This is a genomic window from Bradyrhizobium lablabi (assembly GCF_018129385.1).
Taxonomy (GTDB): Bacteria; Pseudomonadota; Alphaproteobacteria; order Rhizobiales; family Xanthobacteraceae; genus Bradyrhizobium; species Bradyrhizobium lablabi_C.
In genome coordinates this window covers 113324-225484 of the sequence record NZ_JAFCLN010000008.1, presented here as the reverse complement: position 1 = coordinate 225484, position 112161 = coordinate 113324, and the positions used below count along the sequence as shown (strand labels likewise).

General features: G+C 63.7%; 110 protein-coding genes, 1 tRNA gene and 1 riboswitch (2 of these 112 only partly in view). Of the genes, 54 read left to right on the top strand and 57 right to left on the bottom strand.

Annotated features, from left to right (window positions below; translation table 11 throughout):
- From JQ628_RS18025 to JQ628_RS18015, 3 genes are all read left to right on the top strand, one after another.
- Positions 1–23: the end of a hypothetical protein gene (locus JQ628_RS18025; protein ID WP_212224183.1), read on the top strand. It extends 919 nt beyond the left edge of the window; the window shows 23 of its 942 coding nt (coding positions 920–942); its start codon lies beyond the left edge, outside the window; its stop codon occupies positions 21–23.
- Positions 24–120: 97 nt separating this feature from the next.
- Positions 121–834 (top strand): bifunctional nicotinamidase/pyrazinamidase, encoded by a 714-nt coding sequence (gene pncA / locus JQ628_RS18020; RefSeq protein WP_212224181.1) that lies wholly within the window; start codon positions 121–123, stop codon positions 832–834.
- Positions 835–866: 32 nt separating this feature from the next.
- On the top strand, positions 867–1298 hold the full coding sequence (locus tag JQ628_RS18015; RefSeq protein ID WP_212224179.1) for a VOC family protein: 432 nt from the start codon (positions 867–869) through the stop codon (positions 1296–1298).
- Positions 1299–1323: 25 nt separating this feature from the next.
- Here the strand turns inward: JQ628_RS18015 and grpE are convergent, their stop codons facing one another.
- Positions 1324–1929, bottom strand: a complete 606-nt coding sequence (gene grpE, locus JQ628_RS18010; RefSeq protein ID WP_212224177.1) for a nucleotide exchange factor GrpE — start codon at positions 1927–1929, stop codon at positions 1324–1326.
- A 110-nt stretch (positions 1930–2039) separates the two neighbouring features.
- Complete coding sequence (gene hrcA, locus JQ628_RS18005) at positions 2040–3128, bottom strand: heat-inducible transcriptional repressor HrcA (protein ID WP_212224175.1); 1089 nt, start codon at positions 3126–3128, stop codon at positions 2040–2042.
- A 143-nt stretch (positions 3129–3271) separates the two neighbouring features.
- Between hrcA and rph the strand changes: the two genes are divergently transcribed.
- From rph to hemW, 3 genes are read left to right on the top strand one after another with little or no spacing between them, the layout of a single operon-like run.
- The gene (gene rph, locus JQ628_RS18000; protein ID WP_212224173.1) at positions 3272–3985 is read left to right on the top strand and encodes a ribonuclease PH; all 714 of its coding nucleotides are present in this window, start codon (positions 3272–3274) and stop codon (positions 3983–3985) included.
- 12 nt (positions 3986–3997) lie between these two features.
- Positions 3998–4633 carry an RdgB/HAM1 family non-canonical purine NTP pyrophosphatase gene (gene rdgB, locus JQ628_RS17995; protein WP_212224171.1) on the top strand — a complete coding sequence of 212 codons (636 nt, stop codon included), beginning with the start codon at positions 3998–4000 and terminating at the stop codon, positions 4631–4633.
- Positions 4623–5777: a radical SAM family heme chaperone HemW gene (gene hemW / locus JQ628_RS17990; RefSeq protein ID WP_212224169.1), complete on the top strand. Its 1155-nt coding sequence runs from the start codon at positions 4623–4625 to the stop codon at positions 5775–5777. The genes rdgB and hemW overlap by 11 nt, the downstream gene beginning before the upstream one ends.
- Positions 5778–5859: 82 nt before the next feature.
- On the opposite strand, the gene JQ628_RS17985 is transcribed toward hemW, so the two are convergent.
- A complete protein-coding gene (locus JQ628_RS17985) occupies positions 5860–7059 on the bottom strand; it encodes a penicillin-binding protein activator (RefSeq protein WP_212224167.1) in 1200 nt (399 codons plus the stop codon).
- Between the two features lie 218 nt (positions 7060–7277).
- Here JQ628_RS17985 and rsmI point away from each other — a divergent pair, with 218 nt between their 5' ends.
- The 9 genes from rsmI (at position 7278) to JQ628_RS17940 (ending at position 16625) form a co-directional block, all read left to right on the top strand.
- Complete coding sequence (rsmI, locus tag JQ628_RS17980) at positions 7278–8231, top strand: 16S rRNA (cytidine(1402)-2'-O)-methyltransferase (RefSeq protein ID WP_212224166.1); 954 nt, start codon at positions 7278–7280, stop codon at positions 8229–8231.
- Positions 8218–8631, top strand: a complete 414-nt coding sequence (locus JQ628_RS17975) for a YraN family protein (protein ID WP_212224165.1) — start codon at positions 8218–8220, stop codon at positions 8629–8631. Before rsmI ends, JQ628_RS17975 begins: the two co-directional genes overlap by 14 nt.
- Before the next feature lie 30 nt (positions 8632–8661).
- Complete coding sequence (gene gshB / locus JQ628_RS17970; RefSeq protein ID WP_212224164.1) at positions 8662–9609, top strand: glutathione synthase; 948 nt, start codon at positions 8662–8664, stop codon at positions 9607–9609.
- 147 nt (positions 9610–9756) lie between these two features.
- The gene (locus JQ628_RS17965; protein WP_212224163.1) at positions 9757–10728 is read left to right on the top strand and encodes an MBL fold metallo-hydrolase; all 972 of its coding nucleotides are present in this window, start codon (positions 9757–9759) and stop codon (positions 10726–10728) included.
- A 156-nt stretch (positions 10729–10884) separates the two neighbouring features.
- The gene (locus tag JQ628_RS17960; RefSeq protein ID WP_212224162.1) at positions 10885–11082 is read left to right on the top strand and encodes a hypothetical protein; all 198 of its coding nucleotides are present in this window, start codon (positions 10885–10887) and stop codon (positions 11080–11082) included.
- An 18-nt stretch (positions 11083–11100) separates the two neighbouring features.
- Positions 11101–11880, top strand: a complete 780-nt coding sequence (locus JQ628_RS17955; RefSeq protein WP_212224160.1) for a DUF3800 domain-containing protein — start codon at positions 11101–11103, stop codon at positions 11878–11880.
- Between the two features lie 243 nt (positions 11881–12123).
- On the top strand, positions 12124–13662 hold the full coding sequence (locus JQ628_RS17950; protein WP_212224158.1) for a YifB family Mg chelatase-like AAA ATPase: 1539 nt from the start codon (positions 12124–12126) through the stop codon (positions 13660–13662).
- 107 nt (positions 13663–13769) lie between these two features.
- A complete protein-coding gene (locus tag JQ628_RS17945) occupies positions 13770–14237 on the top strand; it encodes a hypothetical protein (RefSeq protein ID WP_212224156.1) in 468 nt (155 codons plus the stop codon).
- Positions 14238–14360: 123 nt separating this feature from the next.
- On the top strand, positions 14361–16625 hold the full coding sequence (locus JQ628_RS17940) for a PAS domain-containing hybrid sensor histidine kinase/response regulator (RefSeq protein WP_212224154.1): 2265 nt from the start codon (positions 14361–14363) through the stop codon (positions 16623–16625).
- Between the two features lie 131 nt (positions 16626–16756).
- Here the strand turns inward: JQ628_RS17940 and coaA are convergent, their stop codons facing one another.
- The 7 genes from coaA to hisB all read right to left on the bottom strand — a co-directional run bounded on the left by coaA (position 16757) and on the right by hisB (position 21590).
- Positions 16757–17713, bottom strand: coding sequence for a type I pantothenate kinase (gene coaA / locus JQ628_RS17935; RefSeq protein WP_212224152.1), 957 nt, complete (start codon positions 17711–17713; stop codon positions 16757–16759).
- A 91-nt stretch (positions 17714–17804) separates the two neighbouring features.
- On the bottom strand, positions 17805–18128 hold the full coding sequence (locus JQ628_RS17930; RefSeq protein ID WP_212224151.1) for a phosphoribosyl-ATP diphosphatase: 324 nt from the start codon (positions 18126–18128) through the stop codon (positions 17805–17807).
- Between the two features lie 81 nt (positions 18129–18209).
- Positions 18210–18986 (bottom strand): imidazole glycerol phosphate synthase subunit HisF, encoded by a 777-nt coding sequence (gene hisF / locus JQ628_RS17925; protein ID WP_212224150.1) that lies wholly within the window; start codon positions 18984–18986, stop codon positions 18210–18212.
- A 9-nt stretch (positions 18987–18995) separates the two neighbouring features.
- Entirely contained in the window at positions 18996–19745 is a 750-nt protein-coding gene (gene hisA / locus JQ628_RS17920) for a 1-(5-phosphoribosyl)-5-[(5-phosphoribosylamino)methylideneamino]imidazole-4-carboxamide isomerase (protein WP_212224149.1), read from the bottom strand.
- Complete coding sequence (gene hisH, locus JQ628_RS17915) at positions 19733–20383, bottom strand: imidazole glycerol phosphate synthase subunit HisH (RefSeq protein WP_212224148.1); 651 nt, start codon at positions 20381–20383, stop codon at positions 19733–19735. The genes hisA and hisH overlap by 13 nt, the downstream gene beginning before the upstream one ends.
- Entirely contained in the window at positions 20380–20913 is a 534-nt protein-coding gene (locus tag JQ628_RS17910) for a DUF2628 domain-containing protein (protein WP_212224147.1), read from the bottom strand. Before JQ628_RS17910 ends, hisH begins: the two co-directional genes overlap by 4 nt.
- A gap of 83 nt (positions 20914–20996) precedes the next feature.
- Positions 20997–21590, bottom strand: coding sequence for an imidazoleglycerol-phosphate dehydratase HisB (gene hisB, locus JQ628_RS17905; RefSeq protein WP_212224146.1), 594 nt, complete (start codon positions 21588–21590; stop codon positions 20997–20999).
- Positions 21591–21771: 181 nt separating this feature from the next.
- Here hisB and hslV point away from each other — a divergent pair, with 181 nt between their 5' ends.
- The 6 genes from hslV (at position 21772) to JQ628_RS17875 (ending at position 26614) form a co-directional block, all read left to right on the top strand.
- Positions 21772–22323 (top strand): ATP-dependent protease subunit HslV, encoded by a 552-nt coding sequence (gene hslV / locus JQ628_RS17900; RefSeq protein WP_212224145.1) that lies wholly within the window; start codon positions 21772–21774, stop codon positions 22321–22323.
- Positions 22324–22334: 11 nt separating this feature from the next.
- Positions 22335–22817 carry a GNAT family N-acetyltransferase gene (locus tag JQ628_RS17895; RefSeq protein WP_212224144.1) on the top strand — a complete coding sequence of 161 codons (483 nt, stop codon included), beginning with the start codon at positions 22335–22337 and terminating at the stop codon, positions 22815–22817.
- Positions 22814–23305: a GNAT family N-acetyltransferase gene (locus tag JQ628_RS17890; RefSeq protein ID WP_212224142.1), complete on the top strand. Its 492-nt coding sequence runs from the start codon at positions 22814–22816 to the stop codon at positions 23303–23305. The genes JQ628_RS17895 and JQ628_RS17890 overlap by 4 nt, the downstream gene beginning before the upstream one ends.
- Positions 23302–23904, top strand: coding sequence for a DUF2585 domain-containing protein (locus tag JQ628_RS17885; protein ID WP_212224141.1), 603 nt, complete (start codon positions 23302–23304; stop codon positions 23902–23904). Before JQ628_RS17890 ends, JQ628_RS17885 begins: the two co-directional genes overlap by 4 nt.
- A gap of 41 nt (positions 23905–23945) precedes the next feature.
- On the top strand, positions 23946–25247 hold the full coding sequence (hslU, locus tag JQ628_RS17880) for an ATP-dependent protease ATPase subunit HslU (RefSeq protein WP_212224140.1): 1302 nt from the start codon (positions 23946–23948) through the stop codon (positions 25245–25247).
- 242 nt (positions 25248–25489) lie between these two features.
- Complete coding sequence (locus JQ628_RS17875; protein ID WP_212224139.1) at positions 25490–26614, top strand: hypothetical protein; 1125 nt, start codon at positions 25490–25492, stop codon at positions 26612–26614.
- 50 nt (positions 26615–26664) lie between these two features.
- Here the strand turns inward: JQ628_RS17875 and JQ628_RS17870 are convergent, their stop codons facing one another.
- From JQ628_RS17870 to JQ628_RS17860, 3 genes are all read right to left on the bottom strand, one after another.
- Entirely contained in the window at positions 26665–27255 is a 591-nt protein-coding gene (locus tag JQ628_RS17870) for a Smr/MutS family protein (RefSeq protein WP_212224138.1), read from the bottom strand.
- Positions 27252–28619, bottom strand: coding sequence for a murein transglycosylase A (gene mltA / locus JQ628_RS17865; RefSeq protein ID WP_349628081.1), 1368 nt, complete (start codon positions 28617–28619; stop codon positions 27252–27254). Before mltA ends, JQ628_RS17870 begins: the two co-directional genes overlap by 4 nt.
- Positions 28620–28770: 151 nt before the next feature.
- Positions 28771–29466, bottom strand: a complete 696-nt coding sequence (locus JQ628_RS17860) for a Tim44/TimA family putative adaptor protein (protein WP_212224136.1) — start codon at positions 29464–29466, stop codon at positions 28771–28773.
- Positions 29467–29887: 421 nt separating this feature from the next.
- Here JQ628_RS17860 and secB point away from each other — a divergent pair, with 421 nt between their 5' ends.
- Positions 29888–30355 carry a protein-export chaperone SecB gene (gene secB / locus JQ628_RS17855; protein ID WP_212224135.1) on the top strand — a complete coding sequence of 156 codons (468 nt, stop codon included), beginning with the start codon at positions 29888–29890 and terminating at the stop codon, positions 30353–30355.
- Positions 30356–30377: 22 nt separating this feature from the next.
- Here secB and dnaQ read toward each other — a convergent pair whose 3' ends face one another.
- Genes dnaQ through JQ628_RS17835 form a run of 4 tightly spaced genes read right to left on the bottom strand, consistent with a single transcriptional unit; the run spans position 30378 to position 33170 of the window.
- The gene (dnaQ, locus tag JQ628_RS17850) at positions 30378–31073 is read right to left on the bottom strand and encodes a DNA polymerase III subunit epsilon (RefSeq protein WP_212224134.1); all 696 of its coding nucleotides are present in this window, start codon (positions 31071–31073) and stop codon (positions 30378–30380) included.
- Positions 31074–31101: 28 nt separating this feature from the next.
- Positions 31102–31701: a dephospho-CoA kinase gene (coaE, locus tag JQ628_RS17845; protein ID WP_212224132.1), complete on the bottom strand. Its 600-nt coding sequence runs from the start codon at positions 31699–31701 to the stop codon at positions 31102–31104.
- Between the two features lie 13 nt (positions 31702–31714).
- Entirely contained in the window at positions 31715–32323 is a 609-nt protein-coding gene (locus tag JQ628_RS17840) for a Maf family protein (protein ID WP_212224130.1), read from the bottom strand.
- A 10-nt stretch (positions 32324–32333) separates the two neighbouring features.
- Complete coding sequence (locus JQ628_RS17835) at positions 32334–33170, bottom strand: pyruvate, water dikinase regulatory protein (RefSeq protein ID WP_212224128.1); 837 nt, start codon at positions 33168–33170, stop codon at positions 32334–32336.
- A 473-nt stretch (positions 33171–33643) separates the two neighbouring features.
- Here JQ628_RS17835 and hemJ point away from each other — a divergent pair, with 473 nt between their 5' ends.
- The 7 genes from hemJ (at position 33644) to JQ628_RS17800 (ending at position 41912) form a co-directional block, all read left to right on the top strand.
- Positions 33644–34066: a protoporphyrinogen oxidase HemJ gene (gene hemJ / locus JQ628_RS17830; RefSeq protein ID WP_212224127.1), complete on the top strand. Its 423-nt coding sequence runs from the start codon at positions 33644–33646 to the stop codon at positions 34064–34066.
- Positions 34067–34324: 258 nt separating this feature from the next.
- Complete coding sequence (gene rho, locus JQ628_RS17825) at positions 34325–35590, top strand: transcription termination factor Rho (protein WP_212224126.1); 1266 nt, start codon at positions 34325–34327, stop codon at positions 35588–35590.
- A 270-nt stretch (positions 35591–35860) separates the two neighbouring features.
- A complete protein-coding gene (mnmE, locus tag JQ628_RS17820; RefSeq protein ID WP_212224125.1) occupies positions 35861–37192 on the top strand; it encodes a tRNA uridine-5-carboxymethylaminomethyl(34) synthesis GTPase MnmE in 1332 nt (443 codons plus the stop codon).
- Positions 37193–37333: 141 nt separating this feature from the next.
- Positions 37334–39217: a tRNA uridine-5-carboxymethylaminomethyl(34) synthesis enzyme MnmG gene (gene mnmG / locus JQ628_RS17815; protein WP_212224124.1), complete on the top strand. Its 1884-nt coding sequence runs from the start codon at positions 37334–37336 to the stop codon at positions 39215–39217.
- Between the two features lie 132 nt (positions 39218–39349).
- Positions 39350–40045 carry a 16S rRNA (guanine(527)-N(7))-methyltransferase RsmG gene (gene rsmG / locus JQ628_RS17810; protein WP_212224123.1) on the top strand — a complete coding sequence of 232 codons (696 nt, stop codon included), beginning with the start codon at positions 39350–39352 and terminating at the stop codon, positions 40043–40045.
- A complete protein-coding gene (locus tag JQ628_RS17805; protein WP_212224122.1) occupies positions 40042–40893 on the top strand; it encodes a ParA family protein in 852 nt (283 codons plus the stop codon). Before rsmG ends, JQ628_RS17805 begins: the two co-directional genes overlap by 4 nt.
- Before the next feature lie 131 nt (positions 40894–41024).
- Positions 41025–41912 (top strand): ParB/RepB/Spo0J family partition protein, encoded by an 888-nt coding sequence (locus JQ628_RS17800; protein WP_212224120.1) that lies wholly within the window; start codon positions 41025–41027, stop codon positions 41910–41912.
- 181 nt (positions 41913–42093) lie between these two features.
- Here the strand turns inward: JQ628_RS17800 and holA are convergent, their stop codons facing one another.
- The 4 genes from holA to JQ628_RS17780 all read right to left on the bottom strand — a co-directional run bounded on the left by holA (position 42094) and on the right by JQ628_RS17780 (position 48201).
- Positions 42094–43122 (bottom strand): DNA polymerase III subunit delta, encoded by a 1029-nt coding sequence (gene holA, locus JQ628_RS17795; RefSeq protein ID WP_212224118.1) that lies wholly within the window; start codon positions 43120–43122, stop codon positions 42094–42096.
- A 120-nt stretch (positions 43123–43242) separates the two neighbouring features.
- Positions 43243–43794 (bottom strand): LPS assembly lipoprotein LptE, encoded by a 552-nt coding sequence (lptE, locus tag JQ628_RS17790; RefSeq protein WP_212224116.1) that lies wholly within the window; start codon positions 43792–43794, stop codon positions 43243–43245.
- Positions 43781–46405, bottom strand: a complete 2625-nt coding sequence (gene leuS / locus JQ628_RS17785) for a leucine--tRNA ligase (RefSeq protein ID WP_212224115.1) — start codon at positions 46403–46405, stop codon at positions 43781–43783. The genes lptE and leuS overlap by 14 nt, the downstream gene beginning before the upstream one ends.
- 104 nt (positions 46406–46509) lie before the next feature.
- Positions 46510–48201 carry a diguanylate cyclase domain-containing protein gene (locus tag JQ628_RS17780; RefSeq protein WP_212224114.1) on the bottom strand — a complete coding sequence of 564 codons (1692 nt, stop codon included), beginning with the start codon at positions 48199–48201 and terminating at the stop codon, positions 46510–46512.
- Between the two features lie 105 nt (positions 48202–48306).
- On the opposite strand from JQ628_RS17780, the gene JQ628_RS17775 reads away from it, so the two are divergent.
- The gene (locus JQ628_RS17775) at positions 48307–48996 is read left to right on the top strand and encodes a YggS family pyridoxal phosphate-dependent enzyme (RefSeq protein ID WP_212224113.1); all 690 of its coding nucleotides are present in this window, start codon (positions 48307–48309) and stop codon (positions 48994–48996) included.
- A gap of 140 nt (positions 48997–49136) precedes the next feature.
- Here the strand turns inward: JQ628_RS17775 and JQ628_RS17770 are convergent, their stop codons facing one another.
- Together JQ628_RS17770 and JQ628_RS17765 are read right to left on the bottom strand one after the other, a co-directional pair.
- The gene (locus tag JQ628_RS17770; protein ID WP_212224112.1) at positions 49137–49922 is read right to left on the bottom strand and encodes a 2-keto-4-pentenoate hydratase; all 786 of its coding nucleotides are present in this window, start codon (positions 49920–49922) and stop codon (positions 49137–49139) included.
- 21 nt (positions 49923–49943) lie between these two features.
- Positions 49944–50513, bottom strand: coding sequence for a L,D-transpeptidase family protein (locus JQ628_RS17765; protein ID WP_212224111.1), 570 nt, complete (start codon positions 50511–50513; stop codon positions 49944–49946).
- 239 nt (positions 50514–50752) lie between these two features.
- Between JQ628_RS17765 and JQ628_RS17760 the strand changes: the two genes are divergently transcribed.
- Positions 50753–51439, top strand: coding sequence for a response regulator transcription factor (locus tag JQ628_RS17760; protein ID WP_100420557.1), 687 nt, complete (start codon positions 50753–50755; stop codon positions 51437–51439).
- A 53-nt stretch (positions 51440–51492) separates the two neighbouring features.
- On the top strand, positions 51493–51936 hold the full coding sequence (locus tag JQ628_RS17755) for a cyclic nucleotide-binding domain-containing protein (RefSeq protein ID WP_212224110.1): 444 nt from the start codon (positions 51493–51495) through the stop codon (positions 51934–51936).
- Between the two features lie 170 nt (positions 51937–52106).
- Here the strand turns inward: JQ628_RS17755 and JQ628_RS17750 are convergent, their stop codons facing one another.
- The 4 genes from JQ628_RS17750 to JQ628_RS17735 form a co-directional block, all read right to left on the bottom strand.
- The gene (locus JQ628_RS17750; protein ID WP_212224237.1) at positions 52107–52922 is read right to left on the bottom strand and encodes an exodeoxyribonuclease III; all 816 of its coding nucleotides are present in this window, start codon (positions 52920–52922) and stop codon (positions 52107–52109) included.
- 132 nt (positions 52923–53054) lie between these two features.
- Positions 53055–53864, bottom strand: coding sequence for an outer membrane lipoprotein carrier protein LolA (locus JQ628_RS17745; protein ID WP_212224108.1), 810 nt, complete (start codon positions 53862–53864; stop codon positions 53055–53057).
- 120 nt (positions 53865–53984) lie between these two features.
- On the bottom strand, positions 53985–56438 hold the full coding sequence (locus JQ628_RS17740; protein ID WP_212224236.1) for a DNA translocase FtsK: 2454 nt from the start codon (positions 56436–56438) through the stop codon (positions 53985–53987).
- Between the two features lie 14 nt (positions 56439–56452).
- The gene (locus tag JQ628_RS17735) at positions 56453–57679 is read right to left on the bottom strand and encodes an aminotransferase class I/II-fold pyridoxal phosphate-dependent enzyme (protein ID WP_212224106.1); all 1227 of its coding nucleotides are present in this window, start codon (positions 57677–57679) and stop codon (positions 56453–56455) included.
- Between the two features lie 171 nt (positions 57680–57850).
- On the opposite strand from JQ628_RS17735, the gene JQ628_RS17730 reads away from it, so the two are divergent.
- The 3 genes from JQ628_RS17730 (at position 57851) to JQ628_RS17720 (ending at position 59409) form a co-directional block, all read left to right on the top strand.
- Entirely contained in the window at positions 57851–58087 is a 237-nt protein-coding gene (locus tag JQ628_RS17730) for an AbrB/MazE/SpoVT family DNA-binding domain-containing protein (RefSeq protein ID WP_212224104.1), read from the top strand.
- Positions 58084–58491, top strand: a complete 408-nt coding sequence (locus tag JQ628_RS17725) for a type II toxin-antitoxin system VapC family toxin (RefSeq protein ID WP_212224102.1) — start codon at positions 58084–58086, stop codon at positions 58489–58491. Before JQ628_RS17730 ends, JQ628_RS17725 begins: the two co-directional genes overlap by 4 nt.
- A 132-nt stretch (positions 58492–58623) precedes the next feature.
- Positions 58624–59409 carry a GGDEF domain-containing protein gene (locus JQ628_RS17720; RefSeq protein WP_212224100.1) on the top strand — a complete coding sequence of 262 codons (786 nt, stop codon included), beginning with the start codon at positions 58624–58626 and terminating at the stop codon, positions 59407–59409.
- Positions 59410–59548: 139 nt separating this feature from the next.
- On the opposite strand, the gene JQ628_RS17715 is transcribed toward JQ628_RS17720, so the two are convergent.
- The 6 genes from JQ628_RS17715 to JQ628_RS17690 all read right to left on the bottom strand — a co-directional run bounded on the left by JQ628_RS17715 (position 59549) and on the right by JQ628_RS17690 (position 66312).
- Positions 59549–59950 (bottom strand): GFA family protein, encoded by a 402-nt coding sequence (locus JQ628_RS17715; RefSeq protein ID WP_212224099.1) that lies wholly within the window; start codon positions 59948–59950, stop codon positions 59549–59551.
- A gap of 12 nt (positions 59951–59962) precedes the next feature.
- Positions 59963–62188 (bottom strand): acetate--CoA ligase family protein, encoded by a 2226-nt coding sequence (locus tag JQ628_RS17710; protein WP_212224098.1) that lies wholly within the window; start codon positions 62186–62188, stop codon positions 59963–59965.
- 272 nt (positions 62189–62460) lie between these two features.
- Positions 62461–63909, bottom strand: a complete 1449-nt coding sequence (locus tag JQ628_RS17705; protein ID WP_212224097.1) for an ammonium transporter — start codon at positions 63907–63909, stop codon at positions 62461–62463.
- Between the two features lie 37 nt (positions 63910–63946).
- Positions 63947–64285: a P-II family nitrogen regulator gene (locus JQ628_RS17700; protein ID WP_212224096.1), complete on the bottom strand. Its 339-nt coding sequence runs from the start codon at positions 64283–64285 to the stop codon at positions 63947–63949.
- A 319-nt stretch (positions 64286–64604) separates the two neighbouring features.
- Positions 64605–65900 (bottom strand): ammonium transporter, encoded by a 1296-nt coding sequence (locus JQ628_RS17695; RefSeq protein WP_212224095.1) that lies wholly within the window; start codon positions 65898–65900, stop codon positions 64605–64607.
- Positions 65901–65973: 73 nt separating this feature from the next.
- Positions 65974–66312, bottom strand: a complete 339-nt coding sequence (locus tag JQ628_RS17690) for a P-II family nitrogen regulator (protein ID WP_212224094.1) — start codon at positions 66310–66312, stop codon at positions 65974–65976.
- 260 nt (positions 66313–66572) lie between these two features.
- On the opposite strand from JQ628_RS17690, the gene JQ628_RS17685 reads away from it, so the two are divergent.
- Positions 66573–67484, top strand: a complete 912-nt coding sequence (locus JQ628_RS17685; protein ID WP_212224092.1) for a DUF4339 domain-containing protein — start codon at positions 66573–66575, stop codon at positions 67482–67484.
- 3 nt (positions 67485–67487) lie between these two features.
- Here JQ628_RS17685 and tesB read toward each other — a convergent pair whose 3' ends face one another.
- A complete protein-coding gene (gene tesB, locus JQ628_RS17680) occupies positions 67488–68351 on the bottom strand; it encodes an acyl-CoA thioesterase II (protein ID WP_212224090.1) in 864 nt (287 codons plus the stop codon).
- Positions 68352–68558: 207 nt separating this feature from the next.
- On the opposite strand from tesB, the gene JQ628_RS17675 reads away from it, so the two are divergent.
- Complete coding sequence (locus JQ628_RS17675) at positions 68559–69779, top strand: ubiquinone biosynthesis hydroxylase (RefSeq protein WP_212224088.1); 1221 nt, start codon at positions 68559–68561, stop codon at positions 69777–69779.
- 740 nt (positions 69780–70519) lie between these two features.
- Here JQ628_RS17675 and JQ628_RS17670 read toward each other — a convergent pair.
- The 3 genes from JQ628_RS17670 to JQ628_RS17660 form a co-directional block, all read right to left on the bottom strand.
- Entirely contained in the window at positions 70520–73096 is a 2577-nt protein-coding gene (locus JQ628_RS17670) for a VCBS repeat-containing protein (protein WP_212224087.1), read from the bottom strand.
- A 358-nt stretch (positions 73097–73454) separates the two neighbouring features.
- On the bottom strand, positions 73455–73652 hold the full coding sequence (locus JQ628_RS17665; protein ID WP_212224086.1) for a Trm112 family protein: 198 nt from the start codon (positions 73650–73652) through the stop codon (positions 73455–73457).
- Positions 73653–73709: 57 nt separating this feature from the next.
- The gene (locus JQ628_RS17660; protein WP_212224085.1) at positions 73710–74243 is read right to left on the bottom strand and encodes a TetR/AcrR family transcriptional regulator; all 534 of its coding nucleotides are present in this window, start codon (positions 74241–74243) and stop codon (positions 73710–73712) included.
- A gap of 80 nt (positions 74244–74323) precedes the next feature.
- On the opposite strand from JQ628_RS17660, the gene JQ628_RS17655 reads away from it, so the two are divergent.
- The 3 genes from JQ628_RS17655 (at position 74324) to JQ628_RS17645 (ending at position 76036) form a co-directional block, all read left to right on the top strand.
- Positions 74324–74674 (top strand): hypothetical protein, encoded by a 351-nt coding sequence (locus tag JQ628_RS17655; protein ID WP_212224084.1) that lies wholly within the window; start codon positions 74324–74326, stop codon positions 74672–74674.
- Positions 74675–74759: 85 nt separating this feature from the next.
- Positions 74760–75173, top strand: a complete 414-nt coding sequence (locus JQ628_RS17650) for a PaaI family thioesterase (RefSeq protein ID WP_349628079.1) — start codon at positions 74760–74762, stop codon at positions 75171–75173.
- A gap of 50 nt (positions 75174–75223) precedes the next feature.
- Positions 75224–76036: an SDR family oxidoreductase gene (locus JQ628_RS17645; RefSeq protein WP_212224083.1), complete on the top strand. Its 813-nt coding sequence runs from the start codon at positions 75224–75226 to the stop codon at positions 76034–76036.
- Positions 76037–76077: 41 nt separating this feature from the next.
- Here the strand turns inward: JQ628_RS17645 and JQ628_RS17640 are convergent, their stop codons facing one another.
- Entirely contained in the window at positions 76078–76752 is a 675-nt protein-coding gene (locus tag JQ628_RS17640) for an LON peptidase substrate-binding domain-containing protein (protein WP_212224082.1), read from the bottom strand.
- A gap of 31 nt (positions 76753–76783) precedes the next feature.
- On the bottom strand, positions 76784–77704 hold the full coding sequence (trxA, locus tag JQ628_RS17635) for a thioredoxin (RefSeq protein WP_212224081.1): 921 nt from the start codon (positions 77702–77704) through the stop codon (positions 76784–76786).
- A 275-nt stretch (positions 77705–77979) separates the two neighbouring features.
- On the opposite strand from trxA, the gene JQ628_RS17630 reads away from it, so the two are divergent.
- The 3 genes from JQ628_RS17630 to JQ628_RS17620 all read left to right on the top strand — a co-directional run bounded on the left by JQ628_RS17630 (position 77980) and on the right by JQ628_RS17620 (position 80585).
- Positions 77980–78054: transfer RNA gene (locus JQ628_RS17630), tRNA-Gly, on the top strand.
- Between the two features lie 456 nt (positions 78055–78510).
- A complete protein-coding gene (locus JQ628_RS17625) occupies positions 78511–79773 on the top strand; it encodes a PQQ-dependent sugar dehydrogenase (protein WP_212224079.1) in 1263 nt (420 codons plus the stop codon).
- Between the two features lie 227 nt (positions 79774–80000).
- The gene (locus tag JQ628_RS17620; protein ID WP_212224077.1) at positions 80001–80585 is read left to right on the top strand and encodes a c-type cytochrome; all 585 of its coding nucleotides are present in this window, start codon (positions 80001–80003) and stop codon (positions 80583–80585) included.
- Between the two features lie 147 nt (positions 80586–80732).
- Here JQ628_RS17620 and xerD read toward each other — a convergent pair whose 3' ends face one another.
- Positions 80733–81689 (bottom strand): site-specific tyrosine recombinase XerD, encoded by a 957-nt coding sequence (xerD, locus tag JQ628_RS17615; protein ID WP_212224075.1) that lies wholly within the window; start codon positions 81687–81689, stop codon positions 80733–80735.
- Between the two features lie 49 nt (positions 81690–81738).
- Positions 81739–81885, bottom strand: coding sequence for a histidine kinase (locus JQ628_RS17610; protein ID WP_212224073.1), 147 nt, complete (start codon positions 81883–81885; stop codon positions 81739–81741).
- Positions 81886–82034: 149 nt separating this feature from the next.
- Between JQ628_RS17610 and JQ628_RS17605 the strand changes: the two genes are divergently transcribed.
- The 3 genes from JQ628_RS17605 to JQ628_RS17595 all read left to right on the top strand — a co-directional run bounded on the left by JQ628_RS17605 (position 82035) and on the right by JQ628_RS17595 (position 85233).
- The gene (locus JQ628_RS17605) at positions 82035–82664 is read left to right on the top strand and encodes a shikimate kinase (protein ID WP_212224071.1); all 630 of its coding nucleotides are present in this window, start codon (positions 82035–82037) and stop codon (positions 82662–82664) included.
- A complete protein-coding gene (gene aroB / locus JQ628_RS17600; protein ID WP_212224070.1) occupies positions 82661–83806 on the top strand; it encodes a 3-dehydroquinate synthase in 1146 nt (381 codons plus the stop codon). The genes JQ628_RS17605 and aroB overlap by 4 nt, the downstream gene beginning before the upstream one ends.
- 74 nt (positions 83807–83880) lie before the next feature.
- Entirely contained in the window at positions 83881–85233 is a 1353-nt protein-coding gene (locus tag JQ628_RS17595; protein ID WP_212224069.1) for an HlyC/CorC family transporter, read from the top strand.
- Positions 85234–85468: 235 nt separating this feature from the next.
- Here JQ628_RS17595 and JQ628_RS17590 read toward each other — a convergent pair whose 3' ends face one another.
- The 3 genes from JQ628_RS17590 to JQ628_RS17580 form a co-directional block, all read right to left on the bottom strand.
- A complete protein-coding gene (locus JQ628_RS17590) occupies positions 85469–85786 on the bottom strand; it encodes a hypothetical protein (protein WP_212224068.1) in 318 nt (105 codons plus the stop codon).
- A gap of 21 nt (positions 85787–85807) precedes the next feature.
- The gene (locus JQ628_RS17585) at positions 85808–86227 is read right to left on the bottom strand and encodes a hypothetical protein (RefSeq protein ID WP_249128027.1); all 420 of its coding nucleotides are present in this window, start codon (positions 86225–86227) and stop codon (positions 85808–85810) included.
- A gap of 424 nt (positions 86228–86651) precedes the next feature.
- Positions 86652–86927, bottom strand: coding sequence for a BolA family protein (locus tag JQ628_RS17580; RefSeq protein WP_212224234.1), 276 nt, complete (start codon positions 86925–86927; stop codon positions 86652–86654).
- Between the two features lie 109 nt (positions 86928–87036).
- On the opposite strand from JQ628_RS17580, the gene JQ628_RS17575 reads away from it, so the two are divergent.
- The gene (locus JQ628_RS17575; RefSeq protein ID WP_212224067.1) at positions 87037–87687 is read left to right on the top strand and encodes a J domain-containing protein; all 651 of its coding nucleotides are present in this window, start codon (positions 87037–87039) and stop codon (positions 87685–87687) included.
- A gap of 149 nt (positions 87688–87836) precedes the next feature.
- Here JQ628_RS17575 and JQ628_RS17570 read toward each other — a convergent pair whose 3' ends face one another.
- Together JQ628_RS17570 and JQ628_RS17565 are read right to left on the bottom strand one after the other, a co-directional pair.
- Positions 87837–88751: a LysR substrate-binding domain-containing protein gene (locus JQ628_RS17570; protein ID WP_212224066.1), complete on the bottom strand. Its 915-nt coding sequence runs from the start codon at positions 88749–88751 to the stop codon at positions 87837–87839.
- Positions 88752–89709: 958 nt separating this feature from the next.
- Positions 89710–90804 (bottom strand): citrate synthase/methylcitrate synthase, encoded by a 1095-nt coding sequence (locus tag JQ628_RS17565; RefSeq protein ID WP_212224065.1) that lies wholly within the window; start codon positions 90802–90804, stop codon positions 89710–89712.
- A gap of 74 nt (positions 90805–90878) precedes the next feature.
- Here JQ628_RS17565 and JQ628_RS17560 point away from each other — a divergent pair, with 74 nt between their 5' ends.
- Positions 90879–92090: a citrate synthase family protein gene (locus tag JQ628_RS17560; protein WP_212224064.1), complete on the top strand. Its 1212-nt coding sequence runs from the start codon at positions 90879–90881 to the stop codon at positions 92088–92090.
- On the opposite strand, the gene JQ628_RS17555 is transcribed toward JQ628_RS17560, so the two are convergent.
- Complete coding sequence (locus JQ628_RS17555; protein WP_212224062.1) at positions 92087–92752, bottom strand: DedA family protein; 666 nt, start codon at positions 92750–92752, stop codon at positions 92087–92089. The two genes, JQ628_RS17560 and JQ628_RS17555, sit on opposite strands and share 4 nt — an antisense overlap.
- A gap of 280 nt (positions 92753–93032) precedes the next feature.
- On the opposite strand from JQ628_RS17555, the gene cobS reads away from it, so the two are divergent.
- From cobS to JQ628_RS17535, 4 genes are read left to right on the top strand one after another with little or no spacing between them, the layout of a single operon-like run.
- On the top strand, positions 93033–94028 hold the full coding sequence (gene cobS / locus JQ628_RS17550; RefSeq protein ID WP_212224061.1) for a cobaltochelatase subunit CobS: 996 nt from the start codon (positions 93033–93035) through the stop codon (positions 94026–94028).
- A 3-nt stretch (positions 94029–94031) separates the two neighbouring features.
- Complete coding sequence (locus JQ628_RS17545) at positions 94032–94442, top strand: GNAT family N-acetyltransferase (RefSeq protein WP_212224060.1); 411 nt, start codon at positions 94032–94034, stop codon at positions 94440–94442.
- Positions 94439–96337 carry a cobaltochelatase subunit CobT gene (cobT, locus tag JQ628_RS17540; protein WP_212224059.1) on the top strand — a complete coding sequence of 633 codons (1899 nt, stop codon included), beginning with the start codon at positions 94439–94441 and terminating at the stop codon, positions 96335–96337. Before JQ628_RS17545 ends, cobT begins: the two co-directional genes overlap by 4 nt.
- A gap of 6 nt (positions 96338–96343) precedes the next feature.
- On the top strand, positions 96344–97411 hold the full coding sequence (locus tag JQ628_RS17535; RefSeq protein ID WP_212224058.1) for an esterase-like activity of phytase family protein: 1068 nt from the start codon (positions 96344–96346) through the stop codon (positions 97409–97411).
- 73 nt (positions 97412–97484) lie between these two features.
- Here JQ628_RS17535 and JQ628_RS17530 read toward each other — a convergent pair whose 3' ends face one another.
- From JQ628_RS17530 to JQ628_RS17505, 6 genes are all read right to left on the bottom strand, one after another.
- Positions 97485–99116: an FG-GAP repeat domain-containing protein gene (locus JQ628_RS17530; RefSeq protein WP_212224057.1), complete on the bottom strand. Its 1632-nt coding sequence runs from the start codon at positions 99114–99116 to the stop codon at positions 97485–97487.
- Between the two features lie 357 nt (positions 99117–99473).
- Complete coding sequence (locus JQ628_RS17525; protein ID WP_212224056.1) at positions 99474–100400, bottom strand: MBL fold metallo-hydrolase; 927 nt, start codon at positions 100398–100400, stop codon at positions 99474–99476.
- Between the two features lie 14 nt (positions 100401–100414).
- Positions 100415–101338 carry a 2-dehydropantoate 2-reductase gene (panE, locus tag JQ628_RS17520; RefSeq protein ID WP_212224054.1) on the bottom strand — a complete coding sequence of 308 codons (924 nt, stop codon included), beginning with the start codon at positions 101336–101338 and terminating at the stop codon, positions 100415–100417.
- A gap of 127 nt (positions 101339–101465) precedes the next feature.
- A complete protein-coding gene (locus tag JQ628_RS17515) occupies positions 101466–102203 on the bottom strand; it encodes an SDR family oxidoreductase (RefSeq protein ID WP_212224053.1) in 738 nt (245 codons plus the stop codon).
- A 107-nt stretch (positions 102204–102310) separates the two neighbouring features.
- A complete protein-coding gene (locus tag JQ628_RS17510; RefSeq protein ID WP_212224233.1) occupies positions 102311–102895 on the bottom strand; it encodes a 2-hydroxychromene-2-carboxylate isomerase in 585 nt (194 codons plus the stop codon).
- 134 nt (positions 102896–103029) lie between these two features.
- On the bottom strand, positions 103030–103620 hold the full coding sequence (locus JQ628_RS17505) for a DUF2239 family protein (protein WP_212224052.1): 591 nt from the start codon (positions 103618–103620) through the stop codon (positions 103030–103032).
- A 168-nt stretch (positions 103621–103788) separates the two neighbouring features.
- On the opposite strand from JQ628_RS17505, the gene JQ628_RS17500 reads away from it, so the two are divergent.
- Positions 103789–104454 carry a glutathione S-transferase family protein gene (locus JQ628_RS17500; protein ID WP_212224051.1) on the top strand — a complete coding sequence of 222 codons (666 nt, stop codon included), beginning with the start codon at positions 103789–103791 and terminating at the stop codon, positions 104452–104454.
- Between the two features lie 99 nt (positions 104455–104553).
- Here the strand turns inward: JQ628_RS17500 and JQ628_RS17495 are convergent, their stop codons facing one another.
- The 3 genes from JQ628_RS17495 to ggt form a co-directional block, all read right to left on the bottom strand.
- Positions 104554–105954 (bottom strand): serine hydrolase domain-containing protein, encoded by a 1401-nt coding sequence (locus JQ628_RS17495; protein ID WP_349628078.1) that lies wholly within the window; start codon positions 105952–105954, stop codon positions 104554–104556.
- 121 nt (positions 105955–106075) lie between these two features.
- The gene (locus JQ628_RS17490; RefSeq protein WP_212224050.1) at positions 106076–106972 is read right to left on the bottom strand and encodes an SDR family oxidoreductase; all 897 of its coding nucleotides are present in this window, start codon (positions 106970–106972) and stop codon (positions 106076–106078) included.
- A 150-nt stretch (positions 106973–107122) separates the two neighbouring features.
- On the bottom strand, positions 107123–108859 hold the full coding sequence (gene ggt, locus JQ628_RS17485) for a gamma-glutamyltransferase (RefSeq protein ID WP_249128025.1): 1737 nt from the start codon (positions 108857–108859) through the stop codon (positions 107123–107125).
- Between the two features lie 127 nt (positions 108860–108986).
- Between ggt and JQ628_RS17480 the strand changes: the two genes are divergently transcribed.
- Positions 108987–110375, top strand: a complete 1389-nt coding sequence (locus JQ628_RS17480; protein WP_212224048.1) for an MFS transporter — start codon at positions 108987–108989, stop codon at positions 110373–110375.
- 162 nt (positions 110376–110537) lie between these two features.
- On the opposite strand, the gene purH is transcribed toward JQ628_RS17480, so the two are convergent.
- Positions 110538–112130, bottom strand: coding sequence for a bifunctional phosphoribosylaminoimidazolecarboxamide formyltransferase/IMP cyclohydrolase (gene purH / locus JQ628_RS17475; protein WP_212224046.1), 1593 nt, complete (start codon positions 112128–112130; stop codon positions 110538–110540).
- A gap of 26 nt (positions 112131–112156) precedes the next feature.
- Positions 112157–112161, bottom strand: a riboswitch (ZMP/ZTP riboswitch) (it continues 75 nt past the right edge of the window).

The following is a 112161-nucleotide window of genomic DNA, read 5'->3' as shown; positions in this document are numbered from 1 at the left end:
ACGGAATCCAGCCGCGGACCTGATTTTTATTCAGGCGTCGGCCGCATCCAAAAGCGGCTTTACGCCTTCACCGCGACCTGATTTGCTGATGCATTCCTCTGAAAAGCTGGGAGGTGCACCATGCTGGGCCGAAGGCAGATTCTATCTGGTTTGGGAACGATGGCGCTCGCGGCAATGATGCCCCGCGCGCTGTGGGCGGCTTCGATCAAACCTGACGAAGCGTCCGCGCTGCTGGTGATCGACGTGCAAAACTGTTTCCTGCCCGGCGGCAGCCTCGCCGTAAAGGACGGCGAGCAGGTGGTGCCGGTCATCAACCGCCTTGCGCAGGTGTTTTCCAATGTGGTGCTGACGCAGGACTGGCACACCGGTGGCCACATCTCATTCGCCTCCACGCATTCCGGCAAGAAGCCGTTCGAGACCATCGAACTCGCTTACGGCAAGCAGGTGCTGTGGCCCGACCACTGCGTGCAGGGCACCGACGGTGCGGCGCTGTCGAAAGATCTTTCGATCCCGCATGCGGGCCTGGTGATCCGAAAAGGTTTTCGAAAAGACGTCGACAGCTATTCGGCCTTCACCGAAGCCGACGGCAAGACCACCACCGGGCTCGCCGCTTATCTGAAGGCGCGCGATATCAGGAACGTGTTCCTCGCGGGGTTGGCGACGGACTTTTGCGTCGCCTGGAGCGCGATCGATGCACGCAAGGCCGGTTTCGAAACCTATGTGATCGAGGACGCCTGCCGCGGCATCGACGCACAGGGATCGCTGGCAAAAGCCTGGGCCGATATGACCGCGGCCGGCGTCAAGCGCATCCAGTCGAACGAGATTTCGGCCTAGTTGTTGAGACGTCATCCGAGGAGGAATCCCCAATGACTGGCGCCATCGAAGCCCCGCGCATCTACCCGACCATGCGGTGCCGGGACACTGAGGCCATGATCCGCTGGCTCAAGGATGTGCTCGGCTTCACCGAATATGTCGTCTACCGCGATGCCGGCGTGATCCAGCACGCCGAGCTCGCCTACGGTTCCTCGCTCGTGATGCTGGGCCAGGCCCGTGACGATGAATACGGCAAAATGGTCGGCGATCTCGGCGGACGCCGCACCGATGCGATCTATGTCGCGGTCAATGACCCCGACGCGCTCCACGCCAGGGTGAAGGCTTCTGGCGCGAAGATCGAAATGGAGCTGCACGACACGCCTTACGGCAGCCGCGATTTCGCCTGCCGCGACCCCGAAGGCAATCTCTGGAGTTTTGGGACGTACTGGCCCAAGGCGCACGAGAAGCCGATGGCGGCCGAATAATCGGCCGCCGCTTCGGACTTGGGTTTCAGTTCGCAGTCTCGGTAGTCGGCGCAGCCTTGGCGCCGCCCTTGGAAACGCCGACCAGCGCCGGACGCAGCACGCGCTCGCCGATCATGTAGCCGGCCTGCACCACCTGCACCACGGTTCCCGCCGGCACCGACGGATCGGGAACCTCGTACATCGCCTGCTGGAAATTCGGGTCGAACTTTTCGCCCGACGGATCGAATTTCTTCACGCCGTTCTTCTCCAGCGTGTTGAGCATGGAGCGCTCGGTCAGTTCCACGCCTTCGATCAGCGCCTTCAGGCCGGGATCGGCATTGGCCTTGGCTTCGGCCGGAACAGCGTCCAGCGCGCGTTGCAGGTTGTCGGCGATATCGAGAATGTCGCGCGCAAAGCCGGTGATGCCGTAGGCCCGCGCGTCGGCCACTTCCTTGGCGGTGCGCCGGCGCAGATTTTCCATCTCCGCCAGCGTGCGCAGCATCTTGTCGCGGACCTCCGCGACTTCCTTCTGGAGCGCCTCGACCGAACCCTCCTCGGGGTCGTCAGGCATGATGTAGGGCTTCGAAACCACGGGCTCGCCGGTTTCCGCCGGTTTCTCGGCGTTGTCGTTCGTCCGGTTCGGATCGGTCATGGCTTGCCTTCTCGGAAAATCGCGTCTGGTCAAATTTGCGGGATTTGCTGCCGGGGATATCGTGCTTTGGGCGACGAAAATCAAGCACAACCGGCCCGCTTCGGGTGGAGTTAGCCACCCAGCAGCTTGCTGACGATCCGCGCGGCGTAGTCGACCGTCGGGATCACCCGGGCATAGTTCAACCGGGTCGGGCCGATCACCCCCAAGACGCCGACGATCCGGCCCGCGGCGTCGCTATAAGGGGCGATGATGGTGGACGAGCCGGAGAGCGAGAACAGCTTGTTCTCCGATCCGATAAAGATCCGCACGCCCTCGGCGGTTTCGGCGCGGCCGAGCAGATCGATCACGCCGCGCTTGGTCTCGAGATCGTCGAACAGCGTGCGGACCCGCTCGAGGTCTTCCAGCGCGTGCAAATCTTCCAGCAGATTGGCGTGGCCGCGCACGATCAATTGACGGTCTTCATTGTCGCCGCCGGACCAGCTCGCTATCCCTGCGGCGATCACCTTTTGCGTGAGTTGATCGAGTTCCGCCCGATCCTTGGTCAGCGCGGTTTCCAGCTCAAGCCGCGCTTCCGCCAGCGTCCGACCCCTGATGCGGGCGTTGAGGAAATTGCTCGCTTCCGTCAGCGCCGACGAGGGAACCCCCGGCGGCAGCGACAGCACGCGGTTTTCGACCTGGCCGTCCTCGCCGACCAGCACCACCAGTGCGCGTTCCGGCTCGAGGCGGACGAATTCGATGTGTTTCAGCCGCGAATTGGATTTTGCGGTCAGCACCACGGCGGCGGCACGGGTGAGGCCCGACAGCCGCGTCAGCGCTTCCCCGAGCGCGGCCTCGACCGACTGGGCGCGGCCGACGGAGGCAAGCTGGCTCTGGATCGATTGCCGCTCCGCTTCTGTCAAATCGCCGAGCTGCATCAGGGCGTCGACGAAAAAGCGCAGACCCAGTTCGGTCGGCAGGCGGCCGGCCGAGGTATGCGGGGCATAGATCAGGCCGAGCTGCTCCAGATCCGACATCACGTTGCGGACAGAGGCGGGCGACAGCGGTACCGCGATCAAGCGCGAGATGTTGCGCGAGCCGACCGGCTCGCCGGTCGCAAGGTAGCTCTCGACGATTTGACGAAAAATATCGCGCGAGCGCTCGTTGAGCTGGGCAAGCCCCGCATGCGGCGTGATCAGGCCAATCGGATCGTGGTGGGCCAACCGGTTTACTCCTCCTGATACCCCTAATTTGTCTGTCCGGCGGGCGCCTGACAAGCTTGTCATTGCACCCGGAATCAGGCTTGCCGCGCTGCGCTCCCCCACCTACAAGCAGCCGCAGATTTACCCCGATTTTGGAGAGTCCCATGCGGCCGAGCCGCCGTGCACCCGATGAACTGCGCCCCGTCTCGCTGGAACGCGGCGTGGTCAAATATGCCGAGGGTTCCTGCATGGTGAAATTCGGCGACACCCATGTGCTGGTCACCGCCACGCTGGAGGAGCGCCTGCCGCCCTGGCTGAAGGGCCAGGGCCGCGGCTGGGTCACCGCCGAATACGGCATGCTGCCGCGCGCCACGCTGGAACGCACCCGCCGCGAGGCTTCCGCCGGCAAGCAGGGCGGCCGTACCGTGGAAATCCAGCGCCTGATCGGCCGCTCGCTGCGCGCCACGATCGACCTGGAAGCGCTCGGCGAGCGCCAGATCACGGTCGATTGCGACGTGATCCAGGCCGATGGCGGCACGCGCACCGCGTCCATCACCGGCGCCTGGGTCGCGCTCGCCGACTGCATCAACTGGATGAAGACGCGCAACATGATCAAGGCCAACGTGCTGCGCGACAATGTCGCCGCAGTCTCCTGCGGCATCTATAACGGCACGCCGGTGCTTGATCTCGACTATGCCGAAGACTCCGAGGCCGAGACCGACGCCAATTTCGTCATGACCGGCGATGGCCGCATCATCGAGGTGCAGGGCACCGCCGAAAAAACCCCGTTCTCGCAGGACGAGTTTCTGGCGCTGATGGCGCTGGCGCGCAAAGGTGTCGCGCGTCTGGTCGACTTGCAGAAGATGGCGGTGGCGTAGTCTGCTTCAGCCATGCACCGCCGAATCACCGGAAAACTCGTGATCGCGACCCACAATCCCGGCAAGCTTGCCGAGATGCGCGAACTTCTGGAACCGCACGGGGTCGAGGCGATCTCGGCCGGCGAACTCGGCCTTGGCGAGCCCGAAGAGACCGGAAAAACCTTTCGCGCCAATGCAGCGATCAAGGCGATCGCGGCGGCGAAGGCCGCGAAGCTTCCCGCCTTTGCCGACGATTCCGGCCTCGTGGTCGACGCGCTCGACGGCGCGCCCGGCATCTTGTCAGCGCGCTGGGCCGGCCCGAACAAGGATTTTATGGCCGCGATGACGCGTATCGAGCGCCTGTTGCAAGAGCGCGGCGCCACCGCGCCTGAAAAACGAAAGGCGCATTTCGTCTCGGCGCTGTGCGTAGCCTGGCCCGACGATCACCTGGAGGAAGTCGAGGCACGCGCCGATGGAACCCTGGTCTGGCCGCCGCGCGGCACCGCCGGTTTCGGCTACGATCCGGCCTTCCTGCCGGACGGGCACACGCGTACCTTCGGCGAGATGACCAGCCTCGAAAAGCACGGCCTGCCGCCGCTCGGCCTTGGCCTGTCGCACCGCGCCCGCGCTTTCGTGAAGCTGGCGGAGATCTGTCTCGATGGCCGCTGACAAGCCTGCCTTCGGCGTCTATGTGCACTGGCCGTTCTGCCTGTCGAAATGTCCGTATTGCGATTTCAACAGCCACGTCCGCCACGCTGCCGTCGATGAGGACCGCTTCGTCCGCGCCTTCGCGCGTGAGATCGCGACCACCGCGTCCCGCGCACCGGGGCGCGAAGTCAGCTCGATCTTTCTCGGCGGCGGTACGCCATCGCTGATGCAGCCGCAGACCGTCGGCGCGATCCTGGATGCGATCGGCAAACACTGGCGCGTGGCCGGCGACGTCGAGGTCACGCTGGAAGCCAACCCGACCAGCGTCGAGGCAACGCGGTTCCGCGGCTATCGCGCCGCCGGCGTCAACCGGGTGTCGCTCGGCGTGCAGGCGCTCGACGATCTCTCGCTGAAGTCACTGGGCCGGTTGCACAGTGCGCGCGAGGCGCTCGACGCGGTCGCGATCGCCCGCTCCGCCTTCGACCGCTATTCCTTCGACCTGATCTACGCGCGGCCGAATCAGACGCCTACGATGTGGGCCGATGAGTTGAAGCTGGCGATCTCGGAAGCCGCCGAGCACCTGTCGCTCTATCAGCTCACCATCGAGGAAGGCACGCCGTTCTTCGGCCTGCACGCCGCGGGCAAATTGCAGACGCCGGATGAGGCGACCGCCCGCGCGCTCTATGACGTCACGCAGGAGGTCTGCGCCGGGCACGGCCTGCCGGCCTACGAGATTTCCAACCACGCCCGCGCAGGCGCCGAGTGCCGGCACAATCTCGTCTACTGGCGCGGCGACGAGTACGCCGGCATCGGCCCCGGCGCCCACGGCCGTCTCGACATATCAGGCGCCCGCCACGCGACCGCGACCGAAAAGCGCCCCGAATCCTGGCTGATGCGCGTCGAGGCCAACGGCCACGGCGTCGTCACCGACGAGCGCCTCAACAGCGAAGAGCGCGCTGACGAATATTTGCTGATGGGGTTGCGGCTGGCCGAAGGTATCGACCCGCGGCGCTATCAGGCGCTGTCGGGCCGCTCGCTCGATCCGGGCCGCATCGCCGTGCTGCGTGAGGAAGGCGCGATCACCGTCGATGCGGATGGCCGCCTGCGGGTGACGAAAGACGGTTTTCCCGTGCTGGATGCCGTCGTGGCGGATCTGGCGGCCTAGCCGATTCGGGCCGGAATCAAGGCGGCCAAACCAAAAAACGCAAAACAACCCCATGCACAGTAGGAATTGGGGGGGGGGAGGCCTACGCCCCAAAACTCTTCGGCGAGCCCGCGACCGCGACGCCGCCGCCGGTGGTCACTTTCATCACGGCGAGCCCGCGCTCATTGGTGCCGTCGGAGCGGAAGCGGAACAGGCCGTCGATGCCGGCAAAGCCCGACGGATTGGTGAGCGTTTCCGCGGCGAAGCGTTGCCCGCCTTGCGTCCGCGCCAGCGCGGCGACCAGCGCGACCGCGTCATAGGCGAGTGTCGCGGTGCGGACCGGGTCGTTGCCGAACCGACTGCGATAGCGGCCGGCGAATGCCCGGAAGCCCGACGGATCGGGCGCGGCGTAGAGACCGCCCTGTAGCGACTGGCTCGCGAACACCCGCGGATTGTCCCACAGGCCGGTGCCGAGCAACTGGATGTTCCGCAAATTGGCGCCCGCCGCGGTCAGCGCATCCGCCGTCGCCACCACCGACTCGCCGTCATCGGCAATCAGCAGCGCGTCGGCGGAACCGAGCGATTGCGCCACCGTCCGCGCCGGAGTGGAACGGTCGGCGCCATATTTCTCGAACGCGACGATGCGTCCGCCCCTGCGGCCGACCGCCTGCTTGAACGCCGCCTCCACCACATTGCCATAGGCGTTATCAGGCACCAGCGCCGCAAAGGATCGCTTTCCGGTGCCCGCCGCGTAGTCGACGATCCGGTTGATGTCGGACTCCGGCAGGAAACTCAGCAGATACACCCCGCGGCCGGCGACGCTGGAATCGGTGGAGAACGCAATCACGTTCACGCCGCGGGTGCGGGTGAGCTGCGCGGCGGCGGGAACCGAGACCGCGAACAGCGGCCCCAGAATGATCTCGGCGCCTTCGCTCAGCGCCTGTTGCGTGCTCTGGCCGGCGCCTTGCGGTGTTGCGCCGTCGTCCTTGATCAGGAGCTGGATGTTCGGATTCTGGAATTCCGCCAGCGCCATCTCGGCGGCATTCTTCATCGACTGGGCGGCGACGCCGGCATTGCCGGCGCCCGACAGCGGCAGGACCAGGCCGACCTTGATCTGGCCAGTGCCGACCGCGACGCCCTCTTGCGGCGGTCCGGCGGGCCCCTCAGGCTGCGAGCCGAACTGACTAAAGGTTTGCTGGACGCTGGCGCAGGCCCCGAGCAGGGGCGCACCGAGAATGAGGCCAATCGCCGTACGCCGGGTCGCCGCCGGCGGCTTAGATTTGGGATCGAGCGGATCCGTCATTCCATCTCTTCTCTTGACCGACCGGGATCGGCCAGGACTCCCTGCTCCAGACGATCGGGGGGCATGGATTCAGACATAGTGTCGGCGATTGGTTAACCAAGCCAAAAGGATAAGGTCCTGTGGCCGCGTTGCCAATTGCAGGAGCCGTCCTTGCCCGCCGCTGCGCTGTACCCCCAACACCAATGGCGTCAGCGCGCCTTCCCCTCTAGATTGACATTATGCGCCCAAAAGCCGGATCAATATACGGGTCTGAGGAGGAAACGGGTTCTTCCACCCGCTCTTTTTCCATTGCCGGCCATGTCCTGACGGCGCCGAAGCCGGTTCCCGGCCTGCATCTGGTCGCCACCCCCATCGGCAATCTCGGCGACATCACATTGCGGGCGCTGGAGACGCTGGCCGGCGTCGACCTGATCGCCTGCGAGGACACGCGGATCACCCGCCGCCTGACCGAGCGCTACGCGATATCAGTGCAGCTTTCGCCTTACCATGAGCACAACGCCGCCACCGCGCGCCCAAAACTGCTCGAGCGGCTGGCGCAGGGCGCGTCGATCGCGCTGGTATCGGACGCCGGCACACCGCTGATTTCCGACCCCGGCTTCAAGCTCGTGCGCGAGGCCTGCGCCGCCGGGCACGCCGTCATCGCGGTGCCGGGCGCTTCGTCGGTCCTGACGGCACTGTCCGTGGCCGCGCTGCCGACCGATCGATTTTTCTTCGAGGGATTTTTGCCGGCCAAGGAGGGCGCACGCCGCGCCCGGCTGGCGGAGCTTGCCAAGATCGACGCGACGCTGGTCATGTTCGAATCCGGCAACCGCGTGCAGGACAGCTTGCGCGATCTCGCCGGCATCATGGGAGGCCGCGACGGCGCGATCTGCCGCGAATTGACCAAGCTGCACGAGGACATTTTGCGCGCGTCCCTCGCCGAGTTGGCGGCAAAGGCGGACACGTTGGAAACCCGCGGCGAGTTCGTGCTGGTGATCGGCCCGCCCGCCGCCGGCGCAAAAGTCATGGCGGAAGGCGAGCTCGACGATCTCTTGCGTTCCTCGCTCCAGCGCGACAGCGTCAAGGATTCCGTCGCACATGCCGTTGAACTATCCGGCCGGCCGCGCCGCGAGGTCTATGCCCGCGCGCTCGAGCTCGCGAAAGAAATCCGGGGCGGGCATGGCGAAGACTGACGACGCCGCGCCGCCAAAGCCCGCCGCAAAAACCGCTTCACCGGAGCGCGTGGCCGCCTTTCGCACCGGGCTTTCCGCGGAAAGCCGTGCGGCCGCCTGGCTGATCGCCAAAGGCTATCGCATTCTCGCAAAGCGCTTCCGCACGCCCTATGGCGAGATCGACCTGGTGGCAAAGAGGCGCAATTTGGTCGCCTTCATCGAGGTAAAAGCCCGCGCCAGCCTGGATGACGCCGCCTACGCCGTGACGCCGCGCCAGCAGCAGCGCATCATCGCGGCTGCGCAGGCCTGGCTGATGGCGCATCCCGAGCATGCCGAATTCGAGCTGCGTTTCGACGCCATGCTGATTGCGCCGAAAAGCCTGCCGCGCCATTTATTGGCCGCCTTCGACGCTAGTCCCTAAGATACCTCCCTCCAAGCCGGACCCTTCCCAATGAAATTGAACGTCGCCGTCCAGATGGACCCCATCGCGCGCATCAACATCCGCGGCGATTCCACCTTCGCGCTGCTGCTGGAAGCGCAAAAGCGCGGCCACGGCATTTCCTATTACACCCCGGACAAGCTTTCGCTGGTCGGCGAGGAGCTGGTGGCGCCGGTGCAATTGCTGACCGTGCGCGACGAGGTCGGCGATCACTTCACGTTGGGTGAGCCGAAGCGCGAGGCGCTGAACGGATTCGACGTGATCCTGCTGCGGCAGGATCCGCCGTTCGACCTCGCCTACATCACCTCGACGCATTTCCTGGAGCGCATTCATCCGAAGACATTGGTGGTGAACAACCCCGCTTCCGTGCGCAACGCACCGGAAAAACTGTTCGTCATGAACTTTCCGCAGTTGATGCCGCCGACGCTGATCTCGCGCGATCTCGACGAGATCAACGCGTTCCGCGACCAGCACGGCGCGGTCGTGATGAAGCCGTTGCATGGCCATGGCGGCGCCGCGGTGTTCCGCATCATGCCGCAGGACATGAATTTCGGCTCGCTGTTCGACATGTTCTCGGTGACCTTCAGGGAGCCCTGGGTGATCCAGCGCTTCCTCCCCGAGGTGAAGCATGGCGACAAGCGCATCATCCTGGTCGACGGCGAGTTCGCCGGCGCCGTCAACCGCGTGCCGGCGGCGGACGATCTGCGCTCCAACATGGTCCGCGGCGGCGCCGCGCATGCCACCGACCTGTCGCCGCGCGAGCGCGAAATCTGCGCCACGCTCGGCCCGGCCCTGCGCGAGCGCGGACTCCTGTTCGTCGGCATCGACGTGATCGACGGCAATCTCACCGAGATCAACGTCACCTCGCCCACGGGCATCCGCGCGATCCAGCGGCTGAACGGGCCGGATGTGGCGGCAATGATCTGGGATACCATCGAGGCCAAGCGCGCCAAAGCCTGATCATGCGCGGCGGCTTGCTCAGCCCTGCATTCGTTCCAGACTGAGACCACTTGCCAGCTTGTCAGGGCGGGCGCAGCATGTAGATGCGCGCGCCGTGCGTGGGGCTGGGCGGTCGCCGCAACGAAAAACGAGAATGTGGAGGAACGAATGACGACCCAACTATCGCGACGCTCTCTCCTTGCCCTCGGCGCCGGCCTCGGCGCCTCGACCATGCTCGGCGGCACCGCGCTCGCCCGCGCGCCCAAGCTCGGCACGCAGACGCCCTACTGGCATCGCCTCATGCTCGGCGATGCCGAAGTCACCGTCGTTTCCGACGGCCCGCTGCCGCTCGGTCCGCCCAAGGGCACCTTCGTCGGCGTGTCCGATGACGAAGTGAAGAAGATGCTCTCCGACAACTTCCTCGATCCCAACAATGTCGTGCTCGAGCAGAACTCGCCGATCGTCAACACCGGCGACAAGCTGATCCTGTTCGACACCGGCATGGGCACCTCGAAAGCGTTTGGGCCGACGACCGGCCGGCAGCAGAAGAGCATGGCGGAAGCCGGCATCAAGCCCGGCGACATCGATGCGGTGGTGTGCTCGCACGCCCATATCGACCATATCGGCGGCATCGTCGGCGACGACGGCAAGCCGCTGTTCCCGAATGCGCAGTACTACATCACGCAGGCCGACTTCGATTTCTGGACCGACGAAGGCAAGCTCGGGAGCGACTTGAAGGACTTTGTGGTTCACGCCCGCAAGAACCTGATGCCGGTGCGCGATCGCATCGTCTTCATCAAGGACGGCCAGGAATTCTTGCCCGGCGTGCAGGCGATCGGAGCCCCCGGACACACCGTCGGCCACACCATCTTCACGGTGTCTTCGGCCGGCAAATCCTTCGTCTTCCTCGGCGACCTCTCGCACCACCACATTTTGTTGCTTGAGAAGCCACGGATGGAGTTTTCCTATGACACCGATCCGAAACAGGCAGCGGCGACGCGGGTGAAGCTGCTCGACATGATCGCGACCAACAAGCTGCCGGTCATGTCCTATCACTACGCCTGGCCGGGCTTCGGCAACATCGCCAAGGCCGGTGACGGATTCCATTATTATCCAGCCGCGATGGTGATGCAGCTTTAGGGTAACGCTTTTGGGGGCAGCCAGGCTGCCCCCTTCCCTGTTGGTTTTGGTTCGTGGTGTTCTCCACCGAAATCAAACGTCTAGGCGTTTTGGAGCTTGCAGGGGTTTGGCGACTCGCTGCAGTTGTACGCCTTCAGGCAACAACTGGAGATTCCCATGGCCGACGCCCCCGTAGTTCACATTGGCGAAAACTCGCCCGAACACGTCGCCTACCGTTTGCTGTTAGATATACAACGGATCGAACGGAAGGCATTTCATACCGGTGACCTCAGCTCGGGGTGGACGACTGCTGATCGGAAGTGGGTTCTTGACACCTATTCCGAGTGTTTGCAGACCACCAAAGGCTTCCGCTGACCACCGTAGCCCCTTGGCATGACTTGCCGTCTATACATTGACGAGGTCGGCAATGACGACGTTACGACGCCGTCCGAGCGCTTCCTAAGCATTACTGGGATTACGACCAAAGTACGCAGTCATGACAACATTATTAGGCCAGAGATCGAGCGCATCAAAACGACTTTCTTTAATCACCATCCGATCAACAATCCGGTGATTTTGCACAGGAAAGAAATTCTTCGAAAAGAAGCACCCTTCGAAGCCCTACGTGACCCTACGACGAATGCAGCGTGGGAGAATCAAATCCTGCAACTAATCGAGCGCCTGCCCTATATCGCGAATACGGTCATCATCGACAAGCACGAACACGTTAATCGCTACCAAGTATGGCACTTCAATCCGTACCATTATTGCATGCGTACCTTGGTGGAGCGGTATGTTCTGTGGCTCAATCGGCATCATCTCACCGGCGACGTTGTCGCTGAGCCGAGGTACCCTAAGGTCGATAAGGCACTGAAGAACTCGTTTCGGTACATTTACCGAAATGGAACGGAGCACATTCCGCCCAATATTGTTCAACGTTGCCTAACCTCACATGAGCTGAAATTCGATCCCAAGCCGAACAATGTTTGCGGACTTCAGCTTGTAGAGATGATTGCGAATCCAAGCCATCAGGCCCTTAAGGCCGTTTTCACCGGCGAACCAATGAAGGCGGCCTTTGGCAAAAGAATAGTCGAGATTCTTGATCGGACACACTACGCTAGGAATCCGAAAACAGGTCAAATTGACGGATGGGGCCGAAAGTGGCTGCCGTAAAAGAAACGGGGGCCTAAGAAGCCCCCGGCGAGGGCGAAACACCCTCTCCCTCCGATGAAGGTTTCCCTTAACAGGTGTTTCCACCCTTTACAGGTATTCAGCGGATTGAGTCCAATATAGCCGATTCTATGATAAGAATCAAGTGCTTAGTAAGTCATTGATTTCAGACTCATTTTCTGTTCTCTTAATGTTCTTGCCGAACCTCGCTGCCTCCGCTACCTTCCGCTCCGGAAGAGGGGCGGCATGGTTCAGCGGGTTTCCACGGTAGCCTTTGAGGGGATCGAGGCCCGGGCGGTCGACGTGCAGGTGCAGGTCGCGCCGGGACTGCCGGCCTTCGCCATCGTCGGCCTGCCCGACAAGGCGGTGTCGGAAGCGCGCGAACGGGTGCGCTCGGCGCTGATCGCCTCGGGGCTGGCGCTGCCGGCGCGGCGGATCACGGTCAATCTCGCGCCCGCCGACCTGCCGAAGGAAGGCAGCCACTACGATCTGCCGATCGCGCTCGGGCTGATGGCCGCCATCGGCGCCATTCCGCCGGATGCATTGAGCGGCTTCACGGTGCTGGGCGAACTTGGGCTCGACGGATCAATCGCACCGGTCGCGGGCGTGTTGCCGGCGGCGATCGGCGCCAACTCGCGTGATGAAGGCCTGATCTGTCCGGCGGCCTGCGGCAGCGAGGCGGCGTGGGCGAGCCCGGACATCCAGATCATTGCGGCGAGTTCGCTGATCCAGATTGCCAATCATTTTCGCGGCACGCAGGTGCTGTCTCGGCCATCGCCGAAAGTGCATGAGCGCGAGGAAGCACTGCTCGACCTGCGCGACATCAAGGGGCAGGAGAGCGCCAAGCGCGCGCTGGAGATCGCCGCCGCCGGCGGGCACCACCTCTTGATGATCGGCTCGCCCGGCGCAGGAAAATCGATGCTGGCGGCGCGGCTGCCTTCGATCCTGCCGCCGCTGTCGCCGTCGGAACTATTGGAAGTGTCGATGATCGCTTCCGTCGCCGGCGAAATCCGCGACGGCGCGCTGACCGCGCGGCGGCCGTTCCGCGCACCCCATCATTCCGCCAGCATGGCGGCGCTCACCGGCGGCGGCATGCGCGCAAAACCCGGCGAGATCTCGCTGGCGCATCAGGGCGTGCTGTTCCTCGACGAGTTGCCGGAATTCGATCCGCGCGTGCTGGATTCGCTCCGCCAGCCGCTGGAGAACGGCGAGGTCGCGGTGTCCCGCGCCAACCACCGCGTCACCTATCCGGCGCGCTTCATACTGGTGGCGGCGATGAATCCCTGCCGCTGCGGCCACGCCTATGAACCCGGCTATTCCTGCAAGCGCGGCCGGATCGACCGCTGCACCGCGGATTACCAGATGCGCATCTCCGGTCCGCTGATGGACCGCATCGACCTGCGGATCGAGGTGCCGGCGGTGACCGCGGCCGACCTGATCCTGCCGCCGCCGAGCGAAGGCTCGGCGGAAGTAGCGGCCCGCGTTGCCGCGGCACGTGACGTTCAGCTCGCGCGATATGAAGCCGCGGGCATGCCGCACGTTCGCACCAATGCGGAAGCGCCCGCCTCGCTGCTGGAAACCATTGCCCAACCCGATGCACAGGGACAAAAGCTGCTGCGCGACGCCGCCGAGACCATGCATCTGACCGCGCGCGGCTATCACCGCGTGCTGCGCGTCGCGCGGACGCTCGCCGACCTCGACGGCGCGGAAAAAATCGGCCGGCTGCATCTGGCCGAAGCGCTGTCCTATCGTGCATTGGCCGACGATCTGCGCCGCGCGGCCTAAACTTCCCTAATCGCAATCGCGCTCGTCAACGCGGCAGTAACCACTCTTCTTTAGACTCCACCAACCATAAGCCCTTGCGTTCCTCAGGGCTGGTTGGCGAGTACCCCATGTTGCGTTTCAAAGTTCTGGCCTCGGCCATTCCCCTGGCGATTGTCGCCTTCTTTGCGCGCGGCGAACTGTTCGCGGCGTCAAGGCCCTGCATCGCGGTGGCCGACAGGTCGGTGCAGCTCACATCCCTGTTCTGGCAAGCCGAGCGGCACGTCGCCTTCACCGATGATCCGGCGCTGGCAACCGTCAGGGTTTTGATCACGGAGAACGCCGAATCGGCGGACTTCGCCGTGATCGACGACATCGACAATGCCGAGGCCGGCGGCTGCCAGACCAATCCGTCGGCGCAGCTCGTCTCGATCTCCGCCAGTCCTGCGGCGTCCGAACCCGTGATCTATCTCGCGGCCGAGGGACCCGCCGACTACCGGATCTTCGTTCATTCGAACACCTTCTCGGCGCGCGATGCGGCGGCGCTGATCGTCGGCGCGCGCGGCGAGCCGGCGCGGGTGCGGGCAGCGTCGCTGTAACCAGACGTTAACCCTGTTTTCATCGCCCGCGCGCGGGCGATGCGGTCTTCAAACTCTTCGCAAGGTCGCCGCCGCATCGTGACGCGCGGCGGCACAGGGCAAATCAAGCAAGCGGGAAACGCGATGCGACGGGCATTCCGGATCAAACTGCATATTCGCCGCTTCTCACGCCGGCACCCCCTGCTGATATCCGCCGTCCGCTCGCTCATGATCTTCTCCGCGGCGTTCGGCGGCGCTTACGGATTCATCGCGGGAAGCACGTCTCCGCACTCCGGCTACGATCCCCATGCCTTTGCGATCGGCGCCAGCTTCCTGTTCGCGCTGGCGTGCCTGGCACTGGCGACCCTGAGCTTCCGGCTGCGCCTGGTGCGCAAGAAGATGCGCAAGATCGTCATGCACAACGAGGCGCTGGCCGACCGGAACTGGGAATTGCAGGAAGCCGAGGCGCGCGCCCGCAGCCTGTTCGAATCGCAGGGCGACCTGATCGTGCTGCGCGACGCCGAAGGCCGCATCACCTTCGCCAATGACGCCTATTGCGAACTCGCGGGAGCAGCCCGCGAACAACTGATCGGCCGCGAGAGCATACTGACCGTGCTCGAGCAGGGCGACAGCGCGCTGGAGCCGAACGGCACGCGCATGCACGACCAGAAGATCGCGACCGCCGTCGGACCGCGCTGGATCGCCTGGCGCGAGGGCTTTGTGCGCAACGATGCCGGCCGGCCGGCCGAGCTCCAGAGCGTCGGCCGCGATGTCACCGACCGCACCGAGAGCGAGCGCGCCCTCACCGAGGCCCGCGACCAGGCCGATGCTGCCAATCGCGCCAAATCGCGCTTCCTCGCGATGGCCTCTCACGAAATCCGCACGCCGCTGAACGGCATCATCGGCATGAGCGGCCTCTTGCTGGATACGCAGTTGACCGCCGAGCAGGCGACCTACGCCAAGGCGGTGAAAACCTCCGGCGACGCGCTGCTCGCGCTGATCGAGGAGCTGCTGGACTATTCCAAGATCGAGGCCGGCAAGCTCGACCTCGAGTACCGCCCGTTTGCGCTGCCGGTGCTGATCGAGGACGTCACGGAACTGCTGGCGCCGCGCGCGGAGGCCAAGAACATCGAGATCGCCGCCTATGTCGACGAGCGGCTGCCGCTGGAAGCGGTCGGCGATGCGGCGCGACTGCGACAGGTGCTGCTCAACCTCGCCGGCAACGCCATCAAGTTCACCTCGGCCGGCGGCGTCGCGCTGATCGTCGAGCCCGGCATCTGGCCGGGCGAAATCTCCTTTCTGGTGCGCGACACCGGCATCGGCATTGCGCCCGAAGCACGCGAGCGCATTTTTCGCGAGTTCGAGCAGGCCAATGACGGCATCGCGCGAAGCTATGGCGGCACGGGTCTCGGCCTCAGCATTTCCGAGCGCATCGTCAAGCGCATGGGCGGCCGTATCACGCTGGAGAGCAAGCCGGGCGCCGGCTCGACCTTCGAGGTGTCGATCCCGCTCGCCGCGTCCGCCAGCAACGGGCAAAAGACCTTTGTCGCACCGGATCTCTCCGGCCAGTCGTTCATGGTGGTGTCGCCGCAAGGCATCGAGGCCTCGCTGATCGCGCGGCGGCTGGAGCGCTGGGGCGGCCAGACCTGCCTGGTTTCGGACATCGCGGTCGCGGAGGCGCTGCTGCCGGAGCGGCCATGGCAGGCGATCCTGATCGATCACGCGCTCGGCATGGCCGATCTCGAAAGGTTTTGCGAGACCGCGCGCATGCACGCGACGCAGCGCATCGTCATGTTCACGCCGTCCTCGCGCCAGGAATTACAGCCTTCGCTGGCTTCCGCCTTTACCGGCTACCTCGTAAAGCCGTTGCGCGCGGCATCGCTGGCGGCCCGGCTGACGGCGGCGCCGGAAGTGGTCGCGCCCGGCATCGCAGGCGAGCCCGGCATCGCCGGCGAACCGCCGGTCGAGGCCGAACAGGCCGAGGCCAAGGCTGCGGGGACAAGCGGCCTCTCGATCCTGGTCGCGGAAGACAATGAGATCAACGCGCTTCTGATGCGCTCGCTGCTGGCCCGGCTCGGCCATCGCGCCGTCCTCACCACCAACGGCGAGGAGGCGCTGGAATCCTGGCAGGCCGCGCGTTCCGCGGGCGCGCCTTACGACCTCGTGCTGATGGACATTCAGATGCCGCGGCTCGACGGCATCGAAACCACCCGCCGCATCCGGGGCTTTGAGGCCGGCCAGCCCGGCCGCCAGACGCCGATCCTGGCGCTGACCGCCAATACGCTGGTGGAAGACCGCTATGCCTGCTTCGAAGCCGGCATGGACGGCTTTTTGATCAAGCCGCTGGATCGGGAAAAGCTCGCCGAAGCGCTGGCGGGATTGACGGCGTCACGGCATATCGCGGCTTAGAGCCAGGCTCTCGCCCCGTCATTGCGAGCGAAGCGAAGCAATCCATCTATCCCCGCGGGGAAAGATGGATTGCTTCGTCGCTAACGCTCCTCGCAATGACGGTGTTTTCCGCGGCGCCCTGCGCGCCAAAACTACAGCCGCCGCAGCGCCACCGTCTGCACCACGTGGTCCGCGCCCTTCTTCAGGATCAGTGTCGCGCGCGGGCGGGTTGGCAAAATGTTGTCCTCGAGATTGGCGAGGTTGGTGCGTTCCCAGATCGCGATCGCGGTTGCGGTAGCCTCGTCGTCCGACAGCAGGGCGTAGCGCTTGAAGTACGACCGCGGGTCCGCGAAGGCGGTGTCGCGCAGCGCGAGGAACCGCTTCACATACCAGGCGCGCAGCACCGATTCGTCCGCATCGATATAGACGGAGAAGTCGAAGAAGTCGGAGACAACAGGCACCGCCTTGCCGTCACGCGGCAGCCGCCCGGTCTGTAGCACGTTGACGCCCTCGACGATCAAGATGTCGGGACGGTCGACCTCGATGAATTCGTTGGGCACGATGTCGTAGGTCAGATGCGAATAGACCGGCGCGCGCACCGGGCGGCGGCCGGCCTTGATATCGGAGAGGAACTGCAACAGCGTCGGCAGGTCGTAGCTTTCCGGAAAGCCCTTCTTCTGCATCAGGCCCTGCCGTTCGAGCACGGCATTGGGGAACAGAAAGCCGTCGGTCGTCACCATCTCGACCTTGGGCCGCGGCGACCAGCGCGCCAGCAGCGCCTGTAGCACGCGCGCGGTGGTGGATTTGCCGACGGCGACGGAGCCGGCCACACCGATGATGTAGGGCACGCTGCGGTCGCGGATGCCGAGGAACTGGCGCTGCGCCTGAAACAGGCGGGTGGTGGAATCGACATAGATCGACAACAGGCGCGACAGCGGCAGATAGATGTCCTCAACCTCCTGCAGGTCGAGGCGATCGTGGAGCGAACGCAGCCGTTCGAACTCACCAGGTTCCAGCGTCATCGGCGTGTCGTCGCGCAGGCGAGCCCACTGCTCGCGCGTGAAGACGCGATATGGATTGTACTGCTGTTCCGGTGCCCGAATATCCATGGCAGCGCCCTATTTTTTGCGCACGATCTGTTCGGAAAACCGGGTTCCACTTTGCACTAACGTGGTCCTTCGGGTCCGGATCATGCGCGTATCACTCCCGCTTGCGTGAAGCCTTCTCTTCCAGTCCAGACATTCCCGTGCGCTGCGCGAGCGCCGCCTCGACATCTTCCAGCTTCACGCCGCGCGCCTTCAAGAGCACCAGCAGGTGAAACAGCAAATCCGCGCTTTCCGCGATCAGATGATCGCGGTTGTTCTCGATCGCGGCGATCACCGTCTCCACCGCCTCCTCGCCAAGCTTCTTGGCGCAATGCTCCGCGCCCTTGTCGAGCAGCTTTCGGGTGTAGGAGGCCTCCCCGCCGGAGGCGGCGCGGGCATCGATGGTGGCGGCCAGATCGTGAACCGTGAAACGCGACATTACTCAACTCAAAAACTAGGTAGGCGCCATCGTCCCCGGCGCCATCTGCACGTCACATAGCATTTTCGTGACAGGGAGTCGTCAGGGATCGAGCCGCATCGGCAAGCCGGACCGCACCATGTGCTCCTTGGCTTGTCGGATGGTAAATTCCCCGAAGTGGAAGATCGAGGCGGCCAGCACGGCGGTGGCGTGGCCCTCGCGAATGCCGTCGACGAGGTGGTCGAGATTGCCGACGCCGCCGGACGCGATTACCGGTACGGGGACACTGTCGGCAATGGCCCGGGTCAGCGGCAGGTCAAAGCCCTGCCGGGTCCCGTCACGGTCCATGGAGGTCAACAGGATTTCGCCGGCGCCGAGCGAGACCACTTCCTGGGCATATTCGATGGCATCGATTCCGGTCGACTTGCGCCCGCCATGGGTGAAGATTTCCCAGCGGTCCGAGCCGCCTGCCCGCTGCACCCGCTTGGCGTCGATCGCCACCACGATGCACTGCTCGCCGAATTTTTCGGCGCCTTCCCTGACGAATTCCCGCCGCGCCACCGCCGCGCTGTTGATGGAAACCTTGTCGGCGCCCGAGCGCAGCAGGACCCTGATGTCGTCGATGGTGCGCACGCCGCCGCCGACGGTGAGCGGCATGAAGCAGGCTTCCGCCGTGCGCCGGACCACGTCCAGCATGGTGCCGCGGTTTTCGTGGGTGGCGGTGATATCGAGGAAGCAGAGCTCGTCGGCGCCGGCGGCGTCATAGGCGATCGCGGCTTCCACGGGATCGCCGGCGTCGCGCAGGTCGACGAAATTGACGCCCTTGACTACCCGTCCGTCCTTGACGTCGAGGCAGGGGATCACGCGGACCTTGAACATGGAAAACTCCTAGGCAGCCGCGCGGGCGCTCTTGATCAGCGCCAGCGCGGCGGCGGGATCGAGCCGGCCGTCGTACAGCGCGCGGCCGGCGATGGCGCCGGCCAGTTTTTTGGCGCGCGGCATCAGCATGGCCTTCACATCTTCGATCGAGGCGAGACCGCCGGAGGCGATCACGGGAATCGATATGCTCTCGGCCAGCGCAATGGTCGCGTCGAGATTGAGGCCTTTGAGGAGCCCGTCGCGCGCGATGTCGGTGAAGATAATGGCGGCGACGCCGGCGTCCTCGAATCGCTGCGCGATTTCCAGTGCCGTTACCTGCGAGGTCTCGGCCCAGCCTTCGACCGCGACCTTGCCGTCACGGGCATCCAACCCGACCGCGACGCGGCCGGGGAATTTCTTCGCGGCCGCCTTCACAAAATCCGGATCGCGCACGGCCGCGGTGCCGATGATGACCCGCGCGACCCCCTTCTCCAGCCAGCCTTCGACCGTCCTGAGATCGCGGATGCCGCCGCCGAGCTGCACCGGCATGGTGACCGCCTTCAGCATGGCCTCGACCGCCTGCGCATTCATCGGCTTGCCCGCAAAGGCGCCGTCGAGATCGACGATGTGCAGATATTCGAATCCTTGCGCAGCAAAGGAACGCGCCTGCGCCGCCGGATCGAGGTTGAACACGGTCGCACGCGCCATATCGCCCTGTTCGAGGCGCACGCACTGCCCGTTTTTCAGGTCAACCGCAGGAAAGAGAATCACGGCTTCCACTTCAGGAAATTGGAGATCAGCGCCAGCCCGAAGCGTTGGCTCTTCTCGGGGTGAAACTGCGTGCCGATCGCCGTGTCCTTGCCGACGATGGCGGTGACCGGCCCGCCGTAATCGGCGCGGGCCAGCACATCCGCCTCGTTGGCGGCGGCGAGGTGATAGGAATGCACGAAATAGGCATGGCGGCCCTTTGGCCCGAGCGGCAGTCGTTCCAGCACCGCGTGCTCCCTGACCATGTCGAGCGTGTTCCAGCCCATGTGTGGAATCTTCAGGTCTTCCTCGCGCGGCTGGATTTTGACGACGTCGCCCTCGATCCAGTTGAAGCCGTCGGTGGTGACATGCTCCTTGCCGCGCGTCGCCATCAACTGCATGCCGACGCAGATGCCGAAGAACGGCCGCGCCTTGACACGCACGGCCTCGGTCAGCGCTTCCAGCATGCCGTTGACGGCATCGACCCCGCGGCGGCAATCGGCGAACGCACCGACGCCGGGCAGCACGATGCGGTCGGCGCGGTACACTGCGTCGGGGTCGCGCGTCACGATGATCTTCTGCGGATCTTCCATGCTGCGCGCCGCGCGCTCGAACGCTTTCGCGGCAGAGTGCAGATTGCCGGAGCCGTAATCGATGATCGCAACGCTCATCGCGACCCTCCCGGCTCCGGAAACAGTCCGATGATGCCGCCCTGCGGCAGCGGCGGCGGTGGCTTCGAGAACGGCTGACCGGGGATGTTGCGGGTCGGCGGCGGGCCGCCGCGGTCGACCGACCATTGGTTGTTCACCACGCCGCCTTGTCTTTCGGTCCAGCGATCGAAGAAACGCCGCTCGGCGGACTCTTCGTCATCGGCGACGACAATATCGAGCTGACGCCATTTGCGCCGCGACAGCGTCCAGCGCTTCAGGCTGGCGGCTTCAAACCCGAGCAGCAGCGCCAGCAGCAGATTGATCGTGAAGACGGCACCGCGGCCGACGCCGAGCGCCGGCAGACCCACGTCAACGGCGACCATTAGAACGATCCATCCGATCAGCGCCAGCCACAGCCGATGCCAGGCGAGCCAGAACACGCCGAACACGAAGGCCCAGAAGTGAAACCCGTCACGCACGAACGAAAACTTGTCGGTCGTCGACAGGTCGATGTTGCTCGTTACCGGGGCATGCACCGTATAGACCGGCATCGTCATCTCCGAAGCTTTTTGTTTTTGAGCATGATCTTGTCGGAAAACCGGTACCCACTTTTCCGGATCATGCTCCGAAGGACTCAGCCGCCAAGCGAGCCCTTCGTGGAAGGCACCTCGCCGGCCGCGCGCGGATCGATCGCGACGGCCGAGCGCAGCGCCCGCGCCAGACCCTTGAAACAGGATTCGGCGATATGATGGCTGTTCTCGCCATATAGGGTCTCGACGTGCAAAGTCACGCCGGCATTCATGGCAAAGGCGTTGAACCATTCGCGCACCAGCTCGGTGTCGAACTCGCCGACCTTGTCGCGCGGAAACTCGGTCTTGAACACCAGCACCGGCCGGCCGGAAATGTCGATCACGACGCGCGACAGCGTCTCGTCCATCGGCATGTGGATGGAGGCGTAGCGGGTGATGCCGGCCATCGAGCCGAGCGCCTGCTTCACGGCCTGCCCGAGCGCGATCCCGACGTCCTCGGTGGTGTGGTGGTGGTCGACATGGAGATCGCCGTCGGCCTTGACCGTGATGTCGATGCGCGAATGCCGGGCCAAAAGGTCGAGCATGTGGTCGAAGAAGCCGATCCCGGTCGAAACCCTGGACACGCCTGACCCGTCGAGGTTCACCGAAACCTCGATGTCGGTCTCCTTGGTCTTGCGCTTGATGGTCGCCGTGCGCATGAAAGCTGCTTTCTAATCCCTGAAATCGCGGGTCTTTTAACAGGGAGATATTACCTTCGCTACTGCGGGATGACGCTCAAAACGCCGAAGTTCGGCCCATGGTGACCGGATCCCGCGTCATCCGGCCCCGATTGTAACGGCCGCGCCGACCCCCTAAATCTGGCCGGTCACGAGGTATTTCATGCAAGCATCCCCAAACGAGCCGGCCGTCTGGCACGGCACCACGATTTTGACGGTCCGCAAGGGCGGCAAGGTGGTGATCGGCGGCGACGGCCAGGTCTCGATCGGCCAGACCGTCATCAAGTCCAACGCCAAAAAGGTCCGCAAGCTCGGCAAGGGCGACGTGATCGGCGGCTTTGCCGGCGCCACGGCCGATGCCTTCACCCTGTTCGAGCGGCTGGAGAGCAAGCTGGAGCAATATCCGGGACAGTTGACCCGCGCCGCGGTCGAACTCGCCAAGGACTGGCGCACCGACCGGTACCTACGGCGGCTGGAAGCGATGATGATCGTCGCCGACAAGGATGTCTCGCTGGTGCTGACGGGCACCGGCGACGTGCTGGAACCGGAGGCCGGCGTGATGGCGATCGGCTCCGGCGGCAATTACGCGCTCGCCGCCGCCCGCGCGCTGGTCGACAGCGACAAGGATGCCGAGACCATCGTGCGCCGCTCGCTCGATATCGCCGCCGACATCTGCGTCTATACCAACCGCAATGTGACCATCGAGACATTGTAGGAGGCGGGCCGGTGACCGCGCCTTACGTCTTCCGGCCGATGAATGCGGACGACATGCCGCTGATCAGGCGCTGGCTCGGCGAGCCGCATGTCGCCGAATGGTGGCATGATCCCGAAACGCTGGAGTTCGTCAGTGGCGACCTCGATCATTTCGATCTCGCGCAGTTCATCGTCAGCCTCGATGGCCGGCCCTTCGCCTATCTACAGTGCTACCAGATCGGCGAATGGCACGAGAGCTTTGGCCCGCAGCCGGCGGGCACGCGCGGTCTCGACCAGTTCATCGGCGAAGCCGGCATGCTCGGACGCGGCCACGGCTCGGCTTTCATCCGTGCGTTCATCGACGAACTGTTCGTGCGCGGCGTGCCGCGGATCGTGATCGATCCGCATCCGGGCAATCCGCGCGCCATCCGCGCCTATGAAAAAGCCGGCTTCGTGCCGCAGCGCGAGATCGTCACGCCCGACGGCGCTGCGCTGCTGATGATCCGCAACGCATGACGAGCGAGACATACGACTTCCGCCCGATGACATCAGCCGACCTGCCGCTGGTGCTGCACTGGCTGAAGCAGCCGCATGTCGTGCAATGGTGGGGCGACACCCACGAACAGTTCGAACTGGTCAGCGGTGACCTCGAAGTCGAGGCGATGGACCAGTTTATCGTGGCGACCGGCGGCCGCCCCTTCGCCTATATCCAGTGTTACGATCCCCTGGTCTGGCCGGACAATGGGCTGGGCGAGCACCCCAAGGGTACCCGCGGCGTCGATCAGTTCATCGGCGAGCCTGATATGGTCGACCGCGGCCACGGCTCGGCCTTCATCCGCGCCTTCATCGAGCGCGTGCTGGCCGATGGTGCGCCGCGCGTCATCACCGATCCCGACCCCGAGAACGCCCGTGCGATCCGCGCCTATGAAAAGGCGGGCTTTGAAAAAGTCCATTTGGTCGATACACCTGACGGCATCGCCCTCCTGATGGTGCGCCACGCATGACGCTCGACCAACGCCTCCCCGTCGCCACTCGTATCACGACAGCGCAATGGTTCCTGATCGCAGCACTGCTGCTCGTATTACAGGCGGCGCTGCTCTACGGCATGGGCCGGCTGCCGATCTGCGCCTGCGGCTATGTCAAATTCTGGCACGGCGCGGTGCAGAGTTCGGAGAACTCGCAGCACATCGCCGACTGGTACACCTTTTCGCACATCCTGCATGGGCTGTTGTTCTATGGTGCGACCTTCCTCGCCTTTCCGAAGCTGGTATGGCCGGCGCGGCTGATCATCGCCATGCTGATCGAGGGGACGTGGGAGCTGGCGGAGAATTCAAGCTGGGTGATCGATCGCTACCGCGCCGCCACGATCTCGCTCGATTACTACGGCGATACCATCGTCAATTCGGTGTCCGATACGCTCTGGATGGTGATCGGCTTCCTGCTGGCCAGGAAACTGCCTGTCGCTGCGACCGTGGCGCTCGGCGTTATTTTCGAGATCGCGATGCTCCTCCACATTCGCGACAATCTGACGCTTAACATCATCATGCTGATCCACCCGTTCGAGGCGATCAAGCAATGGCAGGCCGGTCCGCCGATCCTCTGACGCCGCTTGCCGAGTACGGCTTTTCACCCTAGCTAAGGGCCATGACAGACTTCTCCCCCCGCGAAATCGTTTCCGAGCTCGACCGCTTCATCGTCGGGCAGTCCGACGCCAAGCGCGCGGTTTCCATCGCGCTGCGCAACCGCTGGCGCCGTCTGCAATTGACCGGCTCGCTCCGCGAGGAAGTGCTGCCGAAAAACATCCTGATGATCGGGCCGACCGGCGTCGGCAAGACCGAGATCGCACGGCGGCTGGCAAAGCTCGCCGGCGCGCCGTTCCTCAAGGTCGAGGCCACCAAATTCACGGAGGTCGGCTATGTCGGCCGCGACGTCGAGCAGATCGTCCGCGACCTTGTCGAGGTTGCGATCGCGCAGACCCGCGAGAAGAAGCGCAAGGACGTGCAGGCCAGAGCCCAGCTCGCGGCGGAGGAGCGCGTGCTCGATGCGCTGGTCGGCGCCAATTCCAGCGCGGCGACCCGTGATTCCTTCCGCAAGAAATTGCGCGCCGGCGAGCTCAACGACAAGGAAGTCGAGATCGAGACCCAATCCTCCGGCGGCATGCCGATGTTCGAGATTCCGGGCATGCCCGGCGCACAGATGGGGGCGATCTCGATCGGCGATATCTTCGGCAAGATGGGCGGCCGCACCAAGACCCGCCGACTGACGGTGGCCGATTCCCACGAGCTTTTGATCAACGAGGAATCCGACAAGCTGCTCGACACCGACCAGCTCACGCAGGAAGCGATCGGCGCGGTCGAGAACAACGGCATCGTGTTCCTGGACGAGATCGACAAGATCTGCGTGCGCGACGGCCGCGTCGGCGGCGACGTTTCGCGCGAAGGCGTGCAGCGCGATCTGCTGCCGCTGATCGAGGGCACCACGGTTTCGACCAAGCACGGCGCGGTCAAGACCGACCACATCCTGTTCATCGCCTCCGGCGCCTTCCATATCGCAAAACCTTCCGACCTGCTGCCGGAGTTGCAGGGCCGCCTGCCGATCCGCGTCGAGCTTTCGGCGCTGACCCGCGACGACATGCGCCGCATCCTGACCGAACCGGAAGCGTCGCTGATCAAGCAATATGTCGCGCTGATGAAGACCGAAGGCGTGACGCTCGACATCACCGACAGCGCGATCGACGCGCTGGCCGATATCGCGGTATCCGTGAACTCGACGGTGGAAAATATCGGCGCGCGGCGGCTTCAGACCGTGATGGAGCGGGTGCTGGACGAAATCTCCTTTGCCGCGCCCGACCGGCATGGCGAAACCATCAAGGTCGACGCCGACTATGTGCAGAAGCACGTCGGCGATTTGGCGAAGAACGCTGATCTGAGTCGGTTCATTCTCTGACCGTTGTCGTCCCGGCGAACGCCGGGACCCATACCGCGTTGTGCTCTCGATTGAAAAAGGTCGCGAGTACCGGCCGCAACCATTTCAGCCGCGGCGTATGGGTCCCGGATCGCGCGGAGTTTATCATCGGGCACGCGTTCGCGTGACCCGTTGGCCTGTCCGGGACGACATCGGGCCTATCGCACGTTGCTTCCCCCACGGCCGCCATGTGATAACGCCGCCTGATCTTTCTTGGGTGGTCGATGAATCTCCGGGTCTGGCAAAATCCCTGGCGGCTGATGCTTGCCGTCAATGCCGCCGTGTTCCTCGGCGTCTTCCTGCACAAGATCACGCTGCCGCCCTACGTCCCCTATATCCATCTGCTGGTCGACTATCATTTCGGCTTCACCAAGCGCGCGCTGATCGGCGCGGCCATCGGCCTCTTCACGTCGAAAGTGCCGGTGTGGCTGGTGTTCGCGCTCGGCGGGGTGACATGGCTGATTACGCTCGGCCTGTTCATCCGGCTGTTCCGCAAGACATTCGGATTCGACGACGAGCATCTGCCGCTGTTCGTGTTCATGGCCGGCTCGCCGTTCTTCCTGAAGAATTTCATGCACACGCTCGGCCATTTCGACATCTATGGCTGCGCGCTTGCGATCGTGCTGCTGCTGATCCCGGCACGCTCAGTGGCTTACGTGCTGCTGGCCGCGGCGTTCTCGGTCGTGCTCGTACTGATCCACCACATTCATCTCTTGATGTATGTGCCGACCATCGCCGTCATCGTCATTCTGCGCCATTACCTCGTGCAGGGCGTGACACGACAAAATGCGATTGCGGGTATTGCGGCGCTGGTCATCACCGGGCCCTTGTTCATCGCCGTGCAGTTCTACGGCACGGCCGCAGTGCCGCAGCAGGATTTCGTCGGCTACCTCCAGGGCCGGATGACCGACCCCTCGCAAGAGCGCCTGCTGAGTTTTGCCTATATCTGGTTCCAGCCGCTGACGAAGGAAATCGAGGATACCTGGCAGCGCCTGCCGTCGAACATCCTCGGCGTGCCGGTGTTCGCATTGCTGATCTGGCTGCACACGCCGCTGTGGCAATACTATTCCCGTCTGATTGACGCGCTCGCGCGCGAGACGCATCGCCGCATCGTGATGGCGGCGCTCGCAATCGTGACCGCCGGCTATCTCGTCATGTTCGCGATCGTGTTCGATTACTCGCGCTGGATCTCGAACTGGGCGGTGTGCGTGTTCCTGATCCTGCACGCGGTGAAAATGCTCCCGGCTGCCAGGACTGTACCGCCGATACCGGCGAAAGAGCGGAGCACGAACGCCTTCGGCTGGATCGTCACCGTGATCCCGCGTGTCGGGATCGTCCGGCCTTTTTAGTGTTGACGCGTTTTCTTCACGCGAACCGGTGCCCACTTCGCTCGAAAACGCTACGAGAACCTCGCCCGCCGCACCCGCACGTACAGCGCGCCCTCCCCGCCATGGCCGATATGCGCCTCCTCAAAGCCGACCACCAGCGCGCGGAATTCCGGCAGGCCGAGCCATTGCGGCACCTGGCGGCGCAGCACGCCGCGTTCGGAATCGCCGCCGCCCACCTTACCCTTGCCGGTGATGACGAGCACGAAGGTCAGCCCTTCACCGTGTGCCCGCTGTAGAAACGCAAACAGCGCACGATGCGCCCGCGTCTGCGTCATGCCGTGGAGATCGATGCGCGCGTCGATTTCCTTCCTGCCGCGAGAAAGCTGCGCGCGCTCACGGCGGCCCAAGGGTGCCAGTGGTGGCACTTGCGGTTTGGGTGGCGCGGCTCTGACCGGGACGGGCGAATGCGGCACATGGGCGGGCCTCGTCGCCACGAGAGCCTCCGGCTTCGCTGGCGCGCCGGCCTTGGCAAGGCGCGGCTTCTTGCGCAGCGGCTTGATTTGCTTTGCGACGCTCTCCCACAACGCCCGCTCTTCCTCGCTCAGGCTGCGGTTCCGCCTCGGTGCGGACAGATCGGGGATTTGCGGAGGGCGACGTTTCATCGCTGGTGATAACGACGGTGCCGGCGCATCTCACGCGCGGGCGCGGTCGTCGGGCGCGCCTCCGGAAGCGGAACCGGCTTTGCGGCTGGAGCCTGTGCCGTTGTCGCCTGGGCAACAGGCGCGACGCTCTTTGCGGATTCCTTTGCCCCGGACGCGTCCCTGGGCCTTTCCTTCAGCGGATCGACTTGCGGAAACAGTTTTGCGATTTTTTCCGACGGCCGCGCATCCGGCACCGGCAATTTGCGGCCGCGCGCGACGGGATCGAGGCTTTTCGGGAGCAGCATCACAAAGCGCGCATTGTGCCGCAGCCGGCCCGACACCCTGCCCGCCTCCGCGCCGGCGCCGAAATAAAGGTCGGCCCGCGCGGGACCGACGATCGCCGAGCCCGTGTCCTGCGCGATCATCAGCTTGCGGAACGGCGTCTTCGACTGCGCCGATTCGATCGGCAATTCCCCCTCGATGAAGAACGGCGTGCCATAGACGTGCAGCGCCTTGTCGACCGCGATCGAGCGGCCGGCGGTGAGCGGCACGCCTTGCGCGCCAACCGCTTCATCCGTGGCTGACAGGTTCACCTCGCGGAAGAAGATGTAGGAGCGATTTTGCCGCCGCAGCTCGTTGGCGCCTTCCGGGTTCTGCTCCATCCATTCCCGGATCTTCTGCATCGACATCTGCTCGCGCGGGATGATGTTGCGTTCGATCAGGATGCGGCCGACCGGCGTATACGGATAGCCGTTATGGGCGTCGTAGTTGATCCGCACCATCGAGCCGTCAGGCAGTTCGATGCGCGCCGAGCCCTGGATCTGCGCGAACAGCAGATCGGTCTGGTTCTTCAGAAAAGCGATTTCCAGCCCGCGGCCCTCGATCGCGCCGTCCTCGATCTCGGCGCGGTCCCAGTACGGCACGAGCTTGCGGCGACCGATCTTGCGATAGACCGGCCCCTTGTTGGGCAACCCTACCGAAGCCTGCGTCTGGCCCTTCACGAAATGGTTCGAGGGACGGCGATAGATCGGAACCGTGTAAACCTCGTTCTGCTCACGCGAGCCCTCGAGGATCGGCTCATAATAGCCGGTGACGAACCCCTCGCCTTCGCCAAGGCGCGAGATGCGCAGCGGCAGAAAATTTTCCTCGAAGAAGGCCTTTGCCTTGGCCCGGTCGGAAAGCTCCAGGCCCCTGGCGATGCGGCAGGGATCGCGGAGCGAGGTACCGAGCGCCTTGGAATCGGCGGGCGGCCCGTTCTGCACCGCGATCGGCTGGCAACTGATGCGAAATGCCTTGTAGGCCGCGAGATGATCGTCGTCGTTCCAGCCCATGACATCCGCGAAGGCGACGGGCGAATATTGCGAGTTGCTGATTTCCAGCGGCAGGTCCAGCGCGGGATAAGGCACGTGGCGGGGGGCCGGCTCGGCGGCGCGATGGGCCGAGTATCGTGGCCGCGCCTGCGCATCCTGCGCGGCAAGCGACAGCGCGGCAGCTATCAAAACCAACGCGGTGGCAATTCTCCCGGCGCCGCTCGCGTCAGTTGGCGCTTCCGGTGCCGACCAGCTTCCAGTTCGGATCGCGTGAGGTGGTGTCGCGGGCAAAGGTCCAGACATCGGTGATATCGGCGACCTTGTCGGGATTGCCATCGACAATGGTGCCGGCCTTATCGCGGGTGACGGAGATCATCTGGGACACGAAGCGAACCGTGAGTTGGGCCGCGCGATCGCGCGCCTCCGCACCCACCAGCTCCGCCTTGTCGATCGAGACGAAGCGCGTTTCGGTCTTCTGGTCGTGCTTTTCTCGATCCCGGATCACCGTCTCGAAACTGTCATAGACCTCCGACGACAGGAGATCCTTCAGCGCGCGGCGATCGCCATTGGCGAAGGCCAGCACGATCATCTCATAGGCGCTGCGGGCGCCCGAGAGGAAATGCCGCGGATCGAAGGAGGGGTCCTGCGCCACGATGGCATCCAGCCCTTGCGCCAGCGGGGTGCCGGGCTCGGCAAGCCCCTTCCAGCGGTCGGCCGGTGCCACGTCAGCAGTCGGCGCCAGCGGCGCCTGATCGACGGCGCTGCCCGGAATCGGAACGACGTTGTCTTGCGTGCCCTGTGCGACCGGGCGCGGCGGACGGTCATAAGGCCGCTCGCTCCCGGTGCGCTGTCCGAGAACGCTGCGCAGGCGCAGGAAAATAAAGACCGCCAGCGCCAGGAAGATGATCGTATAGATATCCACTTCGCCTCTTCTCACTTCTCTCGCCGGTCAACGGGTCCGGCGGCGCGGCGTTCCGCTCTCAAGGGGAACGCCAGAGATTACATCATTGATTGAGTCCGCTGCATGTAGGCACGAAATTGGGCCCGGCCAATGGCGCGTTTTGGCGCGGGTCGATTGTAGCGCGTTTTCAGTGCCGGGGGAAAGCCGATCGGGCCCGGAAATGGCGCGTATTCAATAATTTAGGCTATGAACCGGGCGGCCGGACGTGACCGATTATCCATATTGGGCGGAAAGGCGCGCGATTTCACATCCGGGCGCGATTGTCGTCCTTGTGGAAGAAGGCGGGGCTATGATAGCCACTCGCGCCGACCACGGCATTTTCGCAGCTTCACGCGCAAAATCAGACCCAAAAGCCGGCCCGCGTATCCAAGGAGAGATTTTCATGACCAACGGCAACGGTTCGTCGCCCGAGACGGCCCCTCCCCAGTTGAACGTGCTGGCGCAGTACACCAAGGATCTGTCATTCGAGAACCCGAATGCACCGTCCTCGCTTCAGCCGCAGCAACAGCAGCCGCAGATCAACATCCAGATCAATGTGCACGCCAACAACCTGTCCGAGACCGAGTTCGAGGTGGCGCTGAAGGTCGAAGGCAAGGCCGAAAATGCCGGAAAGGTGATGTTCAGCTTCGACCTCACCTATGCTGGCGTGTTCCGGATCGTGAACGTGCCGAAGGAGAACCTGCATCCGCTGGTCATGATCGAGTGCCCGCGCCTGCTGTTCCCGTTCGCCCGCGAAATCATCGCGACTTCCGTGCGCGATGGCGGCTTCCCGCCCCTGATGCTGGATCCCGTCGATTTCGTCGGCCTCTACCGCCAGAACATGGAACGGCAGGCGGCGGCCCAAGCCTAAGCCGAGCCGATATTCTGCCTGGCTAGGCGGCCGGCAGAAACTCATTCCAGATCGGCTTGTCGCCGAGCGTGGCGACAAAGGCCCGGTGCGCGAGGCGGTCTTCCTCGGTAACCCGTGGCGCGAGCGGAACCTCGCGCTGCCGCCGCGGCATTTCGCCCGCCCCTACCCTGATGTCGCGGACCTCGGACGCCAGGATCAGTTGCGACTGCCGCGCCCCGATCAGGTCGATATAGACCTCGGCCAATAGTTCCGCGTCGAGCAACGCGCCGTGCTTGGTGCGGCGGGAATTGTCGATCGCATAGCGCGAGCAGAGATCGTCCAGCCTGTTCGACACGCCGGGATGCTTGCGCCGCGCCAGCAGCAGCGTATCGACCAGCCGGTCCTTCACGATCGCCGGCCGCTTGATCCGGTCGAGTTCGGCGTTGATGAAGCTGATGTCGAACGACGCATTGTGAATCACCAGCGGCGCGTCACCGATGAATTCCAGGAATTCCTCGACGATCTCGGCAAACAGCGGCTTGCTGGCGAGGAACTCGGTCGAAAGCCCGTGCACGTTGAAGGCTTCGAGCGGCATGTCGCGCTCGGGATTGATGTAACGGTGGAACGTCTGCCCGGTCGGCATGCGGTTGAAGATTTCAATGCAGCCGACCTCGACCAGACGATCGCCGCGGAGCGGATCGAGGCCGGTGGTTTCGGTATCGAGAACGATTTCGCGCATGCGTCTAAAGAGCCAACAAGCCGGCGAATCAGACTCGCCGCTGCGGCATCTTAACGACCGCGGCCAAAATGTCCTTGATTTGCGCCCGCACGGGATCAAGCCCGTGTGAGGTATCCACGACGAAATTGGCGCGCTTGCGCTTCTCCGCGTCGGGCATTTGCCGCGCGATGATGGAGTCGAGTTTGGCGGCGTCCATCGTGCCGCGCGCCAGCACCCGCTCACGCTGGAGTTCCGGCGAGGTCGTCACCACGACCACCGCATCGACGCGCTTCTCGCCGCCGGTCTCAAACAGCAGCGGCACGTCCACCACAACAACGGGGATGCCGGACTGCTCGGCATCGTCGAAGAATTTCTTTCTGCCGGCGCTCAGCATCGGATGAACGATCTGCTCGAGCTGCTTCATGGCTTCGGGATCGTGAACCACGCGCTCGGAAAGTTTGGCGCGGTCCACCTTGCCGCCTGCTGTCGTGCCCGGAAATGCCGCCTCGATGAAAGGAACCGCCTCGCCTTCGTACAATCGGTGCACCGAGGCGTCCGCGTCGTAGACGGGAACGCCGGCCTCCTCGAACAGGGTTGCAGTGGTCGATTTCCCCATTCCGATCGAGCCGGTCAGTCCAAGGACTAGCATGGGTCGCATCGCCCTAAACGCCGAGCAGCCGCTCGCTGCGCAGGAATGCGAGCAGCGGCAAGAGCGGCAGACCCAGAATGGTAAAATGATCGCCTTCGATGCGTGCGAACAAGTGCACTCCTAATCCCTCGAGCTTATAGGCGCCGACGCTGGTCGTGACGGCCTCGCCGGCTTCATCCAGATAGGACTTTATTTCATCGCCGCTCAATGGCCGCATCGTCATGCGTGCAATGGAAATTTCGGCGAACAATATCTTTCCGTCACGCGCCACCGCAACGGCGGAGCACAGCTGGTGAGTTTGACCGGCAAGCGCCCGCAATTGTTCGCTCGCCTGCGCGCGGCCGGCAGGCTTGCTGAACAGCCTGTTGCCGAGTGCCAGGGTTTGATCGGCGCCGACAACCACGCGGCCGGGATATCCTGCTGAAACGAACAGCGCCTTTTCACGCGCGAGCAGCAAGGCGATGTTGTCCGGCGCCCTGAGGCCAGAGTTCCCCTGCACGGCGCGCTCATCGATATCGGCTGGAACGGCCTCGAAGGCGATGCCGGCATTGGCGAGCAACGATTGCCGCGCGCGGCTTTGCGAAGCCAGGATCAACGGGTCCTTTCCGCGCCAGATGGTCATGGGTCGAAAATCATTCCGCAGGCCTGTTCCGCTGCCGGTCGGCATAGAGCTTCATGACGGCCGCGGCGGTTTCCTCGATCGAGCGCCGCGTCACGTCCAGCAAGGCCCAGTTGAACTTGGCGCTCAGCCGCCGCGCGAATGCAACCTCGTCCGCCACCGCCTGCTTGTCGATATAGGTTTCGTTGTCGCGGTCGCCCATGCTCAGGAGCCGGTTCTGCCGGACCTGGATCAAACGCTCGGGCGTGGCATGAAGGCTGACGACCAGCGGCTTCTTCAGATGTTCGAGCTGGTGCGGCAGCGGAATGCCCGGCACCAGCGGCACGTTGGCGGTGCGGATGCCGCGGTTGGCGAGATAGATCGAGGTCGGTGTCTTCGAGGTGCGGGACACGCCGACCAGCACCACATCCGCCTCCTCCAGCCCTTCGACGTGCTGGCCGTCGTCATGCATCATCGTGTAGTTCAGCGCATCGATGCGCTTGAAATATTCCGCGTTGAGGACGTGCTGCGCGCCGATCCGCCCCTGCGTGGCGGCGCCGAGATAGGCTTCGAACAACTGCATGACCGGGCCGATGATCGACAGGCTCGGAACGTTGATCTCCTTGCACTTGGCCTCGAGCTTGGCGACGATATCCTTCTCCAGCAGCGTGAACAGCACGATGCCGGGCGCCTCCTCGATCTCGTCGAGCACGCGATCGAGCTGCTTCTGGCTGCGCACCAGCGGATAGACATGCTCGACCGCCGTCACGTTGGCGTATTGCGCAGCCACCGCGCGCGCCACCGTGATCAGCGTCTCGCCGGTCGAATCCGAGACCAGATGCAGATGAAAATAATTGCCTGACGTCGGCACTAAGACCCCTGTGTATCCTGTGAATCCTTGTGGAGCCTGGGACGGTGAATCTGCTGTCGGTCATCGGCGACGGGATAACCGGCAGTTTTCTTCACAGCGCCTCCCAAAAGGAAAAGTCCAACTGCTTGCCGCGATGATAGTGAGAAGTTGTTGGCTTGTCTCTGCATAAGCTGTCCCGAACGGCGCGCAAGTCGCTGATGCGGAAGCCCTTATCGGGATGGCAGGGGTAGCCTACCGAATTGTTGAGGAATGTGGACAGGCGCTGAAGAAAATGCGGACAGCGATTCGTGAGTCCAAATCACGATCAAGAAGACTCAAACCCTTAGAATCTAAAATTATTAGTTTAGAGGAGACCGGCTTTGCGGATATGTGTTCGTCCCACGCCGGCAAGGCTGCTCAGCAATGTGAGAGTCGTTGCGGTAGTTCCAGTCGGCATTGAATTGCCGCTGCGTGCCCAAAGGTGAGATGCCCCGATGTATGAGTGGATCAAGGCCCTGCATGTGATTGCGGTCATCTCCTGGATGGCCGGCATGCTCTATCTGCCGCGGCTGTTCGTCTATCATTGCGAGGCCGAGGCCGGATCAAAGCAGTCCGAGACCTTCAAGGTTATGGAACGGCGGCTTTTGAAAGCGATCATCAATCCGGCGATGATCGTGACCTGGCTTGCCGGGCTTTATCTGGTCTGGGCCGGCCACTGGTATTCGTCGCCCTGGTTTCACGCCAAATTCGTCTTGGTCCTCATCATGTCCGGCGTGCACGGCTTTTTGTCCCGCTGCGTAAAAGATTTCGCCGCCGACCGGAATACCCGGGATCAGAAATTCTATCGGATAATCAACGAGGTACCTACAGCGTTAATGATCGGTATCGTGATTTTGGTGATCGTCAAACCGTTTTGAGCCACCGCGCGTCAACAGTCCGGGCATCACACCGGCTTGCGGAGCGAAAAGCGATTTTCTATATTATTGAAATCCCCACCCTCGCAGGCGGATGTGGTTGCGTTCCGGGCCTTAAGTTGGACCGGCCGCCGCATCAGGTTTGAAGCCTTCCCGGCGCTTTCCTTGCTTAGACCTGCGGACCTTCCTTCTTTCATGTCCGCTTTTTTCTAAAGCCACCTCGCACCCCTTCCCTACGAATACCCCACAGGACCAACCCCAATGCGGGAAATCAAACTTCAAGACCTTAAATCGAAAACGCCGGCCGAGCTGGTCTCGTTCGCGGAAGAGAACGGGGTCGAAAACGCCAGCACCATGCGCAAGCAGGAGCTGATGTTCGCTATCCTCAAGCAGCTTGCGATCGCGGAAACCGATATTATCGGCGAAGGCGTCGTCGAGGTGCTGTCCGACGGCTTCGGCTTTTTGCGTTCGCCCGACGCGAACTACCTGCCCGGCCCCGACGACATCTACGTCTCGCCCTCGCAGATCCGCCGCTTTGGCCTGCGCACCGGCGATACCATTGAAGGCCACATCCGCAGCCCGAAGGAAGGCGAACGCTACTTTGCGCTGCTGAAGGTCAACACCCTCAATTTCGAGGATCCGGAAAAGGCCAAGCACAAGGTCAATTTCGACAACCTCACGCCGCTGTTCCCGAACCAGCGTTTCCGGATGGAGATCGACGATCCCACGCGAAAAGATCTTTCGGCACGCGTGATCGACATCGTTGCTCCCATCGGCAAGGGCCAGCGCGCCCTGATCGTGGCGCCGCCGCGCACCGGCAAGACCGTGCTGATGCAGAACATTGCGCACTCCATCACCGCCAATCATCCCGACTGCTATCTGATCGTGCTGCTGATCGACGAGCGTCCGGAAGAAGTCACGGACATGCAGCGCTCGGTGAAGGGCGAGGTCGTGTCCTCGACCTTTGATGAACCGGCGGTACGTCACGTCCAGGTCGCCGAGATGGTGATCGAAAAAGCAAAGCGCCTGGTCGAGCACGGCCGCGACGTCGTCATCCTGCTCGATTCGATCACGCGCCTCGGCCGTGCCTACAACACGGTGGTGCCATCATCCGGCAAGGTGCTGACAGGTGGTGTCGACGCCAACGCGCTACAGCGGCCGAAACGATTCTTCGGCGCCGCGCGCAACATCGAGGAGGGCGGTTCGCTCACCATCATCGCGACCGCGCTGGTCGATACCGGCAGCCGCATGGACGAAGTGATCTTCGAAGAGTTCAAGGGTACCGGCAACTCCGAACTGATCCTCGACCGCAAGGTCTCCGACAAGCGGACCTTCCCGGCGATCGACATCTCGCGCTCCGGCACACGCAAGGAAGAGCTGATCACCGATCCGCAGGTGCTGAAGAAGATGTACGTGCTGCGCCGGATCCTCAATCCGATGGGCACCATGGACGCCATCGACTTCCTGCTCGACAAGCTCCGCAACACCAAGAACAACGCGGAGTTCTTCGACTCCATGAACACCTGAGCCGGTTGGCTCGGACGGAGAGGGCGCCTGGACGGCGCCCTTTTTCATTGGTGATGTCGTATTGCACGTTTTGCTGCAGCGGAACTGCATTGCGCCGTGCCGGGCGTTTACCGTCCGGTAACCATATAAGCCATTGAAAAATAATATATTTAGCTTGGAGCGGAAGGTATCTCCGTCGTCGCTGCATCATTTTTGCAGCATAAGTGTTGCGGCGGCCGCCGCAGCTTGAAAATGCTTTTGCCTTTTCAAAGGCCTCCGAACAAATAGGCGATGCATCCAAGGGATCAGACTATCTTCGCCCTGTCGTCGGGCCGGCCGCCAAGTGCGATTGCGATCGTGCGTGTGTCAGGATCCGAGGCGGGCACCGTGCTCACGGCCCTCGCCGAAAAAATGCCGGCGCCAAGGACGGCCACCCGCGCGTTGCTGCATGATGTCGGCCAGCGGCCGATCGACGATGCCGTGGTGCTGTGGTTTCCGGGACCGGCGAGCGCGACCGGCGAAGACGTCGCCGAGTTACATATTCATGGCGGACGCGCCGTACTTGCCTCGCTGCTGACCGCGCTGTCAGGTTTTGAAAATGTGCGGCCGGCCGAGCCCGGCGAATTCACCCGCCGCGCGTTCGAGAACGGCAAGCTCGATCTCACCGAGGCCGAAGGTCTCGACGATCTGATCCATGCCGACACCGACCGGCAACGCCGCCAGGCGCTACGCCAGTTGAAGGGCATGCTCGGTGACAAGGCGCGCGACTGGCGTGCGCAGATCATCGAAGCCTCGGCGCTGATCGAGGCCGGCATCGATTTTTCCGACGAGGGCGACGTGCCTGCGGAGCTGATCGCGCCGGCGCTCGCGAAAGTCAGGACGCTGCTGAGCGAGATCGAAACCGTGCTCGCAGCGCAGAGCCAGGGCGAGCGGTTGCGCGACGGACTTGTCGTCGCGATCGCCGGTCCGCCCAATGTCGGCAAGTCGACGCTGATCAATCAGCTCGCGCGCCGCGACGTCGCGATCGTGTCGCCGCACGCCGGCACCACACGCGACGTGATTGAGGTGCAGCTCGATCTCGACGGCTATCCGGTGACCGTGATCGACACGGCCGGCATCCGCGAGACCAGCGATCCCGTGGAGCAGGAGGGCGTGCGTCGCGCGCGGGCGAGGGCAGGTGAGGCGGATCTCGTGCTGTGGCTCGCAGATACCGCAGGCGCGCCGGTCGAGCATCACGGCACGGCGCCGGTCTGGCTGGTGCACAACAAGATCGATCTCGTCAGGGCGAGCACGGCCGGTATCGAAGGTCGGCCAATGGCCGAGTTCCGGATTTCGGCCAGGAGCGGCGCCGGCCTCCCCGAACTGATCGCCGCTTTGGTGGATTTCGCGCAGAGCTATTTTGGCACGGGCGAGGGGGGCTTGATCACGCGCGAGCGGCAGCGGACTCTCTTGCGGGAGGCCGCCGAGTCACTGAGGCGAAGTCTGGATGCGGTCGGGAAGGGCGACGAACTTGTTGCTGAGGACCTGCGAGCCGCGGCGCTCTCTATTGGGCGCCTCCTGGGTCGGGTGGATGTCGAGGACGTGCTCGACGTCATTTTCCGGGAGTTCTGTATAGGGAAGTAATATTCCTTTGTTCGAGGCATTAACGGAGTGTTTCACGTGAAACATTCCGGCGCCGCGGAACCTGCCCTGTTTCACGTGAAACACTTCTGCGACTGAACTTACCGCTTCCGGCTTTGCCCAGCTCGCGATAGAAGTCCGCCCATGATCGCATCTTCGGGCTCATTCGACGTCATCGTCATCGGTGGTGGCCACGCCGGCTGTGAAGCCGCCAGCGCGGCGGCGCGGATGGGTGCCAAGACGGCGCTGGTGACCCATCGGTTTGCGACCATCGGGGCGATGTCCTGCAATCCCGCGATCGGCGGTCTGGGCAAGGGGCATCTGGTCCGGGAAGTCGATGCCCTGGACGGTCTGATGGGCCGGGTCGCCGATGCCGGCGGCATCCAGTTCAGGATGCTGAACCGCCGCAAGGGCCCGGCTGTCCGCGGGCCGCGGGCGCAGGCCGACCGGAAGCTTTATGCGGCGGCGATGCAGGCCGCGATCCGCCAGACCGCCAATCTCGACGTGGTCGAGGGCGAGGCGGACGAACTGATCGTTTTGAATGGCCGGGTGGCCGGGATTCGGCTCGGCGACGGCCGGACGCTTTCGGCCGCGGCCGTCGTCATCACCACCGGCACCTTTTTGCGGGGCCTGATCCATCTCGGCGAAAAGAACTGGCCGGCGGGACGGGTCGGCGAGGCGCCGGCGATGGGCCTGTCGGCCTCTTTCGAACGTGCCGGCTTTACACTGGGCCGCCTGAAGACCGGCACGCCGCCCAGGCTCGACGGTACCACCATCGACTGGTCGGCCGTCGAGATGCAGCCGGGCGACGACCCGCCGGAGCCGTTTTCGGTGATGACGGACGGCATCACGACGCCCCAGATCCAGTGCGGCATCACCCGGACCACGCCCGCCACCCATGAGGTGATCCGGGCCAACGTTCATCGTTCGCCGATGTATTCCGGCCAGATCAAGAGCACCGGCCCGCGCTATTGTCCCTCGATCGAGGACAAGATCGTCCGCTTCGGCGACCGCGACGGCCACCAGATCTTTCTCGAGCCGGAAGGGCTCGATGACACCACCGTCTATCCCAACGGCATCTCGACCTCGCTGCCGGAGGAGGTGCAGCTCGCGATCCTGGCGACCATCCGGGGTCTCGAGCGGGTCAAGATGGTTCGTCCAGGCTACGCTATCGAATACGATCACGTCGATCCGCGCGAACTTGATCCGACGCTACAGACCAAGCGCCTGCCGGGACTTTTCCTGGCCGGACAGATCAACGGCACCACGGGATATGAAGAGGCCGCTGCCCAAGGGATCGTGGCCGGGCTGAACGCCGCGCTGGCGGCGGGCGGGGCCGACCCGATCGTGTTCGACCGCGCCGACGGCTATCTCGGCGTGATGATCGATGACCTCGTCACCCGGGGGATCACCGAGCCCTATCGGATGTTCACCTCGCGCGCCGAGTATCGGCTGACCTTGCGGGCCGACAATGCGGACCAGCGCCTGACCGACAAGGGCATCGCATTGGGATGTGTCGGGCAGGCGAGGGCGGAGCGGCACGCCGCCAAGATGGCCGCACTTGAAGCCGCAAAGGCGTTGGCAAAATCGCTGGCGATCACGCCCAACGAAGCGGCCAGGCATGGACTCGCCCTCAACCGCGATGGCAACCGCCGCTCGGCCTTTGAGCTGCTGGCCTATCCGGAGATCGAGTGGACCGCGCTCTGCGGCATCTGGCCGGAGCTCTCAGCCATCGACCCGGCGATTGCGGTCCATCTTGAGATTGACGCCAAGTACGACGTCTACCTCAAGCGCCAGACCGCCGATGTCGACGCTTTCCGGCGCGATGAGGGGCTGTTGCTGACGGACGTTGATTATGCCGATGTTCCCGGTCTCTCGAACGAAGCCCGCGCCAAACTTCAGGCCGCCCGGCCGCGAACCGTGGGGCAGGCGGGCCGTATCGACGGAATGACGCCAGCGGCGCTCGGGATCCTGGCGGCTTATCTTCGGCGCGAGGCGCGGCGAAAGGCGGCGAGGGCGATCGCATAACGTTTCACGTGAAACAGGCGGCTGGCCGCCATCTCGTCATTGCGAGGAGCGAAGCGACGAAGCAATCCACGCTTTCCTTGCGGCAAGATGGATTGCTTCGCTCGCTCGCAATGACGGCCACAATGATTTCCAATGCGCAAAGCTGACAAATCCGCTTCCCCGACTTCGGCCGCCGACAAAGCGGCCGCCCTCGCCCTCACCCCCATTTCACGTGAAACGGAAGCGCGGCTCGACCGCTACGTCGCGTTGCTCCTGGAGTGGCAGGCCAAGACCAACCTGGTCGCGCCTTCCACGCTTCCACATCTCTGGACCCGCCACATCTCCGATTCGCTCCAGCTCCTCAGCCTGGCTCCGTCGGCAAAGACCTGGGTTGATCTCGGCAGCGGCGGTGGCTTTCCAGGTGTAGTGCTCGCCTGCGCGCTGGCCGAAACACCGGGCGCGATGATCCATCTGGTCGAGCGAATCGGCAAGAAAGCTGCTTTCCTGCGCGAGGCCATTCGCGTCACGGGAGCTCCGGGAACGGTGCATCCCGCCGACATCGGAGATATTGTGGATAGGTTCGCAGACTCAGTCGATTGCGTTACGGCCCGCGCGCTGGCTCCGTTACACCAGCTTATCGGCTTTGCAGAACCATTGGTGCGACGGGGCGCAAAAGCCCTGTTTCTCAAGGGCCAAGATGTAGAGGCTGAGTTGACCGAAGCCACTAAATATTGGAAAGTCCAGCCTAAGCTTCATCCCAGCCGGACGGGCGGACACGGCTGGATCGTCGAACTCGACCATATCGAGCACCAAAATCCCTCCGCGACCTTTTTGGACGGCAGGCCATGAGCGTAATTGATCAGGTTTATCAAGAAGATAGAGCGCCAAAACCGCCGGGCCACCCGCGCATATTGGCGCTCGCCAATCAGAAGGGCGGCGTCGGCAAGACCACCACCGCGATTAACCTCGGCACGGCGCTGGCCGCGATCGGCGAGCGCGTGCTGATCGTCGATCTCGATCCGCAGGGCAACGCTTCGACCGGGCTTGGCATCGATCGCCGCAACCGCAACTGCTCGACCTACGACGTGCTGGTCGGTGAAGCCAAGCTGCGCGAAGGCGTGGTGGCGACCGCGGTGCCGCGGCTGCACATCGCGCCCTCCACCATGGATCTCTCCGGCCTCGAGCTTGAGCTCGGCACGACACCCGGCCGCGCCTTCCGTCTGCGCGATGCGATCGCGGCGCTCAACACCGACGCCACGCCGGACAGCGATTACACTTATGTGCTGATCGACTGCCCGCCCTCGCTCAACCTTCTCACCGTCAATGCGATGGCGGCTTCCGATGCGATCCTGGTGCCGCTGCAATGCGAGTTCTTCGCGCTGGAAGGTCTGTCGCAGCTCCTCCAGACGGTGGAGCAGGTGAAGACCACGCTCAATCCGAATCTGTCGATCCACGGCATCGTGCTCACCATGTTCGACTCGCGCAACAATTTGTCGAACCAGGTCGTCGCCGACGTGCGCCAGTTCATGGGGAGCAAGGTCTACAACACCATGATCCCGCGCAACGTCCGCATCTCCGAGGCGCCGTCCTATGGCAAGCCGGTGCTGGTCTACGATCTCAAATGCGTCGGCAGCGAAGCGTATCTGAAGCTTGCGACGGAAGTGATCCAGCGCGAGCGCGAGCTCAAGACGCATTGATGCGGAATCGCAGGATGGGTAGAGCGCAGCGAAACCCATCACAACAAGCGCGATGGGTTTCGCTTCGCTCTACCCATCCTACTGAAATGCTGATGCTGGAGTACCGCTAGGTGAATTTTAGGGAGCTGGCGATGGCCGAAGAAGCTCGTTCGCGACTGGGCCGAGGTCTTGCAAGTCTGATCGGGGACGTCGGCGGTGAGGCCGCACATGTCGAGCGCCCGCGCAACCAGCGCAAGGTGCCGATCGAATTTTTGAAACCCAATCCGCGCAACCCGCGCAAGGCATTCACTGAGGTCGAGCTGAACGAGCTCTCCGACTCGATCAAGCAGCACGGCGTGATCCAGCCGATCGTGGTGCGGCCGGTGAAGGGTTCGCAGGACCGCTTTGAGATCATCGCCGGCGAGCGGCGCTGGCGGGCGTCGCAGCTCGCGGGCCTGCACGAAGTACCCATCGTTCCGGTCGAGGTCAGCGAATCAGACGCGCTCGAGATCATGATCATCGAGAACGTGCAGCGCGAAGACCTCAACGCGATGGAGGAAGCGCAGGGTTATCACGCGCTCGCGGATGAATTCAAACGCAGCCAGGAAGACATCGCAAAAATCGTCGGCAAGAGCCGCAGCCACGTCGCCAACATGATGCGGCTGACGAAACTGCCGGCCGAGGTGCAGTCGCTGATCTCATCGGGCAAATTGTCGGCCGGCCATGCCCGCGCGCTGATCGGCGTGCCCGATCCGCTCGGCGCGGCCAAGCGCATCGTGGAGGAGGGACTGACGGTCCGCCAAACCGAAGCGCTGGCGCATGAGGAGGGCGTGCCCGAGCGCAAGCCGCAGAAGGCGCGCGCTAGCGGTGGCGGCAAGACCAAGGATGCCGACACCATCGCGCTCGAAAAGCGGGTGAGCGATGCGCTCGGGCTGAACGTCACCGTCAGTCACCGCGATCCCGGCGGCAGCGTCCAGATCAGCTACCGCAGCCTCGACCAGCTCGACGAGGTGATGCGGCGCCTGGCGCGGAGCGGCTAGTTAGTTCGACCACGTCTCTCCTCGTCATTGCGAGGAGCGAAGCGACGAAGCAATCCAGCTTTCTTTGTTGCGGCAAAGCTGGATTGCTTCGCGGAGCCTGTCATCGGGCGCGCATTCGCGCGACCCGTTGGCTCGCAATGACGGTGGTGAGATCTTCCCAACATCTTCGATCGATGCAGCGTCATCCCCGCCGCTTCGCATTGGCCGCGATCGCGAGCAGCGTGCGTTGCGCAATCGCCGCCGCAAGTCCGGTCTGCTTGCGCATGTCGAAGGCTGCGGTGGCGAGCTGGTCGATGATCGTCACCAACCGCGCCGGGCTGAAATTGCGCAAAGCGATCTCGACCGCGCCCTTGCGCGAAAAATGCAGCCGCGGATATCCGCCCTCCAGCACCGCCGAAGCCGGCGTGCCGTCGGCGATCGCAAGCGCGGACTTGTGCAGCCACGCCGCCTGACGCTGCGCGGCCGCGACGATCACGCCGGGATAGGTGCCGGCCACCATTGCCTTGGCGAATTCGCTTTCGACCGTCGCGGCGTTGCCGGCAAACGCGGCGTCCACGATCGGGTCGAGCTTCAGTTCCGACGCGTCGGAAACCACGGTCATCACGTCGTCGAGCGTGACCTCGCCGGCGCCATGGGCAAACAGCGTGAGCTTGCGAAGCTCGTTGCGCGAGGCCTGGCGGTCGCCGCCGAGCAAACCCATCAGCACGGCGCGCGCGTCGGACGCGATGCGCAGCTTTGACACCCCCAGTTCCTCGTCGATCAGTTTTGCCAGGTCGCGCTCGGTGTCGGGATAGCAGCCGATCGCGACCGCGGTCTTGGCACGCTCGCAGGCCTTGCGCAGCGGCGATTCCGCACGGAGGTCGCCGGCCTCGATCACGATGCGGCAATCCTTGACTGCGGAGTCTGCAAGCGTCTCGACACCGCTGGCAAAATTGCGCGAGCCGGCGCGGACGCGGATCGCGCGGCGGCCGCCGAACAGCGGCACCGTCATCGCTTCATCGACCAGCCGCGACGGCTCGGCGGACAATTCATCGCCATCAAGCCGCACCAGCGAAAAGGGATCGTTGGGATCGTCAACGGCGGAGGCCATCAGCGCATTGGCGCGCTCGCGCACCAGACCGGCATCGGGGCCATAGAGCAGGATGATGGGGCGGCCGGGGTCGGGCCGGGCAAGAAAAGCGTCGATGTCTTTTCCGCGGAGGGCGACCATTGCCAAGTCTCTCGGAGTCATTCCGGGACACGCGCCTTCGCGTGGACCCGGAATCTCGATCGAATTCTCTTATCTCTGGATTCCGGGTTCACGCTTCGCGTGCCCCGGAATGACGGAAGGTCAGGTGCCGGCGTAGAAGAACGACGCCAGCCGCGTCTGGATATTTTCGGCGATCTCCTGTGCGGCGCGATCCTCCGCGTCGCGGAGCGCGCGGCTACGGGCGAAGCGCTGGAGCTGACCGGGGATGTCGTAGGACACGCGCGAGAACGTCGAGCCCGTCATGACCTGCTTGTTGTTGTTAAGCTCGATCAACGCATACTGCGCATCGATACCGTAGTTCTCGGTCGATGGCAGTGCCGTCAGGGGATCCAGGATCAGCGAGGAGCGCGAGGTGGTGAAGCGCAGCACCAGCTTATGGGTCGGCGGCATGCCGGTGGCATTGCCATAGAGCTTGAAGGCGAGGGCGTTGCGGACCTCGACCCCGATGCGAGCCTCGCGCGAGGCGTTCGGCTTGTCGACCGGCGGAAGCTCGACGCCCATCAGCTTTTCGCGCAGGGCCGGCGTGCCGTCCGTGCGTTCGGCATACATCGGCTGGAAGCAGCCGGAGGTCAGCGCGGCCAAGGCGGCCACGGCCAGTAGCCGAACGGCAATCCTTCCCCTAGCCAACGACATTCACGATCCTCATGGGAACAACGATCACTTTTTTGACGGGCTTGCCCCCGAGGGCCTGTTTTACCGCATCGAGCGCCAAAACTGCACCCTCGATTTCCGGATTTTGGGCGCCCCGTGGCACGGTTACATCACCCCGTTTCTTGCCGTTGACCTGGACCACCAGCGTCACGGTGTCTTCAACCAGCAAATCGCGTTCGATTTGCGGCCAATCGGCCTCCGAAACCAGCCCCGGCTGGCCCAGCACCACCCAACATTCCTCGGCCAGATGCGGCATCATGGGCGAAATCAGTTGCACAAGGATGACTGCGGCCTCCTTGATCGCCCAAGCGACGTCGGGCGCCGGCTTGTCGCCCTTGGCCAGCACGTCGGCCAGCGCATTGGTGAATTCGCGGATATGGGCGAGGCAGACGTTGAAATGCAGCCGCTCGATGCCGCCGGACACCTTGTCCAGCGCGCCATGGGCGGCCTTGCGCAGCGCCAGCGCCTCGGGACCGAATGAGGCCGGCCGCGCCGCCGGGGCTGACCTGGCAATGTCAGCCGATTCGTTCACCAGCCGCCACAGCCGCTGCACGAAGCGCGAGGCGCCCTGCACCCGCTCGTCGCTCCAGATCACGTCGCGGTCGGGCGGCGAGTCCGACAGCATGAACCAGCGGGCGACGTCGGCGCCGTAGGTCGCGATGATGTCGTCGGGGTCGACCGTGTTTTTCTTCGACTTCGACATCTTTTCGATCGGGCCGATCGTGACCTCGTCGCCGCCATAGATCATCGTCGCGCGGCGTATGCCGTCGATCGCCTCGACCTTCACCTCCGCCGGCGTGACAAAGGTGCCGTCGGCCTTCTGGTAGGTCTCGTGCACCACCATGCCTTGCGTGAACATGCCGGCGAACGGCTCCTTCATGTCGATGTGGCCGGTCGCCTTCATCGCCCGGGTGAAGAAGCGGCTATAGAGCAGATGCAGAATTGCGTGCTCGACGCCGCCGATATACTGGTCGACCGGCATCATCCGGTTGACGATCTTTGGTGTGGTCGGCGCCGCCTCGTTCCAGGGGTCGGTGAAGCGCGCAAAATACCAGGACGAATCCACGAAGGTGTCCATGGTGTCGGTTTCGCGCTGCGCCTTGCCGCCGCACTTGGGACAAGTGACGTGCTTCCAGGTCGGGTGATGGTCGAGCGCGTTGCCCGGCTTGTCGAAGGTGGCGTCCTCCGGCAGCGTGACCGGCAGGTCCTTGTCCGGGACCGGCACCACGTCGCATTTCGGGCAATGGATGACTGGGATCGGGCAGCCCCAATAGCGCTGGCGCGAAATGCCCCAGTCGCGCAGGCGAAAGTTCACCTGCCGCTCGCCGACCGGCGCATTGCCGCGGGTCTCGGTTTCCAGCCGCTTCGCCACCTCTTCCTTGGCCTGCTCGATGGTCATGCCATCGAGGAAGCGCGAATTGATCATGCGGCCGTCGCCGTCATAGGCGGTGTCCGTGATGACGAAGGTCTTGGGATCGGCGTCCGGCGGGCACACCACCGGGACGTTGCCGAGCTTGTACTTGTTGACGAAGTCGAGGTCGCGCTGGTCATGCGCCGGGCAGCCGAAGATCGCCCCGGTGCCGTATTCCATCAGCACGAAGTTCGCGACATAGACCGGCAGCTTCCAGCTCGGGTCGAACGGATGGATCGCCTTGATGCCGGTGTCAAAGCCCTGCTTCTCGGCGGTGTCGATGATCTCCTGCGCAGTGCCGATCTTCTTGATGTCGGCGATGAACTCCGCGAGCTTCGGATTCTTTGCCGCAGCGGCCTGCGCCAGCGGATGATCGGCCGAGATCGCCATGAACTTTGCGCCGAACAGCGTGTCCGGCCGCGTCGTGAAGATTCGCAGCTCGGTCTCACCGGCGGGCGAGGTCGCCGTATCAAGCGCAAAGCGGATCAGCAGGCCTTCGCTGCGGCCGATCCAGTTGCGCTGCATCAGCCGCACCTTGTCGGGCCAGCGGTCGAGGCCGTCGAGCGCGTCCAGCAGCTCTTGCGAGTATTTCGTGATCTTGAAGACCCACTGGTTCATCTCGCGCTGCTCGACGACGGCGCCGGAGCGCCAGCCGCGGCCGTCGATCACCTGCTCGTTGGCGAGCACGGTCATGTCGACGGGATCCCAGTTGAGCTTGCGCTTCTCGCGTTCGGCGAGGCCCGCGCGCAGAAAATCCAGGAACATCTTCTGCTGATGCTTGTAGTAGCTGGGGTCGCAGGTTGCGAACTCGCGTGACCAGTCCAGGGACAGCCCGATCGACTGGAGCTGCTTCTTCATCGCGGCGATGTTGTCGTAGGTCCAGGCCTTCGGCGCCACCTTGCGCTCGATCGCGGCGTTCTCCGCCGGCAGGCCAAAGGCGTCCCAGCCCATCGGGTGCAGCACGTTAAAGCCCTTGGCGCGCATGAAGCGGGCCAGCACGTCGCCCAGCGTGTAGTTCCGGACATGCCCGATATGGATGCGCCCGGACGGGTAGGGGAACATCTCGAGCACATAATATTTCGGCCGCGGATCGTCGTTTTTGGAGGCGAAGATCGCCTTTTCGTCCCACTGGCGTTGCCAGCGCGGCTCGGTTTCACGGGCGTTGTAGCGTTCGGAGGTCATGAAATCGCTGGGCTTTTGGTGGATTCGCGGGTCCTCTAGAGGACGGCGGACTAGGCCACAAAAGCGGCTGCGGGGTCAACGGCTTGAGCGGATGGCGGGGCTGCTCAACTCGCTAGCGCCATGCCGGCTTCGTCGACCAGCTTCACAAACCCATGCTCGACCACGGTGTTGCGGCCGCGGTGCTTGGCGGCATAGAGCGCGGCGTCCGCCGCCTCGATCAGATCGCCGGGGCGCTGCGTCTCGTTCGGTAGGGTGCAGGCAATGCCGATGCTGACGGTGACGGAGCGGTGGCTCGAGGTCGCATGCGGGATGCCGAGGCTTTGCACCGTGGCGCGGATCACCTCGCCGATCTCCGAGGCGCGGGCGGCATCGGTGTTGGGCAGCAGCAGGCAAAATTCCTCGCCGCCATAGCGGCCGGCAAAGCCCATATTGTCGGCAGCGATGCCGGACAGCGTCTCGCCCAGCCGGGTCAGGCAGGCATCGCCCTCGGGATGGCCGTAGGTGTCGTTGTAGAGCTTGAAGTGATCGACATCGATCATCATCAGCGACAGCTCGCTGTCGTATTGCTGGGAGCGCATCCACTCGAAATCGAGCCGGCTCTGGAAGCCGCGGCGGTTGGCAAGGCCGGTGAGCATGTCGATCGAGGCCATCACGGTGAGGCGGTCGTTGGTCGCGACCATCTCCCGTTCGCGCTGGCTGAGCTGGGCCGCCATCGCGTTGAAGGCGCGCGCCAGCGGCACGAATTCGGCGGGCAGCTTGCTGCGCCCCACGCGCGCCGACCATTCGCCCTCGCCGAAGCGTTTGGCCATTCCCGTCATCATCTCGATCGGCTGGATGATCAGCTTTTCCGCGCCGACCAGCGCGCCGAACAGCACGAACAGGCAGACGAAGCCGAGTTGCAGCAGCGCAGTTCGGATCTCGCGGTTGATCGCCGCGGTCACCTTGGCCTCGTCGATGTTGACGATCAGGCGCGACTGCGTACCGGGGATCTGGGCAAAATTCACCAGGCGGTTTGAGCCGTCGGCGGCCGCAAAGGCGATCGACCCTGACGGCGCGCCGGAGACCAGCGCCTTGTGAGCGATCGCCGACAACAGCGGCACCGAATCCAGCGGCTTGCCGATCCGGCTGGCCTGGTCGGCGGGAGCTGCGAGCACGGTGCCGCTGCTGTCGACCAGCACGGAGGAAATGCCGGGCCGGCCGCCGAGATTGGCCATGATCTTCGACATCCAGTCGATATTGATGCTCGCAAGAATCACGGCGTCCGAATCAGGATCGATCGCCGATACCGGGTAGGCCGCCATGATCAGCGGCGTGTTGGTTGGCCGCGCCAGGATGAAATCCGAGAAGACAAAATTGCGGGTCTCGCGGGCCTTGATCAGATAAGGCCGGTCGCTGACGTCGATGCCGACATACGTGTTGGTGGTCGAGCACTGGATGCGGCCGTCGTTGCCGACGATCATCACGCTGCGGATCCAGGGCAGGTTGCTCGGCAGGCTGGCGCGCATGACGTCGCAGCTGCGGCCGATGCCGCCGGCGGCGCGGATATAGGCCGTCGATTTCAGGATCGTCTCGACCGATGAGATGATCTCGCGCTGGGTGTCGGCGCTGTGCTGGACCAGGCTTTTGTATTCCTCGGAGGTCTGCGCGAGCTGCTTGGTACGCGTTTCCTCCAGCGAACGAACGCGTTCCAGCATCAGGGGCGCCACCAGCATCAGCGCCAGCAGCGCAAGGCGCGTGCGGATGCCAAGAAGCTTCTTGAGTTTCACCCTGTTGCGGCTGAAAATAACGCGCGACATTCGTTGCCCTGCCCCGTGGCAAGGTAACGGCAAGGGTTCAAAATCCCTTTCCCGAACTTGGTAAAATTAGAGCAAACCAGGCAAATTCGCGGCGTTGGAGATGACATGGCGGCCGAGACGACTGCGCCGGTAACTTCGTCTTCACCAAACGGCCTGGCCGCGGTGGAGCAGGAGATTGCACGCGCCTGCAAGGATGCGGGGCGCGACCGCACGTCGGTGACGCTGATCGCGGTGTCGAAAACGTTCGATGCGGAAGCGATTTCGCCGGTTATCACGGCCGGACAGCATGTTTTCGGCGAGAATCGCGTGCAGGAGGCGAAGGCGAAGTGGCCAGGGTTAATGATGGCTTACCCCGGCATCGTGCTGCATCTGATCGGGCCGCTACAGTCCAACAAGGCAAAGGAAGCGGTCGCGCTGTTTCACGCCATCCATTCGGTCGATCGTCCGAGTATTTGCGAAGCGTTAGCCAAGGAAATGAAATTACAGGGGCGGCAGCCGGAACTGTTCATTCAGATCAATACCGGCGAGGAGCCGCAAAAGGCCGGCGTCGCGCCGGCGGAGGCCGATGCCTTCATCGCGGCCTGCCGCGAGAAATACGGCCTGACGATCGCGGGGCTGATGTGCATCCCGCCGGTTGACGAGGCGCCGGCGCCGCACTTTGCCCTCACCGCGAAGATCGCCGCGCGCAACGGGCTGAAGAATCTGTCGATGGGCATGAGCGCCGATTTCGTCACCGCGATTCAGTTCGGTGCGACGCATGTGCGCGTGGGATCGGCGATTTTCGGGCATCGGTGATTCGTCGTCCTTCGCCGTCATTGCGAGCGAAGCGAAGCAATCCATGCATCCGCACGGGGAAAGATGGATTGCTTCGTCGCTTCAGCGCAAAATTGCTCCGCAATTTTGTCGCGGGCTCCTCGCAATGACGGGATGAGAGTCTACCCAAACCCCACGGACACCTTTCCCAGCACGCCGAAATCCGCCGCACAGAAATCGCCGGCCGCAATCGGCAGCGGCGGATGGCAGGTGCCTGTGGTGACCACCCTTCCCGCCTTCAAGGTCACGCCGAGCTGGCGCAATTCGTTGGCGAGCCAGGTCAGCGCGACGCGGGGGTCGCCAAGCACGTTCTTGCCGTGCCCGATGAACTGCTGGCCGCGCATCGTGGTGACGGGGCGATGCTCGATCAGGTCCATTGAACGCCAGTCCGCCGTCGTCGCGGGCCCGAGCACGAACAGATGCGCGCAGGCATTGTCGGCGATCAGTTGCGCTTCGCCGGCGCCGACGAAATCCGCAAAGCGCGAGTCCGGAATCTCGATCGCCGGATGCAGCGTGTCGACGGCGTCGAGCACCTGCTGCACGGTGTAGGGCGTCGAGCGCGCCGGCAGATCGGTCTTCGTGCGGAAGGCGAATTCGGGCTCAGCGACGCGCATTTCATTGCCGGCCATCGAGGCCATGCCGCCGTCGGCAATCACCGTTTCGGCCAGAATGCGTCCCGCCATCGGGCCGGCGACATTGATGTGCTTCTGCCCGGCCTCACTGGTGGCCGCAATCTTCCAGCCGAACAGGTGCGTGGTGGAGAAGCGTTCGAGCGCGGCCTGGATGGCGTAGCCTTCGGTGCGATTGGTTGGACGCATCCAGTCGTCGAGCGCGGCGAGTTTGGTGCCGGCGCGCCAATGCTCATGCAGGATCTGCGACGCCGATACGATCTGGTTTTTCTCGAGCATGATTGGTCCCCAAAATGATGCTCATCCAATAATGATCCTGGTCTGCGGCCCCATCCGCCGCAGCAGGCGTAACATCGCCGATCGCGTCATCGATACGCAGCCCGCGGTCGGCGAGAAATCGGTGCGGGCCAGATGCAGGAACACGGCGCTGCCGCGGCCGGCAATGCGCGGCGCGGCATTGTGGTCGATCTCGACGATGAAGTCATAGAGATGATCTTCGCGCGTCAACCGGTCGCCGCCCTCGCCGTCGCGTAGCCGCACCGGCTGGTTGTAGTGACGGTCGGCCGGGTCTTCGCACCAGGCGTCCTCGCGACGAATCGTGCGAATTGGCAAAAACGTCTTTGGCCTGATGTGACGATCTGCTCGCCACCACAAACGCAGCGGATAAAACGTGCCGCGCGGCGTCCCGCCGTCGCCTTCCCGCTTGTTGGCCTTGATGCCGCCCCGGCCTAACGCGACCGGTACGGTCCAGCCGTCCGCCGTCAGCCAGCCGCGCCTGATGTCGCCGGCGGCAGCGTGGACGGTGATCGCCGAGAGCGGCCGATCACGCGGACTTGTCTCATAAGTGATTGAAATCTTGAACCTTCCCATCCTGCCGCGGGGTTCCCGGGCTTGCCTCCCAGGCCCCGAATGTCCTATTTGACGCAATCGAACGACATTCACCAAAAAGACCGCAAATTCTGGAGTAGAATACGGCTCAGCTTGTGAATCTGTAACTATCCCCTACCTGAATACGAATTAATGCCCGGCACTTCGGGTCTGTCTATCAAGTCTCGGCCAAAGCGCTTCCGCTTGTGTCCGCTGCCTGAGCTTCCAAGAGGATCGTATCAATGGCCAATGCCCGCAAGATCCTGATCGTCGATGATGACACCGATCTCCGCGACACGCTGGTTGAGCAACTATCGCTGCATGATGAATTCGAGGCTTCCGCCGTCGATACCGGCGCCAAGGGCGCCAGCGCCGCGAAGACTGATTCGCCCGATCTCGTGCTGATGGATGTGGGCCTGCCCGACACCGATGGCCGTGAGGTCGTACGCAGCTTGCGCAAGGGTGGCTTCAAGGCTCCCATCATCATGCTGACTGGCCACGACACCGATTCGGACACCATCCTCGGCCTTGAATCCGGCGCCAACGATTATGTGGCTAAGCCGTTCCGCTTCGCGGTGCTGCTGGCGCGCATCCGGGCCCAGCTCCGTCAGCATGAGGCCAGCGAGGACGCGGTGTTCTCGGTCGGCCCGTATTCCTTCCGTCCCGGCTCCAAGATGCTGACCGGTGCCAACGCCCGGAAGGTGCGGTTGACGGAGAAAGAAACCGCGATCCTGCGCTTCCTGTACCGCGCCGGCCAGCTCCCGGTCTCCCGCGAGACGCTGCTTCAGGAAGTCTGGGGCTATAATTCCGGCGTCACCACCCATACGCTCGAAACCCATATCTACCGGCTGCGCCAGAAGATCGAGAAAGATGCGGCCAATCCTGAGATCCTGGTGACGGAAGCCGGTGGCTACAAGCTGGTGCCGTGATACGATTCGCCTTTAGCGATTCGTAGCTCACGGACACCGATCACCGGTCCTTTATGTCGATCGAAGACGATGTAGCCCTGCTGGAGCGCGTGCCGACCCTGCGCCTGCTGGGGTCGTCGTCCCTGCGCATGCTGGCGATCGGCTCCGAACAGCGCAACTTCGAACGCGGCGACTACCTCTTCCAGGCCGGCGAGGAAGCCGATTCCGGCTTCATCGTCCAGCGTGGCGCATTCCGCATCGATGACGGCGTTGCCGCCGAAATCACCGTCGGCCCCGGGACGCTGATCGGCGAGCTTGCGCTTGTGGTCGCGATGCGGCGGCCCTCGACGGCGGTTGCGCTGGAGCGTTCTTCCGCGATCCGGATCGCGCGCAGCCTGTTCCAGCGCGTGCTCGAAAGCGACCCCGCCGCGGCGCACCGCCTGCGCGACGAATTCGCCACCCGCACCAGCCAGCTCGCCAGCGACATTTTGATGGCCGGCGCCAAGTTGAGCACCTAGCCGTCGTCCCGGCCAAGCCAACGGGTCGCGCGAATGCGCGCCCGATGACAGGCTCCGCGCGAGCCGGGACCCATACGCCGCGGCCCTTGTTGTCTTGCGATGGCCTCAGCCAGCCTTTTCTCGCCACGAGCATAACGCGGTATGGGTCCCTGCGTTCGCAGGGACGACGGTCACACCTCCAGCGTCGCCGTCACAGGCACATGATCGGACGGCCGATCCCAGCCGCGCGCATCGCGCAAAATGCGGAAATCGCTGATATGGTCCTTCAGCGCGCGCGACACCCAGATATGGTCGAGTCGGCGGCCGCGGTCGTTGGCGGTCCAGTCCGCCGCGCGATAGCTCCACCAGGTATAGACTTTTTCCGACATCGGTATCTTTTCGCGCGCGACGTCGAACCACTCGCCGTGGGTTTGCGCCGCCAGCAGCTTTTCGCATTCGATCGGCGTATGCGACACCACCTTCAACAACTGCTTGTGCGACCACACGTCGTTCTCATGCGGCGCCACGTTGAGGTCGCCGACCAGGATATGCCGGTCGTCGCCGCGCGGATGCAGCGGTTCGCACGCCTTCATCTCGTCGAGGAAGCGCAGCTTGTGATCGAACTTTTCGTTGAGCGCGGGATCGGGGATGTCGCCGCCGGCGGGCACATAGAAATTATGCAGCACCAGCGGCCGTGAAAGCTGCGCCTTCTCGCCGAACGAAACCGAGATGTGGCGGGAATCGACCTTGTCGCAGAAGGTGCGGATGTCGGTGTTCTCGAACGGCAGCCGCGAGATGATGGCGACGCCGTGATAGCCCTTCTGCCCGTTCAGCGCGATATGCTCATAGCCGAGCCGGCGAAAACGCTTCAGCGGAAAGGCATCGTCGATGCACTTGGTCTCCTGGAGGCACAGCACGTCCGGCCGCGTCGCCTTGATGAATTTTGCGACGAGATCGATCCGCAGGCGGACCGAATTGATGTTCCAGGTTGTCAGGGAGAAACGCATGGGGACGGTGTAGCAGGCTTTGCTGCCCGTCATGGCCGGGCTTGGCCCGGCCATCCACGTCTTTCTTTGGCACCATAAGACGTGGATGCCCGGGACAAGCCCGGGCATGACGACATTGCAGGAATTGACCGGCTAGCCCGGCGGCAGCGAGTAGTTCGTAAAGTCGATCTTGAACAGGCCGGGATCGACCTTCTTCTGGGCATCGAGATTGTAGACCGCGACCGTGGTGTCGTAGCCCTGCGGGTCGGTCACGGTCCATTGCTTGAGCTGGCCGTCCTTGGCGCCGACCATCAGCATCAGGCGGCTGGTGCCGATCAGGGCCTGCTTCTCCTCGATGGTCACGCTGATGAAGACGTCGTCCGCGGTCACGCTGACGACGTTGGTGTCCTTCAACAGGTCGATCCGGTCGGACAGCAGAAAGCGCAGCGGCGTCTGCGACAACGGATAGATATCCTGCGTGGCGAGCTTGCGGTCGCGCACCGCGAGCGAGGAGCCGTCGGCGACGATCGCAATTGGCGTCGGCGGATCATATTCGAAGCGCACCTTGCCGGGTTTCTGGATGTAGAAGTCGCCCTTGGTCTTGCTGCCGTCCGGGCCGACCTGCACGAAATTGCCGCTCAGCTGTTGCAGCGACGAAAGATAGCTCGAGACCTTTGCGGCCTGTGCCTTCTGGTTTGCATCGAACGTCGCAAAGATATTGGCGGGCTGATTGCGCCGCGGATCGGGAATAACGGGATTCGGCGGCGTCTGCGTGGTGCCCGTCGTCAGCGGCGGCTTCTGCTGTTCGGAGGCGCTCATCTGCGTATTGTCGCGCGCTTTGGGCGCGGGCTTGGGCACCGGAACGGTCTGCGCCGAAGATGGCGTGGCTGCGCCCGCGAGCGAAGCGGCAACGAACAGCGCCGAAGCAGCACGCAGGTTGCGAATCATGGATTGCTTTGCCATTCGAATTTCAGGACTTTCGTTCGATACGCGCCGTTCCGCAGCCAACGGCCATTTTATCGCGATTTCAGCTCGATGAGGTATCGTTTTTCCGTGAAAAGTTGATGCAAAATTCGGCTCGAATCAGAACCCGCCCTCTTCTTCTCCGACCAGGATTTCACGCTTGCCCGCGTGATTCGCGGGGCCCACGATGCCTTCGAGTTCCATGCGCTCCATCAGCGAAGCCGCGCGATTATAACCGATCTGCAGGCGGCGCTGGATGTAGGAGGTCGAGGCCTTCTGGTCGCGCTTGACGATCGCGACCGCCTGCTGGAACAGGTCGCCGCCGCCATCGCCGCCCATGCCGGTGGCATCGAACACGGCGCCGTCCTCGTCGGTCGGCTCTTCCGCGGTGACCGCTTCGAGATATTCCGGGGCGCCCTGCGTCTTGAGATGGCGCACCACCTTTTCGACTTCCTCGTCCGAGGCGAACGGTCCGTGCACGCGGCTGATGCGGCCGCCGCCGGCCATGTAGAGCATGTCGCCCTGGCCGAGCAATTGCTCGGCGCCCATCTCGCCCAGGATCGTGCGGCTGTCGATCTTTGACGTGACCTGGAAGGCGATGCGGGTCGGGAAGTTGGCCTTGATGGTGCCGGTGATGACGTCGACCGACGGGCGTTGCGTTGCGAGGATCACATGCAGGCCCGCCGCGCGCGCCATCTGCGCAAGCCGCTGTACCGCGCCTTCGATGTCCTTGCCGGCGACCATCATCAGGTCGGCCATTTCGTCGACGATGATCACGATATAGGGCAGCGGCTCGAGATCGAGCTTTTCTTCCTCGTAGATCGCCTTGCCGGTCTCCTTGTCGAAGCCGGTATGCACGGTGCGTGTGAGTTCCTCGCCCTTGCCCTTGGCTTCAACGAGACGGGTGTTGTAGCCGTCGATATTGCGCACGCCGAGCTTGGCCATCCGCTTGTAGCGCTCTTCCATCTCGCGCACGGCCCATTTCAGCGCAACCACCGCCTTCTTCGGATCGGTCACGACCGGCGTCAGCAGATGCGGGATGCCGTCATAGACTGAGAGTTCGAGCATCTTCGGATCGACCATGATGAGGCGGCACTGATCCGGCCGCAGCCGGTAGACCAGGCTGAGGATCATGGTGTTGATCGCAACCGATTTGCCGGAGCCGGTGGTGCCGGCGATCAGCATATGCGGCGTGCGCGCCAGATCAATGATGACAGGGTCGCCGCCGATGGTCTTGCCGAGGCACAGCGGCAGTTTTGCAACGGAGTCCGCGCTCTCCTTCGCCGTCAACAATTCGCGCAGGTAAACCTTTTCGCGGTGCGCGTTCGGCAGCTCGATGCCGATCGCATTGCGGCCGGCGACCACGGCGACGCGCGCCGACAGCGCACTCATCGAACGCGCGATGTCGTCGGCAAGGCCGATCACGCGCGAGGACTTGATGCCGGGCGCGGGCTCGAGCTCATATAGAGTCACGACGGGGCCCGGATTGGCCTTGACGATCTCGCCGCGCACGCCGAAGTCGCCCAGCACGCCTTCCAGCGACCGCGAATTGGCTTCCAGCTCGGCCTTGCTGAGCGGCTGCCGGTCCGAAGCCTTCGGCGCCGTGAGCACCGATACGGAGGGAAGTTCGAACTTGCCGGATTTTTTGGCAACGCGCGGCTCGGCCTTCTTGCGCGGCGCGCGAACGACGGGCTCCTCCTCCTCGTCCTCTTCGTCTTCTTCCTCGTATTCCTCCTCGCCATCGTCCTGCGGCGCAATCGAGGGCGCGCGGCGTCCGTCAAGATTGGGCTCCTGGCGTTCGAAGGAGAGTTTTGGCGCGGGACCGGAAGAAACCAGCGAACGATAGGCGGTCGCGAGGAACCAGCCGATCCGCGCCTTGGCGCTCATGATGGCGTGGAACAGCCAGCCCAGCGAAACCGAGCTGCGGCCTTCTTCTTCCTCCTCCACGAACGGCGCGTCATCGTCCTCGATCGGCGTCAGCTCTTGGTCCTCGCGCGGCCGCGCGCCCCATCCGCAGGCGAACAGGAAGGCGGCCATCATGGCGGCGAACAGGATGATGCCGAGCACGAGGCGATAGACGACACCGGGCGGACCGAACACGACGGCCGGCGCGCGTACCAGCGCATCGCCCACCACGCCGCCAAGCCCGGTCGGCAGCGGCCAGGCGCCGCCATGCGGAAAGCAGCTCGCAAAACCGGCCGCGATCGCCGTGCACAGGATCCAGCAGCCGAGCCGCAGCGCTTCGCGATCGAAGGCGCGATGGGTCAGCATGCGCCAGCCCCACACCGCGACCGTCAGGATCAGCATGATCGAGCCGAGCCCGAGGATTTGCATCGACAGATCGGCGCCGATCGCGCCGGGATAGCCCAGCACGTTGCGGATCGCGCGCGAGGTGGCGTGGCTCAGGCTCGGATCCTGCACCGACCAGGTCATCAGCGCGGCGGCCGCGACGCCCGACAGCGAGATCAGGCCGAGGCCCATGAGCTCGCGCAAGCGCCGCACCAGCGCGTCGCGGATCGAGGCGGGCAAGTGGCCGACCAGGGGAATGACACGTTCGATCGCTGGCATGGTGATGCGGCGCCTCGCGATTATTCGAGAATTTCGACCAGCCGGTGCAATGCCTCGGCCGTTGATTCACTGTCCGATACCAGTGCCAGCCGGATGTAGCCGGCGCCGGGATTGCTGCCGTCGTTCTGCAACCGCGCCAGATAGCTTCCGGGAATCACGCGAACGCCGGCGTCGCGATAGAGCCTGACGGCCGCGGCTTCATCGCCGCCGCGGTCGGATACGTCCAGCCAGACGCAAAAGCCGCCGGCAGGACGGACATAGCCATAGCGGCTGCCGAGGATCTGGTCGGCGAGATCGAACTTGATCCGGTACAGCCTGCGGTTCTCCTCGACATGAGTCTCGTCGCTGTAGGCCGCGACGGCAACGTGCTGGAGCGGCACCGGCACCTGGGGAGCGGCGACGTTACGCAGCTCGAGAAACGCCGCGAGGAATTTCCTGTCGCCGGCGGCGAAGCCGACACGCATGCCCGGCAGGTTCGAGCGTTTTGACAGCGACTGGAACGCGATCACGTTGGCAAAGTCCGGCCCGGCGCATTCCAGGGCGCTGCCCGGCGCCTGCTTGGTGTAGATCTCCGAATAACACTCGTCGCTGAGGATGAAAAAACCGTAGCGGTCGGCAAGCTGTTTCAAGCGCGCAAAATATTCAGGCGAGGCTACAGAGCCTTGCGGGTTCGCCGGCGAGGCGATGAACATCGCAACCGTGCGCGACAGCAGCGCTTCGTCGAGCGAATCGAGGTCGGGCAAGAATCCGTTGGCGAGCGTCGTCGGCAGGTAAACGTGTTCGCAGCCGGCCGCGCGCGCGCCGGCCCCGTAGGCGGGATAGAAGGGATTGGGCATCAGGATCACCGGCCGGCCCTTGCGGGGACTTGCAAGCCGCGCGGCGGTGATCGCCGCAAAAAACAGCCCTTCGCGGCTGCCGTTCAGCACCAGGATTTCGGTCTCGGGATCGACCGGGCGGGGCAGGCGGAAGCGGGTCGAAAGCCAGTTCGCCGCCGCCCGCCGGAACGGCTCGATGCCCTTGGCGAGCGGATAGCGGCCAAAGTCGGCAGTGTATTTTGCCAGCACCGGGCCGACGAATGCCGGGACGGGGTGCTGTGGCTCGCCTAATGACAATGTTATCAATGGCTTGCCGGGCTGGTAGGGCGTCAGCAATTCGGTGGTCCGCACAAACGGCGAGCGCTCGGCCTGACCGGCAGCGCTGTTGCTGCCGGCGTCCTGCGCCAGGCCGGAAGAGGCGGTCATTGCCATGTCAGAAACGCCAGCACTTTCAATGCGGCCGGGCAAGGTGCGCCGGCCGAAAGACCCCGATGAAACCACCATAGATACGGCGAGGTTAAGACGCGATTAACCATCGGCCGCAGTGGACAATTTGCAGGGTATTACCATATTCTAAGTCAGTATTACTCCTGAGGTTCGACAATGGCTACCACCGTTACCAGAAAGGGTCAGGTTACCATTCCGAAGTCGGTGCGAGACCATCTGGGGATTGGTCCGGGCAGCAAAGTGGACTTCCGACGAAGTGCCGATGGCGGAATTCTCATCGAGAAGGCCGATGGCCCGCAACAACCGAGCCGGTTTGCCAGGCTTCGTGGGTCGGCAGGTCCGGGCATGACCACCGACGAGATAATGGCCCTGCTCCGCGGCGATCCGGAATGACGCTGGTCGATTCCAGTGTTTTGCTTGATCTGGTGACGGATGGCGAGGCTTGGGCTGACTGGTCGCAAGCTCAACTCGAACAGGCGGCGCTGAACGGACCGCTTCTCATCAACGACGTCGTCTACGCGGAAGTCTCGGCGCGATTTATTTCGATCGAAGCCGTCGAAGCAGTGTTGCTCGACATGGGCATCGAAGTCGCGCCGATCCCGCGATCAGCGCTCTTTCTGGCTGGCAAGGCATATCTTCGATACCGGGCCAGCGGAGGCATTCGCACCGGCGTCCTGTCCGATTTCTTCATCGGCGCGCATGCCGCCGCCGAAAAGCTGCCGTTGCTGACGCGTGATGGACGGCGCTACCAAAGCTATTTTCCAGCAATCACGATCATAGCGCCGAAGGAGAGTTAGCTTTGCAGGAATTGCCTCCCGATCTTTTCGCCTGACAATTTTGCCTGTTGTTAACCGGCTTGCGAGGAATGCTTCGGCCTTAGCGATTTGCAGTCCATTCGGATGCTACGGCATTGCCCAACAGGGCAGGCCATGACCACTCAGATCGTCACGCACAAGGACGTGCTGCGATACACCGCAAGACACGTTTCGATCGCGGTGGGTCTGACTTTCGTCATGACGCTGGCGACCGCGCTGATGCATCTCGGCGCCAATGCGGCTGCTGCCGTCCGCGTCGGCGACGTCATCATCATGAGCGTCTGTGCGGCCACCGTGATTTCGGCGGTGCTTTCGGGGATCATGATCTACCGCTCGGCCCTGCTGATGCAGGAGCTGACGCTGACGCGCCGCGAATTGTCGCGCATCTCGCAGACCGATCAGCTCACCGGCTTGTTGAACCGCCGCGGCTTTGACGATGCGGCGAGTTCCGCGCTGCGGTCGGCCTATCATGCCGGCCAGCCGGCCGTGATCTTCATGTGCGACATCGACCACTTCAAGTCGATCAACGACCGCTTCGGCCACGAATTCGGCGACAAGGCGCTGATCGAGATCGCCGACGTGCTGCGCAACTTCTCCCGGGCGCATGGTGCGCTGGTGGCACGGCACGGCGGCGAAGAGTTCGCCGCGCTGATGATCGGCATCAGCCGCGAACAGGCCGAGCTGCATGCCGAGGAAATCCGCAAGGCTTGTTCGGCCCGCGAAATTTCCAGCGGCGGAATCTCCGAGCACGTGACGATCAGCATCGGCTTCACCGTCTCGCGCGGCGAAACCGAGCTCGCCAGGATCATGCGTGTGGCCGACCAGGCGCTCTATTTGGCCAAGCGTCGCGGCCGCGACCGCGTCGAGCGCGCCGACGAGTTCTCGCTCGCCGCCGCCTGAAGCCGAGCTTCCGTCATTTGCTGTCGACATGGCCGGGCTTGTCCCGGCCATCCACGTCCGTCTTCTGTCCCCAGACAACCCCCACGAATCGGGACGGATCCTACTGTGCATGGGGTTGTTTTGCAGATTCGGTGTGCCGCTATCGCTGCGGCAGCCGTTCGAACGCCGGCATCCCTTCCGGAATCATATGAAACGGCTGCTTGTCGACGGTGTAGATCGCGACCTGCGGCATCATCAGGGCCGGCTGATCGAGCGTGCCGACCTTGATCACGACGACCGGCCGCTGCGGCCGCGTCACGATATGCGTGCCGCATTCGGCGCAAAATTCTCGCGTCACCGGCTTTTCCAGATCCTTGCGTGCGAACTGTTTTGGCGCGCCTTTGGTGTATTTGAAGCCGTCGGGCGACATCGCCACGAACATGTTGGGCGAGCCGCCGGTGATGTACTGGCACTCGCGGCAATGGCACTGCGCCTTCATCATCGGCTCGCCCTCGGCCTCATAGCGCACGGCGCCGCAATAGCATCCGCCTGAAAGCTTCATCTGACGCTCTCCCTAGTGTTTGGCGGCGGCCTTGTTGGCCGCCGCATTGTTGAGGACGATCAGCCCGTCCACCGCGACGCCCACCTTGCTGTTGATCAGGAACGGATTGACGTCGATCGAGGCGATGCGGCCGTCGGCATCGGCCATCAGGTTGGACAGGCCGACCAGCGCCTTCACCGCGGATGCCTCGTGCAGCGCCGGCTTGCCGCGATAGCCTTTGATCTTCACGCCGGCCTTGGTCTTGTGGATCAGTTGCCTCGCCTCATCCGCATCCAGCGGCGCGCCGGCGAGCGCGACATCCTTCATCAGCTCGATATCGACGCCGCCGGTGCCAAACAGCACCACCGGCCCCATCTCGGCATCAAGGGATGCGCCGACCACCAGCTCGAGGTCGGCCTTGACCTGTTGTGCGATCAGGATGCCCTCGAGCTTCGGCTTGCCCTTGATCTTCTTCACCCGCCTGGTGATGTCCTCAAATGCCTTCTTCACCTCGGCTGCGCTGTTGAGGTTGAGCACCACGCCGCCGACGTCCGACTTGTGCAGGATGTCCGGGCTGACCACTTTGGCCACGACCGGAAAGCCGATTTTCTTCGCGATCCTGGCGGCCTCGGCCGCACTCTGGGCGATCTCCTCCTTCGAGATCGGGATGCCATAGGCCTTCAGCAGCTTTTTCGAGGCAACCTCGTCGAGCGCCGCAGCGCCATTGGCGCTTTTCAGCGCTTTCTCCAGCACGGCGCGCGCGGATGCCTTCGAGCTCGAGACGATGTCGGGCACTTCCTTGCGCAGCGAGGCATATTCGATCAGCGACTTGATCGCCCCGACCGCGCGGTCCAGTCCCTGCAGTACCGCGACATGCGGCAGCGTCTTTCGCAAGCCTTTCATGAACTCGGTAAAACCGATCGACATCGCGCTGATGTAGATCACGGGCTTGTTGGCCTCAGCAGCCATTTCGTTGACGATGCGCAAGTTGCGCTCGCGCAGCTCGTGCGGCGCTTTCGGCAGTTCGGAATCGATGATGACGATGTCGGTGTCGGGATCGTCGATCATGATCTTGATCGATTTCATGTAGACGGAGGGATCGACCACCGCAGCGAAGCCGGCATCCAGGGGATTCCCCACGATGCTGCCCGGGCCGAGCATTGTTGCCAGTTGCTGCGAGGCATTGGGGGAGAGCGGAGCAAAGTTGAGCCCCGCCGAATAGAACGCGTCGATCAGCAGGCCGCGCTTGCCGCCGGACAGCGACACCGCTGCCAGGCGATTGCCCTTCGGCGGGTCGGCATGCACAAAGCACTCGGTGGTCTCGATCAATTCATCGAGCCCGCGTACGCGAATCACGCCTTCGCGGGTCGAGATCGCGTCAAAGGTTTCGATCGAGCCGGCGAGCGCGCCGGTATGCGCCATCGCCGCCGCCCGGCCGCCTTCGGAAGCGCCAAGTTTCAGCGCGATGACGGGCTTGCCGGCGGCGCGCGCGGCCTTGCAGGCCTCGCGGAAGACTTTCGTGTTCCGCACGCCCTCCAGATACACCACGATGACGCGGATCGAGGGATCGGCGGCGAAATAGGCCATCAGGTCTGGTGTCTCTAGGCCGGTCTCGTTGCCGGTCGTGACCATGTAGCCGACGCCGACGCCGCGATCTTCCAGCGCCTGACGGATCGCCATCACGATCGCGCCGGATTGGCCGGCAACTGCGACCGCACCCTGTTCCATGGTGACAATGCGGTCGTCGATATTGGTGAACAGCTTTTCGCCGGCGGAGAGGTTGCCGAGGCAGTTCGGGCCGGTGACGGCGAGGCCGGTTTCCTTCACCGCCTGCTTCAGCTCGACCGCAAGCCGCTGGCTCTCCTCGTCCTGCAACTCACTGAACCCCGACGTCACGATGGTCGCAGACCGCGCGCCGGCCGCCGCTGCATCGCGGATCACCTGCACCGCAAAGCGCGCCGGCACCAGCACCAGCACGTGGTCCGGCTTTTCGGGGAGGCTGGCAAAATCCTTGTAGCAGGTGACGCCCCAGATCGTTTCGCGCTTCGCGTTGACCGGGAACAGGCCGCCTTCATATTTGTATTTGATCAGGTTGTTCCAGATCCGCTCGGCATAATTGCCGGGCTTGTCGGTGGCGCCGACCAGCACGATGTTGCGCGGGTGCAGCATCGCATGGATGCTTTTGATGACGTCGCTGGCGTCAGGGGCGGGCGACCACTTGGCGCTGGAGGTGGATGCATTGCTGGCGTGGGCTTCCATAAACGTATCTCACCCCTTGCTGCTTCTTGTTTTTTGCGGGAGGCGGAATTCACCTCGCCCGGCCACCGTTCGCGACGGAGACGGAAAGAAACAGTTCATTTCCGCCCGCGTCAACACGCGCGCGGCGGGTGCGGGGCTGTCAAATTTCGGTGGGTGAAAAAGAAAGGGGCCCCAGCTTGCGCTGGAGCCCCTCAACGGTCAGGGCATTGCCGGGTATGTGCCCGAACCGGAGTTGTGGACGCGACCCCTAAGGGATCGCGCCCCGGGAGAACTCACATGTTGTAGGCGCGCTCGGTGTGCTCGGTGACATCGAGGCCTTCACGCTCGACCTCGACGTTGACGCGCAGGCCGACGATGACATCGACGACCTTGTAGAGGATCGCCGAGCCGATGCCGGACCACACCAGCGTGGTGCCGACGCCCCAGAGCTGCGCGATCATCTGCGTCGCGAAGTCGTAGTCGGCGACCTTGGGCGGAACCGCGGTGTAATCCACGATACCGGCGCCGCCGAGGGCGGGGTTCACCAGGATGCCGGTGCCGATCGCGCCGACGATGCCGCCGACACAGTGCACGCCGAACACGTCGAGCGAGTCGTCATAGCCGAGCGCGTTCTTGATCACAGTGCAGAAGAACAGGCAGACCACGCCGACCACCAGGCCAAGCACGATCGCGCCCATCGGGCCGGCAAAACCGGCCGCGGGCGTGACCGCGACGAGACCGGCCACCGCGCCGGAGATCGCGCCGAGTACGGAGGGGTGACCCTTGATTATCCACTCCGCGAACATCCACGACAGCGCCGCCGCCGCAGTCGCGACGAAGGAGTTGGTCATGGCGAGCGCGGCGCCGCCGGAGGCTTCGAGGTTGGAGCCGGCGTTGAAGCCGAACCAGCCGACCCAGAGCAGCGAGGCGCCGATCATCGACATGGTCAGCGAGTGGGGGGCCATCAGCTCCTTGCCGTAGCCGACACGCTTGCCGATCAGGAGCGCGCCGACGAGGCCGGCGATGCCGGCATTGATGTGCACGACGGTGCCGCCCGCGAAGTCGATCGCGCCCTTCTTGAAGATCCAGCCGGCGTCGGCGTTGATCTCGTCGAGCTTGGCCTGCGCCGCGGTCTTGGCCGCGCCGTCAGCCGCAGCGGCGAGCGCCTTGGCGGCATCCTGGATCGCGTCCGGGCCCGGCCAGTACCAGACCATGTGGGCGATCGGGAAGTAGATTAGGGTGACCCAGAGCGGGATGAACAGCGCCACCGCGGCGAACTTCATGCGCTCGGCAAACGCGCCGACGATCAGCGCCGGCGTGATCGCCGCGAAGGTCATCTGGAAGCAGAGATAGACCATCTCGGTCACGTTGGCATCGACGCTGAAGGTCGCGGCCTTGGAGTCGGGCGTGATGCCCATCATGAAGGCCTTCGAGAAGCCGCCGATGAAATCGGAACCGCCGGTGAAGGCGAGGCTGTAGCCGTACAGCGCCCACAACAGGACCACGATGCAGACGGTGTAGAACACCTGCATCAGGACCGAGAGCATGTTCTTGGAGCGCACCAGGCCGCCATAGAACAGCGCAAGGCCGGGAATCGTCATCAACAGCACCAGCACCGTCGATGTCATCAGCCAGGCATTGTCGCCCTTGTTGATCGTTGGCTCTGCATGGGCCGCGGTTGCGGCGAGCAGGCCGACTGCGAGGGCCGCCAGTCCCGCGCTATAGGGACGTTTGAACGTCATTTTGTATTACTCCTGAGTGGTAAGGGTGTGCGCGAAATCAGAGGGCAGCGGCATCGGCCTCGCCGGTGCGGATGCGGACCGCATGGTCGAGGTTCATGACGAAGATCTTGCCGTCGCCGATCTGTCCGGTCTTGGCCGCGGACGTGATGGCGTCGATGGTCTTGTCGACCTGCTCGGAGGCGACAGCCACCTCGATCTTGATCTTGGGCAGGAAGCTCACGGCATATTCGGCGCCGCGATAGATTTCCGTGTGGCCCTTCTGCCGGCCATATCCCTTGACTTCCGTCACCGTGAGACCGTGAACGCCAATGGCGGTCAGGGCGTCCCGGACTTCTTCCAGCTTGAATGGCTTAATGATCGCCATAACAATTTTCATGGGTCCTATCCCCGCTTGGGCCCGGCTCAGACAAAGGCCGGGCGTTCTCGACTGAGGTTCACCACGCGGAGAGGTAGTTCACTACGCGGGCACAGCCTCGCCCCGTAGAATCAAATGCCGTGCCAGAACGGCGGCATTCCCTAACGGTTTATGAATCCGGGTGTTTTTGCGTTTTGGCGGATGTGGCCAAAACTGCGCCATTCGGTCGCGCCTAATGTCTAAGCAGACCAGCCCATTTGCTGGGCACGACAGGCTCTTGCCAAGATCGTGCCCACCGGGCGGGCAGTTCAGAGGTAATTAGATCGGGAAAATGCGGTAATTACTGCAACGCTTCGCCATGCTGGGAGATATCGAGGCCCTCGAGTTCCTGCTGTAGCGATACGCGCAGGGGCGCGAACACGCCGACCAGCTTGAGCAGGATGAAGGTCACGACCGCCGTCCAGACCAGGGTGATGCCGACGCCAGCGAGCTGGATCAGCACCTGCTGCGGGTTGCCCTCGATCAGGCCCGACGTCCCGCCGATCGCGGTCGCCGCAAACACGCCGCACAGGATCGTGCCGGTGATGCCGCCGATGCCATGGACGCCGAACACGTCGAGCGAATCGTCGTATTTGAGGCGCACCTTGAGCGCGGTGCAGGCCCAGAAGCAGACCGCGCCGGCGGCGACGCCGATCACGATGCCGGCCCATGGCGCGACGAAGCCGGAGGCCGGCGTGATGGTGCCGAGGCCCGCGACGGCGCCGGAGATCATGCCGAGCACCGACGGCTTTCGGCGTGTCGACCATTCGAGCGCGGCCCAGGTCAGCGCGCCGGCGCAAGCCGACAGATGCGTCGCCGTGATCGCCATCACCGCGCGTGGGCTCGCCGTGAGCGCCGAGCCGCCATTGAAGCCGAACCAGCCGACCCACAGCATGCCGGTGCCGATCACCGCGAGCGAAAGGTCGAACGGCGCGAGATTCTCGGCGCCATAGCCATGGCGATTGCCGAGCACCTTGGCCGCCACCAGCCCGCCGATGCCGGCCGACAGATGCACGACAAGGCCGCCGGCGAAATCGAGCACGCCCATGGTCTGAAGGAAGCCGCCGCCCCACACCCAATGCGCCAAGGGTACATAGACGAAGGTGAACCAGCCGATCGAGAACAGCAGATAGGCCGAAAACCGCATGCGGTCGGCCACCGCGCCCGCCACCAGCGCCACCGTGATGATCGCAAAGGTCATCTGGTAGAGCATGAACAGCGCCTCGGGAATCGTCTTCGCCGCCGGGTTGACCGAGTCCATCGTCATCCCCGCGAGGAACCAGCGGTCGAGCGTGCCGATCCATTGGCCGTCGCCGACGAAGGCCAGCGAGTAGCCGAAGGCGACCCAGAGGATCGAGACGAGGCCAACGGCAGCGAGGCTCTGCGCCATGGTGGCGAGCACGTTCTTCTTGCGCACCATGCCGGCATAGAACAGCGCCAGCCCCGGGATCGTCATCATCAGCACCAGCGCGGTGGCGACGATCATCCAGGCGGTGTCGGCGGAATTGATGGCCGCATCATCGGCAAAGGCCGGCGTCGCCAGCGTTGCCAACCCGAATACAGCCGCGCAGGTCGCGGCGCGCGAATGAATCCCCATGATGTCCCCCGGCATTTACAATCTTGTCGATCGCAGCGCCGGCGTGTTGCCGCGCTGCTCGGTCTCAATGTCTTCAGAGCGCGTCGCTGTCGGTCTCGCCGGTGCGGATGCGCAGCGCATGGTCGATCGGCGTCACAAAGATCTTGCCGTCGCCGATCTGGCCGGTGCGGGCGCCCGAGGTGATGACCTGGACCGCCTTGTCGGCGAGTTCGGAGGCGACCGCGATCTCGATCCGCAGCTTCGGCAGGAAGTTCACGACATATTCGGCGCCGCGATAGATCTCGGTATGGCCCTTCTGGCGGCCATAGCCCTTGACCTCGGTCACGGTCATGCCGTGGACGCCGATCGCGGTCAGCGCCTGGCGCACCTCGTCCAGCTTGAAGGGTTTGATGATCGCGACGACAAGTTTCATGAGCGGGCCTTCAGTTAATGCAGCATGTGGCAGTTTGCCTGCCGCGTGGTGGACGCCGGTGCAAATCTGGCATCTTTCTGAGCAAATGGCACAAAAAAGTTGCAGGTTTTGCAGAAAACATTGCGATGAAGCCGCCGCGCTCCCTGTACAGGTGACGGGAACGTCCGCCAGAATGCGATTTCTCCCGGCCGGGACATCTTCGGTCGCCCGCCAGCCCCGGCTTACTTTCTTTGACCGCCAAAATTAGTTGAGGAAACAACATGCCGAGCCGATCCTGGTTTTACGCCGCCAATGGCCAACAGCAGGGCCCGTTCCCGGAAGAGCAATTACGCGACCTGATCGCCCGCGGGACGGTGCGGGCCGATACGCTGGTCTGGTCCGAGGGCATGGCCGGCTGGCAGAAGGCCGGCGAAATCCCGGGCCTGATGTCGATGCCGCCCGGCCCGCCGTCGATCGCGCAACCGGGCGGTCCTCCGGCCTATCCCGGCGGATACGCCGGCCCAGCCGGCGGCGGCTCGCTCGCGATCGACTTCGGCATCTGGGAGTTCGTCTGGCGCAGCCTCGTCCTGCTGATCGGCCTCGCCTTCATCATCCCGACCCCATGGGTCCTGGTTTGGTACAACAAGTGGATCGTTTCCCGCATTCACGTGCCGGGACGGCCGAACCTCAGCTTCACCGGAACGGCAATGACCGTTGCCATCTGGTATTTCGGTTTCATCGCGTTTGTGATCGTCATCGCCATCATCGGCGCTTTCACCGAGATCGAGTGGCTCAACAATCTGATCTACATCGTCCAAATCGTCCTCTACTGGCTGTTCCTCAAATGGCTGGTGGCGAACCTGGCGTCGAACGGGCAATCGCTCGGGCTTTCCTTCTCCGGCTCGGTCTGGGCTTACGCCGGATGGTCCATCCTGGCAGTCATCTCCGTTATCACCATCATCGGCTGGGCATGGGTCTATTCGGCGATGATGCGGTGGATCTGCCGCAACATCCAGGGCACGCGGCGTGAAGTGGTGTTCACCGGTACCGGGCTGGAGTTTCTCTGGCGCTCGATCGTGGCGGTGATCGGTTTCATGTTCATCATCCCGATCCCGTGGGTGTATCGCTGGATCATGCAGTGGATGGCGTCGCAAACCAAACTGGTCGAGCGCGGCGCGATGGCCAATGCCTGATCGCTAGGATTTCCGCTGGCGCACCGATCCCTCCTGCGCCACGGAAGCCACCAGCGTGCCGTCGGGCTTGAAGATCAGGCCGCGGGTCAGCCCGCGGCCGTCCTGCGCGCTCGGCGAATCCTGCGCATAGAGCAGCCATTCGTCGGCGCGGAACGGGCGGTGAAACCACATCGCGTGGTCGAGGCTGGCCGGCATCATGCGGCGGTCGAACAGCGTGCGGCCGTAGCGCGCCATCACCGCATCCAGCAGCGAGAAATCCGAGGCATAGGCGAGCGCGCACATGTGCAGCGCCGGATCCTCGGGTAATTTCGCGGCGGTGCGAATCCAGACATGGATGCGGCCGTCCTCGACCTTCTGGCCAAAATAGCGGCCGAGCTCGACGGGGCGGAGCTCGATCGGCCGGTCGGATTCGTAGTAGCGGCGGATGAAGTCCGGCATCTCCTTGAACATCGGCTGCTTGGAAATTTCTTCCGCGGTCAGTTTTTCCGGCGGCGGCACGTCGGGCATCTTTTCCTGATGATTGAACGCGCCTTCTTCCTCCGCATGGAACGACACCATGATCGAGAAGATCGCATTGCCGTGCTGGATCGCGGTGACGCGGCGGGTCGAATAGCTCTTGCCGTCGCGCAAGCGTTCGACCTGGTAGATGATCGGAATTTGCGGATCGCCCGGCAGGATGAAATAGCAATGGATCGAGTGCGGCAGCCGGCCCTCGACGGTGCGGCATGCGGCGACCATCGCCTGTCCGATCACCTGCCCCCCGAACACGCGCTGCCAGCTCGTCTTCGGGCTGTTGCCGCGGAACAGGTTTACCTCGAGCTGCTCGAGATCGAGGATGGAAATGAGGTCGATGAGGCCGTTGGACATTTTGGATGCTTTCGAGTCGTGGAGCCCGCCATCGTCGTCATTCCGGGATGCGCCGTGAGGCGCAGGCCCGGAATCCATACTCACGATCGTGGTTATGGATTCCGGGCTCGCGCCAAGGGGCGCGCCCCGGAATGACGGCGTTGGGGCTTGTTTCTCAAACCTGTTTCGCCCAGCTATAGTCAGGTAGCAAGGGTGTGAGTAAGCGGTATGTCGGCACAGCGAAGCATTGTCATCTGCGGCGGGGCCTTTGCCGGACTGGCGCTGGCCGTTGCGTTCCGCCAGGGCCTCGGTCCCGACATTCCCGTGATCGTCGCCGATCCGGCGCTGGCAATGCGGCCGAGCCGCGATCCGCGCGCCACCGCCATTGTCGCCGCCTGCCGGAGGCTGTTCGAGGCGCTCGGCGTGTGGGACGAGGTCGCGCCGACCGCACAGCCGATCCTCGACATGGTCGTGACGGATTCGAAACTGGAAGACGCCACGCGCCCGGTATTCCTCACCTTTGGCGGTCATGTCGAGCCGGGCGAGCCGTTCGCGCACATGGTCGAGAACCGCTATCTGATCGATGCGCTCGCCGCGCGCGCCGGGAAGGAAGGCGTCGATCTGCGCGCCACTGCGGTCGGCAGTTTTGATGCGCGCGCCGATGGCATCGATGTGACGCTCGCCGACGGCTCCACCATCGAGGCAAGCCTCCTGGTCGCCGCCGACGGCGCGCGCTCGAAGCTGCGCGAGCGGGCGGGGATCGTGACCCATGGCTGGGACTACGATCAAAGCGGCATCGTCGTCACCGTCGGCCATGAACGCGATCATGGCGGCCGTGCCGAAGAGCATTTCTTGCCGGCGGGGCCGTTTGCGATTTTGCCGCTGACGGGCAAGCGTTCGTCGCTGGTGTGGACGGAGACGCGGAGCGAGGCTGCGCGTATCGTCGCATTGAGCGAAGAGGAATTTCACGACGAACTCGAGAAGCGCTTTGGGTTGCACCTCGGCGAGATCAAGGCGCTCGACAAGCCGCGCGCCTTTCCGCTCGGCTACTTTGTTGCGCGCTCCTTTATCGCCGAACGGATGGCGCTGGTCGGCGACGCCGCCCATGTGATTCATCCGATTGCGGGGCAGGGGTTAAACATGGGCCTGAAGGACGTCGCTGCGCTCGCCGAAGTCATCGTCGACGCCGCGCGCCTCGGCATGGATTTGGGACAAGCCGATGTGCTCGAGCGCTACCAGCGCTGGCGGCGGTTTGACACGATGGCGATGGGGGTGGCGACCAATTCGCTGAATTTGTTGTTCTCCAACGAGTCGAACTTGCTGCGCGCCGTGCGCGATATCGGCCTCGGTCTCGTCGACCGCGCGCCGCCGCTGAAGAGTTTGTTCATTCGCCAGGCCGCGGGGCTCACGGGTGAAGTGCCGCGGCTGTTGAAGGGCGAGGCGTTGTAGATTCCTCTCAAGCCTCTCTGCGGAGTCAGGTAGTCGCAATCATCAAGGCTCGTCATCGCCCGCGCAGGCGGGCGATCCAGTACGCCGCGGCTTGTCGATTCGATCACTGACGCCTCTGGAATACTGGATCATCCGCCTTCGCGGATGATGACGGGTAAATATGTAGTAGCGTTCTCGCGACACACTGTGCCCGAGCTATTCAAATTCTTTCGCGCCTCCGGAGATAGAGGGCGCAGGGAATGCCGGGTGCGCGCTGCACCCGCGGTCTCGTGTGCCTGATGCGCAAGCAAAAAAGGCGCACACGAGCATACAGGTGAAGCGGAGGCAGTCCGACATCCCCTGCGCAATGGCTTTACGGCTTATAACGTGATCTCCCCGGTGAGAGCGCTTTGTTGTCACCGTCATCGGCGGAACTTCCCGCCAACTTAGCGCCTGCATAGCGGCGCCAGAACCACACGCCTTCGCCGTACGCTTCGACGTTTTCGTCCGCGCGAAAAAATCGCGCTGACGCCGAAGCGTCCACCGCATCTCATCCCAACGAACGGTGACGACGGCCGACGCCCCTCCTCGGGGATGAGACGCACCGCTTATAGTTCTGATTTTCAGAATTGTGAAGCGGAATATTTTTGCACCGAGGGCTGGACAGGTTTCGGCTGATTTGCCCGACGTGTCGAATTTGTCACATCCGGCTCTGCCGTCATTACGAAATCGGTCGCAAGGCCGTCAACGCCGGTCCGGTCCTATGCGATGACGTGCCAGTTGTCAGGTATCATGCCCAGCGAGGTGGCCTGGGTGATGGTGCCGTCGTTCATCTCCCACATCTGGGCCAGGCCCGAATCGTTGCGCCACAGGATGTCGCTCTTGAGGTCGCCATTGTAGTCGCCGACGCTACCCACCTTCCAGTCGTTCGGGATCAGGCCGAGTCCACGGGTGCTGGCGATGGCGCCGTCATTCATGTTCCAGATCTGCGTAATTCCGGAGTCATTGCGCCAGAGGATATCGCTCTTGCTGTCGCCGTTGAAATCGCCGATGCCTGCCACGTTCCAGGTGGTCGGGATCGAGCCGAGCGAAGTGGCGCTCAGGATGTTGCCGCCATCCATGTCCCAGATCTGGGCGACGCCGGAATCGTTGCGCCACAACAGGTCGGTCTTGCCGTCACCGTTGAAATCGCCTGTGCCTGCGAGCTTCCACGCCGTCGGGATCATTCCGAGGTTATGCGTGTCGGCAATGGCGCCGTTGTTCATGTCCCACATCTGCACGGTGCCGTTGTCGTGACGCCAGAGCAGATCCGTGGTGCCGTCACCGTTGAAGTCTCCGGTGCTCGCGAGCTTCCAGACGGCCGGGATCACGCCGAGGTTATGCGTGTTGGCAAAGGCGCTATCGTCCATCTTCCAGATCTGCGTGACGCCGGCATCGTTGCGCCAGAGCAGATCCGTATTGCCATCGGCGTTGAAGTCTCCGATGCCGGCGACCTTCCAGTTGGTCGGCACTGTGCCCAGCGAATTGGTCTCCAGGATGGTCGCACCGTCCATATCCCAGATCTGCCCTACACCGGCATCGTTGCGCCAGACGATGTCGCTCTTGCCGTCGCCGTCGAAGTCGTTGTGCACTTGCGGTGCGGATGTCACCTGAACGGCCTGAGTAAAAGAGCCGGTGTCCGTGCCGCTGGGGCCGTCCACCAGCGTGAACGTCACCGTGCGCGTATCCGTGCTCGGCGCACTACCAAGTGCGGAGAAGCTGACTGCGCCCGCGAGCGCCTCGACAGCCGCAACGTCGGCGCTGGCGTTGAGCGTGACCGACAGACTCGCCGTGCCGCTCCCGGACAGCGTTCCGATTGCGGTGCCGTTGTATTTTACGGTCGAGCCGGAGACCTCGATCCCCGTACCCGGCGTTTGCGATGCGATCAGCGTCAGCGCATCGCCAGCATGGTTGCCGGCGGTCAGCGCCGCCGTCAGCGATCCGCCCGGGAGTGCCGAATTGTCGACGTCGGAGATCGTCACCGGCGCCGTGTTGACGCGAACGGGCGCCGCGTTTCCGCGATAGATGGCGGGGTCCTCGGGATCGGGGGTCAGATTTTTGATGAAGATGTCGTTATCGCTGTTGGTGTCGCCGGCCACGAAGTTAGAGGCATGGCTGGAGAAAGCGATCCGGCTGCCGTCGGGCGAGAATACTGCCCTGTCAAAGGTGAAGCTATTGCCCTGTGCGCCCGCGGCATCGACGGAGACACGGGTGATCGCGCCAGTCGTTAGGTCCTTGACGAAGACATCTTCCGCGGAGTTGGTATCGCCGGTTATCAGGTTCGAGGAACCGCTGACAAACGCAACCTTGCTGCCGTCCGGCGAGAACGCCAACTTTCCGACGCCGCCCTGATTGGCCTGCGCGCCGGCGGCATCGACGGAGATTCGGGTAATCGCACCAGTTGCGAGGTCCTTTATGAAGAAATCTCCGTCGTTGTTGGTGTCGCCGGCCACCAAGTTGGAGGCCTCGCTGTAAAACGCGATCTTGCTGCCATCGGGCGAGAACACCGGAGCGTTTGACCAGGAATTGGCCGCCGTGCCGGCGGCATCGACGGAGACGCGGCTGATCGCGCCGGTCGCAAGGTCCTTGACGAAGATGTCGGTGTTGCCGTTGAAGACACCGCCTGCCAATTCCAAGGCACGGCTTACAAACGCGATCTTGCTGCCATCGGGCGAGAACACCGGATTGCTGCTTTCGAAATGGCTCTGGTCGCCGGAATCGCTAACGGAGACCCGGGTGACCTCGCCGGTCGCAAGGTCCTTGACGAAGATGTCTCCGGAATGGTTGGTGTCACCGGTGATCAGGTTCGAGGCCTCGCTTTCAAACGCGATCTTGCTGCCATCGGGCGAAAACACCGGATTGTAGCTGGTGTAGTCTCCCTGCGCGCCGGCCGCACTCCTGGAGACCAGCGTGATCGCGCCGGTAGCGAGGTCCTTGACGAAGATATCGGTAAAGCCGGTGGTGTCACCGGCCACCAGATTCGATGCGTCGCTTTGAAACGCGATCTTGCCGCCGTCGGGCGAGAACACGAAACTTGAACTGGAGCCATTGGCCTGCGTGCCGTCGGCGCCAACGGAGATGCGGGTGATCGCGCCGGTTGCAAGGTCCTTGACGAAGATGTCGGCGTTGAAGAAGTTGGTGTCGTCCGCCACCAGGTTCGTGGCCATGCTGTTAAACGCGATCTTGCTGCCATCGGGCGAGAACACGGGATTGAAACTGTCGGAATTGCCCTGTGCGCCCGCCGCGCTGGTCGAGACGCGGGTGATGGCGTAGGTCGATTTGAATGCACCGATAAACAAGATCATAAACTCCTTAGACGATCTGCTGGCTACGAGAGATCGGTTGCCTAAAGTGGTATTTCGCTTCGATTGTTGGCCCGCGATTTTGCACGCGCGGGCTGATTTCCGACCGAAGCAGGGCGCCGCTGCGTGACAGCGATGCTTGAACGGTTGAGGTTATTGCCGCCCGCAAGATGACGTGGGAGGAAATACAGGAAATAGCAAAGATGCGTCAAGCGTACCTTTGCGTGTGAAGGGGATCCGGCGGAGTCGCGTCTTGCTTTAGCAACGCCTTCTCGTTGAACGGCAGCGCAGGCAGTCTGCTGGCGTCGCATCGCAGGACAGACACTTCACTCTACCCACTTCAAAACCTCGGCGACTAATCGATCTTCCGCGCTTCTTCCGGCAGCATGATGGGAATGCCGTCGCGGATCGGGTAGGCGAGTTTTGCGGAGCGCGAGATCAGCTCTTGCTTCGCCGCGTCGTATTCCAGCGGTCCCTTGGTCAGCGGGCAGACCAGGATCTCCAGCAGCTTTGGATCGACGGTGCCTTCAAGGCGTTCAGGGGCGGCGTTCATACGCATGGTTCTCCGGCTTGTCGGCGGTGCTGTAGCATACCCGGCGCAGGTGCGAAATTATCGCGTGGCCATGGCGAGCAATTCGTCGATGACCACCTGTTGCTTCGCGGCTGATAGCGTCTGGTCCGACAGGACATGGCCCAGAAAAGCCCAATACAGGATTTGCGCGCGGGCGGCGGCGATATCTGCACTCACGCCGGATTGCCGCAGCATGTGTTCGAGATAGTCGAGCCGGCGGCGGTCGATTGCCTGCACGGCGGACCGCGCTTTTGCGTCGACCGTGGCCCAGCTTCGGACCGCCTTTTCCAGTGCCTGCCGGTTGCGAAGCGCGCTGGTGAGCAACAGCGACATCGGGTTCTCACCGGAGGCGGCCTCGAGGCCGGCGATCACCTGCTCGGCCGCGACCTCGCGCCAGCGCTTGAGGATCGCGGCGTGGAACGCGCCGATATCGGTAAAATGCCAGTAAAAACTGCCGCGCGAGACACCCATCGCCTTGGCCAGCGGATCGGCCTTCAGCGCCGTGAAACCGCGCTGCGCCAGTACCTTCAGTCCCTGGTCGAGCCAGTCGCCTGCGGAGAGTTGGTCGGTCATGCGGGTTCCGACCATACACTAGTGTATTGACAAGCGCCAGCATCGCCGCCATAACCATACAGTACTGTATGGAGGCCGACATGCGCGATCTCTTGCTGGTAGGGGCGGGCGTCATCGTGATCCTCGTCAGCATCGCCCATGGCGTGCTCGGCGAAACCAAAGTGTTTGCGCGCGCCACCATCCAGCCGCCGCGGATGCGTACGCTGCTTCGCCTCGTGTGGCAGGCCGGTACGGTGGCCTGGATCGCCGGCGGCGTACTGATGATCGCCGCGCCCTGGATGGGGTCGGATGCCGCGCGCCACTGGATCATCGCGACGCTTTCGGTGGTGTTCGGCGTTGCCGCGATCGGCAACGCGCTGGCAACGCGGGCGGTCCATCCGGGTTGGATCGGAATGAGCGCCGCGGTCGCGCTGGCGATTGCGGGGTATTAGTCGTGCGTGTGCGCGCTCACCCAGCCATCGCCTGCGGCATTGCCGATATGCGTCCTGAAAATTCCCTGCCGCAGTGGAGCCTACCGTGACGACCGCAGAAATGGACCTCCAGCACCTGATCGCTACCAACGCGTCGGCAAGCTTCAATCGCCGCGCGGGATTCGAAGTCATCGCGGCCGGAAACGGCGAGGCCGAAATCCACATGACCTGGAGCGACGACCTCACCCAATATGCCGGGCATCTCCATGCCGGCATGATTGCCGCCCTGCTCGATACCGCCTGCGGGTTTGCCGCCGCGACGGTGGCCGGCTCCGTCACCGCATCGCATTTCTCGATGAACTGCCTGAAACCGGCCGTCGGCCGCCGCTTTATCGCGAAGGGAACCACGATGCGTGCCGGGCGCAGGCAGGTGTTTGCGAGGGCGGAACTGTTTGCCGAAGACGAAAAGGGTACCTCGCTGGTCGCAACCGGCGAAACCGTGCTCGTTCCCATCAGTTGATAGGCCGGTACTTTTCTTCACCGGCGGCTGGGAACAGAAGGAGCAGGCAAATGACTCTTGTTCTCGTTACCGGCGGCACGGGCCATCTCGGACAGGATCTTGTGGATCGGCTGGTCCGCGGCGGACACCAGGTGCGCATCTTCGCGCGGTCGCAAAAATCGCGGGCCGACGTCGAATGGGCGATGGGCGACCTCGCGACCGGCGAGGGGCTGGCGCATGCGCTGCGCGGCGTGCACACCGTTATCCATGCCGCGACGCATTCGCCGATCGCGCGGCGCGGCGGCATACGGCCGGTCGATTTCTTCAGGTCACCCTCCGACGTGGATGCGGAGGGCACGCAGCGTCTGCTCGACCTCTGCCATCAGGCGCAGGTCCAGCATTTTCTCCATGTCTCGATCGTGGGACTGGACGAGGCGTCGTTGCCCTATGGGCGCCTCAAGCTTGCCGCTGAACGCATGGTGCGCGAATCGGGGCTATCGTGGTCCATCGTGCGGGCGATGCCGTTCTATTATCTGCTCGAAAGCATGCTCGCGGGCCTTGTCTGGCTTCCGGTCTGGCCGGTCCCCAGGACGGTGTGCAATCCGGTCGATACATCCGATGTCGCCGACTATCTGGTGCATTGCGCGTTCGATCGCGGCTGTGGCGTGCGGGAGGAGATCGGCGGCCCCGAGGATCTCAGCCTGGTCGAATTCGCCCGGCAATATCAGGAGGCCCGCGGCATGCATCGCACGATCATGCCGGTCCATCTCTCCGACAAGGCTGCGCGCGGCATGGGCTTTGTCGTCAGCCGCGGGGTGCGTGGTACGTTGTCGTGGAAGGATTGGCTCCAGCGGCATACGGCCGAGACGCGCTGCGCTGCTTGATCGGGCGGGGCTGGTAAGGGCGCTGGCGCGCTGCCGCGGCTTTATTGCAGCCCGGGCTCGCCGCTGGTGCGCTTTTTCGCCAGATCCATCTCGGTCACCGCGATCAGGATTTCCGCGCGGGTCTTCAGATCAGGCGCTTCCAGCATCGCCTGCTTTTCGGCGGGGCCATAGGGCGACATCATCGCCAGTGCGTTGACGAGCGCCTCGTTGGGGGCGCTCTCGACGCCCTCCCAATCCACCTTCAAATTGTTGGCTTTCAAAAAATCCGTCAGCACGTCCAGCAGGGCCTGGCGGTCGACATCCTCCTCGCCCTTGCGGGCGACGAAATCGTCGGCAAAGCTGAAAAAGTCCACCTTGCACTGCCGGTAGGCGGTGAGCACCGACAATTCCTCGACCACCTTGAAGCGGGCGACGCCGGTGAGCTCGAGGATGTAGCGGCCGTCGCCGGATTCGGCGAGCTGGGTGATGCGGCCGACGCAACCGACCTTGAACAGCACAGGCTTTGCTTCGCTGGGCGAATGCGTCACATCCGGCTGGATCATGCCGATCAGCCGGTGGCCGTCGCGCAAGGCATCGTCGACCATGGCGAGATAACGCGGCTCGAAGATGTTGAGCGGCATCTGGCCGCGCGGCAGCAGCAGCGCCCCCGGCAACGGAAATACCGGGATCACTTCGGGAAGCTCGCTGGGTCCGCGGTATTCGGCATTGATCGGCATGCGGCGGCCCCGACTAGCTCACAGAGAGAACTCACGAAAACAGAATTGTCGACAGCCGTTTGCGTCCATCGACGGTTGCCTCATCCGCGCCGCCCCACGCCTCGAAGAACTGCACGAGCTGCTTGCGCGCGCCATCGTCATTCCATTTGCGGTCGCGCTTGACGATGGCAAGCAATTGCTCGGTCGCTTCAGCCCGCTTGCCTTGGGCGTTGAGCGCGGTCGCCAGGTCGAACCGGGCCTGATGATCGAGCGGGTTTGCGGCGACTTTCTGTTCCAGCTCCGCGACCGGGCCGACCGACTGCGCCTGTTCGGCCAGATCAATGGCGGCCTGCACGGCCTTCACGGTCGCGTCATTGCGCTTCGATTCCGGGACCATGGCCAGCGTCTGCTTGGCCTGCTCGACCGCGCCCGAAGTGACGTAGCATTTGGCAAGGCCCGCTAGCGCCGGGATGTTGGTGGAATCGTGTGCCAGCACCTCGGCATAGATCTGCGCGGCGCCGGCGGCATCGCCCTCGGCCAGCACGGCTTCGGCTTCTTGCAGAATTTCGGCGATGTTCGGCTCGCCCGGGGCCGGCATGCCCTTGGTGATCTTGTCGATGAAGGCGTTGACCTGGCTTTCCGGCACCGCGCCCATAAAACCGTCGGCCGGCTGGCCGTTGACGAAGGCGATGACCGCCGGGATCGACTGGATGCCCATCTGGCCCGGGATTGCCGGATGCTGGTCGATGTTCATCTTGACCAGCTTGACCCGGCCCTTGGCGTTGCGCACCGCCTTCTCCAGGATCGGCGTCAACTGGCGGCACGGGCCGCACCACTCCGCCCAGAAGTCGATCAGCACCGGCTGGCGCTTCGATTCCTCGATGACGTCCTTCATGAAGGACTGGGTAGTGGTTTCCTTGATGAGGTCGGGGGCCGCCTGCGGCGCTCCGCCGCCCTGCTCTACGATGGTCACGATGTCCTCGCCTGGGTGTCTCGAAAGCCGGCCCCTTCTAGCACGGCTGGCTGCGATTGGGTGTGGGGCCGATTGGCCCTAATTGGCGCTGGCGGACGGTATTTTCAATCGCCGGGAACCCCGCGGCGGGGGCCGATTTGGGGCCATTGGCGCCGATTTGGCAAAAAATCGCCACCCGGGGGGACGAATTTTAACGGTTCGCAGAAGTGTTGCATTCACTGTTCGCATTTGGCATAGGTTCGCCGTTGTCGGCGACCAGTCGCCGCCATCCGGATGCGGGTGTAGCTCAGTGGTAGAGCACGACCTTGCCAAGGTCGGGGTCGAGGGTTCGAGCCCCTTCGCCCGCTCCAGATTTTCTTCCTCACGATGAATCTGACGAAGGCCCGCCGCTTTGGCGGGCTTTTCGTTTGTGGGGGGAGTTCGCGGCTCCGCCGTGCCGCGCGGCTTGCCTGTGGCCGGGTAAGCGGCACGGGCGCGCTGAACGATTTCCGGCAAGCGACTGCGCGAAGCTGATCTCGCGAAACGGAGAATGGATCTTCGCATGTGGAAGCGTGCCCACATCAACGCATTCGCTACCGGATATTGCGCTGCAATCGGCGCCGCAAAAATTCATCTCCGGCAAAATCGCGGCGCAGGATTTTTCTCTCAGTCTCTTTTTGATTCGGCAGGGCGCAGCGCGCTTGCTTTTCACGCACTTGGGATGTGCTAGGCTTTTGCGGTCTGCTCGCCGCAGATCACTGATGTTTCGTCTTTCGACTTCAAAATAAATAAAGGCCCGCCTTCGGGCCGCTTAGGGGAGTGACGCGATGAAATCCGCTATCAATGGATGTGTACTTGCGCTTGCCGCGGCCTTTGCGGTTGCGACGGCGGGATCCGCCGTCGCGCAGGACAGCAGGGCACTGAAGAAATACGAGTCGGGCACCCCCGACTTCTGGAAAAATCCGCCGCCCGACTGGTTCCTCGGCGATGAGACCGAAGCCCAGAAGGGGCTCGCGCCGCCTTCGGGGCCGCCGACCGGCGCCTCAGAGGCCGAACTCGCCGCAACCGTGAAGAAGATCAAGCTGCCGGCCGGCTTCAAGATCGAAGTCTGGGCGCCGGGCGTGTTGCAGGCGCGGCAAATGGCCTGGGGCGATAAGGGTACGCTGTTCGTCGGTACGTTCGATCTCGGCAACATCTACGCCATCACCGACAAGGGCGGTAAGCGCGAGGTCAAGACCGTGATCAAGGGGCTGAAAATGCCCACGGGTCTCGCCTTCCACGACGGTGCGCTCTATGTCGTCGACATCGACAAGCTGTACAAATACGAAAACGCCGAAGCCAACATCGACAATCTCGGCAAGGGCAAGGTGGTCTATGACGACATGCCCTCCTATGTCGCGCATGGCTGGAAATACATCGCGGTCGACAAGGACGGCTGGTTCTATTTGCCATTCGGCCCGCCCTTCAATATCGGCATTCCGCCGACCAGCGTGTCGCAGGTCCGAAGAGTCGATCCCAAGACCGGCAATGCGGAAATCTGGGCGCTCGGCGTGCGCAACAGCGTCGGCGGCGACGTCGATCCGCGGACGGGGCGCTACTGGTTCACCGAAAACGCGCGCGACTGGGTCAGCGACGACATGCCGAGCGACAAGCTCAACATGATCTCGAAGATCGGCGAGCATTTTGGCTATCCCTATTGCCACCAGGGCGATTTCCCCGATCCGAAATTCGCCATGGGGCACAAGTGCGAGGAGTTCACGCCGCCGGTCGTCAAGCTCGGCGCGCATGTGGCGCCGCTCGGCATGAAGTTCTACACCGGCGACATGTTCCCCGCCGAGTACAAGAACAACATCTTCATCGCCGAGCACGGCTCCTGGAACCGGCATAAATACCAGGGTGCCCGGATCAAGCGCGTGATCGCCGATCCCGACGGCAAGAACGCCAAGCAGGAGATCTTCGCCGAAGGCTGGATCGAGGGCGACAAGGGCTATCTCGGCCGTCCCGCCGATATCGTGGTTGCCAAGGACGGCTCGCTCCTGATTGCCGACGACTGGGGTGGTGCGATCTACCGCATCAGCTACAGCAAGTAGGCGAGGGAACCATTGGAGGCTGCGGTTGCTTGAAGGAGCAGCCGCGGCCTTCCTGTCATTCCGGGGCACGCGAAGCGTGAGCCTGGAATCCATACGCTGGGACCGTCGTTGTCTCGGGGACTGGTAGACGGCTTTCTTTGAATCAACAGCGGCCTGTGGTTATGGATTCCGGGCTCTCGCCTTCGGCGAGCCCCGGAATGACGGAGGCGGCGAGAGAATACCGAAAAATGCCCACACGTTTCGTCTTCGCTCTCATTGCAGGTTTGCTTGCAATTTTTCCCGCCCACGCGGCCGACATCGCGGCCGGCAAGGAAAAGGCCGAGCTCTGCGTCGGCTGCCATGGCGAGAACGGCATCTCGCAGATGGAGAACATGCCCTCGCTGGCGGGGCAGCCCGACCAGTTCATCCAGTGGCAGCTCGTCTATTTCCGCGCCGGCGCGCGCAAGAACGAGCAGATGCAGCCGATCGTCGAGCAGATCAACAACGAGGACATCCGCAATCTCGGCGCCTACTTTGCCTCGCTGCCGCCGCCGAAGAATGAAAAGGCGGATGACGATCCCGAGCTATCGAAGAAAGGCGCACAGTCGGCGGCCGGCCGGCGCTGCGCGTCGTGTCATCTGGACAGCTACGCCGGCACCAAGGCGGTGGCCCGCCTCGCCGGCCAGCGCGAGGATTATCTGTTGAAGGCGCTGCGCGACTACAAGGGCGGGTTGCGCTCCGGCGGCGGACAGGCTGCGATGGCGGAGGTCGCGTTTCCCTTGCACGAGGAAGAGATCGTCGCACTCGCGCATTACCTGGCGAATTTGAAGTGACCTTCGGCGGCTTCATCCTTCGAGACGCGCGCGATGCGCGCTCCTCAGGATGAGGTCCCGGTTTGCGAGCGAAGCGAAGCAATCCACCTCTCCGCCTGCCGCGCTATGGATTGCTTCGCTGCTGGCAATGACGCAAGAGATTGTGAACTACTTCTCCGCCAGCGGATGCAGGTCGCGCACCAGGCTCTTGAGGCGCTCCTCGACCACATGCGTGTAGATCTGCGTGGTCGAGATGTCGGTGTGGCCGAGCAACGTCTGCACGATGCGCAGGTCCGCGCCGTTATGTAAGAGGTGGCTGGCAAAGGCGTGGCGCAGCACATGCGGGGAGACCAGCCGCGGCGGAAGGCCGGCGGCGGATGCGAGCTCCTTCAGGTCGCGGGCAAAATGCTGGCGCGTCAAATGTCCGCTTTCGCCGAAGGAGGGAAACAGCCATTTCGAACTGGCGATGCTTTTCTTCTTCGCCGCCGTCAGCTCGGCCATCGCGGCAAGATAGTCCGCCATCGCCTGCCGCGAGGCATCGTTGAGCGGCACGAGGCGCTCCTTGTCGCCCTTGCCGCGCACCACGATCATGCTGGCATCGCGCCGCGCGGCCGTTATCGGCAGCGACACCAGTTCGGAGACGCGCAGGCCGGTGGCGTAGAGCACTTCGAGCAAACAATAGAGCCGCATCGCGCGCAGCCGCTTGAGCGGCGAAGCCTCGCCTGCCAGCGTCAGCTCCTTGGCCTTCGCCAGCATGCGGTCGACATCGGCGATCGACAGCACCTTTGGCAGGCCGCGACCGCGCTTGGGGCCGGAGAGAATCGCGGCGGGATCGTCCTTGCGGATGCGCTCGTTGAGCAGAAAGCGGAACAGATGCCGCATCGCTGACAGCCGGCGCGCCACGCTGGAGGATTTGAAGCCTCTGACATCGAGATCGGCGAGGTAGTCGCGCAGCCTCTGGGTATCGGCGCTGGTGAAGCTCTGCGAGGCGCGGGTCAGAAATTCCGAGAAGTCGGTGAGGTCGCGGCGATAGGCCTGTAGCGTGTTGTCGCCCGCACCCTGTTCGGCCGCGAGCATGTCGAGGAACAGGTTGATGAGCTTTTCGTCGGAGGGCTTGCCACGCATTGGGGGAGCGTAGCGCCGATTCCTTAGGGAACCCTATTGCGCAAAAGCATCACTTCTTCAGGAACCTGTCCGGCGGGATGGTCACGGTCATTTCCCGCGGCTTTGGATTGACGAAATTCGCCAGCGCAAACAGCACGCCATAGCCGATCCCGGCAATGATGCCGACCACCGTCAGGAAGCGGAACAGACTGGGCATGGCGGCGAATTAACCATTCAAATCAAGCCAAACCGGGCAGGCCTGAGTAGCACCATGTTCCCCGGAATGTTGCAAGTCGCTCTGGCAACGGTATCTGTGGGGGTAGTATAGGTGGCCGGAACACGGCAATTTTTCGAGCGAAACCGCCCATGTCTGAACCTGCCTCACCGGCACCGATTGGCCCCCAGGACGCGGAAATCGCGGCGGCGCTGGGCACACGGTGCATCGTGCTGGTCGGCATGATGGGGGCCGGAAAATCCACCATCGGCCGGCGCATGGCGGCGCGGCTGCGGCTGCCGTTCACCGATGCCGACACCGAGATCGAGACCGCGCACCGGATGTCGATCCCGGACATTTTTGCGACCTATGGCGAGGCCTATTTCAGGGATGGCGAGGCGCGGGTGATCGCGCGCCTGCTGGACGGCGGCCCGCTGGTCGTCGCGACCGGCGGCGGCGCCTTCATGCGCGAGGAGACGCGGGGCCGCATCCGCGGCAAGGCAGTGTCGATCTGGCTCAAGGCCGATACTGACGTGATCATGAAGCGGGTGCGCCGCCGCTCCGACCGGCCGCTGCTGCAAAATGCCGATCCCGAAGGGACGGTCGCCCGCCTGTTAGGGGAGCGCGAGCCGGTGTACCAGCAGGCCGACATCACGATCTGGTCGCGCGACGTGCCGCACGAGAAGATCGTCGACGAATGCCTGGCGGCGCTGCACGACAAGCTGTGCGGCAGCGTGACCTCTGCCGCCGAAACCTCGGATCAGGTAAGCGCCAGCTCATGACCGCGCCGCTCAAGCATTCCGATCCGATCACCGTTGACGTCGCACTCGGCGAGCGCGCCTATGACATCGTGATCGGCCGCGACGTGCTGCAAACCCTGGGACCGCGCATCGCCGCGATGCGGCCGGGCGTCCGCACAGCCATCGTCACCGACCGCACGGTGGCAAAGCACTGGCTGGAGGCGACCGAAGCCTCGCTCGCGCAGGCCGGCGTGCCGACCTCGCGCGTGATCGTCGAGGAAGGCGAGGGCTCCAAAAGCTATGCGGGCCTGGAGAAGGTCAGCGAAGCGCTGGTCGCGGCCAAGATCGAGCGCAACGATCTGGTGATCGCGCTCGGCGGCGGCGTGGTCGGCGATCTCGCCGGCTTTGCGGCCGCGATCCTGCGCCGCGGCGTCGATTTCGTGCAGGTGCCGACCTCGCTGCTGGCGCAGGTCGATTCCTCCGTCGGCGGCAAGACCGGGATCAATTCGCCGCAGGGCAAGAACCTGATCGGGGCGTTCCATCAGCCGATCCTGGTGATTGCCGACACCGCCGTGCTCGACACGCTGCCGCCGCGCCAGTTCCGCGCCGGCTATGCGGAAGTCGCAAAATACGGCGTGCTCGGCGACGAGGCCTTTTTCACCTGGCTGGAAAAGAACCATGCCGACATCTTTGCCGGCGGCGCCGCGCGCGAACATGCGATCGCCACCTCCTGCCGCGCCAAGGCGGCGATCGTCTCGCGCGACGAGCGCGAGACCGGCGAGCGCGCGCTGCTCAACCTCGGCCACACTTTTGGCCACGCGCTGGAAGCGGCCACCGGCTTTTCCGACCGGCTGTTCCATGGCGAGGGCGTCTCGGTCGGCATGGTGCTGGCCGCGGAATTTTCCGCACAGCGCGGCATGATTCCCGAAGACGCCGCGGCGCGCGTCAAGCGTCATCTGGCTGATGTCGGCCTGCCCACGCGGCTACAGGACATCGCGGGCTTTGCGCAGGAAGGTCTTGCCGACGCCGATGCGCTGCTGGCGCTGATGGCGCAGGACAAGAAGGTCAAGCGCGGCAAGCTGACCTTCATCCTGCTCGAGGCGGTCGGCCGTGCCGTGATCGCGAAGGATGTCGATCCGTCGCTGGTGCGCGCCTTCCTGCAACAAAAGTTGTCGGAAAAATAGTAGGATCGGAAAGTAGCTGGATTGTCTTGCGCGGCTGGGCGTCGCGCGAAGGCGGGGACAGTCGCAAGGCCAACATGAGCTCGATCTCGATCAATCTGCTGCTCGCCATTCTCCTGCTGGCGGCCAATGCGTTTTATGTCGCGGCCGAGTTTGCGCTGGTGAAGAGCCGCGGCTTTCGCGTCAAGGCGATGGTCGAGGAGAACAAGTTCGGCGCCCATCTCCTCCAGAGCATGATGGGCAATATCGAGGCCTATCTGGCCTGCTGCCAGCTTGGCATCACCATGGCCTCGCTCGGCCTCGGTTGGGTGGGCGAGCCGACCGTCTCGGAGCTGCTCAGCCCGCTGCTCCTGCCGCTCGGCATGTCGGAACATGCGCTGCACTTCACCTCGTTCCTGGTCGGCTTCCTGGTGTTCTCCTCGCTGCACATCGTGATCGGCGAGCAGGTGCCGAAGACGTTTGCCATCCGCCAGCCGACGCCGGTCTCGCAGTGGATCGCCTATCCGCTCTATGTGTCCTATCTCGTTCTCTATCCGCTCAACTGGCTGCTCAATTCCGCCTCGCGCGGGATACTGAGCCTGTTCGGCGTGCAGGAATCCTCGCAGCACGAAATCCTCACCGACTCCGAGATCGAGGGGCTGGTGGAGGAATCGGCTTCCCACGGCGGTATCGAAAGCGGCGAGGCCGAGTACATCCAGAACGTCTTCCGCTTCGGCGATCTGGCGGTGTCCGACGTCATGGTTCACCGCACCGCCATGGTGATGATCAACGCCGACCTGCCGGCGGACGAACTGGTGCGCGAGGTGCTGGCGACCGAATACACCCGCATCCCGCTATGGCGCGACAAGCCGGAGAACATCGTCGGCATCCTGCATGCCAAGGACCTGCTGCGCGCGATCCGCGCCTCCGAGGGCGACACCTCACGCATCAATGTCTCCACCATCATGCGGCCGGCCTGGTTCGTGCCGGAAATGCGCCCGATCTCCGAGCAGCTAAAGGCGTTCCGCCGCCGCAAGACCCACTTCGCGCTGGTCGTCGACGAATACGGCGAAGTCGAAGGCATGGTGACGCTGGAGGACATTCTGGAAGAGATCGTCGGCGACATCTCCGACGAGCACGACGTGGTGGTGGCCGGCGTGCGGGCGCAGCCGGACGGCTCGGTCGTCGTCGACGGCTCGGTGCCGATCCGCGATCTCAACCGCGCGATGAACTGGCATCTGCCCGACGAGGAGGCGACCACGGTCGCGGGCCTCGTCATCCACGAGGCGCGCTCGATCCCCGATCGCGGCCAGAGCTTTACCTTCTACAATTTCCGCTTCCGCGTGCTGCGCCGCGAGCGCAACCGCATCACCGCGCTGCGCATCACCCCGCTGGCGCGCGAGGCGGAGAAGGAAGACCCGAAGCCGAAACGGGCGGGGACGGCGTTTTAGTCAGTGGGCAGGGCGATCGCGCGTGGCGCTTGAAGGCTGAGAACGTGCTCGGCCTGCATGGTTCGAGACGCCCGCTTTGCGGGCTCCTCACCATGAGGGTCTAGCATTTCGCCGCAAGTCGGAACCTCATCCTGAGGAGCGCGCATCGCGCGCGTCTCGAAGGATGGCCGCAACGCCAAAGTCTGGCCAAATGCGATAGCCCTACCGCTTGCGGGGAGAGGGAGAAGAGACGCTCCTACTTCTTCAGCGAACTTGCCGCGCACTTCTGCGAGAATTCGCTGGCCTTCTTTGAAATCTCGGGGGTCAGGAAGTCCTTGTTCTTGTCGAGGTCCTCGACCGTCATGGCCTCGGCGAATGCCATGGCGTAGCAGTTGCAGTAGGTCTGGAGCTGGCCGACGGTAATTGCCTTGTTGGTGGGGTCCTTGACCTGGTTTTCGAGGCAGGAATTGTTGGTGCCCTTGGTCAGCGCGTCCTTGTCCGCCGGCGCGAGCGGCGTCGCCTGCGCGGCGGCACATGAGGCAAGTGCGAACAATACAATCGTTGCGAAACGCATCTGGTCTTCCCCCGGAAAATGTTACTCAATATCGATGGTGATGCCGCTCAGCTTCCACTGCCCGTCCGAGGCGATGAAGCCGAGCTGATATTTTACCTGCTTTGGCGTGGTCTCGAAACGGCCCTTCAGCCGCAGCACGCCGTTCTCGTCGATTTTCGCATCCCCATCCGGCACGATCGGTTTGGCCACCACGGCGTCGAACACCGCGCGCTTGTCGATCAGGTCCTTGAACACGGCGCGCAGCTTGTCGGGCGGAAACTGCTCGCGGAACGGCTTTGAGATCTTGGCGTGCATGACCGTAAAGTTGTCGGCCGCAACGGCATCGTTGAGCGTCAGCAGGATGCTCTTGACCAGCACTTCCTGCACGAAGGGGCTCGGCATGCCCTGCGCAGGGGCCCTGGCCGTGGATATCGCGATCGCGGCAAGAACGGCTGCGATCAATCTAAGTCGTGCCCAATGACGCATCGGACGGCCCTCAATCAATCGACGAGGAAATCGGGCCAGCCGGCCCCGCGCTCTCCGAGAACGCACCGCGTTCTCGGGAGTGCCACCCGTCGCCTGGATAATGGTATTACATAAATGAAATCCGCCGAATCGTCTCTGTGATCTTGTGCACGGGGCCGCAATCCCTGTTGATGCCCGGGAAAACGACTATCGCGCAGGCATGGCCGGCCACCCCGAATAGGGTCTCGCTAGAACGCTGTGCCGTCATCGTCCGCCAACGGGTCGCGCGAATGCGCGCCCGATGACAGGCTCCGGCGGACGATCCAGTATTCCAGAGGCGTTCGTGATTAAGCCGAGGGGCCGCGGCGTACTGGATGCCCCGCCTTCGCGGGGCATGACGGCTGAGCTAAGCGATAGGCGCTTACCCCCCGGCTTCGCCCGGGGTCTGCGCCCTGATCGCCAGCGCGTGCACGGAGCCGGCCAGTTCCGCCGCCAGCGCCGCATTAATCATGCGGTGCCGTTCGATCCGGCTCTTCCCTTCGAAGGCCGGAGATACGATATAGACCCTGAAATGCGTCTCGCCGCCCGGCCTGTGGCCGGCATGGCCCTCATGCAGATGTGATTCATCCGTGACGTCGAGGCTTTCCGGCACGAAAGCTTCACGCAACTTGTTTATGATAACGTCTTTGGTTCTCATGGCTGCGGCATTACGGCCGTGACCTGATTTCGTCAATGGCGTTACCCGAAGCGAAGGAATCGCAATGTCAAGACTTGAAGCCTTGGCCATTGCGTAGTCAAAGTCAGATATGGCGATCGATTCATCAAAGTTCTTCGACTCTATCCGCATCAAGCCGAACAAGCTGAGCGCGAAGGCGCAGGCGCGCGCCAACGAAGAATCCGCGATGTGCGAATGGGCCGGCTGCCAGAACAAGGGCCCGCACCGCGCGCCGAAGGGCCGCGAGAATTCGCGCGAGTACTGGCACTTCTGTCTCAACCACGTCCGCGAATACAACCAGTCCTACAACTTCTTCCAAGGCATGAATGCCGAAGCCGTCGCGCGCTACCAGAAGGATGCGCTGACCGGCCATCGCCCGACCTGGAAGATGGGCGCCAACACCAGCGCCAAGGGCAAGACCGGCGCGGCGGAAGAGTTCGACGGCGCCGCCGATCCCTTCCATATGTTCTCGGAGCTCAACGGCCGCGGCCGCTGGCGCCCCGGTCCGGGCGCGTCGCAGGCCAAGGCCGAAACGCGCAAGGTGATGAACGCCGAGCGCAAGGCGCTCCAGGTGATGGGGCTTGCCCCCGGCGCGACGCTCGAAATCGTCAAGGCCAAGTACAAGGCGCTGGTGAAGCAGCACCACCCGGACGCCAACGGCGGCGACCGCTCGACCGAAGACCGCCTGATCGAGATCATCAAGGCGTATAATTATCTGAAGACGGTGGTGAAGGAGGGGTAGCTCGGTGTCGTCCCTGCGAAAGCAGGGACCCATACGCCGCGGCTTTTCCGCGATGCGCTGGAGCTGGTTGCCTTCGTAACAATTCAGGACGGTGGTTATGGGTCCCTGCTTTCGCAGGGACGACGTGTGGTGGGTGTTTTCGCCGTACCCTACACCGCTTCCGACGCGAGCATCTGCCCGGAGGTCGCCTCGGTAATCAGCTTCCCCAGTTCGGCAAAATGACTTTTGCGCGGCGAGCTCTTGCGCCAGGCAAGGCCCACGACGCGGCGCGGCTGCGGGTCGGTGAAGCGCATCAGCCTGATGTCGTCGTGACGGCATTCCAGCTTGATGGAGAGTTCCGGCAGCAGCGTCATGCCGAGGCCGTTTGCCACCATCTGCACGATGGTCGAGAGGTTCGAGGCGCCAAAGGTGTCGATATTGTCGACGCGGCGCAGGTTGCAGAACGAGAGCGCCTGATCGCGCAGGCAATGGCCTTCCTCGAGCAGCAGCAGGCGGTCCTGCTCCAGGAGATCGGGTGTGGCGCGGATGCGGTTGGTGATGCGCCGCGACTTCGGCATCGCCAGCAGGAAGCGGTCGTTGAACAGTTTTAGCGTCTCGATCTCGGGATCTTCCACCGGCAGCGCCAGCAGCAACAGGTCGAGTGCGCCGTCCAACAGCTCGTCGACGAGCGTATCGGTCTGCGTCTCGCGCAGATGCAGGTCGAGGTCGGGAAATTTATCGCGCACCAGCGGCAGCAGCGCCGGCAGCACATAGGGCGCGATCGAGGGAATGACGCCGAGGTGCAGCGGCCCCGACAGGAGATTGCCCTGCCGCCGCGCGAAGTCGACGATGTCGCGGGTCTCGCTCAGCACGCGGCTGGCGCGGCGCGCGATCTCGCGGCCGGCTTCGGTGAGCAAGACGCCGCTGCGGCTGCGCTCGATCAACTGGACGCCGAGCTCCCTTTCCAGCTCCTGGATCTGCATCGACAGCGCCGGCTGCGTCACCGCGCATTGCTCCGCCGCCCGGCCGAAATGCTTCAGGCGGGCGACAGAGTCGAAATAGCGGAGCTGCTTGAGCGAGATCATCGATCAGTTTTTCTTATCCGATAGCCCGTATTACGGCGATCGGACGTGATCGACAAGTCCGGCCGGCTTCGCATTGCCGTGACCGGCAGCGCAAGCTGTCGTCGGCCCAAGCCCCGGCCGCCCGCTTAGGCCTAATGGCCGACTTCATTCTCCTGTCGTGGGTCGAAGCAGGAGCCGCTTCAAGCCTGCGCGGGTGGTGGACGAGCGACAAGCGACGCGAGTTGCCGCTCTAGCCGGAAGCCTTCGCCGCTGATTCCGTGACCCCGGAATTGTTTGTCGCTTTCTTTTTCTGCGCCCTCCGCTTCTTGGTTGCGGTCTCGAGTGACCGCAGCGGCCGCAGTTGTGTGTTGAAGGTGATTCTTAGCACGCTCGCGAGGCGGTCGCGTTCGCTGATCCGATCTTTGTACTTCATCGTCTCATTCCATTCCTGCTTGCGACGCCTTTGCGAAAATCATCCGTGCGCTGCACACTCGGGTCGGAGGATCGATGCACAGGCAATCAGGCGGCGCGGCTTTGCGAAATTTGCGTCCGGGTCAGGTATGCGATGCAAGTATAGATGCACGATCTGCGACAGCGTCACTGTCAGATCACCACGCCAGCGCAGCTCTGCTTGAAGCAACCAGGAATCGGCGTCGCTTCTTCGCTCGCATTGTCAATAGGAGTGCAAAATCAGCTCGATAAAATGGACGTTCTCGCAAAGTCAAAGAGTTGGATTGTGTTTTGATGTGGACGAAGTGGATCTTCCGGGCAGCTACCGGTGAATAACCGGGAGACCGGTGGAGACAACGCGGACGATCCCGTCAAATGCGCCTGCAACTTCGGCAGAAATGAAAGCGCGAAAGTCGGTAACGAAGTCGCTCCGCGCCGCGATGGTCTCGCGACGCTTCTCCAGCGGGTCGGATCGCTGAAATGCCCGTCGGTCTTCGTCCGTTTGTCCAGCGGCTAGCTTGCGCCAATCCTAATCCGCGGGTCTTGGTCCGACATAGGACGAACTCGGCCGGATCAGGCGGCCGGTGCGGCGCTGCTCCAGCGCGTGCGCGGTCCATCCCGCGGCGCGGGCGACCGCGAAGATCGGGGTAAAAGCCTGGCGCGGGATCTTCAGCGCATCGAGCAGGATGGCGGTGAAGAACTCGACATTGGTTTCCAGCGGCCGGTCGGGATTCTTCCTGCGCAGCGCCGCGCGGATATAGGCCTCGACCTCGCCGGCGAAGGGAAGATCGGCGGCGTCCGTGGCGTATTGCTGGATTGCGGCCTTCAGCACGTCGGCGCGGGGATCGCGCACCCGGTAGACGCGGTGGCCGAATCCCATCAGGCGTTCGCCGCGCGAAAGCGCATCGTCCACCCAGGGCTTGATGCGCTCGCGGGTGCCGATGGCATCGAGCATTTCCAGCACCGGCTCCGGCGCGCCGCCATGCAGCGGGCCGGTCAGCGCGCAATAGCCGGCGGTGACGGCGGCGAACAGGTCGGCCTGGGTCGATGCGACCACGCGCGTCGCAAAAGTCGAGGCGTTCATGCCGTGATCGCTGACGGTGACGAGGTAGCTGTCGAGTGCCGTGACCTCGCGCGGCTCGGGCCGTCGGTCATGCAGCATTCTCAGCGTATCGGCGGCATGACCGAGATTTGGATCCGGCGCGACGGGGTCGTTGCCCCTCGCACGCTGCACCAGGGCGCCGGCGATGACAGGAAAGGCGCCGACGATTGTCGATTCATGCTCGAGCCCGCTTTCCGCGCGCAAACCCGCGACCGCCGCGCGGAAACCGTCGACGACGGACATACCGCGCGTCGCCGGCAACAGGTCGGGCAGCCGGGCGAAGGCGCGCTCGCGGGCGGCACCCAGGCTGGCGCGCACATTGGCTTCGCTGAGCGTCTTTCCCGCCGCAGCGTTCCAGAGACGGGCGGTGACGCCCTCGAAACTCGATTTGCCCACGAGGTTTTTGACGTGCTCGCCCGCGATGATGAGTTCGCCGCGCTCGCCGTCGACATGGCTCAACATGGTCTCGGCGGCAGGCACGCCGTCCAGACCGATCTGGCTTTTGGTCAGTTGGATGTTCATGGCCGGTTTCCTTTCCTTTCCCGGAATGGTCGGCCGACTCGACAGATTGATCAATCTTGATTATGTAAATCAATATGAAAAAATCCGACCCGCTCTACCTGTCGGCCCGCGAGGCCTCGGCTGAACTGGCGATCTCGCCGGCGACGCTCTACGCCTATGTCAGCCGCGGCCTGATCCGATCGGAGCCGTCGCAGGACTCGCGCAGCCATCGCTACCGGGCCGAGGACGTGCGAGGCTTGAAGGAGCGGCGTACGCCGCCGCCGGAGCCGCGCGGCCTGCGCAGTTTCGACGCGGACCTGCCGGTGATGGATTCGGCGATCGCGACCATTACCGAGGAAGGCGCAATCTATCGCGGCGTGAACTGCGTCGATCTGTCGGTAAAGGACACGCTCGAGCACACCGCAACGCTGCTGTGGGACGTCACCAGCGCCGATCCCTTTGCGCCGGACAATTGCCCGGAAATCTCCGACGCGATGCGGACCATCGCGCAAGCGGCACAGCGCGCCGCGCCGATCGATCGCGCCATTGCGGTGCTGGCGCTGGCGGCAAGCGCCGATCCGCGCGCGTTCACCCGCGCGCCTGACGGTCGCGCGATGGTGGGCGGGCGCATCGTGCGGTTGCTGGTTGCGACCATGCTGGGCCGCGCGCCGTCGGCCGAACCGCTGCACCTCCAGATCGCGCAAGGATGGGCGGCGGACAACAAGCATGCGCCCGATCTGATCCGCCGCGCGCTGGTACTGCTAGCCGATCACGAGCTCAATGCCTCGACCTTCACGGTGCGCTGCGCCGCCTCCACCGGGCTCAACCTTTATGATGCCGTCATAGCCGGACTGGCGGCGCTAAAGGGCCCAAAGCATGGCGGCGCCGGCGTGCTGGCCTCGCGGCTGGTGAAGACGCTGGTCGATCACGACGTCGAGCCGGTCATCCGCGAGCGGGTCGCGCTCGGCGAGCGTTTTGCGGGTTTTGGCCATGGCGTCTACAAGCGCGGCGATCCCCGCGCGATCTCGCTATTGAACGAGCTGACCCGTGCCGGTGCGCCGCGGAAATTCACCCGGGAAATCCCCGAAAGAATTGCGGAAGCGACCGGCGAATTCGTCAATATCGACTATGCGCTCGCGGTGCTGGTGCTTGCCCTGCGGATGCCTGCCGGCAGCGAACTCGCGTTGTTCGCGATGGCGCGCAGCGTCGGCTGGATCGCCCATGCCAGCGAGCAATTGCAGCACGGCAAGCTGATCCGCCCGCGGGCGCGCTATGTCGGCCCGGCGCCGGGGCGCGGCAAGAACTAGCGCGGCTTCTTCGGCCTCGGCTCGATCCAGTTGCCTCCGCTACGGCGGCGGATGATCCAGACCACGAAGCCAACAAGCAGCGCGCCGCCGATGACGGCCGATATCCAGAGGCGCTTGCCGCCGTGTTCGTGATGCAGAAAGCCGCCATACCGGTGCAGCGCCTCGACCGCGAATACGCCGGGCAGGATGTGGGCGAGCGCCCAGAGAACAATCGCAGGGATGTTGACGGCGTAGAAGCGCGGCGGCGGCATGCCGAGCGCGCCTGCGGTGATCGGCACGAAGGCGCGAATCGGGGCGATGAACCGTGCGAAGAACACGGCGAGCGGACCCCAGCGGTTGAAGAATGTCTCGCTCTGTTCGATCACGTGCGGATAATTGGCGAGCGGCCAGGTGCCGAGGATCTCGCGCTGGCGGCGATGGCCGGCCCAGTAGGCCGAGCCGTCGCCGAGCACGGCGCCTGCAATCGCAGCGGCCAATACAGGCGCAAGATGCAGTTCCCCGCCGGGGATCAGCGCGCTCATCGCCAGGATCACGGTCGTGCCGGGCACTACCGAGCCTACCACCGGAACCGCCTCCAGCAGCGCGGCCAGGAACAGCGTCAGATAGGCAAGCCAGGCATGGGCCGAGACGAAGGTAATGAACGAGTTGAGAAGGTCGGTCACAGATTTCCTGTTTTGCCCGCGGGCCCGGCACGCAGACCTAACAACTGGCGGGCGGGCTTGAAAGGTCCGCTCCGGGCAGATCAGGCAAAAGTGCGGCGTGATTCGCAGGGCAGCCTTTCAAAAACCGGGTTCGGTTCCTATCTCAATGATAACGCAGCGGAACTTTGATTGAGCGGCGGGCTTCTGCCGGCCCTTGCACTCTGCTAGGCTTGTTCCAGCCCCCATCCGCAGCCATTCAGCAAATCTGGTTTCGGAAAATGTCCGAGGCCTCGGAGGATTGATGACGACCGCCGCCATGAACAAAGAAGAAATCGTCGGCTTGCCCGACATGAAAGTGTCGGTGCGGCAGGTGTTCGGCATCGACAGCGATCTGGAAGTGCCGGCCTATTCCGAAGTCGACCCGCACGTACCGGAAGTTGACGCCGATTATCGCTTCGACCGCGCCACCACGCTCGCGATCCTCGCCGGTTTTGCCAAGAACCGCCGCGTGATGGTCACCGGCTATCACGGCACCGGCAAGTCGACGCATATCGAGCAGGTCGCCGCGCGGCTGAACTGGCCCTGCGTGCGCGTCAACCTCGACAGCCATATCAGCCGTATCGATCTGGTCGGCAAGGATTCGATCGTGATCAAGGACGGCAAGCAGGTCACCGAATTCCGCGACGGCATCCTGCCCTGGGCGCTACAGCACAATATCGCACTGGTGTTCGACGAATATGACGCCGGCCGTCCCGACGTGATGTTCGTGATCCAGCGCGTACTGGAAGTCTCCGGCCGCCTGACGCTCCTGGACCAGAACAAGGTGATCAAGCCGCACCCGGCCTTCCGCCTGTTCTCGACCGCCAACACGGTCGGCCTCGGCGACACCTCCGGCCTCTATCACGGCACCCAGCAGATCAACCAGGGCCAGATGGACCGCTGGTCGATCGTCACGACGCTGAACTATCTGGCGCATGACGAGGAAGTCGAGATCGTGCTGGCGAAGGCGCATCACTACCGCACGCAAGAGGGCCGCGATATCGTCAACAAGATGGTGCGTTTGGCCGATCTGACGCGTAACGCCTTTGCCAACGGCGATCTGTCGACCGTGATGAGCCCGCGCACGGTGATCACCTGGGCGGAAAACTCCGAAATCTTCGGCGACATCGGCTTTGCGTTCCGCGTCACCTTCCTCAACAAGTGCGACGAGTTGGAGCGGCCGCTGGTGGCCGAATTCTACCAACGCTGCTTCAACCAGGAGCTCGCCGAATCCTCGGTGAACGTGGCGCTGAGCTGACCGATGCCCTCCATCGCCGTCGAGCGCACCATTGGGACGACCAAGAAGGCGGTGCTCGGCGGGCTGATCGGCTACAACACCGAGAAGATGGGGAAGCAGAAGTACAAGCGCTTTGCCATCTCCCTGCGCGAGCGCGGCAAGATCGTCGGCGGGATCGTGGGCGAGGTCTGGACCACGGTACTGTTCATCCAGTTCTTCTGGATGGAGCAAAAATACCGCGGCAAGGATTTCGGGACGAAGCTGATCAGGGCGATCGAGGACGAGGCGAAAAAGTTCGGAGCGACGCGTTCTTATCTCGACACGATGAGCTTTCAGGCGCCCGGCTTCTATCGCTCCTGCGGCTACAAAGAGTTCGGTTCGATCGAAGGCTATCCTGACGGCGTGACGCGCCACTGGTTCACGAAAGCGCTATGAGCAGCATATCCAATTCCAAATTCCGCAGTTCCAAGGAAGCGCCGACCGAGCCGTTCAAGCGCGCGGTGACTTCCTGCCTGAAGGCGATCGCCAAGACGCCGGAGCTGGAAGTCAGCTTCGCCGCCGAACGCCCGGGCCTGGCGCCCGGCAAGGCGCGATTGCCGGAGCCAGCGCGCAAGATGACCAAGCGGGATGCCGCGATCGTGCGCGGCCATGCCGACTCCATTGCGCTGAAGCTGGCCTGTCATGATCCAAAGGTGCATCGCAAGCTGATGCCGGGCAATCCGCAGGCGCGCGGCGTGTTCGAGGCGGTGGAGCAGGCGCGGGTGGAGGCGATCGGCGCGCGGCGAATGGCCGGCGTTGCCAAAAATCTCACCGCGATGCTCGACGATCATTTTCACCGCGGCAAGTATGACGAGATCACCGACCGCGCCGACGCGCCGCTGTCGGATGCGCTCGCCATGCTGGTGCGCGAGCGGCTCACTGGTCTGGCGCCCCCCGCAGCGGCCAAGAAGATGGTCGATCTCTGGCGCCCGGTGCTGGAGGACAAGATCGGCACCCGGCTCGACAAGCTCTCCAGGGTCACCGAGGATCAGGCCAAGTTCGGCGACCTCGTGCATGACCTCTTGTCCGCGCTCGATCTCGGTGACGACCGCAATGCCGAGATGGACGATGACGACGATCAGGACGAGAACAGCGACGGCGAGAACGACCAGTCCGGCGCCGAAGGTTCGCCCGATTCCGACGCCGCGCAGGAGATGAGCGCCGACCAGGCGCAAGCGACCACCGAAGAAATGTCCGACAGCGCGATGGAAAGCGCGCAGGCCTCCACGAGCGATACGTTCGACGACGGCGAACTCGGCGACGACGAGACGCCGGGCGAGGCGACGCGGCCGAATACGCACGGACGCAACGAGCCGCGCGGGCCGGAATACCATGCCTTCGCGCCGAAGTTCGACGAGGTGATCGCGGCCGAAGATCTCTGCGACCATGACGAGCTGGAGCGGTTGCGTTCCTATCTCGACAAGCAGCTCGCGCATCTACAGGGTATCGTGGCGCGGCTCGCCAACCGGCTTCAGCGCCGCCTGATGGCCCAGCAGAACCGCGCCTGGGAGTTCGATCTCGAAGAGGGCATTTTGGACCCGGCGCGGCTGTCGCGCGTGGTCACCGATCCCTATCACCCGCTGTCCTTCATGCATGAGAAGGAGGCGACCTTCCGCGATACCGTGGTGACGCTGCTGCTCGATAATTCCGGCTCGATGCGCGGCCGTCCCATCACGGTGGCGGCGACCTGCGCCGACATTCTGGCGCGCACGCTGGAGCGTTGCGGCGTCAAGGTGGAAATTTTGGGCTTCACCACGCGCGCCTGGAAGGGCGGGCAGTCGCGCGAGGCGTGGCTCGCCGCGGGCAAGCCGGCCAATCCGGGACGGCTCAACGATTTGCGCCATATCATCTACAAGTCGGCAGATGCGCCGTGGCGGCGTGCGCGCAAAAATCTCGGGCTGATGATGCGCGAGGGGCTCCTGAAGGAGAATATCGACGGCGAGGCGCTGGACTGGGCGCACAAGCGCCTGCTCGGCCGGCCCGAGCAGCGCCGCATCCTGATGATGATTTCGGACGGTGCACCGGTGGATGACTCCACGCTGTCGGTCAATCCCGGCAATTATCTCGAGCGGCACTTGCGCCACATCATCGAGGAGATCGAGACCCGCTCGCCGGTCGAGCTGATCGCGATCGGCATCGGCCACGACGTGACGCGTTACTACCGCCGCGCGGTGACGATCGTGGACGCCGAAGAGCTCGGCGGCGCCATCACGGAAAAGCTCGCGGAACTGTTCAGCGAGACTCACGGCCCGGCGCCTGCCGCCGGGCGGCCGCGGCGATTGCATTCGTAAAGGAACATGCGCGCGCAGGTTACCCGCCGCGGCTTCCTGAAATCGACGGCGGGGCTTTCGGCTGCGGCGCTGCCTGCGGTCGCATCGGCGCAGACGGCGCTGGAGCGGCCGCCCAAACAGCCGAAGCCGGACGAGTTCTCCGTCACTGCGCCGGTTTCGATCGAAGTCCATGCAAGGCCGATTCCCTCGTTCGACAACCGCGAACGGTCGCGCACGCGATTCGGTTCGCTGGAATATCGCAGCGGGTTGATCCTGACTTCTTCCTTCCGCGGTTTTGGCGGGCTGTCGGGCCTGCGGCTCGACGCCAAGGGCGAGCGCTTCATCGCGATCAGCGACAAGGCCGGCTGGTTCACCGGCCGCATCCGATATCGCGGGCGGGAAATGATCGGCCTCGACGACGTCGAGGCCTCGCCGATCCTCGGGCCAGACGGCAAGCCGATCACCGCGCAGGGCTGGTTCGACACCGAGTCGCTCGCGCTCGACGGCTCGCTGGTTTATGTCGGCCTGGAGCGCGTCAATCAGCTCCTGCGCTTCGATTTTTCAAAAGGTTTTACGCGCTCGCTCGGCGAAGTGGTGCCGCTGCCGGCCGCGGCGAAGAAGCTGCCGTATAACAAGGGACTGGAAGCCCTCGTGATGGTGCCGAAGGGCCAGCCGCTCGCGGGCACGCTGATCGCGATCTCCGAACGCGGGCTCGATGCGCAGGGCAACATTCTGGGCTTTCTGATCGGCGGCAAGACGCCGGGTCAATTCAGCCTGCGCCGCACCGACAAATTCGATGTGAGCGACGCAGCGCTGCTCTCATCCGGCGAGCTGCTGGTGCTGGAGCGGAAGTTCTCCTTTATCGGCGGCGTCGGCATCCGAATCCGCAGCATCCCCATCAGATCGGTGGCGCCGGGCGCGGTCGTCGATGGTCCCGTGATCTTCCTCGCCGATCTCGGCAACGAGGTCGACAACATGGAGGGGATCGATTCGCACGTGACGCCGGAAGGCGAAACCGTCATCACCATGGTTTCCGACGACAACTTTTCCATGATCCAGCGCAACCTGCTGCTACAGTTCACGCTGGTGGAATGAGATCGACGACCCCTTCCTGCTGATTGAGCTGCTTCAAATCCGGGGCTGTCTAAAGTCTGGCTGTGTTAAGCGTCTAGGCGATGATGTGCCAGTTCGCAGGAATCACGCCAAGGGAATTGGCGTGCAAAACAGTGCCGTCATTCATGTCCCAGATTTGCGCGGCGCTGGCGGTCTCGTTGCGCCACAGCAGGTCGCTCTTGCCGTCGCCGTTGTAGTCGCCGGTGCCTTCGAGCTGCCAGTTGGCCGGTATCACGCCCAGCGAATTGGTGTGCAGGATAGCGCCGTCGTTCATGTCCCATATCTGCGTGGTGCCGGCGCCGTTGCGCCAGACGATGTCGCTCATGTTGTCGCCGTTGAAGTCGCCGACCCCGAGGATGTGCCAGTTCGACGGTATGACGCCGAGCGAATTGGCGTGCAGGATGGCGCCATCATTCATGTCCCAGATCTGCGCAGTGCCGGCCGCCTCGTTGCGCCACAACAGGTCGCTGTTGCCGTCGCCGTTGAAATCGCCGGTGCCGGCCAGCGTCCATGTCGACGGCACCGTCCCCAATGTATTGGAGTGGTCGATGACGCCGTCGTTCATGGCCCAGATCGAGGTGGCGCCGGCATCGTTGCGCCAGACGATGTCGCTCATGCCGTCGCCGTTGAAGTCACCAACTCCGAGTGCATGCCAGTTCGACGGGATGATGCCCAGCGAATTGGCGTGGAGAATGGCCCCGTCATTCATGTCCCAGATCTGGGCTGTGCCGGCGGCCTCGTTGCGCCACAACAAATCGCTCATGCCGTCGCCGTTGAAGTCGCCGGTGCCGGCGAGCGTCCAGGCGGCCGGCATCGTGCCGAGCGAGCTGCTGTGAAGAATGGTGGCGTCGTTCATGGCCCAGATCGACGTGGCGCCGGCGTCGTTGCGCCAGACGATGTCGCTGTTGCCGTCGCCGTTGAAGTCGTGGCGCGTTTCGGTGCCCGCGGTCGGAGCGAGCATCGGCACGCCAATGTCTTTCAGGATAGCGAGGTCGAGCGCGCTAACTCCCGGGCCGTTGCCGAGAAACCCGATGACCCCGTTCATCAGGTCACCTAGCAGATCGGAGCCGGGTTGCCCCGCGCTGTTGCCGACGTGATAGAGATTTCCGATTGTCAGGGGGACCGCTCCCCCATAGACGGCTTCGGCCGCGGGTCCGGTGAAATAGGGCACGCCGTTTATTACGGTGACATACGTATCGAATGTCGAATAATCATTCTGTGTCGGCAAGCCCGTAGACCAGTTGAGAAATCCATTAAATCCGAAGGCATGCCCGAGTTCGTGTTCGAAGGCCTCGACCGCATTGAGTTTGTTGGCTGGAACGACCGAGTTGGGCGAGGGGTTGGGATCGAACCAGAGCCACTGATTGATGTAATCCGGATCGACGTTGATGATAACGTCTGCAGCAGCGCCGTTCGGGTCCTGGCCAGTTATCATCTCGGAGATCGTTCCGAAACGCCAGTAATCCAACCCGTTGCTGCTGGAGAGGAAAGTAGAGGTGGCCGCAGTGCCGTTGGCCGTATCGCTTGGCGTCTGGGCAATATTGACCTGAACTTCGATGGAGGCGTTGCTATTGATGGACGAGGCCCAAACAAAGCCGGCGTAAATCACATCCGTTTGTATCAGCGACGTATAGGCGCCATAAGCACCGGTCGTGTCGGTGACGGATACAGTAAAGCTTAGTGACATATCTCTTCCCCCCGAGGGTACGGCGGCCCAGCCACGTTGGTGACTTTCCAGATATCGGTATCCATCGCAGACTGATTGAACCAGAACTCGTGAAGATCCCGCCTGGCCCCACGGAGCGACGCATCCTCACTTTCTGAATATCGAGTGAGTAACGCACGATATTTTGGATCACCTGTGCAGGCAAGCCCTGTAGGATCCGGCGCGCCGTGCCGTCCACGTACTGCTGTCAGCGACCGCGCAAGCTCTCTCAGCCCTACACGTTCCGCCAAATCCCGCACGATCCCCACTTGGCCTGCTGGAGCCTTGGACGTCCGTTTTCAAGGTAAAGCGGACGTGGCAGATTTATGAATACTCGCCCTAGCCTGGCCGATACGCGCCGTTCTCGTCGATCTGCACGCTGCCGTCGGCCAGCATCTCTTCAAGGTGGCGCGAGATCGAGCGCGTCTCGGCATCGACCACCCAATAGTCCTGATGGCCGGGCGGATAGAGCAGCCGGCACTCGACCAGTTGCTCCAGCGTTTTCGGCGAGGCGCGCAGCAATTCCAGCAATCGTTGTTCGCGGGTGTCGAGCACCTTTGTGTAGGCGGCAAGGTCACGCAGAAAATGTTCGCGGTCGGTGTAGACGCCGCGGTGGTGCGAGGTGATCCACACCTTGGCCGGAATATTTGCAACGCGCTTCAATGTCTCGCGAAAATCGGCGAGGCTGGAGGAGGCATCGCCGTAATAGGGGCCGAAGCCGGAGAGGTCGATATCGCCGATGAAGGCAACGCCCTCGGGCTCCACCAGCAGCACGCTGTGGCCGGCGGTATGGCCGGGCGCGTGGATCGCGCGCACGCGCGTCTCGCCAAGCTCCCACACTGCGCCGTCGGCATAGCCGATCGCGTCCGGCCGCGGCGCATAGAAGAATTTGCGCTGAAAACTTTGCAGCATCGCGTCGACATAGCTGTCGTCGCTGCCATAGGCGGCGACGAGGCCGGGCCAGCTCTGCGCGGCCGGCAGATCGGCGACATGCACATGCACGGGCGCCTTCGGCAGAAGATGCAGCCCCGCCATGTGATCTTCGTGCACATGGCCGAGGATCACCAGATCGCTGGTTTCGAACTGCTCTCCGATATAGTTGGCGACGATCGGCGTATCGAAGGCGGCCTGCGCATCGGTGCCGCGCACGATCACCTGGTTGGCATCGGGATATTTTCCGTTCTTGTCGCCGAAGAACACCGTGACGCGGCCGAAATCGGCCCGCGGAATCGTGCGGTGCTGGGCTTCTGTCACGTTGATATTCATTCAAAAATTCCGGATTAGCCCACGCGCTGTTTTTCGTAAGCTTTCAGGTGAGTATACGCCGTCCTGAGCTTCGGTACCGGAATTTTTGCTGCATCCGCCCGGGCAACGAGATCGCCGATCACGTGGTCGGCTTCGACCGGAAAACCGCCCTTGACGTCGCGGAACATCGAGGCGGTCAGCGGGGAACCTTCAGTCGTGAGCAGGCCGCGGGTGCGCTGGAAGAACGGGCCGCCCGGCGCGTAGCCTTCGGCCGAGGCGACCGCGCTGCATTCGTCGAGCATGCCGAGCAGGAAATCCTTGCCGCCGGGCACCGCCAGAATGTTGCCGACGGAGGTTCGCATCAGGCAGGTCGAGGCCGCGAGCGAGGCGAGGAAGACCCACTTCTCCCACATGTCCTGCATCACGTTCTCGCTCGGCGCGCCGTTGAAATTGCCCTTGGCGACGACGTCGGCGATCTTCCTGACGCGGTCCGACATGCCGCCGGCGCGCTCGCCAAAGCCGAGCGACTGCATCGGCGCAAGCTGCACCACCTCGCGCTTCTCGTTCAACGTCGCCGCGATGGCGCAGAGGCCGCCAAGCACGCGCTCGCGCCCGAATTTTTTGTCGAGCACGTCGAGATGCAGCATGCCGTTGAGCAGCGGGATGATCGAGGTGTCAGGTCCGACCGCGGGCGCAAACGATTTGATGGCATCGTCGAGGTCGAACGCCTTGCAGCTCAGCAGCACCACATCGAATTTTTCGTTGAGCTTGTCGGCCTGCACGGTCGGCGGGTTCTTCAGCGTGACGTCGCCGCCCGGGCTCTTGATGACGAGGCCGTCCCTGGCGAGCTCGGAAGTGCGCTTCGGCCGCACCAGAAAGGTGATGTCCTGGCCGGCCTGTAGCAGCCGTCCGCCAAAGTAACCGCCGATGGCGCCGGCGCCGACCACGAGAGTGCGCATATCCAAGTCTCCGAATTTGCTCTTCGTCATGCCCGGGCTTGTCCCGGGCATCCGCGTTCTTGTTGGGATAGAAAGTAAGACGTGGACGGCCGGGTCAAGCCCGGCCATGACGCATGAACGGTATGCATCACCATTTCTCGCCGAACGGCCTGATCTCCAATTCGAATGTCCAGGCGCTGCGCGGCTGCTGGTAGAGTTGCCAGTAGGATGCTGCGACCGAGGCCGGCGGCATCAGCAAGTCCGGATTGTCGAGCGCTTCCTTGCCCCAGATCTGGGCGCGGCGCTCGCGTACCCAAGCGGTGTCGACGCCGGAATCGATGATGAGATGGGCAACGTGGATGTTCTTCGGGCCGAGCTCGCGCGCCATCGCCTGCGCCACCGCGCGCAGGCCGAACTTGGCGCTGGCAAAGGCGGCATAGCCGCTGCCGCCGCGCAGCGAAGCGGTCGCGCCGGTGAAGAAGATATTGCCCTGGCCGCGCGGCACCATCAGCCGCGCGGATTCGCGGCCCGCGACAAAGCCGGCCCAGCACGCCATCTCCCACACTTTTCGGAAGACGCGGTCGGTGGTTTCCAGGATCGGGAAATTGACGTTGGCGCCGACATTGAAGATGCAGACTTCCAGCGGCGCGTGCTTGTCGGCGTCGTTGAGGAAGGCGGTGGTTTCCTCCTCATTGCGCGCATCGAGCGAGCGGCCGAAAATGGTACCGCCGGCGGCTTCCACTTCCTTCACCAGCGGTTCGAGCTTTTCGCCGTTGCGGCGGCCGGCGAACACGGTAAAGCCTTCGGCTGCGAATTTCTTGGCGATCTCGGCGCCGATGTAATCGCCGGCCCCGATCACGGCGCAGGTGGCGTTTCGTTTTTGCATGTGGCTCTCCGAATTCCGTCATTGCGAGCGAAGCGAAGCAATCCACGTCTCCGCACGGGGATAGATGGATTGCTTCGTCGCTTCGCTCCTCGCAATGACGGTAGTGATTATCCGCCCGACACCATCTCCTCGACTTCGCGGAGCTGTTCCTTGCCGAAGAACATCTCGTTGCCGACAAAGAAGGTCGGCGAGCCGAACGCGCCGCGCGCGACGGCGAATTGGGTGTTCTCGATCAGCCGGGCCTTGACCTCGGGCTCCTGCGCGCGGGCGAGCAGTTTTGCAGCATCGAGGCCGGAATCGGAAAGCGCCTTCGCCGCGACCGCCGGATCGTCCATCTTCTTCGGCTCGACCCACATGTGGTGGAAGGCGGCCTCGACATATTTTTCGAACACGCCCTCCAATTGCGCGGCGACCGCCGCGCGCATCAGGTTGAGCGTGTTGACCGGGAAGAACGGGTTCCAGGTGTAGGGCTTTACGCCAAAGCGCTTGACGAACCGCTCGGTTTCCAGCGCGTGGAATTCGGGCTTGTTCTTGACGCCGGCGAGCGTCTCGGCCGGCGATTTGTTGTTGGTGGCTTTGAAAATGCCGCCGAGCAGGATCGGTATGTATTCGAACTTCACGCCGGTGCGCTTTTCGATCGCCGGGATCGCCTCATGGCTGAGGAACGCGTTCGGGCTGCCGAAATCGAACATGAATTGCGGATTTTGGCTCACGGCATCCTCCCGGCATTTTCTTATATGATCCCTATCATTCCTAGCGGGTCGGGGACGCGGGATCAACAGACGGGCGGAATGAGGGTGTCATTCCGCCCCGTCCTTTTGGGAGGTTACGCTCGCTGGCCGGCCTGGTCGCTATAGGCGAGCTTGACGATATGATCGCGGACGTCCACGGGCCAGTCGGCGACCAGGCCGGCAAAGCGCCGCAGGTCATCAGCGAACAAAGCGCGCGAAGCCTCCTCGAAGTTGGCGAAGTTGCCGGCCATCGCGGACATGAAGTGGTAGGCCGCATCGCGCGCGGCGCGCAGCCGGTCGCGGTCGCCGCTGACGCGGCGGGCCTCGTCCACGAGCTTGCGCAGGGCCACCGACGCGCCGCCCGGCTGGGCGTTGAGCCATTCCCAGTGCCGCGGCAACAGCGTTACCTCGCGCGCCACCACGCCGAGCTTCGGACGGCCGCGGCCGCGCGGTTCGGTGGGGTCGGCCTCGGGCGCAGGCGTTGCAGGTGCGGTGCGCGGCAGCCTTGCGATGATCTCGTCATCGCTGCCGCGCAGGTCGAGATCGAGCGAGCGGCCGCTCGCATCGTTGAAGATGAGGACCGGCTCGGCCCGGCGGCCGGCACGCTTGATGGCGAGGGCAACCTCGGCGAGCGACCCCGTAACGAGGCGACGCTCGCCTTCGAAGGCGGTAAAGCTTTGAGTCATTTTGCGTTTCCGAAAGGGCCACATGGGGTATTTATACCCGGGTATATTCATGGAGTCAATATTACCCGGATAATAAATTGTCGAGATGGTCCGCCGACCCGCCTCCACGTCGCAAAACCCGCCGAGGCCTGATACGGGAGCACCGTAAATTCGTGGAGGGGGACGCTCATGCTGACGGTTCATCATCTCAACAACTCGCGCTCGCAGCGGGTGCTGTGGCTGCTCGAGGAGTTGGGCGTGCCGTACGAGATCGTGCGCTATCAGCGTCAGCCGGACATGCGCGCGCCGAGGGAGCTGCGCGCGATCCATCCGCTCGGTAAATCGCCTGTTGTCACCGACAACGGCAACACCATCGCCGAGTCGGGCGCGATCGCCGAATACCTTATCGCGACCTACGGCAACGGCCGTCTGGTCCCGCCGCCCAACACGCCGGAACGGCTGCGCTATACCTATTGGCTGCACTACGCCGAAGGCTCGGCGATGTCGCCGCTGCTGCTAAAATTGCTGTTCACGCTGATGCCGAAGCGCGCGCCGGCTTTGCTGCGGCCGCTGGTGCGCAAGGTGTCGAACCAGGCGCTGACCACGCTGGTCAATCCGCAGCTCAAGCAGCACATGGATTATTGGGAAAGCGAGCTTGCGAAAAGCGAATGGTTCGCCGGTAATGAATTTTCTGCCGCCGACATCCAGATGAGCTTTCCGCTGGAAGCGGCTTCCGCGCGCGCAGGATTGGAGCAGGGGCATCCAAAGGCGATGGCGTGGCTGGAGAAGATTCATGCGCGGCCGGCCTACAAGCGGGCGCTGGAAAAGGGCGGGCCGTATGAGGTGGGAAGGTAGTCTCTACGTCATTGCGAGCGAAGCGAAGCAATCCATAGTACGGCACTGGGAAAGATGGATTGCTTCGTCGCTTCGCTCCTCGCAATGACGGCAGAGGGGTCAGTTCAATGCCCGATCGCGGCGATCACTTCTTTCACCAGCCGCGCGACGCCTCTGATGTCGCCGGTCGGCTCGACCGTATCGCCGAGGCGCACGACGACGAGCTTGTGCGACGGGACGATCACGATGCGCTGGCCCAGAAGGCCTGACGCGAAGAAGGGAGTCGCGGGGCATGCCTGATAGCACGCGTCCTTTCGCATCGGGATGATCGCTGCGGTTGGTGTAGAAGCCCGCGGCGTAGTCGGTGCCGAGGGTGGCGGCGGCGCAAAAGTCTACCCAATCCGGGTGCAGGACTTTCTTGCCGCCGACGACGCCGTCATTGGCATAGAGCACGCCGAGCTTGGCCCAGTCGCGCGCGCTGGCCAGCATGTAGTTGGCGCCTTGCAGCGTGCCGGCGCCGTCGAATTCCAGCGTGACGTTGCGCATGCCGAGCGGATTGAACAATTCGCGCCAGGCAAAGGCGAGCGTCTGCTCCGGCCCGCCGGTGAGGTCGCGAACGACGCGCGCCAGGATCTGCGTGGTCGCGCCGGAATAATGAAAGCGTGTGCCGAGCGGGGCGATCATTCTTGAATTGACCGCGTAGGCGGACAGATCATCCTCCAGATACATCTGGCTCGACCGGTCGAAGCCGGAATTGGTCTCGTCGAGATCGAGGCCTGTGGTCATGCGCATGAGATGTTCGATTTCGATCTCGCGGCGCGGATCGTCGATGTTGCGCCATTCCGGAATCGACGCCGGGATCGACGGCGAGGTCAGGCCGTGCTGGTTGAGCACGCCGATCAGCGCGTTGATGAGCGACTTTGTCATGGAGAAACCGGAGAGCTGTGTATCGATGCCGATGCCGGGCGCATAGCGTTCGGCAATCACCCTGCCGTCATGCACCACGACAACCGCCTTGGTGCGCCGGAACGGCGGCGCGGCCGATTCCTCGAAGGCATGGTCGAGCGCAGTTTTAAGCGCGGAATCGGCCGGCTCGACGACGGCAGGCCCGGCAATCTCGGGCAATAGCGGGGGCGTCTTCGGCACCTTCAATGCCTCGACGTCGTTCTTCAGGACATAGGGCTGTTTCGTTCCGTGCTGCTCGACGCAGCCGAGCCCGTCGTGGAATAAGGCGCGGTTTTTGTAGAAGCCGAGCACCGATGCTTCGACGGTCTTTGTCTTTCGGTCGATCTGGAAACTCAGTGCATGACGCAAGCGGCGGAAGCCGGGGCGCTCCAGCGTCGCTGCGAACACCTCCTGCGGATCGAGACCGGAGACGAACGTCTTGGAGCAGATGATATGCGCGAGGCCGCCGGTGCCGACACGGATGGCGCGGTCGGGGCGGAAATGGATGCTCAGCGCCGCGAGCGTTGCAAGGAACAGGGTAGTCGTCGCGGCGAAAATCCACTTCCAGGCAGTCACGCAGTTCTCCGGCGTTGCTTATTTGTTTGAGCGTGATCGCCGCGCAAACGCTTCGCGTTTGTCGCGAGGGAAAACCGGTGCCCACTTTGCGCTGACGCGGCCCTACGGGTCCGGATCACATCTAGCGCGACGTCTGCGCGGCGCCGACCGAGGGCAGGGGCTGCACGCTGACGCCGGGCGGTGGCACGTCATCGTCGGGTACGAAAAAGTCCGACATCAATGGCGCCGATTTGTCGACACGATAATGCTCGAAGTCGCGCACGCCGCTGGCGTAAAGCACCTTGTCGTCGATGCAGAAATTGCCGGTGAACTCGCGCGCGGGCCGCGTGAAGATCGCATGCGCGGCATCGCCCATGATCTCGGGCGTGCGGCTCATGCGCATCATGGCATCGCCGCCGAGGAGGTTGCCCACCGCGGCGGTCGCGATCGTGGTGCGCGGCCACAGCGCGTTGACGGCGACGCCCGCCGGTTTCAATTCGCCCGACAGGCCGAGCACGCACATGCTCATGCCGTATTTGGCCATGGTGTAGGCGGTCGAATGCTCGAACCATTTCTGCTTCATGTCGAGCGGCGGAGAGAGCATCAGGATGTGCGGATTGGCCGCCTTCTTCAGATGCGGGATGCAGTATTTCGACACCATGAAGGTGCCTCTGGTATTGATGCCCATCATCAGGTCGAACCGCTTCATGTCGGTGGCCTGCGAATTGGTGAGGCTGATGGCGCTGGCGTTGTTGACGCAGATGTCGATGCCGCCGAACTCGGTGACGGTCTTTTCGATCGCGTCCATCACCTGAGCTTCTTCGCGGATGTCGCAGACGATCGGCAGCGCCTTGCCGCCGGCGGCGCGGACGTCGTCGGCCGCGGTGTAGATGGTGCCCTTCAGCCGCGGATGCGGTTCGGCGGTTTTCGCGGCAATCGCGACATTGGCGCCGTCGCGCGCGGCGCGCAGCGCGATCGCCAGCCCAATGCCGCGGCTCGCGCCTGAGATGAACAGCGTTTTGCCTTTGAGGGATGACATGGGAGGGCTCCTTTGCGGTCGCATGCAAAGGCAATCTACGCCGACGCTGTAGGGTGGGCAAAGGCGCATTGCGCCGTGCCCACCAATCGTTCCGGATTGTGAATGGAACGGTGGGCACGCTGTCGCTTGGCCCGCTCTACGATTCCTGCGCTAATACCCTTCCGCCCAGGCGCCGCGGGTGCGCGGGTCGGGGGCCCCTTCCCAGCCATGCGGCGTGACGGCGATCGAATTGGCGGAGGTCTGGCCGAGCTGATCGACCACCTTGTGGCCCCTAGCCTTCAGCTCCGACAGCACCTCTTCCGGAAAACCGCGCTCGAAGCGGACATCCTCGGGCAGCCATTGATGGTGCATGCGAGGTGCGGCGACCGCGGCCGCGATGTCCATCCTGTAGTCGAGCGCGTTGACGATCACCTGCGTCACCGCTGAGATGATGCGGCTGCCGCCGGGCGAGCCCGTGACCAGCACAGGCTTGCCGTCCTTCAGCACGATGGTGGGCGACATCGACGACAGCGGCCGCTTGCCAGGACCCGGCAGATTGGCCTCGAAGCCGACCAGGCCGAAAGCGTTGGAGGCGCCGGGCGCCGCGGTGAAATCGTCGAGCTCGTTGTTGAGCAGCACGCCGGTGCCTTCGGCGACGAGGCCGACCCCATAGGGGAAATTCAGCGTGTAGGTGGTGCTGACCGCATTGCCCCTGGCATCGACCACCGAATAATGCGTGGTGTTGGAACCTTCGCGCGCCGGCGCTTTCGGCGCCGCATCGGCCCATGGCGTGGCGCGCGCCAGATCGATAGTGGCGCGCTGTTTGGCCGCGTAGTCCTTGGACAGCAGGATGTTGGTGGGCGCGTTGATGAAGGCGGGGTCGCCGAGGTAGCGGGCGCGGTCGGCATAGGCGCGCTTCATCGCCTCGATCATGACATGCAGCGAGGCGGCGGAGTTTTGCTTCATGTCGGCGAGCGCAAATCCTTCGAGGATGTTCAGGATCTCCACCAGCACGGTGCCGCCCGAGGAAGGCAGCGGCATTGCGACGATGTCGTAGCCGCGATAGGAGCCGCGCACCGGCGCGCGGATCACGGCCTGATATGATTTCAGATCGTCTGCCGTCATGATGCCGCCGGAATCGCGAACGGCCTTGGCGAGTTTTTCCGCAACCGGCCCCTCATAGAAGCCGCGCGGGCCCTGCTCGGCGACGGCGGTCAGCGTTGCCGCCAGATCGCTCTGGATCAGCCGGTCGCCCTCGTGGAGCGGGGTGCCGTCGGGGCGCGAAAACGATTTGGCTGAATTCGGCCAGCGAGCCATCCGCTGATACATAAAGGATAGTGTGTCGGCGGTGTCGTCGGTGACGACAAATCCGTCGCGGGCGAGGTCGATCGCGGGCTTGATGATTTGCGCGAGCGTAAAGTTGCCCGAGCCGAATTTTTCCAGCGCCAGCGCGAGTCCGGCGACGGTTCCGGGCACGCCGATGCCGAGTGCCGAATCGCGCGACTTTGCCGGATCGGGCTTGCCGTCGGGGCCGAGAAAAATGTCCTGCTTGGTCGCTGCCGGCGCGGTCTCGCGAAAGTCGATCGCGACGTCCTGGCCGCGCTCGGCGGAATGGATCACCATGAAACCGCCGCCGCCGATATTTCCGGCGCGCGGATAACTTACCGCCATCGCAAAGCCGACCGCGACCGCGGCGTCGACCGCGTTGCCGCCCTGGCGCAGCACGTCGGCGCCGATTTGCGTTGCCAGTCTTTCCTGCGCCACCACCATGCCGTTCTCGGCGGAGGTGCCGCGGACCGAATGAGCGGAGGCGGGTGGTGAATAGACGCGGCGCTCCTGCGCACTCGCAGGAGTCGTGAATGCGATGACAATCGCCGCAGCGGCGAAAATTTTCCGCCAGTTGGTCATTGGGGTCATCAAATGCCTGTCATGAGCGCCATGCGACAACGTGAAGCGTCATCGTATCCATGGATGCTATATGGGTTTCGGTGCGGCGGGCAAAACGCCTGTTTGTGATCTGGATGGGCGGCTTTTGATGACGGCGACGGTTTTGGCGGTAGATGGCATGGATGCAAAACCGGCCTATCCGCGCCGCTCCGCCGTCATTAGCTGGATTCTCTTCGACTGGGCCGCGCAACCCTATTTCACGCTGATCACGACCTTCGTGTTCGCGCCCTACTTTGCCAATTTCATCGCGCCGAACCCGGCGGCGGGGCAGGCGATGTGGGGATTTGCCGCCGCGGGCGCGGGGCTGACGATCGGCCTGCTGTCGCCGGTGCTTGGCGCGATCGCCGATGCCAGCGGCCGGCGCAAGCCGTGGATCGCTGGCTTCGGCGCGCTATTGGTGATCGGCGCGAGCGCGATGTGGATCGGCAAGCCCGGCGATCCCAGCGTGATCGTGCCGGTTCTGATCGCCTATGCGGTCGCCAGCGTCGGCGTTGAATTCGCGACCGTATTCAACAATGCGATGATGCCAACGCTGGTGCCGCCGGAACGGATCGGACGGTTGTCGGGAACCGGCTGGGCCACCGGCTATCTCGGCGGCATCGTGAGCCTGATCCTGGTGCTCGGCTTTCTCGCCGCGAGTCCGCAAACCGGCCGCACGCTGTTCGGACTGACGCCGCTGTTCGGGCTCGATCCCGTCACGCACCAGGGCGACCGCATCACCGGCCCGCTCACCGGCCTCTGGTTCATCATCTTCGTGCTGCCGATGTTCTTGCTGACGCCGGATTATCCGGCAAAACGTCCGGTGCGGGAGGCATTGCGCGCAGGTCTGCTCGAACTCAAGCAAACGCTCGCCGAATTGCCGAAGCAGAGATCGATGGCGATTTTTTTGCTCGCCAACATGATCTACACCGACGGCCTGGTCTCGCTGTTCGCCTTCGGCGGCATCTACGCCGCGACCACCTTCGGCTGGCACACCATCCAGATCGGCACGTTCGGCATCATCCTGGCAGTCGCCGGCGTGTTCGGCGCCTGGTTCGGCGGCAAGCTCGACGACATCTTTGGACCGAAACGCGTGATCGCGGGCAGCATGATCGTACTGCTGTCGGCTGTCGTCGCGATCCTGCTGGTCGACAAGGACTCGATCTTCTTCATCGAGGTCGCGCCGCCGGTTCCCGGCGGCGGCTTGTTCGCTTCCGCATCCGAGCGCGCCTATCTCGTGCTGGGATGCCTGATCGGCGCCGCTGGCGGGCCGCTACAGGCGGCCGCGCGCACGCTGCTGATCCGCCTCGCGCCAAGAGATCGCATCGCGCAATATTTTGGCCTGTTCGCGCTAACGGGGAAAGTCACCTCGTTCATCGGGCCGCTGCTGATCGGCGCGATCACCGCGGCGACGCAGAACCAGAAGGCGGGCATGGCCGTGCTGGTGCTGTTTTTCTCGGTCGGGATGGTGCTGCTGATGATGGTGCGGGAGAAATAGCCCTCCCGTCGTCCCGGCCAAGCGAAGCGCGAGCCGGGACCCATACGCCGCGGCCTTTGGTGGTTTGCACCCGCGTCAGCCGGCTTTTCCAACCGATAGCACAACGCGGTATGGGTCCCGGCGTTCGCCGGGACGACAGCGCGATGTGGGGATAGCGAGCGGCTAATGCCGGAAATGCCGCGTCCCCGTAAAGACCATGGCGATGCCGTGGTCGTCGGCGGCCTTGATCACTTCGTCGTCGCGCACGGAGCCGCCGGGCTGGATCACGGCGGTGGCGCCGGCTTCGATGCAGGCGAGCATGCCGTCGGCAAAGGGGAAGAACGCATCCGAGGCGACCACCGAGCCCTTGGTCAGCGGTTCGGCGAGCTTCAATTCCTTCGCCGCATCGAGCGCTTTTCGCGCGGCGATGCGGGCGGAATCGACGCGGCTCATTTGGCCGGCGCCGATGCCGACGGTCGCGAGATCCTTTGCATATATGATGGTGTTCGACTTCACGTGCTTTGCGACACGGAAGGCGAATTTGAGATCGCGCAATTCGGCGTCGGTCGGCGCGCGTTTGGTGACGACCTTCAAGGCCATGTCATCGACCACGGCGTTGTCGCGGCTCTGCACCAGAAGGCCGCCCGCCACGGTCTTGGCGGTCAGGCCCGCTGCGCGCGGATCGGGCAGGCCGCCGGCAAGCAAGAGCCGCAGGTTCTTCTTGGCGGCGACGATGGCGATGGCCTCGTCCGTCGCATCGGGCGCGATAATCACCTCGGTGAAGATCTCGGTGATGGCGCGCGCGGCGTCCGCATCGAGCTTGCGGTTGACCGCGACGATGCCGCCGAACGCCGAGGTGGAATCGCAGGCCAGCGCCTTGCGATAGGCGGACAGCAGATCGGCGCCTTCGGCGACGCCGCAGGGGTTGGCGTGCTTGACGATGACACAGGCGGCGGTGCGCGCGGTGTCGAACTCACCGATGCATTCATAGGCCGCATCGGTGTCGTTGATGTTGTTGTAGGACAGCTCCTTGCCCTGCACCTGCCGTGCGGTGGCGACGCCCGGACGCCAGTCCGGCGTCGCATAGAATGCGGCTTTCTGGTGCGGGTTCTCGCCGTAGCGCAGCGACTGGATCAGTTTTCCGCCGAAAGCGCGATAGTCCGGCGCGTCCGTCACATTCTGCGCGGCGAACCAGTTCGAGATCGCGGCATCATAGGCGGCGGTGCGGGCATAGGCTTTGGCGGCAAGGCGGCGGCGCAGGTAGAGCGTGGTGGCGCCGTTGTTGGCGGCGAGCTCGTCGAGCAGGACCTTGTAATCGCCGACATCGACGACAACAGCGACGTCATCATTGTTTTTCGCGGCGGCGCGGATCATCGCGGGACCGCCGATGTCGATGTTCTCGATGCACTCCGCAAAGTCCGCACCCTTGTCGACGGTCGCCTCGAACGGGTAGAGGTTGACCACCAGCAGATCGATCGGTGCGATGCCGTGCTTCTTCATCGCCGCGGCATGTTCCTTGTTGCCGCGGATCGCGAGCAGGCCGCCATGCACGTTCGGATGCAGCGTCTTGACCCGGCCATCCATCATCTCGGGAAAGCCGGTGAGCTCGGAGACGTCCTTCACCTTCAGGCCGGCGGCGGCGATCGCCTTCGCCGTGCCGCCGGTCGAGACCAGTTCGACGCCGCGCGCGGCCAGCGCGTTGGCGAATTCGATCAGTCCGGTCTTGTCGGAAACGGAGAGCAGGGCGCGGGAAACGCGGCGGGTGGTATCGGTCATGGGCAAGGTCCTCTTGTGAAAAGGGAAGCTT

Bases quoted from the DNA above. Each gene is read 5' to 3' on its own strand.
- holA (WP_212224118.1), bottom strand. From the start codon at position 43,122: ATGGTCGCCCTCCGCGGAAAAGACATCGACGCTTTTCTTGCCCGGCCC.
- JQ628_RS17940 (WP_212224154.1), top strand. From the start codon at position 14,361: ATGCGACGGGCATTCCGGATCAAACTGCATATTCGCCGCTTCTCACGC.
- rsmI (WP_212224166.1), top strand. From the start codon at position 7,278: ATGCGCCCAAAAGCCGGATCAATATACGGGTCTGAGGAGGAAACGGGT.
- JQ628_RS17975 (WP_212224165.1), top strand. From the start codon at position 8,218: ATGGCGAAGACTGACGACGCCGCGCCGCCAAAGCCCGCCGCAAAAACC.
- lptE (WP_212224116.1), bottom strand. From the start codon at position 43,794: ATGTCGTTGGCTAGGGGAAGGATTGCCGTTCGGCTACTGGCCGTGGCC.
- JQ628_RS17665 (WP_212224086.1), bottom strand. From the start codon at position 73,652: ATGAACGCCGCCCCTGAACGCCTTGAAGGCACCGTCGATCCAAAGCTG.
- JQ628_RS17720 (WP_212224100.1), top strand. From the start codon at position 58,624: ATGACCACTCAGATCGTCACGCACAAGGACGTGCTGCGATACACCGCA.
- tesB (WP_212224090.1), bottom strand. From the start codon at position 68,351: ATGTCCAACGGCCTCATCGACCTCATTTCCATCCTCGATCTCGAGCAG.
- hemW (WP_212224169.1), top strand. From the start codon at position 4,623: ATGGCCGCTGACAAGCCTGCCTTCGGCGTCTATGTGCACTGGCCGTTC.
- gshB (WP_212224164.1), top strand. From the start codon at position 8,662: ATGAAATTGAACGTCGCCGTCCAGATGGACCCCATCGCGCGCATCAAC.
- hslU (WP_212224140.1), top strand. From the start codon at position 23,946: ATGACAGACTTCTCCCCCCGCGAAATCGTTTCCGAGCTCGACCGCTTC.
- JQ628_RS17490 (WP_212224050.1), bottom strand. From the start codon at position 106,972: ATGTCATCCCTCAAAGGCAAAACGCTGTTCATCTCAGGCGCGAGCCGC.
- JQ628_RS17695 (WP_212224095.1), bottom strand. From the start codon at position 65,900: ATGGGGATTCATTCGCGCGCCGCGACCTGCGCGGCTGTATTCGGGTTG.
- JQ628_RS17625 (WP_212224079.1), top strand. From the start codon at position 78,511: ATGAAATCCGCTATCAATGGATGTGTACTTGCGCTTGCCGCGGCCTTT.
- JQ628_RS17760 (WP_100420557.1), top strand. From the start codon at position 50,753: ATGGCCAATGCCCGCAAGATCCTGATCGTCGATGATGACACCGATCTC.
- JQ628_RS17930 (WP_212224151.1), bottom strand. From the start codon at position 18,128: ATGTCGCGTTTCACGGTTCACGATCTGGCCGCCACCATCGATGCCCGC.
- mnmG (WP_212224124.1), top strand. From the start codon at position 37,334: ATGATCGCATCTTCGGGCTCATTCGACGTCATCGTCATCGGTGGTGGC.
- hisH (WP_212224148.1), bottom strand. From the start codon at position 20,383: ATGAGCGTTGCGATCATCGATTACGGCTCCGGCAATCTGCACTCTGCC.
- JQ628_RS17700 (WP_212224096.1), bottom strand. From the start codon at position 64,285: ATGAAAATTGTTATGGCGATCATTAAGCCATTCAAGCTGGAAGAAGTC.
- JQ628_RS17965 (WP_212224163.1), top strand. From the start codon at position 9,757: ATGACGACCCAACTATCGCGACGCTCTCTCCTTGCCCTCGGCGCCGGC.
- secB (WP_212224135.1), top strand. From the start codon at position 29,888: ATGACCAACGGCAACGGTTCGTCGCCCGAGACGGCCCCTCCCCAGTTG.
- JQ628_RS17950 (WP_212224158.1), top strand. From the start codon at position 12,124: ATGGTTCAGCGGGTTTCCACGGTAGCCTTTGAGGGGATCGAGGCCCGG.
- JQ628_RS17745 (WP_212224108.1), bottom strand. From the start codon at position 53,864: ATGGCAAAGCAATCCATGATTCGCAACCTGCGTGCTGCTTCGGCGCTG.
- JQ628_RS17620 (WP_212224077.1), top strand. From the start codon at position 80,001: ATGCCCACACGTTTCGTCTTCGCTCTCATTGCAGGTTTGCTTGCAATT.
- coaA (WP_212224152.1), bottom strand. From the start codon at position 17,713: ATGGATATTCGGGCACCGGAACAGCAGTACAATCCATATCGCGTCTTC.
- JQ628_RS17705 (WP_212224097.1), bottom strand. From the start codon at position 63,909: ATGACGTTCAAACGTCCCTATAGCGCGGGACTGGCGGCCCTCGCAGTC.
- JQ628_RS17565 (WP_212224065.1), bottom strand. From the start codon at position 90,804: ATGAACATCCAACTGACCAAAAGCCAGATCGGTCTGGACGGCGTGCCT.
- xerD (WP_212224075.1), bottom strand. From the start codon at position 81,689: ATGCGTGGCAAGCCCTCCGACGAAAAGCTCATCAACCTGTTCCTCGAC.
- JQ628_RS17870 (WP_212224138.1), bottom strand. From the start codon at position 27,255: ATGAAACGTCGCCCTCCGCAAATCCCCGATCTGTCCGCACCGAGGCGG.
- JQ628_RS17505 (WP_212224052.1), bottom strand. From the start codon at position 103,620: ATGACTCAAAGCTTTACCGCCTTCGAAGGCGAGCGTCGCCTCGTTACG.
- JQ628_RS17655 (WP_212224084.1), top strand. From the start codon at position 74,324: ATGCGCGATCTCTTGCTGGTAGGGGCGGGCGTCATCGTGATCCTCGTC.
- JQ628_RS17530 (WP_212224057.1), bottom strand. From the start codon at position 99,116: ATGTCACTAAGCTTTACTGTATCCGTCACCGACACGACCGGTGCTTAT.
- JQ628_RS17645 (WP_212224083.1), top strand. From the start codon at position 75,224: ATGACTCTTGTTCTCGTTACCGGCGGCACGGGCCATCTCGGACAGGAT.
- hisF (WP_212224150.1), bottom strand. From the start codon at position 18,986: ATGTTCAAGGTCCGCGTGATCCCCTGCCTCGACGTCAAGGACGGACGG.
- JQ628_RS17610 (WP_212224073.1), bottom strand. From the start codon at position 81,885: ATGCCCAGTCTGTTCCGCTTCCTGACGGTGGTCGGCATCATTGCCGGG.
- JQ628_RS17945 (WP_212224156.1), top strand. From the start codon at position 13,770: ATGTTGCGTTTCAAAGTTCTGGCCTCGGCCATTCCCCTGGCGATTGTC.
- JQ628_RS17515 (WP_212224053.1), bottom strand. From the start codon at position 102,203: ATGCAAAAACGAAACGCCACCTGCGCCGTGATCGGGGCCGGCGATTAC.
- JQ628_RS17730 (WP_212224104.1), top strand. From the start codon at position 57,851: ATGGCTACCACCGTTACCAGAAAGGGTCAGGTTACCATTCCGAAGTCG.
- JQ628_RS17575 (WP_212224067.1), top strand. From the start codon at position 87,037: ATGGCGATCGATTCATCAAAGTTCTTCGACTCTATCCGCATCAAGCCG.
- JQ628_RS17535 (WP_212224058.1), top strand. From the start codon at position 96,344: ATGCGCGCGCAGGTTACCCGCCGCGGCTTCCTGAAATCGACGGCGGGG.
- JQ628_RS17675 (WP_212224088.1), top strand. From the start codon at position 68,559: ATGTCGGCACAGCGAAGCATTGTCATCTGCGGCGGGGCCTTTGCCGGA.
- JQ628_RS17735 (WP_212224106.1), bottom strand. From the start codon at position 57,679: ATGGCAATGACCGCCTCTTCCGGCCTGGCGCAGGACGCCGGCAGCAAC.
- coaE (WP_212224132.1), bottom strand. From the start codon at position 31,701: ATGCTAGTCCTTGGACTGACCGGCTCGATCGGAATGGGGAAATCGACC.
- cobS (WP_212224061.1), top strand. From the start codon at position 93,033: ATGACGACCGCCGCCATGAACAAAGAAGAAATCGTCGGCTTGCCCGAC.
- JQ628_RS17580 (WP_212224234.1), bottom strand. From the start codon at position 86,927: ATGAGAACCAAAGACGTTATCATAAACAAGTTGCGTGAAGCTTTCGTG.
- JQ628_RS17770 (WP_212224112.1), bottom strand. From the start codon at position 49,922: ATGCTCGAGAAAAACCAGATCGTATCGGCGTCGCAGATCCTGCATGAG.
- hslV (WP_212224145.1), top strand. From the start codon at position 21,772: ATGCAAGCATCCCCAAACGAGCCGGCCGTCTGGCACGGCACCACGATT.
- JQ628_RS17715 (WP_212224099.1), bottom strand. From the start codon at position 59,950: ATGAAGCTTTCAGGCGGATGCTATTGCGGCGCCGTGCGCTATGAGGCC.
- JQ628_RS17525 (WP_212224056.1), bottom strand. From the start codon at position 100,400: ATGAATATCAACGTGACAGAAGCCCAGCACCGCACGATTCCGCGGGCC.
- JQ628_RS17560 (WP_212224064.1), top strand. From the start codon at position 90,879: ATGAAAAAATCCGACCCGCTCTACCTGTCGGCCCGCGAGGCCTCGGCT.
- JQ628_RS17755 (WP_212224110.1), top strand. From the start codon at position 51,493: ATGTCGATCGAAGACGATGTAGCCCTGCTGGAGCGCGTGCCGACCCTG.
- hisB (WP_212224146.1), bottom strand. From the start codon at position 21,590: ATGCGCACGGCGACCATCAAGCGCAAGACCAAGGAGACCGACATCGAG.
- JQ628_RS17500 (WP_212224051.1), top strand. From the start codon at position 103,789: ATGCTGACGGTTCATCATCTCAACAACTCGCGCTCGCAGCGGGTGCTG.
- JQ628_RS17955 (WP_212224160.1), top strand. From the start codon at position 11,101: ATGACTTGCCGTCTATACATTGACGAGGTCGGCAATGACGACGTTACG.
- JQ628_RS17590 (WP_212224068.1), bottom strand. From the start codon at position 85,786: ATGCGTTTCGCAACGATTGTATTGTTCGCACTTGCCTCATGTGCCGCC.
- JQ628_RS17985 (WP_212224167.1), bottom strand. From the start codon at position 7,059: ATGACGGATCCGCTCGATCCCAAATCTAAGCCGCCGGCGGCGACCCGG.
- JQ628_RS17685 (WP_212224092.1), top strand. From the start codon at position 66,573: ATGCCGAGCCGATCCTGGTTTTACGCCGCCAATGGCCAACAGCAGGGC.
- leuS (WP_212224115.1), bottom strand. From the start codon at position 46,405: ATGACCTCCGAACGCTACAACGCCCGTGAAACCGAGCCGCGCTGGCAA.
- rho (WP_212224126.1), top strand. From the start codon at position 34,325: ATGCGGGAAATCAAACTTCAAGACCTTAAATCGAAAACGCCGGCCGAG.
- JQ628_RS17910 (WP_212224147.1), bottom strand. From the start codon at position 20,913: ATGCCGGTCTATACGGTGCATGCCCCGGTAACGAGCAACATCGACCTG.
- JQ628_RS17885 (WP_212224141.1), top strand. From the start codon at position 23,302: ATGACGCTCGACCAACGCCTCCCCGTCGCCACTCGTATCACGACAGCG.
- JQ628_RS17960 (WP_212224162.1), top strand. From the start codon at position 10,885: ATGGCCGACGCCCCCGTAGTTCACATTGGCGAAAACTCGCCCGAACAC.
- dnaQ (WP_212224134.1), bottom strand. From the start codon at position 31,073: ATGCGCGAAATCGTTCTCGATACCGAAACCACCGGCCTCGATCCGCTC.
- JQ628_RS17750 (WP_212224237.1), bottom strand. From the start codon at position 52,922: ATGCGTTTCTCCCTGACAACCTGGAACATCAATTCGGTCCGCCTGCGG.
- JQ628_RS17605 (WP_212224071.1), top strand. From the start codon at position 82,035: ATGTCTGAACCTGCCTCACCGGCACCGATTGGCCCCCAGGACGCGGAA.
- grpE (WP_212224177.1), bottom strand. From the start codon at position 1,929: ATGACCGATCCGAACCGGACGAACGACAACGCCGAGAAACCGGCGGAA.
- JQ628_RS17480 (WP_212224048.1), top strand. From the start codon at position 108,987: ATGACGGCGACGGTTTTGGCGGTAGATGGCATGGATGCAAAACCGGCC.
- JQ628_RS17780 (WP_212224114.1), bottom strand. From the start codon at position 48,201: ATGTCGCGCGTTATTTTCAGCCGCAACAGGGTGAAACTCAAGAAGCTT.
- rdgB (WP_212224171.1), top strand. From the start codon at position 3,998: ATGCACCGCCGAATCACCGGAAAACTCGTGATCGCGACCCACAATCCC.
- JQ628_RS18015 (WP_212224179.1), top strand. From the start codon at position 867: ATGACTGGCGCCATCGAAGCCCCGCGCATCTACCCGACCATGCGGTGC.
- JQ628_RS17640 (WP_212224082.1), bottom strand. From the start codon at position 76,752: ATGCCGATCAATGCCGAATACCGCGGACCCAGCGAGCTTCCCGAAGTG.
- JQ628_RS17710 (WP_212224098.1), bottom strand. From the start codon at position 62,188: ATGGAAGCCCACGCCAGCAATGCATCCACCTCCAGCGCCAAGTGGTCG.
- rsmG (WP_212224123.1), top strand. From the start codon at position 39,350: ATGCGCAAAGCTGACAAATCCGCTTCCCCGACTTCGGCCGCCGACAAA.
- pncA (WP_212224181.1), top strand. From the start codon at position 121: ATGCTGGGCCGAAGGCAGATTCTATCTGGTTTGGGAACGATGGCGCTC.
- purH (WP_212224046.1), bottom strand. From the start codon at position 112,130: ATGACCGATACCACCCGCCGCGTTTCCCGCGCCCTGCTCTCCGTTTCC.
- JQ628_RS17775 (WP_212224113.1), top strand. From the start codon at position 48,307: ATGGCGGCCGAGACGACTGCGCCGGTAACTTCGTCTTCACCAAACGGC.
- JQ628_RS17510 (WP_212224233.1), bottom strand. From the start codon at position 102,895: ATGTTCGATTTCGGCAGCCCGAACGCGTTCCTCAGCCATGAGGCGATC.
- JQ628_RS17660 (WP_212224085.1), bottom strand. From the start codon at position 74,243: ATGACCGACCAACTCTCCGCAGGCGACTGGCTCGACCAGGGACTGAAG.
- JQ628_RS17765 (WP_212224111.1), bottom strand. From the start codon at position 50,513: ATGGGAAGGTTCAAGATTTCAATCACTTATGAGACAAGTCCGCGTGAT.
- panE (WP_212224054.1), bottom strand. From the start codon at position 101,338: ATGCGCACTCTCGTGGTCGGCGCCGGCGCCATCGGCGGTTACTTTGGC.
- JQ628_RS17690 (WP_212224094.1), bottom strand. From the start codon at position 66,312: ATGAAACTTGTCGTCGCGATCATCAAACCCTTCAAGCTGGACGAGGTG.
- mnmE (WP_212224125.1), top strand. From the start codon at position 35,861: ATGCATCCAAGGGATCAGACTATCTTCGCCCTGTCGTCGGGCCGGCCG.
- JQ628_RS17875 (WP_212224139.1), top strand. From the start codon at position 25,490: ATGAATCTCCGGGTCTGGCAAAATCCCTGGCGGCTGATGCTTGCCGTC.
- JQ628_RS17570 (WP_212224066.1), bottom strand. From the start codon at position 88,751: ATGATCTCGCTCAAGCAGCTCCGCTATTTCGACTCTGTCGCCCGCCTG.
- ggt (WP_249128025.1), bottom strand. From the start codon at position 108,859: ATGACCAACTGGCGGAAAATTTTCGCCGCTGCGGCGATTGTCATCGCA.
- JQ628_RS17595 (WP_212224069.1), top strand. From the start codon at position 83,881: ATGAGCTCGATCTCGATCAATCTGCTGCTCGCCATTCTCCTGCTGGCG.
- aroB (WP_212224070.1), top strand. From the start codon at position 82,661: ATGACCGCGCCGCTCAAGCATTCCGATCCGATCACCGTTGACGTCGCA.
- JQ628_RS17840 (WP_212224130.1), bottom strand. From the start codon at position 32,323: ATGACCATCTGGCGCGGAAAGGACCCGTTGATCCTGGCTTCGCAAAGC.
- JQ628_RS17545 (WP_212224060.1), top strand. From the start codon at position 94,032: ATGCCCTCCATCGCCGTCGAGCGCACCATTGGGACGACCAAGAAGGCG.
- cobT (WP_212224059.1), top strand. From the start codon at position 94,439: ATGAGCAGCATATCCAATTCCAAATTCCGCAGTTCCAAGGAAGCGCCG.
- JQ628_RS17805 (WP_212224122.1), top strand. From the start codon at position 40,042: ATGAGCGTAATTGATCAGGTTTATCAAGAAGATAGAGCGCCAAAACCG.
- hemJ (WP_212224127.1), top strand. From the start codon at position 33,644: ATGTATGAGTGGATCAAGGCCCTGCATGTGATTGCGGTCATCTCCTGG.
- rph (WP_212224173.1), top strand. From the start codon at position 3,272: ATGCGGCCGAGCCGCCGTGCACCCGATGAACTGCGCCCCGTCTCGCTG.
- JQ628_RS17890 (WP_212224142.1), top strand. From the start codon at position 22,814: ATGACGAGCGAGACATACGACTTCCGCCCGATGACATCAGCCGACCTG.
- JQ628_RS17800 (WP_212224120.1), top strand. From the start codon at position 41,025: ATGGCCGAAGAAGCTCGTTCGCGACTGGGCCGAGGTCTTGCAAGTCTG.
- JQ628_RS17725 (WP_212224102.1), top strand. From the start codon at position 58,084: ATGACGCTGGTCGATTCCAGTGTTTTGCTTGATCTGGTGACGGATGGC.